General features: G+C 53.2%; 95 protein-coding genes and 19 pseudogenes (1 of these 114 running past the window's edge). 49 read left to right on the top strand and 65 right to left on the bottom strand.

Going from position 1 to position 115,343, the window contains the following annotated elements:
• The 4 genes and pseudogenes from JMI88_RS39805 to JMI88_RS32380 form a co-directional block, all read right to left on the bottom strand.
• A protein-coding gene (locus JMI88_RS39805) for a hypothetical protein (protein ID WP_236023156.1) crosses the window boundary here: on the bottom strand, positions 1-108 show its 5' portion. 69 nt of this gene lie to the left of the window's left edge; only the first 108 of its 177 coding nucleotides appear in the window; the start codon lies at positions 106-108; its stop codon lies off the left edge, out of view.
• A 91-nt stretch (positions 109-199) separates the two neighbouring features.
• Positions 200-451, bottom strand: a pseudogene (locus tag JMI88_RS40965) (DUF5372 family protein); the annotation flags it as partial.
• Complete coding sequence (locus tag JMI88_RS32385) at positions 384-761, bottom strand: ATP-binding protein (RefSeq protein WP_201366165.1); 378 nt, start codon at positions 759-761, stop codon at positions 384-386. The pseudogene JMI88_RS40965 and the gene JMI88_RS32385, both read right to left, overlap by 68 nt.
• Positions 751-2,088: a reverse transcriptase/maturase family protein gene (locus tag JMI88_RS32380; RefSeq protein ID WP_201366164.1), complete on the bottom strand. Its 1,338-nt coding sequence runs from the start codon at positions 2,086-2,088 to the stop codon at positions 751-753. Before JMI88_RS32380 ends, JMI88_RS32385 begins: the two co-directional genes overlap by 11 nt.
• Before the next feature lie 67 nt (positions 2,089-2,155).
• Between JMI88_RS32380 and JMI88_RS32375 the strand changes: the two genes are divergently transcribed.
• Together JMI88_RS32375 and JMI88_RS32370 are read left to right on the top strand one after the other, a co-directional pair.
• A complete protein-coding gene (locus JMI88_RS32375; protein WP_201360083.1) occupies positions 2,156-2,356 on the top strand; it encodes a hypothetical protein in 201 nt (66 codons plus the stop codon).
• A complete protein-coding gene (locus tag JMI88_RS32370; RefSeq protein ID WP_201366163.1) occupies positions 2,353-4,020 on the top strand; it encodes a recombinase family protein in 1,668 nt (555 codons plus the stop codon). Before JMI88_RS32375 ends, JMI88_RS32370 begins: the two co-directional genes overlap by 4 nt.
• Here JMI88_RS32370 and JMI88_RS32365 read toward each other — a convergent pair.
• The 6 genes and pseudogenes from JMI88_RS32365 to JMI88_RS32340 form a co-directional block, all read right to left on the bottom strand.
• Positions 3,963-4,631: a reverse transcriptase/maturase family protein gene (locus tag JMI88_RS32365; protein WP_201366162.1), complete on the bottom strand. Its 669-nt coding sequence runs from the start codon at positions 4,629-4,631 to the stop codon at positions 3,963-3,965. The genes JMI88_RS32370 and JMI88_RS32365 overlap by 58 nt on opposite strands.
• 20 nt (positions 4,632-4,651) lie before the next feature.
• A complete protein-coding gene (locus JMI88_RS32360) occupies positions 4,652-4,846 on the bottom strand; it encodes a hypothetical protein (RefSeq protein ID WP_201366161.1) in 195 nt (64 codons plus the stop codon).
• Positions 4,847-5,138: 292 nt separating this feature from the next.
• Entirely contained in the window at positions 5,139-5,498 is a 360-nt protein-coding gene (locus JMI88_RS32355; RefSeq protein ID WP_201366160.1) for an ATP-binding protein, read from the bottom strand.
• A 342-nt stretch (positions 5,499-5,840) separates the two neighbouring features.
• Positions 5,841-6,734, bottom strand: coding sequence for an IS21 family transposase (gene istA, locus JMI88_RS32350; RefSeq protein WP_201366159.1), 894 nt, complete (start codon positions 6,732-6,734; stop codon positions 5,841-5,843).
• Positions 6,734-8,563, bottom strand: a pseudogene (locus JMI88_RS40960) (reverse transcriptase/maturase family protein). Before JMI88_RS40960 ends, istA begins: the two are co-directional and overlap by 1 nt.
• Before the next feature lie 521 nt (positions 8,564-9,084).
• Positions 9,085-9,399 (bottom strand): hypothetical protein, encoded by a 315-nt coding sequence (locus JMI88_RS32340; protein ID WP_201366158.1) that lies wholly within the window; start codon positions 9,397-9,399, stop codon positions 9,085-9,087.
• Between the two features lie 575 nt (positions 9,400-9,974).
• Between JMI88_RS32340 and JMI88_RS32335 the strand changes: the two are divergent.
• Positions 9,975-10,352 (top strand): annotated as a pseudogene (locus JMI88_RS32335) (IS6 family transposase); the annotation flags it as partial.
• A 183-nt stretch (positions 10,353-10,535) separates the two neighbouring features.
• On the opposite strand, the gene JMI88_RS32330 reads toward JMI88_RS32335, so the two are convergent.
• On the bottom strand, positions 10,536-11,774 hold the full coding sequence (locus tag JMI88_RS32330) for an integrase core domain-containing protein (RefSeq protein WP_201366157.1): 1,239 nt from the start codon (positions 11,772-11,774) through the stop codon (positions 10,536-10,538).
• Positions 11,775-12,643: 869 nt separating this feature from the next.
• Between JMI88_RS32330 and JMI88_RS32325 the strand changes: the two are divergent.
• The 8 genes and pseudogenes from JMI88_RS32325 to JMI88_RS32285 all read left to right on the top strand — a co-directional run.
• Positions 12,644-12,961 (top strand): annotated as a pseudogene (locus tag JMI88_RS32325) (DDE-type integrase/transposase/recombinase); the annotation flags it as partial.
• Between the two features lie 91 nt (positions 12,962-13,052).
• Positions 13,053-13,436 (top strand): DsbA family protein, encoded by a 384-nt coding sequence (locus JMI88_RS32320; protein ID WP_201366156.1) that lies wholly within the window; start codon positions 13,053-13,055, stop codon positions 13,434-13,436.
• A gap of 377 nt (positions 13,437-13,813) precedes the next feature.
• Complete coding sequence (locus JMI88_RS32315) at positions 13,814-14,389, top strand: elongation factor P (protein WP_201366155.1); 576 nt, start codon at positions 13,814-13,816, stop codon at positions 14,387-14,389.
• Between the two features lie 146 nt (positions 14,390-14,535).
• The gene (locus JMI88_RS32310; protein WP_201366154.1) at positions 14,536-14,790 is read left to right on the top strand and encodes a UBP-type zinc finger domain-containing protein; all 255 of its coding nucleotides are present in this window, start codon (positions 14,536-14,538) and stop codon (positions 14,788-14,790) included.
• Positions 14,791-15,007: 217 nt separating this feature from the next.
• Entirely contained in the window at positions 15,008-15,328 is a 321-nt protein-coding gene (locus JMI88_RS32305) for a DDE-type integrase/transposase/recombinase (protein ID WP_201366153.1), read from the top strand.
• 171 nt (positions 15,329-15,499) lie between these two features.
• Positions 15,500-15,631: an IS3 family transposase gene (locus JMI88_RS40955; RefSeq protein WP_201366179.1), complete on the top strand. Its 132-nt coding sequence runs from the start codon at positions 15,500-15,502 to the stop codon at positions 15,629-15,631.
• 86 nt (positions 15,632-15,717) lie between these two features.
• Positions 15,718-16,017, top strand: coding sequence for a hypothetical protein (locus JMI88_RS32290; protein WP_201366152.1), 300 nt, complete (start codon positions 15,718-15,720; stop codon positions 16,015-16,017).
• 92 nt (positions 16,018-16,109) lie between these two features.
• Positions 16,110-16,337, top strand: a pseudogene (locus JMI88_RS32285) (response regulator); the annotation flags it as partial.
• On the opposite strand, the gene JMI88_RS32280 reads toward JMI88_RS32285, so the two are convergent.
• Entirely contained in the window at positions 16,237-16,818 is a 582-nt protein-coding gene (locus tag JMI88_RS32280) for a BON domain-containing protein (protein ID WP_236023152.1), read from the bottom strand. The pseudogene JMI88_RS32285 and the gene JMI88_RS32280 sit on opposite strands and share 101 nt — an antisense overlap.
• Before the next feature lie 506 nt (positions 16,819-17,324).
• Here JMI88_RS32280 and JMI88_RS32275 point away from each other — a divergent pair.
• A complete protein-coding gene (locus JMI88_RS32275; protein ID WP_201366178.1) occupies positions 17,325-18,983 on the top strand; it encodes an FAD-dependent oxidoreductase in 1,659 nt (552 codons plus the stop codon).
• A gap of 91 nt (positions 18,984-19,074) precedes the next feature.
• On the opposite strand, the gene JMI88_RS32270 is transcribed toward JMI88_RS32275, so the two are convergent.
• On the bottom strand, positions 19,075-19,233 hold the full coding sequence (locus tag JMI88_RS32270) for a hypothetical protein (protein ID WP_201366151.1): 159 nt from the start codon (positions 19,231-19,233) through the stop codon (positions 19,075-19,077).
• 52 nt (positions 19,234-19,285) lie between these two features.
• A complete protein-coding gene (locus JMI88_RS32265) occupies positions 19,286-19,912 on the bottom strand; it encodes a pentapeptide repeat-containing protein (protein ID WP_236023150.1) in 627 nt (208 codons plus the stop codon).
• 156 nt (positions 19,913-20,068) lie between these two features.
• Here JMI88_RS32265 and JMI88_RS32260 point away from each other — a divergent pair, with 156 nt between their 5' ends.
• The 6 genes from JMI88_RS32260 to JMI88_RS32235 all read left to right on the top strand — a co-directional run bounded on the left by JMI88_RS32260 (position 20,069) and on the right by JMI88_RS32235 (position 25,101).
• Entirely contained in the window at positions 20,069-20,224 is a 156-nt protein-coding gene (locus JMI88_RS32260; protein ID WP_201366150.1) for a hypothetical protein, read from the top strand.
• 547 nt (positions 20,225-20,771) lie between these two features.
• Positions 20,772-21,122, top strand: coding sequence for an IS110 family transposase (locus tag JMI88_RS32255; RefSeq protein ID WP_201366149.1), 351 nt, complete (start codon positions 20,772-20,774; stop codon positions 21,120-21,122).
• A gap of 567 nt (positions 21,123-21,689) precedes the next feature.
• A complete protein-coding gene (locus JMI88_RS32250; protein WP_201366148.1) occupies positions 21,690-22,151 on the top strand; it encodes an Hsp20/alpha crystallin family protein in 462 nt (153 codons plus the stop codon).
• A gap of 153 nt (positions 22,152-22,304) precedes the next feature.
• Positions 22,305-22,757 carry a universal stress protein gene (locus tag JMI88_RS32245; RefSeq protein WP_201366147.1) on the top strand — a complete coding sequence of 151 codons (453 nt, stop codon included), beginning with the start codon at positions 22,305-22,307 and terminating at the stop codon, positions 22,755-22,757.
• A 1,476-nt stretch (positions 22,758-24,233) separates the two neighbouring features.
• A complete protein-coding gene (locus JMI88_RS32240) occupies positions 24,234-24,662 on the top strand; it encodes an IS5 family transposase (protein WP_201366146.1) in 429 nt (142 codons plus the stop codon).
• A gap of 175 nt (positions 24,663-24,837) precedes the next feature.
• A complete protein-coding gene (locus JMI88_RS32235) occupies positions 24,838-25,101 on the top strand; it encodes a transposase (RefSeq protein ID WP_201366145.1) in 264 nt (87 codons plus the stop codon).
• Between the two features lie 18 nt (positions 25,102-25,119).
• On the opposite strand, the gene JMI88_RS32230 is transcribed toward JMI88_RS32235, so the two are convergent.
• The 3 genes from JMI88_RS32230 to JMI88_RS32220 form a co-directional block, all read right to left on the bottom strand.
• Positions 25,120-25,986, bottom strand: a complete 867-nt coding sequence (locus JMI88_RS32230; protein ID WP_201366144.1) for a carbohydrate ABC transporter permease — start codon at positions 25,984-25,986, stop codon at positions 25,120-25,122.
• Between the two features lie 25 nt (positions 25,987-26,011).
• Positions 26,012-26,992, bottom strand: a complete 981-nt coding sequence (locus JMI88_RS32225; protein ID WP_201366143.1) for a carbohydrate ABC transporter permease — start codon at positions 26,990-26,992, stop codon at positions 26,012-26,014.
• Between the two features lie 90 nt (positions 26,993-27,082).
• On the bottom strand, positions 27,083-28,456 hold the full coding sequence (locus JMI88_RS32220; protein ID WP_201366142.1) for an ABC transporter substrate-binding protein: 1,374 nt from the start codon (positions 28,454-28,456) through the stop codon (positions 27,083-27,085).
• Between the two features lie 327 nt (positions 28,457-28,783).
• Between JMI88_RS32220 and JMI88_RS32215 the strand changes: the two genes are divergently transcribed.
• Both JMI88_RS32215 and JMI88_RS32210 read left to right on the top strand, forming a co-directional pair.
• A complete protein-coding gene (locus JMI88_RS32215; RefSeq protein WP_201366141.1) occupies positions 28,784-29,863 on the top strand; it encodes a LacI family DNA-binding transcriptional regulator in 1,080 nt (359 codons plus the stop codon).
• Positions 29,864-30,093: 230 nt separating this feature from the next.
• Positions 30,094-30,760: pseudogene (locus JMI88_RS32210) on the top strand (IS6 family transposase).
• Between the two features lie 159 nt (positions 30,761-30,919).
• Here JMI88_RS32210 and JMI88_RS32205 read toward each other — a convergent pair.
• From JMI88_RS32205 to JMI88_RS32180, 5 genes and pseudogenes are all read right to left on the bottom strand, one after another.
• Complete coding sequence (locus JMI88_RS32205; RefSeq protein ID WP_268906044.1) at positions 30,920-31,636, bottom strand: IS701 family transposase; 717 nt, start codon at positions 31,634-31,636, stop codon at positions 30,920-30,922.
• 39 nt (positions 31,637-31,675) lie between these two features.
• Positions 31,676-32,722 (bottom strand): annotated as a pseudogene (locus JMI88_RS32200) (IS110 family RNA-guided transposase); the annotation flags it as partial.
• 300 nt (positions 32,723-33,022) lie between these two features.
• Positions 33,023-33,505, bottom strand: a pseudogene (locus JMI88_RS32195) (IS3 family transposase); the annotation flags it as partial.
• Between the two features lie 669 nt (positions 33,506-34,174).
• Positions 34,175-34,866, bottom strand: a pseudogene (locus tag JMI88_RS41195) (IS3 family transposase); the annotation flags it as partial.
• Positions 34,867-34,881: 15 nt separating this feature from the next.
• On the bottom strand, positions 34,882-36,690 hold the full coding sequence (locus tag JMI88_RS32180) for a reverse transcriptase/maturase family protein (protein ID WP_201366138.1): 1,809 nt from the start codon (positions 36,688-36,690) through the stop codon (positions 34,882-34,884).
• Between the two features lie 431 nt (positions 36,691-37,121).
• On the opposite strand from JMI88_RS32180, the gene JMI88_RS32175 reads away from it, so the two are divergent.
• The 5 genes from JMI88_RS32175 to JMI88_RS32160 all read left to right on the top strand — a co-directional run bounded on the left by JMI88_RS32175 (position 37,122) and on the right by JMI88_RS32160 (position 40,825).
• The gene (locus JMI88_RS32175; RefSeq protein ID WP_201362887.1) at positions 37,122-38,555 is read left to right on the top strand and encodes an IS701 family transposase; all 1,434 of its coding nucleotides are present in this window, start codon (positions 37,122-37,124) and stop codon (positions 38,553-38,555) included.
• 123 nt (positions 38,556-38,678) lie between these two features.
• On the top strand, positions 38,679-39,215 hold the full coding sequence (locus JMI88_RS32170; RefSeq protein ID WP_236022944.1) for a helix-turn-helix domain-containing protein: 537 nt from the start codon (positions 38,679-38,681) through the stop codon (positions 39,213-39,215).
• 17 nt (positions 39,216-39,232) lie between these two features.
• Positions 39,233-39,811: a transposase gene (locus tag JMI88_RS32165; RefSeq protein ID WP_201363175.1), complete on the top strand. Its 579-nt coding sequence runs from the start codon at positions 39,233-39,235 to the stop codon at positions 39,809-39,811.
• Between the two features lie 55 nt (positions 39,812-39,866).
• A complete protein-coding gene (locus tag JMI88_RS39785) occupies positions 39,867-40,217 on the top strand; it encodes an IS630 transposase-related protein (RefSeq protein ID WP_236022993.1) in 351 nt (116 codons plus the stop codon).
• Positions 40,193-40,825 carry an IS630 family transposase gene (locus JMI88_RS32160; protein ID WP_236022994.1) on the top strand — a complete coding sequence of 211 codons (633 nt, stop codon included), beginning with the start codon at positions 40,193-40,195 and terminating at the stop codon, positions 40,823-40,825. Before JMI88_RS39785 ends, JMI88_RS32160 begins: the two co-directional genes overlap by 25 nt.
• Positions 40,826-41,033: 208 nt before the next feature.
• On the opposite strand, the gene JMI88_RS32155 is transcribed toward JMI88_RS32160, so the two are convergent.
• The 7 genes from JMI88_RS32155 to JMI88_RS32125 all read right to left on the bottom strand — a co-directional run bounded on the left by JMI88_RS32155 (position 41,034) and on the right by JMI88_RS32125 (position 47,899).
• Entirely contained in the window at positions 41,034-41,240 is a 207-nt protein-coding gene (locus tag JMI88_RS32155) for a hypothetical protein (RefSeq protein WP_201366137.1), read from the bottom strand.
• Between the two features lie 165 nt (positions 41,241-41,405).
• The gene (locus tag JMI88_RS40950; RefSeq protein ID WP_201366136.1) at positions 41,406-41,879 is read right to left on the bottom strand and encodes a transposase; all 474 of its coding nucleotides are present in this window, start codon (positions 41,877-41,879) and stop codon (positions 41,406-41,408) included.
• 222 nt (positions 41,880-42,101) lie between these two features.
• On the bottom strand, positions 42,102-43,646 hold the full coding sequence (locus JMI88_RS32145) for a DUF1349 domain-containing protein (RefSeq protein WP_201366135.1): 1,545 nt from the start codon (positions 43,644-43,646) through the stop codon (positions 42,102-42,104).
• Between the two features lie 125 nt (positions 43,647-43,771).
• The gene (locus JMI88_RS32140) at positions 43,772-44,647 is read right to left on the bottom strand and encodes an ABC transporter ATP-binding protein (RefSeq protein ID WP_373323992.1); all 876 of its coding nucleotides are present in this window, start codon (positions 44,645-44,647) and stop codon (positions 43,772-43,774) included.
• 43 nt (positions 44,648-44,690) lie between these two features.
• Positions 44,691-45,653, bottom strand: coding sequence for an ABC transporter permease (locus JMI88_RS32135; protein WP_201366174.1), 963 nt, complete (start codon positions 45,651-45,653; stop codon positions 44,691-44,693).
• A 776-nt stretch (positions 45,654-46,429) separates the two neighbouring features.
• The gene (locus tag JMI88_RS32130; RefSeq protein ID WP_201366134.1) at positions 46,430-47,329 is read right to left on the bottom strand and encodes a hypothetical protein; all 900 of its coding nucleotides are present in this window, start codon (positions 47,327-47,329) and stop codon (positions 46,430-46,432) included.
• The gene (locus tag JMI88_RS32125; RefSeq protein ID WP_201366133.1) at positions 47,330-47,899 is read right to left on the bottom strand and encodes an RNA polymerase sigma factor; all 570 of its coding nucleotides are present in this window, start codon (positions 47,897-47,899) and stop codon (positions 47,330-47,332) included.
• Positions 47,900-48,221: 322 nt separating this feature from the next.
• Between JMI88_RS32125 and JMI88_RS32120 the strand changes: the two genes are divergently transcribed.
• Positions 48,222-49,043: an IS6 family transposase gene (locus tag JMI88_RS32120; protein ID WP_201366132.1), complete on the top strand. Its 822-nt coding sequence runs from the start codon at positions 48,222-48,224 to the stop codon at positions 49,041-49,043.
• A gap of 117 nt (positions 49,044-49,160) precedes the next feature.
• Here JMI88_RS32120 and JMI88_RS32115 read toward each other — a convergent pair whose 3' ends face one another.
• Positions 49,161-49,736 carry a DinB family protein gene (locus tag JMI88_RS32115; RefSeq protein WP_007913552.1) on the bottom strand — a complete coding sequence of 192 codons (576 nt, stop codon included), beginning with the start codon at positions 49,734-49,736 and terminating at the stop codon, positions 49,161-49,163.
• A 182-nt stretch (positions 49,737-49,918) separates the two neighbouring features.
• Here JMI88_RS32115 and JMI88_RS32110 point away from each other — a divergent pair, with 182 nt between their 5' ends.
• Positions 49,919-51,223, top strand: a complete 1,305-nt coding sequence (locus JMI88_RS32110) for an NF041680 family putative transposase (RefSeq protein WP_201366131.1) — start codon at positions 49,919-49,921, stop codon at positions 51,221-51,223.
• Positions 51,224-52,032: 809 nt separating this feature from the next.
• Here JMI88_RS32110 and JMI88_RS32105 read toward each other — a convergent pair.
• Entirely contained in the window at positions 52,033-53,367 is a 1,335-nt protein-coding gene (locus JMI88_RS32105) for an IS4 family transposase (protein WP_201366130.1), read from the bottom strand.
• 71 nt (positions 53,368-53,438) lie between these two features.
• Here JMI88_RS32105 and JMI88_RS32100 point away from each other — a divergent pair, with 71 nt between their 5' ends.
• The gene (locus JMI88_RS32100) at positions 53,439-54,623 is read left to right on the top strand and encodes an IS110 family RNA-guided transposase (protein WP_236023145.1); all 1,185 of its coding nucleotides are present in this window, start codon (positions 53,439-53,441) and stop codon (positions 54,621-54,623) included.
• Between the two features lie 114 nt (positions 54,624-54,737).
• On the opposite strand, the pseudogene JMI88_RS32095 reads toward JMI88_RS32100, so the two are convergent.
• The 8 genes and pseudogenes from JMI88_RS32095 to JMI88_RS32055 all read right to left on the bottom strand — a co-directional run.
• A pseudogene (locus JMI88_RS32095) lies at positions 54,738-56,382 on the bottom strand (IS1182 family transposase).
• A 319-nt stretch (positions 56,383-56,701) separates the two neighbouring features.
• Positions 56,702-57,184: pseudogene (locus JMI88_RS32085) on the bottom strand (IS3 family transposase); the annotation flags it as partial.
• Positions 57,094-57,315, bottom strand: a complete 222-nt coding sequence (locus JMI88_RS39775; RefSeq protein ID WP_236023162.1) for a hypothetical protein — start codon at positions 57,313-57,315, stop codon at positions 57,094-57,096. The gene JMI88_RS39775 and the pseudogene JMI88_RS32085, both read right to left, overlap by 91 nt.
• 539 nt (positions 57,316-57,854) lie before the next feature.
• A pseudogene (locus JMI88_RS41190) lies at positions 57,855-58,546 on the bottom strand (IS3 family transposase); the annotation flags it as partial.
• Between the two features lie 630 nt (positions 58,547-59,176).
• Entirely contained in the window at positions 59,177-59,530 is a 354-nt protein-coding gene (locus JMI88_RS41240; RefSeq protein WP_505712016.1) for a four-helix bundle copper-binding protein, read from the bottom strand.
• A 435-nt stretch (positions 59,531-59,965) separates the two neighbouring features.
• Positions 59,966-60,280 carry a class I SAM-dependent methyltransferase gene (locus JMI88_RS32065; protein ID WP_201366122.1) on the bottom strand — a complete coding sequence of 105 codons (315 nt, stop codon included), beginning with the start codon at positions 60,278-60,280 and terminating at the stop codon, positions 59,966-59,968.
• Between the two features lie 336 nt (positions 60,281-60,616).
• Positions 60,617-61,462, bottom strand: a complete 846-nt coding sequence (locus JMI88_RS32060; protein ID WP_201366121.1) for an MIP/aquaporin family protein — start codon at positions 61,460-61,462, stop codon at positions 60,617-60,619.
• Positions 61,463-61,894: 432 nt separating this feature from the next.
• A pseudogene (locus JMI88_RS32055) lies at positions 61,895-62,425 on the bottom strand (molybdopterin-dependent oxidoreductase); the annotation flags it as partial.
• Positions 62,426-62,933: 508 nt separating this feature from the next.
• Here JMI88_RS32055 and JMI88_RS32050 point away from each other — a divergent pair.
• Together JMI88_RS32050 and JMI88_RS32045 are read left to right on the top strand one after the other, a co-directional pair.
• Entirely contained in the window at positions 62,934-63,329 is a 396-nt protein-coding gene (locus JMI88_RS32050) for a TraR/DksA family transcriptional regulator (protein WP_201366120.1), read from the top strand.
• A 324-nt stretch (positions 63,330-63,653) separates the two neighbouring features.
• Positions 63,654-64,073 (top strand): ester cyclase, encoded by a 420-nt coding sequence (locus JMI88_RS32045; protein ID WP_201366119.1) that lies wholly within the window; start codon positions 63,654-63,656, stop codon positions 64,071-64,073.
• Between the two features lie 329 nt (positions 64,074-64,402).
• Here JMI88_RS32045 and JMI88_RS32040 read toward each other — a convergent pair whose 3' ends face one another.
• Both JMI88_RS32040 and JMI88_RS32035 read right to left on the bottom strand, forming a co-directional pair.
• Positions 64,403-65,800 (bottom strand): mercuric reductase, encoded by a 1,398-nt coding sequence (locus JMI88_RS32040; protein WP_201366118.1) that lies wholly within the window; start codon positions 65,798-65,800, stop codon positions 64,403-64,405.
• A 6-nt stretch (positions 65,801-65,806) separates the two neighbouring features.
• Positions 65,807-66,172 carry an FAD-dependent oxidoreductase gene (locus JMI88_RS32035; protein ID WP_201366117.1) on the bottom strand — a complete coding sequence of 122 codons (366 nt, stop codon included), beginning with the start codon at positions 66,170-66,172 and terminating at the stop codon, positions 65,807-65,809.
• Positions 66,173-66,472: 300 nt separating this feature from the next.
• On the opposite strand from JMI88_RS32035, the pseudogene JMI88_RS41185 reads away from it, so the two are divergent.
• The 3 genes and pseudogenes from JMI88_RS41185 to JMI88_RS32030 form a co-directional block, all read left to right on the top strand.
• A pseudogene (locus tag JMI88_RS41185) lies at positions 66,473-66,656 on the top strand (transposase); the annotation flags it as partial.
• Complete coding sequence (locus JMI88_RS39765; RefSeq protein ID WP_236023143.1) at positions 66,624-66,836, top strand: IS110 family transposase; 213 nt, start codon at positions 66,624-66,626, stop codon at positions 66,834-66,836. The pseudogene JMI88_RS41185 and the gene JMI88_RS39765, both read left to right, overlap by 33 nt.
• A 21-nt stretch (positions 66,837-66,857) precedes the next feature.
• Positions 66,858-67,376 carry a transposase gene (locus JMI88_RS32030; RefSeq protein WP_236023142.1) on the top strand — a complete coding sequence of 173 codons (519 nt, stop codon included), beginning with the start codon at positions 66,858-66,860 and terminating at the stop codon, positions 67,374-67,376.
• Positions 67,377-67,679: 303 nt separating this feature from the next.
• Here the strand turns inward: JMI88_RS32030 and JMI88_RS32025 are convergent, their stop codons facing one another.
• Entirely contained in the window at positions 67,680-68,618 is a 939-nt protein-coding gene (locus JMI88_RS32025) for an NADP-dependent oxidoreductase (RefSeq protein WP_201366116.1), read from the bottom strand.
• Between the two features lie 403 nt (positions 68,619-69,021).
• Here JMI88_RS32025 and JMI88_RS32020 point away from each other — a divergent pair.
• The 6 genes and pseudogenes from JMI88_RS32020 to JMI88_RS32000 all read left to right on the top strand — a co-directional run.
• Positions 69,022-69,420 (top strand): annotated as a pseudogene (locus JMI88_RS32020) (aminotransferase class I/II-fold pyridoxal phosphate-dependent enzyme); the annotation flags it as partial.
• Positions 69,421-69,671: 251 nt separating this feature from the next.
• A pseudogene (locus tag JMI88_RS40945) lies at positions 69,672-69,782 on the top strand (transposase); the annotation flags it as partial.
• Positions 69,783-70,076: 294 nt separating this feature from the next.
• Complete coding sequence (locus JMI88_RS32010) at positions 70,077-70,712, top strand: TetR/AcrR family transcriptional regulator (RefSeq protein WP_201366114.1); 636 nt, start codon at positions 70,077-70,079, stop codon at positions 70,710-70,712.
• A gap of 25 nt (positions 70,713-70,737) precedes the next feature.
• A complete protein-coding gene (locus JMI88_RS32005) occupies positions 70,738-71,205 on the top strand; it encodes a hypothetical protein (RefSeq protein ID WP_201366113.1) in 468 nt (155 codons plus the stop codon).
• A gap of 240 nt (positions 71,206-71,445) precedes the next feature.
• A pseudogene (locus JMI88_RS39755) lies at positions 71,446-71,523 on the top strand (IS6 family transposase); the annotation flags it as partial.
• A 341-nt stretch (positions 71,524-71,864) separates the two neighbouring features.
• Positions 71,865-72,788, top strand: a complete 924-nt coding sequence (locus JMI88_RS32000) for a carboxymuconolactone decarboxylase family protein (RefSeq protein WP_201366112.1) — start codon at positions 71,865-71,867, stop codon at positions 72,786-72,788.
• Positions 72,789-72,887: 99 nt separating this feature from the next.
• Here JMI88_RS32000 and JMI88_RS31995 read toward each other — a convergent pair.
• Positions 72,888-73,076: pseudogene (locus JMI88_RS31995) on the bottom strand (transposase); the annotation flags it as partial.
• A 382-nt stretch (positions 73,077-73,458) separates the two neighbouring features.
• Between JMI88_RS31995 and JMI88_RS31990 the strand changes: the two are divergent.
• A complete protein-coding gene (locus JMI88_RS31990) occupies positions 73,459-73,878 on the top strand; it encodes an ester cyclase (RefSeq protein WP_201366111.1) in 420 nt (139 codons plus the stop codon).
• A gap of 245 nt (positions 73,879-74,123) precedes the next feature.
• Here the strand turns inward: JMI88_RS31990 and pdxR are convergent, their stop codons facing one another.
• Positions 74,124-75,641, bottom strand: a complete 1,518-nt coding sequence (gene pdxR, locus JMI88_RS31985) for a MocR-like pyridoxine biosynthesis transcription factor PdxR (RefSeq protein WP_201366110.1) — start codon at positions 75,639-75,641, stop codon at positions 74,124-74,126.
• 154 nt (positions 75,642-75,795) lie between these two features.
• On the opposite strand from pdxR, the gene JMI88_RS31980 reads away from it, so the two are divergent.
• Complete coding sequence (locus JMI88_RS31980; protein ID WP_201366109.1) at positions 75,796-76,551, top strand: MFS transporter; 756 nt, start codon at positions 75,796-75,798, stop codon at positions 76,549-76,551.
• On the opposite strand, the gene JMI88_RS40270 is transcribed toward JMI88_RS31980, so the two are convergent.
• The gene (locus JMI88_RS40270; protein ID WP_268906042.1) at positions 76,532-76,660 is read right to left on the bottom strand and encodes a hypothetical protein; all 129 of its coding nucleotides are present in this window, start codon (positions 76,658-76,660) and stop codon (positions 76,532-76,534) included. The two genes, JMI88_RS31980 and JMI88_RS40270, sit on opposite strands and share 20 nt — an antisense overlap.
• Positions 76,661-76,885: 225 nt before the next feature.
• Between JMI88_RS40270 and JMI88_RS31975 the strand changes: the two genes are divergently transcribed.
• Both JMI88_RS31975 and JMI88_RS31970 read left to right on the top strand, forming a co-directional pair.
• Positions 76,886-77,284, top strand: a complete 399-nt coding sequence (locus JMI88_RS31975) for a response regulator (protein ID WP_201366108.1) — start codon at positions 76,886-76,888, stop codon at positions 77,282-77,284.
• Positions 77,285-77,505: 221 nt separating this feature from the next.
• Positions 77,506-78,387 (top strand): NAD-dependent epimerase/dehydratase family protein, encoded by an 882-nt coding sequence (locus JMI88_RS31970; protein ID WP_201366107.1) that lies wholly within the window; start codon positions 77,506-77,508, stop codon positions 78,385-78,387.
• A gap of 481 nt (positions 78,388-78,868) precedes the next feature.
• On the opposite strand, the gene JMI88_RS31965 is transcribed toward JMI88_RS31970, so the two are convergent.
• The 3 genes from JMI88_RS31965 to JMI88_RS31955 form a co-directional block, all read right to left on the bottom strand.
• A complete protein-coding gene (locus tag JMI88_RS31965; protein ID WP_201366106.1) occupies positions 78,869-79,354 on the bottom strand; it encodes an iron chaperone in 486 nt (161 codons plus the stop codon).
• A gap of 85 nt (positions 79,355-79,439) precedes the next feature.
• On the bottom strand, positions 79,440-79,676 hold the full coding sequence (locus JMI88_RS31960) for a DUF8691 family protein (RefSeq protein ID WP_201366105.1): 237 nt from the start codon (positions 79,674-79,676) through the stop codon (positions 79,440-79,442).
• Positions 79,677-79,872: 196 nt separating this feature from the next.
• On the bottom strand, positions 79,873-83,073 hold the full coding sequence (locus tag JMI88_RS31955) for a DUF6788 family protein (protein ID WP_308438874.1): 3,201 nt from the start codon (positions 83,071-83,073) through the stop codon (positions 79,873-79,875).
• A 311-nt stretch (positions 83,074-83,384) separates the two neighbouring features.
• Between JMI88_RS31955 and JMI88_RS31950 the strand changes: the two genes are divergently transcribed.
• Complete coding sequence (locus JMI88_RS31950; RefSeq protein ID WP_201366104.1) at positions 83,385-84,521, top strand: RNA-guided endonuclease InsQ/TnpB family protein; 1,137 nt, start codon at positions 83,385-83,387, stop codon at positions 84,519-84,521.
• 288 nt (positions 84,522-84,809) lie between these two features.
• Here the strand turns inward: JMI88_RS31950 and JMI88_RS40940 are convergent.
• From JMI88_RS40940 to JMI88_RS31930, 3 genes and pseudogenes are all read right to left on the bottom strand, one after another.
• A pseudogene (locus JMI88_RS40940) lies at positions 84,810-85,504 on the bottom strand (antibiotic biosynthesis monooxygenase family protein).
• Between the two features lie 346 nt (positions 85,505-85,850).
• Positions 85,851-88,343 carry a cation-translocating P-type ATPase gene (locus JMI88_RS31935; protein WP_201366101.1) on the bottom strand — a complete coding sequence of 831 codons (2,493 nt, stop codon included), beginning with the start codon at positions 88,341-88,343 and terminating at the stop codon, positions 85,851-85,853.
• Positions 88,344-88,462: 119 nt separating this feature from the next.
• Positions 88,463-93,520: an AAA family ATPase gene (locus JMI88_RS31930; protein WP_201366100.1), complete on the bottom strand. Its 5,058-nt coding sequence runs from the start codon at positions 93,518-93,520 to the stop codon at positions 88,463-88,465.
• A 377-nt stretch (positions 93,521-93,897) separates the two neighbouring features.
• Between JMI88_RS31930 and JMI88_RS31925 the strand changes: the two genes are divergently transcribed.
• On the top strand, positions 93,898-94,494 hold the full coding sequence (locus tag JMI88_RS31925; protein WP_201366099.1) for a hypothetical protein: 597 nt from the start codon (positions 93,898-93,900) through the stop codon (positions 94,492-94,494).
• A 101-nt stretch (positions 94,495-94,595) separates the two neighbouring features.
• Here the strand turns inward: JMI88_RS31925 and JMI88_RS31920 are convergent, their stop codons facing one another.
• Together JMI88_RS31920 and JMI88_RS31915 are read right to left on the bottom strand one after the other, a co-directional pair.
• Positions 94,596-95,282, bottom strand: a complete 687-nt coding sequence (locus JMI88_RS31920; protein ID WP_201366098.1) for a hypothetical protein — start codon at positions 95,280-95,282, stop codon at positions 94,596-94,598.
• 405 nt (positions 95,283-95,687) lie between these two features.
• Positions 95,688-96,491 carry an alpha/beta fold hydrolase gene (locus JMI88_RS31915; protein WP_201366097.1) on the bottom strand — a complete coding sequence of 268 codons (804 nt, stop codon included), beginning with the start codon at positions 96,489-96,491 and terminating at the stop codon, positions 95,688-95,690.
• A 158-nt stretch (positions 96,492-96,649) separates the two neighbouring features.
• On the opposite strand from JMI88_RS31915, the gene JMI88_RS31910 reads away from it, so the two are divergent.
• Positions 96,650-98,116 carry an aminotransferase-like domain-containing protein gene (locus JMI88_RS31910; RefSeq protein ID WP_201366096.1) on the top strand — a complete coding sequence of 489 codons (1,467 nt, stop codon included), beginning with the start codon at positions 96,650-96,652 and terminating at the stop codon, positions 98,114-98,116.
• A gap of 19 nt (positions 98,117-98,135) precedes the next feature.
• Here the strand turns inward: JMI88_RS31910 and JMI88_RS31905 are convergent, their stop codons facing one another.
• Together JMI88_RS31905 and JMI88_RS31900 are read right to left on the bottom strand one after the other, a co-directional pair.
• The gene (locus JMI88_RS31905) at positions 98,136-98,951 is read right to left on the bottom strand and encodes a class I SAM-dependent methyltransferase (protein ID WP_201366095.1); all 816 of its coding nucleotides are present in this window, start codon (positions 98,949-98,951) and stop codon (positions 98,136-98,138) included.
• A 104-nt stretch (positions 98,952-99,055) separates the two neighbouring features.
• Positions 99,056-99,802 (bottom strand): metal-dependent transcriptional regulator, encoded by a 747-nt coding sequence (locus JMI88_RS31900; RefSeq protein ID WP_201366094.1) that lies wholly within the window; start codon positions 99,800-99,802, stop codon positions 99,056-99,058.
• Positions 99,803-100,230: 428 nt separating this feature from the next.
• Between JMI88_RS31900 and JMI88_RS31895 the strand changes: the two genes are divergently transcribed.
• Positions 100,231-100,587, top strand: coding sequence for a response regulator (locus JMI88_RS31895; RefSeq protein WP_201366093.1), 357 nt, complete (start codon positions 100,231-100,233; stop codon positions 100,585-100,587).
• Between the two features lie 346 nt (positions 100,588-100,933).
• Here the strand turns inward: JMI88_RS31895 and JMI88_RS31890 are convergent, their stop codons facing one another.
• The 6 genes from JMI88_RS31890 to JMI88_RS31865 all read right to left on the bottom strand — a co-directional run bounded on the left by JMI88_RS31890 (position 100,934) and on the right by JMI88_RS31865 (position 106,156).
• On the bottom strand, positions 100,934-101,443 hold the full coding sequence (locus JMI88_RS31890) for a hypothetical protein (RefSeq protein ID WP_201366092.1): 510 nt from the start codon (positions 101,441-101,443) through the stop codon (positions 100,934-100,936).
• Between the two features lie 314 nt (positions 101,444-101,757).
• The gene (locus tag JMI88_RS31885; RefSeq protein WP_373323991.1) at positions 101,758-102,633 is read right to left on the bottom strand and encodes an ABC transporter ATP-binding protein; all 876 of its coding nucleotides are present in this window, start codon (positions 102,631-102,633) and stop codon (positions 101,758-101,760) included.
• A 43-nt stretch (positions 102,634-102,676) separates the two neighbouring features.
• On the bottom strand, positions 102,677-103,624 hold the full coding sequence (locus JMI88_RS31880) for an ABC-2 transporter permease (protein WP_201366090.1): 948 nt from the start codon (positions 103,622-103,624) through the stop codon (positions 102,677-102,679).
• Between the two features lie 94 nt (positions 103,625-103,718).
• Positions 103,719-104,573, bottom strand: a complete 855-nt coding sequence (locus JMI88_RS31875; RefSeq protein WP_201366089.1) for a hypothetical protein — start codon at positions 104,571-104,573, stop codon at positions 103,719-103,721.
• On the bottom strand, positions 104,574-105,104 hold the full coding sequence (locus JMI88_RS31870; protein WP_236023158.1) for an RNA polymerase sigma factor: 531 nt from the start codon (positions 105,102-105,104) through the stop codon (positions 104,574-104,576).
• 203 nt (positions 105,105-105,307) lie between these two features.
• Positions 105,308-106,156, bottom strand: a complete 849-nt coding sequence (locus tag JMI88_RS31865; RefSeq protein ID WP_201366087.1) for an alpha/beta fold hydrolase — start codon at positions 106,154-106,156, stop codon at positions 105,308-105,310.
• A 466-nt stretch (positions 106,157-106,622) separates the two neighbouring features.
• Here JMI88_RS31865 and JMI88_RS31860 point away from each other — a divergent pair, with 466 nt between their 5' ends.
• Both JMI88_RS31860 and JMI88_RS31855 read left to right on the top strand, forming a co-directional pair.
• Entirely contained in the window at positions 106,623-108,197 is a 1,575-nt protein-coding gene (locus JMI88_RS31860; RefSeq protein WP_236023140.1) for an RNA-guided endonuclease TnpB family protein, read from the top strand.
• A 646-nt stretch (positions 108,198-108,843) separates the two neighbouring features.
• Positions 108,844-109,602, top strand: a complete 759-nt coding sequence (locus JMI88_RS31855; protein WP_201366086.1) for a DUF998 domain-containing protein — start codon at positions 108,844-108,846, stop codon at positions 109,600-109,602.
• Positions 109,603-109,754: 152 nt separating this feature from the next.
• On the opposite strand, the gene JMI88_RS31850 is transcribed toward JMI88_RS31855, so the two are convergent.
• The 4 genes from JMI88_RS31850 to JMI88_RS31835 form a co-directional block, all read right to left on the bottom strand.
• Entirely contained in the window at positions 109,755-110,891 is a 1,137-nt protein-coding gene (locus JMI88_RS31850; protein ID WP_236023139.1) for an RNA-guided endonuclease InsQ/TnpB family protein, read from the bottom strand.
• A 240-nt stretch (positions 110,892-111,131) separates the two neighbouring features.
• The gene (locus JMI88_RS31845; RefSeq protein WP_201366084.1) at positions 111,132-112,850 is read right to left on the bottom strand and encodes a Clp protease N-terminal domain-containing protein; all 1,719 of its coding nucleotides are present in this window, start codon (positions 112,848-112,850) and stop codon (positions 111,132-111,134) included.
• A gap of 338 nt (positions 112,851-113,188) precedes the next feature.
• Complete coding sequence (locus JMI88_RS31840) at positions 113,189-114,490, bottom strand: FAD-dependent oxidoreductase (RefSeq protein WP_201366083.1); 1,302 nt, start codon at positions 114,488-114,490, stop codon at positions 113,189-113,191.
• Positions 114,491-114,649: 159 nt separating this feature from the next.
• On the bottom strand, positions 114,650-115,343 hold a 694-nt coding region (locus tag JMI88_RS31835; protein ID WP_236023138.1), incomplete at its 5' end, for a LuxR C-terminal-related transcriptional regulator.

Here is a 115,343-nt window from a genome sequence, read left to right as displayed (position 1 = left end):
ATGGGCGAGTTGCTGCTGGTGGCTTTGGGGAAGCTGGTACCAGATGGTGGCCGGAATGGGTAGTATCTGGATCGTCTGATTGGCTGCTCTCAGCTTGCTGCTCTGCATGCCTTTCCTCCTTTGCCTGCTTGAGTCGGAGCACAAAGTGTGCTAGAGGAAGGATAGTGCGCATCGAGATCACAGGCAAGGGGGGATCATTGGCGATTTCTTCTCCCGGATGCTCCAGATCAGTTACTGACCGAGGAACAGAGCGGCGTCTTCCTGTTGGCAGAAGCACTGTCACATGGGTTTTGCTCCGATGGACTCGTACGGAAATACACGGAAGGGTTTGGCCGTACAGGGGATGCGTCGGATCAGTAATTGTGACCTCACCGGATAACGCTTCACAGAGTGGGGTATCTTGCTGTATTTGATTCTCCAAAGACGCTATTCCAATCGGCAAAACGTACATTTGTCGTGATGATGATCGAGACTTTTTCGTAGAGCTCTGAGCACATTTGAAATAAAAGATGCGCTCCGTCTTTCGTGAATGGGATAAATCCCAGCTCATCCAAAATAAGCACATCCAATTTCCTCAGTTGCCCCAGCATCCGCGTCAACCGCAGCTCTTTCTGCGCCATCAGCAGTTCATTGACTACGCTGGCCGCTCCATAAAATCTCACCCGCCTTCCCTGACGGCACGCCGCCATTCCCAGTCCTGTGGCAACATGCGTGTAGGGTAGGCGCCGTGCGCCTTGATACATTGCTGTATTAGGTTTCACTGCGCCCCCCTCCGAACCGGACTTGAACCTTTCGGCTCATCCGGCTCTCCAGAACATCACTGCTACGTTGTGAGAGAACAAGCTTTCCCGCGTGAATCGCTCGGTGACATGGCATACAGACGACCAGCGTCTTTCGACGCAACGTAATCATCCGTTTTACCCATTCTGGTTTCTCTCGTCGACCTGCCCACCGCTTCTTCAGATCGACAAGTTTGTGCGCGTGATGCACCTGACAGTTCTCATGAGAACCGCAGAGTTCGCACGTGTCTGCCAGGAGCCGAGTGATAAGATCAGAGCGGCTTTTCCAAAACATCACTGGTTTGGTGTCAGCAATCGGGACGTTTCCTGGTTTCATGGCTTGGAGGGGGATGGCACCCCAGGTAAATGTGCGTTCTCCGTTCCGGGTGGACACCTTTACCTGAAGCGTCTTGTACTCGTAGTCATTTACCATCTGTACTCCGCGATAGCGTTCATACACCTTACTGGCACTGATATTCAGTTTTTGGGCGAGCGTTTTCACCAAAGCAATTTGCATGATGTGTTTGACCGAACTCAAGTGACATCGATCAACCGCGAACTTGTAGTATTCAGCAAGTCCTCGGAACCGTTGTTGATAGGTGTCTATGATGTAGGCATCTGACCATTCTGTGAGCCGCTTTTCGCTGATGACCTTTCCATGGTGTTTGTACTCGGTCGTGATGCGATTAATGAGCCCAGGAGGCAGGCCAAGACGCACTCCACCGTTGATGCTGCGCATCTTTGCGCCAGAAGGCCGCCGTGTCAGTTTGTCATCGGCATGGAAGATACTGATGACGTATCCGAGAAAGCGAGCCTGTTCGGTACGAGCATGGGTAATGAGGGTCTTCTCTGCGCTCATCGTGAGATGGAGTCGGTCGCGTAGGTACGTTCCGATGGTTTCTTTGATCGCTTCTGCTTCTACCTTTGGTCCAATGAAGGCAAGCAAAAAGTCGTCGGCATAGCGGACAAAGGAGAGCCTCCGGTAATCTGGGTCGTGCGTATCCAGCGATGGGTAAGAACGGCGCTCTTGCTGAAAGCGCTCAACCGCCTGCCAGTCCTGACGCGTCCTGGCATCACGTATCTTCCATTCAAGGTGTCGATACGCTGGGTTTCGCTTCCGCTTCTTTCCTCGCGTATATTGCGGGATGAGCGTATCTTCGATGAACGTGTCGAGATTGTGCAGGTAAATATTGGCGAGGAGTGGACTCAGCACGCCTCCTACAATGTTGCCAAAAAGGTTCTGAGTTTCGTGTATCAGAGAGCGATCCCACGAACTCAACTGTGTGCCGCCTACGGACAAGGCTTCCATGGTGCACCCCTTGATTGCAATGTGCATCAAGTGGAAGATACAGGGACGCGAGGTCAAGGAGATCATCATGACCAGACGCGCTCGCAAACATCCGATGACGTTGGAGGTGCACATCATGTTTGAACCCAACCGTGAAGAACATCAGGTGCTGCATCACGCCTACAGTTTCCTCCTTCCCCTGCCAAGGCGACGATTGTTGACACCCGTGGACACCACGCCGATCTCAGCTCAAATGCAGGACCCGCTGGGAGAAAGGAAACACTCATGAATGATCTGCAAGTGGCCATCTATGCTCGTGTTTCCTGCGAGCAGCAAAGCGAGGCCAGAACCATTGAGAGCCAGGTGAGCGAACTGCGTGCCTATGTCCATACCCAGGGTTTGTCGCTTCCCAAGGAGCATGAGTTTATCGATAACGGCTACAGTGGCGCTACCCTCATCCGTCCGGCTTTGGAGCGACTGCGCGATGTGGCGGCTGCGGGAGGTATTGATCGGCTCTATGTGCTCTGTCCCGATCGCTTCGCGCGCAACTATGCCCATCAGGTGCTCCTGCTGGAAGAGTTTCTCCGAGCGGGGGTTGAGGTCAATTTCCTCAATCGAGAAGTTGGACAGACCCCGGAAGATCACCTCTTGTTACAAGTGCAGGGCATGATCTCCGAATATGAGCGGGCCAAGATCATGGAGCGCAGTCGGCGTGGCAAGCGGCACGCTGCCCAGGTGGGCATGGTGAGCGTCTTAAGTGCCGCACCCTATGGCTATCGGTATATTGGCAAACATGAGGGAGCAGGTGAAGCACGCTTCGATATCCTCCTGGAGGAGGCGCGCGTCGTTCGTCAGATCTTCAGCTGGGTCGGGCACGATCGCTGTTCCATTGGTGAGGTGTGTCGTCGGTTAACGGTGGCCAAAGAACAAACGAGGACCGGCAAAACGGTCTGGGATCGTAAGACGGTCTGCGATATGCTCAAAAACCCGGCCTACAAGGGAATGGCCGCTTTCGGAAAAACGAGCGTGGAACCACTGCGACCACGTTTACGAGCACAGCGAGGGCGTCTCATGCAACCCAAACGAGCAGTGAGTACGCAAGAGGTTTCTCCTGAACAGTGGATGTCAATTCCCGTTCCAGCGCTGATCAGCGAGGATCTCTTTGAAAGCGTCCAAGAGCAACTGCAAGAGAATCGGCAACGTGCTCGCATTGGAAAGCGTGGAGCACGCTACTTGTTACAGGGCTTGCTGGTCTGTGGGTGTTGCGGATACGCTTATTACGGGAAAGCGATTAGCCCAGCTGCACGAAAAGGACATGAGCGGGCCTACGCCTATTATCGTTGCATTGGCTCGGATGCCTACCGCTTCGGAGGCGAACGCTTGTGCTGGAACAAGCAACTGCGCACCGATCTCGTTGATGAAGCCGTGTGGCTGGAAGTGTGCCGATTGCTGGTGGATCCGACACGATTAGCCCATGAATATCGGCAGCAAGTGCAAACAGCGCAGGTGGCACCAGAATTGAAAGGGCTCCAGACGAACCTGGGACGATTGCGACAGGGCATTGCGCGTCTGATCGATAGTTATGCCGAAGGAGTCATTGACAAAACAGAATTTGATCCCAGGATCACACGCATGCGTGAACGTGTCAGACAACTCGAAGAACAGGTACAACAAATTCAGGATCAGGAGAGTTTAGAGCAGGAGTTGCAGGTAATTATTGGACGTTTAGAAACATTTTCGACGAAGGTGAACCAGGGGCTTCACAACGCCGATTGGCTCACGCGTCGCGAGATGATCCGCACGCTGGTGAAACGCGTCGAAATTGATCAGGAGAAGGTGAACGTGGTCTTTCGTATTAGCCCCAACACGCCATCAAACCCATCAGATTCTCGTCCTCAAAATTTGCAACATTGTAGGAGGCGTGAGTACCCCGCCCTGGGGGTACCACTGTAGGTTCGCTGATAGGTCCAGTCTTCCAATACGCCTGCATCCAGGCTCATACGGATGAGATTGAGTAATCGGCCATCCTTGATGTCACATGCGAGAATATCCATCAACTTCTGATGGTCAATGGCATCAAAACATCCCTTGATATCTCCTTCGATGAGCCATGATGCTCCCTGGAACTGCTGGTGGACCTGGGTAAGGGCTGTGTGACAGCCTCGTCCTGTGCGAAAACCATGTGAGCTTTCTCGGAAACGAGGTTCGTAATAGGCTTCCAGGAGCATTCGCAGGACTTCCTGTACCAGCTTTTCCGTGAAATTGGGGAGCCCCAGTGGTCGTGTTCCTCCGCTCTTCTTTGGGATGCGAATGCGTCGGGCCGGATGAAAGCGGAACCGTTCATATCGCAATTCGTTGATGATCTTGCAAATCCGTTTCAGGCTCATTCCATCAGCCGTATCATTTGTACTTCCCGGCGTGAGCGCTCCCTGATTACGGGAGATTTTGTGGTAGGCTGCAAGATACAGCTGTGGGTTGTACATGCAGCGATAGATGCGGGTCAACGGTTGTCGTTGTTCTCCCAGTTTTCGTATTGCCTGAAGAATTTGATCGGCAGTCTGCATTCGCATACCTTTCATACCCGTCAAGCGGATTGTTCCTGACGCCCTTCGCCCTGTAATTGGCTTTCCCAATCGCCCTGGGTGGCCGTGTCTCCACCGACTACTATGGCGTCTCCGTCGTCATGAGGCTCGCGCCTGACAGACGATCCCGCAGTACAGTCGTAAGCAACGTTATCAGGATAAGGTAGGGTGTCCGTTCGTAACGTGGTCGATCTCATTGATCGTGTTCCTGACGAGAAGATTTCGCACCTCGGAAAGACTAAGATGGTGTCGTCAGGGCTTGATATCAGTCGTGGTATCAAGAGAGGGACTGGTCTCCAACATGTTACTAGACTTGAAGCAATGCAGCTTTACCCTTGTCATCCAGAGCTAGGGATGCGACGCTGATACACGACTTCTCAGTCCATCCCGTTACTGACATGCTATGGTTCCGTGTCAGATTTCTCCTTTCGGTCAGTCAGTTGCTCTCACTGGTATCTCTTCAACCAGTGGCACGTCTCGCGCAATCGCTTACCCCGTCGTGCGGCGCACCTTTCCAAGCCCAGGATTGCCTATCAAGACAATGGTTTCTGCTTTTTCAATATATCCTCCCTGCGCCAGATCCAACACACGCGCCTTGCTGATCCCTCCTACCTGCTGAAAATCAAACCCCGACAAATCCTTGATCACCGGAAATTTCGCCCCTGCAATCGCTCGCTCGATCCGGTTCACTTTCCGTTGCGCCATCTCTGCCTCACACAACGCCAACAGGTACTGCTCAGGCGTCGAGTCTCCTCGCGAGGCATCTTGGGCATACTGCTCATAGTTCTGAATAAACGTTGGCAACCGCAGCTGCCCCAAATACTCCTCCAGTAACGCTTTCTGCGTCATCCCTTCCCTCCTCTACCACCGGCTTGACACAATCGCCTCATACCTCGCCAAATCGATACCTTGCCCCGTGCCTCCCTCTTCTCCTCTCTCCTTCTCTCCGTTCTTGCTCCCCTCAGGCTCCCTCCCCAGCAACTCAGACAGGCAATGATTCACCCCATCCAGATGCACACACCCATAGACCAACGCCTGTCTGATCGCCATTTCGATCACCCGGGCTGAATACCTCCGATGCAACGCTAAAATCCCCAGGAACTCTTTCACTCCTTTCCCCTCCGGCCACTTCTCCCGCAGCCTTTTTAACAGCTCGCCATAACAGTCTGGCCACTGCTTCTTCCACTTCTTTCATGGCAAGGCATGCTCAAACGACCCTGGCTTCTGCTTGATCAATGCCACATAATGCAGCGGATCCAGCACATCTTCCTCTCGCTCATAACTGCGCTCGTGGCGCGCGAGCACCTTCACTCCCTCCACCATCTCCACCTGAAACGCATACGCCTTCACCGTCACCCGCTCTCGACCTCGCTTTACCGGCAACGAATAGCGATTCGTCTCAAAGATCACCTGACTATAGGGCATCACCCTCGCCTCCCGTATCTCCGCACACTCATAGCCTCCCTCCGGCACCGCTCGCAACTGCCCACGTTCTTCCTCCCACATCTCCCCTATCGATCTCTTTTCCCCTCTCACCTTCCGCTCATTTTCCCGATCACACCGCTTGCGCAACAGCCCATTCAACTCCTCATAGCTTTTCACCCGCGGCAGCGGCACAAACATCCGTTCCCGCATATATCCCACCCCATTCTCTACTCCTCCCTTTTCCTGGGGCGCAAAAGGTGTACAAAAACGCGCCTCAAAGAGATAGTGGCTCCGCAATCCCACAAAACTCCGCGTCTCCTCTCGCTGCCGTTCCCTTCCCTCATGGCTCACATGCACTGCCGTCGCCACATTATCATAGCTAATCCGCTGCGGCACCCCTCCAAAGTACGCAAAGGCGTCCATATGCCCTTGCAAAAAACATTCCAGCCGCTGCGTCGGAAACGCTTGCACGTACAATTTGCGCGAGTAACACATACGCAGCACAAATACCTGGACCTTCACCTCTCTCCCACCCAGCACCACCACCGCTTCTCCGTAGGGTAGCCAGCCAGCGAAGGTGACATTGCTGCTCCTTTTTCTGACCGGCTCCCTCCAAACCCGGCGTGCGCGCTTTCCACGCACCGGGCTTTCCAGCATCATCAGGTTTCTCCTGTCCGTGAGCGTGATACCTTGTTGCGTCTGTGTGGGCGTCCATGTTGAATATCCATATGGCAGGTATGGCAGAGGACGAGCGTTTTTCTCTGGCGGGCGGCCATGATTTGGACCCATTGCGGCTTCTCTCGACCTGCATACTTGTTCAGATCTTTCAGTGCCCGTATGTGATGCACCTCTATCTTAGCGGTCATGCGGGTTGCTCCGCATTGTTCACAGGTTTGGGCCAGGAGTCGTCGCTCCAATTCCGACCGTTTCCAGGCGTATTGCTTCATTTCGTCCTCAATAGGTGCGGTGACATCCCAGGTAAGGGGGATGCCTCCCCAGGTGGCTACGAGTGGCTTTTTACCTTCACGCGAGACCGTGACTTGCAATCCTTTGTATTTCTTCCCCTCAACATCGATTTCCGCTTTGTACTTCTTGTACACCTTACTGACCGGTATTTTGTGTTTGCTCGCTAACGTCTTCGTGAGTGATTGTTCCATCACCCATTTGAGCTTGCTGAGCGTGTAAAGGTTGTAGGCCATCCGGTAGTAATTGACCAATCCCCGATATTCAAGCTGGTAGGTCGCCACGATGGTGAAATCACTCTCGTTGAGCAGCTCTGCTCGATGCGTGGGTTTTCCCTTGCGCATATACCGCTTGCATTTGTCTTCAACGACTTTTTTGGGTACTTTCAGGCCGATGCCTCCATTGATGCTTCGGCCTTTTCTTCCGTTCTTGTCACGGGTTTACTTGGTGTCACAGTGTAAGGTGGTGATTTCGTAATTAAGGAAATTGGCAGCGCGATCCCGTGTGTGGGTAATCAACGTCTTCTCATCCGAGAGGTTGAGCTTGAGTTCTTCAAGCAGAAATATTCGGAGCCGTTGTTTGATAGCTTCTGCTTCTTCCTTGGGGCCAACAAAAGACAGGGCGAAATCATCTGCGTACCTTACATACCTCAGTCGTCGAAAGCCGGGGTCCTGGGGATCGATGGAGGGAAGATTTTGCTCCTGTTGCTTGATCTTGTGGGCAGCCTCCTTCTGTCCTCTGTTGTGTCGTTTGCAGGCCCGCTTCATCAGGCGGTTGTATTCCTGATTTGGCCTTTTCTTCTTCCCTCTGGTGTATTCGGGGATGAGTTCTGTTTCCACAAACCTGTCCAGTTTCGAGAGCAGAATATTGGAGAGAATTGGACTCAAGATGCTTCCTTGTGGGACTCCACTGAAAGTGTTGTTGAGTTTCCAGTTCTCAAGGTATCCTGCGTCGAGCAGCTTTTTGACGAGATTGAGAAATCGCCCATCCTGGATGTGTTCGGCGAGCGCCGAAATGATGAGGTTATGGTCGAGGGAGCCGAAACAGTCGGCGATGTCGCCCTCGATGATCCAAACTGTGCCTTGCCAGATCCGGTAAACTTCTCGGAGAGCCGTATGACATCCCCGTCCTTCACGGAAGCCGTGAGAGTGTTCACTGAATGTCCCATCAAAGTAGGCGTTCAGGATCATTCTCATAACCTCAGCTAAGAGCTTGTCGCTCCATACAGGTATGCCGAGCGGTCTCTTTTTCCCGTTCTTTTTCAAGATGTAGGTTCTTCGCGCTGGTTGCCATTGGTATCGTTCCTGCTTCAGTGCAGTAATGATGGCCTCAAAGGTTTCCAGTGAAGTGCCGTCAGCCGTTTCGTCCGTCACACCGGGCGTCATCGCGCCAGCGTTGCGGTACACGCGACCGTAGGCCGAAAGGTACAGATTTGTGTTGTACAACATTCGATAGACGCGCTTGATCGGCAAGCCCCGCTTGCCGCGTTCACGGAGAAGTCCTAAAAGCTCTTCGGTTCCCTGCATTTCGCATACCTCCATGCGTTAGAAACTTCTTTGATACCTTCCCTTTATGTGGGTATCCTTCACATAATCTGGCCCTCCTTCGAGGGCTGCCCCTTTGACCTCTTAGGATCGTCATTGTTCCCTTGAAGTCTCGTATGGGGGTTCCGTCGCCATAGGTATCGCACCCGTAGGCGATCCCGCTTTTGCGCATATGAAACGTGTAGTGTGTTTAGGTGCCCGTTTGTTCTCCATCGGGTTCATTACCCGCCATTCATCGGAGGGGGTGTTATCATGAGGACTGGGGTCTCATGCTTTTCCGATGTCGTTCTTTCAGGCATGGTTTTAACGGATGCAAGTGATCATCATGCGAGAACTCAGGTTTAGCAATTGGCCAGCTTCACCATGCACACAGGACTTGCAGAGCAACTCTTTACATGCCTTCAAGGGTTCTCCGCGTTTCCAACATGCTGTTTTCCCCTTTGCGTTTCCGCTCCAGGTTGGTTGGATGTCCTAGAGGTTGTTTACCCCCTTCCTCTCCCGTGTTACACGGGTATTTCATATGCACCGACACGGCGCACCCAGTCACATTGCGCATCCTCCCCTGGCTCATAGCTCAAGGGCACATACACCTCCCCATATTCCCCACGGTGCTTCCACTTCCCCACCTCCTGCCGCACCCTTGACTCACACCCTCCATATCCCTCCTCTCGAATCACCTCATACATCTTGGCTGCCGTATATCTTTGCTTCACCGGCAACTTCTCCTGCTCCTCCAACAACTCCTCCACACGCCTGCGATACGGCTCATACACCGACTCCCCCCGCCGGCCTCTCTTCTTCCCCTGCTCTCCCTTCACCCCCCTGCCCTCGTTCTCCACCACCTGCCTGATCGCCTTCCGACTCCTGCCTCCCTCTCTCGCAATCTGACGCACACTCTTGCGCTCCACATACTACGCTCGCCGAATCGTCTCTTTCTCCTCCGCTCCCATCGCCATCTCTCTTCCTCCATACTACTATCCCATTTTTATCTTTTACTCGTATTACATCTTATCATACACACTATCCCTCTCAGTGGCAACCTTTTCTTTATCATTCCCCTCTTTCCATATCCTACTCTATATTCATTCACCTCTTGTATATGTACCAATCCTCATTCCATCTTTATCATTCTCTGCCCATTCACCCCTACCCTCTCTTTCTTCTCCCCCTTCCTTCCCTCCTCGGCCCTCCACCTACTTCCTCCCACAAAAAAAGGAGCTCTCGCTCCTCTCCTGGTACCCTTTTCTTTATCACTCCCCCTTTGCGCCATTCCCCTGGTACCCTTTTCTTTCGCAAAGGTTGCCATTTGGCTCCCTTTTCTTTTATCGACAACAAATGAAGGGGTGATGGTAAACTCTTCTTTATTTGGAGCATCGCAGGGGAGCCCTTCATCATGAACAATGCGAGTCCGTTCAAATGGTGTCACTTTGAAGCTGAGATCATTCTTTTGTGCATACGCTGGTACTTGCGGTATGCATTGAGCTATCGTGACGTAGAAGAGATGATGATGGAACGGGGTCTGCACGTCGATCACACCACGGTCTATCGCTGGGTCCAACGCTACGCACCCGAACTGGAGAAGCGTTCCCGGTCGCATCTGAAAGCCTGCAATGACTCGTGGAAAGTCGATGAGACGTACATCAAGGTTAAGAAAGTTTGGATGTATCTCTACCGTGCCATGGATTCAGATGGCGATACCCGAGAGTTTCTCTTGAGTCCAACGCGGGATGCCGAGTCCGCCAAGCGCTTTTTCGTCAAAGCGCTCGCATCGACTGCTCGATCAGTTTCTCAAGCGTGTCCGGTTGCAGAGCAGGTAGCTCCACCCACGACTCCGACTGACACCACAATCATCACGTCAGCTCCTCGCGTGATCAATGTCGACAAGAACGCGGCGTATGTATGCAGTTGGTCCCTCGTCTCCCGGTCAGATCGAGCACCTTGTGTCCCTGCCCTTTCAGGATGAGCTAAGCGCGCGAACCCGCTGTCGCCGCTCTTGCAAGGATCGAAGACGATGTTCGGCTCGCGCCTGTTCTTGGATCTGTTGCACATACTCCGCAAACGGGAGCGCGCCTTTTGACCAAGCAGGCACGGGCAGTACTTTGAGGATCTGCCCCTCGCCCAACAAAACCAATGTCGCTTCCGCTGCATTCAGATGGACCGTGATGAGTTGTCCGCGCCATGCCTTCCCCACATAATACCGCTTCAGGTCTAACTTGATCCGTCCAGTGGCATCCACGCGACGACGGAAGACCTGTTGTGGTTCATGGTGCAGCCAGGCCAAGGGGTCTACCGCAGTCGGCAAGGCTGGTAAAGAGGATGTTTCGCGCAAGCGCTCTGCTGGAGGCCGATCCAGCAGAGCGCGTCCCTGGTGCGGGCGCTCGTGATTGTAGAAGGTCTCAAAGGTGGTGAGAGCTTGCTGGGTCTGCCCGGCTGTGCTGGGACGTTCGACCTGCAGACATTCTTGCTTGAGTGTGCGATGAAACCGCTCGACATACGCGTTTTGTTCGGGATGCTGCGGATCACAGACATGCATGTCGATATTCAGACAACTCCCAAAGCGCAACAAGGCCGAACAAAAATCACTGCCTTGGGGACTGCCGACAAAGCGGGGATCGCGGTCCAAGGTGATCTGCTGGGGCACGCCCCAGCGTTGCATGGCATGCACCAACGCTTCAATGACCGTCTCGGCCGTAAAGTCATGGCGCACCTCGGCATGCAGCCAATACGACGAGCCTTGATCAACCACATTGAAGATTTCCAGGCGGTGCTGCTGCTTGCCTTCGGGTTCGATGTCAGCGCTGCCCACATCTTTGAAGTCAATCTGCCACCGCCGCAACGGCTCCACTGGCTCCAGTGGCTCATGGTGGGGCTGCTGCCGGGGAACAATATACCTGAAGAGGTATAAATAGCGATAGATCGTACTGCTTGCCGGTGGTGTGTAGGTCGCTTCTCCTGCATGCACCTGCCGTCGCAAATACGTCCGAATCGTGCGTGGACCGGCTACCCGATGCAACTGCTCCGCAAGCTGTTCTCGCAGCGTCACAATCTGCAGAATCTCATCAGGAGAGAGGGAAGGTGATGGGGTTTTGCGGGCACAGGAGCAACCTTGTAAGATCACATAGACCTCCTCGAAAGGGGCATTGAGATAGGGACGCAGGCGCCGTCTCCAGTTTTTGACCCAACTTTCCGACATCCCTGTCTCCTTGACCAATTGCGCTTGCTTCCACTCCGGATGACGTTGTAACAGACTATACAACAAGAGGCGTTTGGGATAGGATGGATGCAGTGCGCTTGCTTACTGCCGGAGAGTTGCTTGAAGAGCAACACGTAAGCAGTCGTGTTAGGGGTAAGTGGCATGCGTTTGAAAGTGGCAATTTCAGAGGTGTGAAGCCCACTGACAATGTACCGATTGACCTAGCCAGGGGAAAACAAAGGGCTACCCCTGCGGCCTATGTTGACGAGAGGAACCTTCGTCTGAAGCGTCGTTATCCTAGAGGGGTGAAACTGGCTGATACACCCTGACCAAAATGGTAAGGCGACGGCCTAAACGCTTGCATCTCGTTTGGGACTGCTTCCTGGCTCGCCCGGCGTAAAGAAGGCAACTACGGGTCGCTATGACACTTTCCGGTGGGAAGACAAGGAACTCTCATACCGCTTGACCGAAAGGAAGCGAAAATGCCAGCTTGCGGGAGAGAGGACGGAGGCGGCGTAGTAGTCAAATGCTCCTCTGTAATGGAGGAGACAAGGCGAAGGTCCGCCAGGGTAAGTCCAAAGAAACGAGGAAAAAGGAGTGAACCGGGAAATGCAGATGACGGTGGATTTTCTACTGGTGCGTCCTGGGACGATCTAGCAATCGCCAACTCTCCACCTGGGAGTATCTGGACCCAACCGGAAAGCCGGATGCCGAGAAATTGGCCTGTCCGGTTTGGAGCGGGGGAAAGGTCGAAAGGCCCTACCTATCGCTACTGGCGATACTCCCTGGTTGTGTTCAGTGTAAATGACGTTTGAGCAGAGCGTATCGCTTTTTCCTCTGGATTTCCAGGGGTTCGATGTCGTCGGACACCCCGGGAGACGAGGGACCAACTGCATACAGCGTATCCCAAAGCAATTGCTGAGCTCAAAGCCACTGGAATGCTGCCTCAGCACGTGGAATTGAGGCAGGTCAAATATCTCAACAATCTCATCGAACAAGATCATCGGTTCATCAAACGCTTGACCAAGCCAGGGATGGGCTTTTTCTCCTTCGAAACAGCCTGGCGAACCGTACAAGGCTTCGAGGTGATGAACATGCTGAGGAAGGGGCAGGTACAAGGAGTGAACAAAGGAGATGTACAAGGGCAGGCCGCACTGGTCGCCAGACTCTTTGGAGTTGTTGCCTAAGCTGAACAAGGAGAGGCATACCACGCTCATCTTGTTTCTTCTTATTTCTTGCAACACAACCTATCCCATTGTCAAGGAAGTCTAACGACGGATGAGAGATCAGATGCGTTTTGTCTTTCGTCACTTTCCACTTGTTCAGGTACATCCACACGCCGTGAGCGCAGCGGAAGCCGCAGAAGCCGCTGGCGCGCAGGGAAAGTTCTGGGAGATGCACGATACACTCTACGAACACCAGAGGGCGCTCGAAGAATCACATCTAGTCTTCTTTGCGGTTTCACTCGGACTGGACAGGGAAAGATTTATACGCGAACTTACTTCCCATGCATATCTGGAGCACATCCGTGAGGATATACTAAGTGGAGTAGATAGCGGGGTCGAAGGTACGCCATCTTTCTTTATTAATGGTGCGCGCTATCGAGCTTCTTATGATCTAGAAAGCCTGCTGGCGGCAGTCGAGCTTGCCGCAGTTTCCTAACTCTAGATTATGAGTCAATAGAAAAACAGGTGTCGCGGGGAATGCTTCCCGCGACACCTGTTCAGTTAGATTACTCTACTCAATCTCATCACCGGCCGAGACAGCAACCCCTTCACCGGGGGATAATATTCATGCCCGCGTAGCCATTCCCAGAAATCGTGATGATCTGTCTTGATCAGCCACTCATCACCACATTTATACACACATAAACATGCGCCACCTTCCCCGCTCCAGCAAGACACCACCGTCCTGCATCTCTCCAGTCGTGTATTAGCACACCTCCTTTCCCCATCGCCATACGTGTTGATGGCAGAAGGTATGTCTCTTACACAACAAATCTTGTAGAGAGGTTGTACAGTGCAGAAGCGGGGTGCTTCATGATTACAGCAAATGACATAACCAGGGGAATCGCCATCGAGATCGAAGGTGAACCCTATATGGTTGTCAATTGGAAGAAAGTCACCAGGGCGCAAGTCGATCCAGACGTAAAGGTAAAGTTGCGTCACATACGTACACATGACTTGATTGAACGAACCCTAGATGCACATTCCGAACTTACAGTCGTTCCGATTGAGCGCCTTGCAGCCGTCTTTACCCACTGGGATGGTGAATTCTACCACTTCGCAGATATCGGCTCCGACAATCCCGATGATCCCGATGAATTTCAGCTTCCACCAGAAATGCTAGGTAAAGCGAGCAAATTTATTGTCGATGAGTTGCAACTCAACATGCTTGTGCTTAACAGTGAGCCGGTTGGCGTCGAATTACCGCCCTCGGTCATCATGCGCGTAAAAAGTGTTGATATGGTTGGGCGTTACTGGCGCGCTATCATGGAGGGACCAGCAAGACTTGAAACTGGCCTGGTCGTAATGGTCCCCCCCATCATCTCCCCAGGTGACCTCATCCGCGTCAACACGGAAAATGGAGAATATATGGAACGCATCACGCCTTGACTTCATCCCCAGGCACAGGCAACCTTGTCAGGTTGCCTGTGCCTGCTCTCTGACATACATCCTTAGAATCGTGCCAGGCGTGCCGTTTCATCTCCATAGTAGAGATAATAGGTGCCTGGATTATCAAAGTTAAGGAGAGCAAAGGTATGATTGCTTGTACACATCTTGATCAAATACGAAATGTCGAGCCTCACTCACGTGGGTGTGAAGAGTGTTTGAAGATGGGAGATACGTGGGTGCATCTACGCGAATGCCTTACCTGTGGTCATGTTGGTTGCTGTGATTCATCAAAGAATAAGCATGCAACGAAGCATTTCCACAAGACGTTACATCCCATCATATGCTCACTGGAGCCTGGCGAAAGCTGGCGCTGGTGCTATGTAGATGAGTTGCTTTTCTAATAGGGATGGCCTTGGCGTAAAGACCTGAGTAGAAGGAGATGAACGGAAACCCACACCACTCGATGATACAAAATGACGGCTAAACGGGGATCACCTAAAACAGGGTGCCAAAGCAGGCTATGAGTCTTGGCTCTGAAAACCTGTCATGGTGACGGAGTGTCCATAGTAGTTGGCAGCAGATAATGACTGCTACGTAGCGAAGGGACACAGGTGATGCATGGATAAAACGGTAAGGAATGCGCAATGCAGAAAGCCAAACCGAAAAACCATGCAGAGCTGGAAAGACGGATACCAGGAAACCGGTACGTCCGGTTTGGTGGGGGGTCACAGAAACCTGGACGAGGAATCGTCTAAGGCGCTGGGTCCCTACCCAACACGACCTACATTTGGACCCGCGATCGGTTGGTTGTATATGGCGGTTGTGCTTGATGTGTTCTCTCGCATGGTGGTAGGATGGCCCATGGCGACAATTCAGGATGCCACCCTGGCTGTACAAGCTCTACGTATGGCACTGGCTCGTCGCCATCCACAAGCCTGATTACTCCATCACACGGATCGTGGGAGCACCTACACGAGCGAGGACTATCAAGCTCTTTTACAGCAGGAGAGCATAGTAGTGAGTATGAGTCGTACTGCTAATTGTTACGATAATGCAGCCATGGAAAGCTGTTTTCATAGCTTCAAAGGGGAATGCACTGAGAGATAAGCTATCCAGACACGAGCTCAAGCAAGATGCATTACCTTTGAATTCATCGAGTGCTTCTATAACCGGACCAGAAGACACTCTACCTTACACTACATGAGTCCACTTGAGTACAAACAAGTGATGGGTTCATCCTAATATTGAGGGTCTCCATAAATTCGGGTGAGGATCAATCCCAGTGTTTTTTCTTTTGCGTAGGCTGATGATAAAAGGAGGTGAGGCAGATGAACTACACGTTGATCATCTTGCAAAAAGTACGCGCTATTGTTGATACTTTAGGAAGATACGCAGAGGCCGTTGATTCGCTAGAAACGAATATCAAAATGATTAAACAGGGGCATATTTATGAAGGAACATCTGGAGACATTTTCAGCGGATGTGAGAATGACCTGGAAAGCATGGAAGTTGCATATAAACAGGCTGAAATGCTCGCAAGTACGCTTCGGGAAGAAATTGATGAACAACGTCAGCGAGTGAAAAAGGTCAAGGAAAAAATCGAGAAAGATAGTAAAAACCAGGCATAGCGCCTGGCTCTTTTTTGCCACCAAGCGTATAATAGATTAAGAGAGAAGCTATTTGTAGAGCACCAACAACAATAGTTGAATGGAAGTCAGATATGCCGAAGCCCACTATAGTTGTGGTGGATGATTCGCCTGTGGTCTTACATCAACTTCAACATGATCTACAACGGAAATACAGTGACCGCTTTCGCATCCTCGAAGTGACCTCGTGCCAGCAGGCCATTAACCAGCTACAACAGATGAACGTGCGAAACGAACCGGCAGCGGCTCTCCTGGCTGACGCGCAAATGTCAGAGATGCAGGGCTCAGATTTTCTGCAAGTCGCACGAGCTCTCTATCCAAAAGCCAAGCGCATCTTACTCGCAACCTACGAGGACAGCCGCGCACCCCGGCGATATGGCTTACAGCGCGTTCGGCGTCTATCTTTTGCAAGATATTGTCTACCTCGCCATCAAGTGTTACCCAGCCCTGATCCACCGTCACATTGATTTTACCGGCCGGGATATCTGCTTCCCACTTGAGGGCATTGAGAACTGCAGCTGCCAGATCGGCATCTGTACGTTCAGCAAACGCAGGCAGGCGTACCTCGATATCATTGGCAACCGCCAGTACCCCGCGCACACGATGGGCGGCAGATTCCGCGGCTATTTTTTGCGAATAAGACTCAACCCAACCAGTCAACGTGACAACACCACTCTTGACGATAACACCAATGTCGTTGGGACGCACCCTGGAGTCCCATCGTAATTCGGCCAGCACATCCTCCTGGATATCTTCGTCGGTGCGAGTGCTAACAGTAGTCATAAGGTTGTCCTTTGCTAGGAATGCATATAATCAAGCGCTTTCTGTATAATGAGCCTGATTGATCCTGCATGCCTTGAAGCGGTAACAAAAATCTACAGTGCTTAGCTTCTGTAATAGACATCCAACTGTGTACCTACGAAGACCGACTGCTCTACCTGGCAGTTCGTCTCATTCCCAGCAAATGCGTTTTGACTCCTGGAACGTTTCAATTGATTCTTTATTATCGAGGGTACAACGTATTTATCACCATGTCAAATATTTATATTATCACATCCATAAATAGTACATTATGAGTTAATACATATATGCATAAATATTTGACAAAAGAGCGAGAGCGAATGTAAGATTGAGATAATATTTACACAAGCGCTACTATCTTGTGCCAGTGTGCTTGCTCCGAATATAGCGCAAAGCTCCAAAAAGGATGCAAATTATTTCACAATGCTTTTTAATGCGTCGTTCTACTGAGGCCCGAGATCTTCATGCTATCGCTCCCGGAGGCTATGATGGAGAAGCCCGCCATTGTCATTGTCGATGATACACCTGAAATCGTACAGCAACTTAAGCACGATCTGGAACAGAAATATAGCGATCGCTTTCGCATCATTGAGGCGTTCTCAGGTCAGCAGGCACTGGACATCTTAACAAAATTGAGCGTGTTTAATGAACCTGTAGCCCTGTTGATAGCGGATGAGCAGATGCCCAAATTAAGTGGATCGGATCTATTGAGGGTATCACGGGAGCTGTTTCCACAGGCCAAACGCATTCTGTTGATTTCCTATACGGATACACACGCGGCGGTTCACGAGATCAATGAGGGGCGCATCGATTATTATATTGTCAAACCCTGGGACCCGCCGGAGCAGTGCCTCTATCCAGCCCTGGACGATATCCTGACCGGCTGGTTGATCGCCTACGATCCGTCATTAACACCGCTGCGCGTCATTGATCATCGTTGGTCTCCAAAACTATACAAAATCGGCCGTTTTCTGGCACGCAACCAGGTGCCTTACCAATGGCTAGATATCGAAAACAGGCCAGATGCTTTGCGTCTGCTAGAGCACCTGAACTTGAATCGGAGAAAATTGCCGGTCGTGATCTTTCCCGACGGATCCTATCTGGTTAATCCCGAGCTACCACAGATTGCGGATAAGCTTAAGCTTAAAACACATGCTGAGAAACCCTTTTATGACCTTATTATCATCGGCTCAGGGCCTGCCGGGCTGGCGGCCGCTGTCTATGGTGCATCCGAAGGATTATCAACGCTCCTGGTAGAGCGCGAGGCCCCTGGCGGTCAGGCGGGCTTGAGCTCACGCATCGAAAATTATCTGGGCTTTCCGACCGGATTAAGCGGGGGTGAACTGGCGCGCCGCGCGGTAGTCCAGGCAGAGCGCTTTGGCGCGGAAATAGTTACCCCACAAAAAGCTTGCAGAATCAAGGTCAATGGGCAGTATCGCTCCGTTATCATGCAAGACAAGTCAGAAGTACACTGCCACACGCTTCTGCTCGCCTGCGGCGTCTCCTATTGCCAGTTAGATGTTCCTGGCATATCCGCTCTCGTCGGCGCGGGCGTCTATTACGGCGCTTCCGTTTCCGAGGCCATACTTTGTAAAGATGAAGATGTCTATATCGTCGGCGGGGCCAATTCAGCCGGGCAGGCGGCTATTTATTTTTCAAAATATGCACGCAGCGTCACCATGCTGGTGCGTGCCGATTCACTGGCAAAGGATATGTCCTGGTACCTGATCAACCAGATCAACCACACCCCAAACATCATGGTGAAGACGAACACGCGTGTGGTCGCGGTACATGGAAAGCAACATCTGGAAAGTATTACCATTGTCAATGATCAGTCGCACGGGGAACAGACGCTGCCCGCGGCGTCTTTGTTCATTTTTATCGGCGCCGAACCGCACACAGGCTGGTTGAAAAGGACGCTCAAATGCGATGAGAAGGGTTTCATTCTGACGGGCCCCGATCTAATGAGTGCAGGGCATCATAAACCTGAACACTGGCAGCTTGAGCGCGATCCCTTCTACCTGGAAACCAGCGTACCAGGCATCTTTGCCGCCGGAGATGTACGACATGGCTCAATCAAACGCGTCGCGTCCAGTGTTGGAGAAGGCTCCATGGCGGTGCTGCTGATCCATCGCTACCTGGGATAGGTTAATCCTTAGCATACCCTTCCTCTTCATCTTCGCTTAAGAGGAAGGGTGAACCAGAAAGTGGACCCCTCTCCCAGCATGCTCTCGACCCCTACCTGACCTCCATGCTGCGCATTATCGCCAGGCAAAGGGATAATCCAATGCCCAGTCCAACGTGAGGTACCTCATCGTCGTCATTCGGTTCTGCGCTGATCTGAGCGCGATAGAAACGTTCCCAGATACGCTGTTGCTCTTGCTGCGAAAGACCCAACTTTCAATCTATACATGCCTATGCACTACTAACATTATATGCCATTAACAATTCATTGATGGATAGATCCATCAGGCATGATTGTGCCTTTGAGAGACTTGGCTTCTAGAAGTTGCCTGGTTGTCACATTCGTTGTCATGAAGTTGATCCCATCAAGATTGGCACCCCACAGATCAGCATTACTCAGATTGGCCCCCCGCAAATCAATATTACGAAAACTCATGCCACTGAGATCGGCCTGACTTAAATCGATGATATGAATAAGGTCAGATTCTTGTAGAAACTTGAAGATGATTTCTTTACGGGCGGGATCTAACAACCGTAATACCGTCCATGCACGAGCACGCGCAACGGCACGCACCTCTGTATTCGCGTTTGATTCGCGCAGGTTCTTGTTGAGTAAGAGAGCCGCCATAGTATCCAGGTATTGATGAAGCGCAGATTCCTGGGCTTGTTGGGTACTGATCCACGCGGTCCCAATACCCACAACAACAGGAATAGCCAGAACTCCAAGGACATTGAGCCAATCCCAAAGGGTCTTACCTTTAAATCCGGTCCAATCAAGTTGATAGCCGGTCATGATTAATACAATAATCCCTATCAGTATGAGCGTGGCAACCTCACAAGCTATCCAATGCTGGTGTATGTGATACCATGCACGCCCGGATGAAGCTTTCACAATATCCTTCCTTTCCACTATATATGAAGTAGAAAAGGTTAGAAAAGATCAGCAATTTGGCTGTACATCTTCTGACTTCTAATAAAGAACACGTTTGATCGGAAGTGAAAGTATGCCATGCACAGTAGCCCTGACCCCTGATAACAGCGTCCCCATGTGCTAAAACCATCGGGAGACGTTGTCACTCCTGATGGCACCACGGTTGCCAGCCGTGTGCATGCGGCAGTGCTTATCTGCGTCAAAACGGCAGCCATCCTTGGCGTGGTCCAGGCCCTATGGCCTCTCAAGGAAGAGGACTATACGGCCTGGTAAAGGTTAGCGCCTGTACCGTAAGCCCCCTGCCCTTTAGATCTGTCTTTTATACACATTTAACAAGCTGCTGAACTTGCCCCACTTTCTGTCATGGAGAGAAGAAATACGTGTGGACTTGCCCCACTTAGACAGAATCTTGATTACTGACAAAATGTGATATACAGTGAGTAAGAGAGAAGCACAGGAGATTAGCTATCTTCTGGAAAAGGCGCCGCAGAACCCTTTTGCCCCACTGGAGCTCGACTCTTAATGAAAGACTGGGGAGCGTGTTCGTACACCTGATAAGGGTTTGGAGATCCAACTCCTTGTCTAAGGTTGGTTGAGACACGCTTACGGGGCCTCGCTTCTCCATCCCATATTTTTTCGGTTTCTTCATCACATCGGGTCCAGACCAACCTGCCGCAGCCTGTGTCAAGGGGCCACGGAGCGGAGCGGAGTGGTGGCGAAGTCCTTGCCCTTGATGTGGGCGAGGCAGATGGTACCTTTGCCCGATGATGAAGAATGCCAGCCACAGACGGTGTGTGATAAGTAGAAGGGGTGAGTGATCATGGCAAAGCGAATAGCCCAGGCAGATCTTCAAGTCATTCCCATACTGGCCCGTGAGACTTTGTACGTTGGGATCGATATTGGGAAGAAAACCCACGTTGCAGGTTTCATTTCCACGACATTGCTCACACGACATCAACGCTTTGAGCACTGCCCAGCGCTATCCTTTGAGAACTCGCATGAGGGCTTTCGGAGCCTGGTGGATCGCATGAGCAGTTATGTGCCGTTGACCCAGGTGTATGTCGTCATGGAAGTGACTGGCCACTACCATCGCCCTTTGCTCCAATATTTGGATGACAGGCTTCACCAAAACGGTACGTGTTGGAACGACTGGTTTTCCAACAGTCGTTGAAAAGGAAGAAGAAATGCTTCCTCCCATCCCAAATACACGCGGTGGATAGCATCCATCTACGGGAACAGAGCACAGAAAGGTGGAACGGAGTAACTGTAGGACTGCTCTCATCGGTGGTCGATACGATGAGTAGGTGCCAACCAATGCACCCTACAGAGCGATTGTTCAAGAAGCGAACGCTGTCGGGAAAGCCGACAGATAGGCTGACGTGAACACGGTTCTCTGGAAGATATTGAGTGAGTACGATGGCAAATAGAAAAGCACCGCCGCTAGGGAAGCCACCAAAGCCGACCGACCCGGCGAGTGAGACTTGGAATTGGCTACCCTTGTGATCTATCTGTGACACTGATGCATATCTTGTGATGCTGATGAAATATGTCGACAGTAATATGAGAAGGGGTAGAGGGATATGTATAACATAAGCAGTTCAACAGCATATTACTTTACCAGTGCAACCGAGTTACTCATCCGCAACAGAGCATACATTTTGTATCACAGCCAACGCATACAGAAGTTTACCAATGACTTCATTAATAATCGTTGAAGATAAAAAAGAAGCCATAAAAAATGTTAGCACCCCGCGATCCACTAGATGCCTTGATGCCACTTCGTGAGGCGATGAGCCGTTTGTTTGAGGAAAGCTTCGTCACACCACGCTTCGAAATGGTGACATCCAGAACGATTCCGCTTGATGTTTATGAAACGGATGACAAAAAGCAGTATATGATTGAAGCATCGCTTTCCGGTTTCAAGCCTGATGAGATTCAAGTGACGGCAGAAGATAATGTGATTCGCATCCACGCTGCCAAAAAAGAGCAGAAAGAGCAGAAAGAAAAGGAAAGCTATATCAAGCGGGAACGCTATGTCAGCGAAGTAGAGCGTGCGATCGCTTTGCCAACCCACATTAATGCTGACAAGATCCAGGCCTCTTATGAGAATGGAGTATTGACGCTCACGGCTCCCAAGTTGGGGGAAGCCAAGACGAAACAGGTACCCGTCAAGGTAAAAGAGACTGCAGGACCACACTAAAGCACACATTGCCACGCACGATCATCTTCTGCACGACCGGAACAAGCGTGGACTTGTTCCGGTCGTGCGTCGTAAAGCCATCATAGGTACGCGCAACCACGGCTTTCCAGCAGGGATGCGAGGGGCACGCATGTCCCGAAAGCGAGGCTCCCCATGTTTAAGCGAATTCTCGTTCCGCTGGATGGATCAGCACGTTCCGAACAAGCATTGCCGCTCGCCGCCCATATCGCCCGCACGTATAACAGCTCCCTTGTACTCACCAGAATTGTCGATATCTTTGAAACCATCGGCGCCTCATCAATCCAGGCAGCAGCATTGGCCAACGAGATCCGCGAGACCCAGGAGAAAGAAGCGCAAGAATACCTACAGCGCATCTACAATACCCGGGAACTGGAGCAACTGGATCGAGCCATCGAGGTTCATTCCGGCGATGTGACCACCATGCTTTTAGACATGATAGATAAGGACACGATCGACCTTGTAGTTATGTCAAGTCATGACTACACTGACTATAAGCAATGGGTGCTGGGCAGCGTAACCCATAAGATGGTGCACGATACACGCTACAATGTCAAAATCATGGGCAGCAACTCCTTGCTTCCTTAATTCTAGTGCCATATCTACCATACTTACGTTGCGTAAAGACTCCTCATGATACTGACCAACCAATGAAGTCCGTTCTGCAGATACGGCTCGCCGTAACCTCCGCGAACTTGCTTCATCGCCGCAACGACATCCTCAAAAAAGCGTTCTGGTCCCAACCCAAGTTCTTCGGAGGCAGCAGCAGCGTACAATTGGGTTATCACGGCCACTGAATCGTGTTCTTGCCAAGGCTGTGCAATTAAGCGCAGCACAAAGATCATTAAACAACCATGAGTTGTCAATGTGTAAGTACGATCCTCGTTAGTTAACCACCCACTCGCACGAAGCCGCATAATGTGATAAGAAAGCCGTTCCTACCCACCAACCAGATGAACACAGTACTGGATGAGTCAGACGAAATATTCATGCGGATGCAATCGATCAGCGAATACCTCGTAGCGGAAAGAGAAGGGGGAGTGAGCAGGATTCAATAAGCCATGGGAAAATGCTGCACTGTTCTTCAAGGCAAAAAAATCACATCCCAACATGAATAGTCACAGGGGCAGAGTCGTGAAGGTAAAAATCCATTCTGTGCAGTCTCAAGCAGTGAGGAGAAGTGTGTTTGGAAGCATAGCCTTACAAGCATGCTTTCTCTTTATCTACGAGATTCAGATATTCTTAAACAAGCAAATAAGAAGGACGGCAGAAACAAACACAAAATAATTTATAGATCCATAAATCATAGCGAGCCTGAGCTGCATATTGAGATCATCTGGGTATCGCGCGATATATTCCTTACATACTTCTTCTGCTTTTTGTAAGTTTCCTATTCCTTCGTAGATATATGATTCGATCTCTGTAATTCTTTTAAGGGGTCCATATAATTGTCTCAAGAAACTGCATATTTTTAACGCTTCTTTCTCGTTTCCTTCTTGATGATAACAAGCGAGCAACTTACGGGTGATATCATTATCAATAGAAGTATCAACAATAAGCTCGTAGAGTGCTGCAGCATTTTGATAATCTCCGAGCGAAAAATATTGGTCAGCTAAAAGTACAATATCTAAGAGAGTGTCAGACTCCCAACATATTGGGAATCAGAGCGCCCCTGGGCCTGGGGAACGCAGGCGTCCCCACTCTCTTTTTCATGGCTGGTGCAGCAGGTGCGCGAATGCGCACCTGCTGCACCAGCCATGAAAGGACATCCTGAGCACGGGAGGTGTGTAAACCCATGCACCGTGCATGCGGATGCTATGGGAGTCTGACACTCTTTAAGAATGTGTCAGAGTTGCGTCGTACTGGGAGCCATGACGACTCATTGAAGCGTTTAGAAGAGAGGGCAAAAGAAGGAAGAAGAACAAAAGGAGCGAGAAGGAAAGAGACGAGCGCCTGGAAGAGAGAATGCCTCCTCTGCTTCAGATTGACAGAAGCCCACCGAGGCATCCACACTGGGGGCAAGAACGAGATGAGCGCATGTCTCTCTGATGAAGGAGGATCACGATGCCAAGCCGTGCTGTACGGCGCGCCTACCCATCTGATTTGAGTGATGAGCAATGGAAGGTGTTGGAGCCGTTGATTCCTCGCGTCCATCGCGAGGCGGTCTACCATTATCATGAACGACGCATGATCGTCAATGCGATTCTCTACGTGTTGCGCAGCGGCTGCCCCTGGCGGTCGTTGCCCCACGATTTCCCGCCCTATGGCACCGTGCACGGCTACTTTCGACGCTGGCAACGCGAAGGGGTCTGGGATCAGGTCTTGGAAGCCCTGCGCATGCAGATGCGCCATCAAGACGGGCGAGATCCTCAGCCCAGTGTGGGGGTGATTGATAGCCAATCGATTAAAACCAGCGCCGTTCGTGGCCCTGAGAAAGGCTACGACATGGGGAAAAAAAATCTGGGGACGCAAGCGTCACGCGCTCGTCGATAGTGCAGGCTCCCTGCTGGCCATCAAAGTGACCGGTGCCCAGTGTTCCGATTTGCAAGGAGGGCAAGCGTTATTGCAGCCACTGCAAGGACGCTTTCCCCGCATGCAGACGGTGTGAGGAGACAGCCATTATGGCGGCCAGATGATCCTGTGGCTCAAGATCCACTTAGGCTGGAGCATGCAGACGATCAAGGCATTCAAGGTGCCCAAACGCGGGATCTTGGTACCCGAGGGCGAGGAGGTGGATTGGGACAAGCTCGTGACCCAGGGGTTCCATCCTCTGCCCAAACGCTGGGTGGTGGAACGCAGCTTTGCCTGGATCACGCGCTGGCGTCGACTCTGTCGCGATCATGAGGGTTTGCCAACCAGCTCGGAGGCCTTCATCATGCTCTCGGCGAGTCTACGCATGTTGACCCGGCTCGCTCTACCTTCCCCAATTTGATGCAACTCTGACACATTCTTAGCCTTTCAGGCCGGTAGTAACAATGCCATTTACAAAGTAACGCTGAGCAAAGAAAAAGATGACCAGCACCGGCAGGATGTAGAAAATCGATCCAGCCGCGATCACGTTTACCAGGGGATTCCCATGGGGATCAGTGTAGCCGATAGTCATGGCAACCGCTAGCGTGGTATTTTGCTGGCTTAAAAACAGGTCGGGAGTAATATAGTCTCCCCAGACGCCAGTAAACGAGATAATAAACGAAGTTACAATCACCGGGACCGATAGCGGGAGGAAAATCTGCCAGAAGATACGCCCATAGCCACAGCCGTCGATAATTGCAGCCTCTTCCAGCTCCGCCGGAATGGCGCTAAAGAATTGTCGAAAGAGGAAGCTCAGGAAGGGTGAACTGCCTAATCCCCATAATACCCACGGCCAATAGGTGTCAATTAAACCCAGACGTGCGAATAGTACATAGGTTGGGATGGTGGTAATAATCTGTGGCAGCATTAACGTTGAGAGCATAACGAGGAAGAGCGTGCGCTTCCCCTTGCCTTTGAGGCGTGAGAAGCCAAAGCCCACCAATGCGCTGCTGAGTGTTACCAATGTGGAATAGGTGACTGCCAAGATGCATGAGTTCGCGGCATAGGCGGCGAAATTGGTGATGGTGAGCGCCCCTATAAAGTTGCCCCAGTCAAGATGGGCGGGCCAGAATTGCGGTGGAAATGCCGCAAGATCTGGAATGGTTTTTAAGGCTGTCGAAAAGAGCCAGTAGAAGGGGCCGATAAAGATTATAGCCAGGATCATGAGGATGATATATTTGCCAGCATCGTTGAGGTTGGAGAGTCCTCTACGGCGCTTTGTTGTTGGGATGGACGATTGCATCATGTTGTGATCCTTCTTTCTCGCGAAACTACTCGTCTCGGTCCACTTCATAGTAGACCCAGAATGCACTGCTGCGGAACATCAGCAACGTAATTGCCAGAATGACGATAAACAGAATCCACAGCATCGCCGAGCCATACCCAAAGCGCTGATTATCGAAAAACTGGTCGTAGACATTGACCATATACAGGTAGTTACTGACAGGTACCGAACCTGCGGTCGTGGTTCCATTGGTTTCCGCAAGAAGTAGAGGCTGGATAAAGGTCTGCAGGGCGGCAATCATGCCTGTGATGACCTCGAAAAAAAGCACTGGCGAGAGCAAAGGAAGCGTCACATTGCGGAAGGCTTGCCAGGCATTTGCTCCATCAATGCTTGCCGCTTCGCGCAGTTCATTGGGAATCCCCTGCAATCCCGCTAATGAAATGATCATCCCACCACCAAGCCCCCATAAGGTAAGAATGACCAGCACGTAAAAAACGTATGGATCCATCAGCCAGGTGAACGCAGGGGCACCGAATGGCTCCAGAATGGCATTCAACGCTCCAGCGTCGCGGTCGAAAATCAATTTCCACATGATGGCTGAGGCGACGACTGGCACGACGGAGGGCAGGTAAAAGATCGTGCGAAAGAAGCCAACGGCGATGAGGCGTTGGTTGAGAAGAATGGCCAGGCCCAGGCCACCAGCGACGGAAACCGGCACGGTAATCACACAATAGAGCAACGTTCGTGAGAGGCTATACCAGGTTGTGCTATTTTGGATGAGCTCCTGGTAGTTTGCCAATCCAATAAAGTGCCAGTGGGTGGAGATACCATCGAAATTGGTGAAACTGACGACCAGGGCGTAAAGCAGTGGTATGAGCGTCAGGGCCAGAGCTCCTATGATCCATGGTGAGATAAAAAGATAGAATGTCTGGCTGGAATAGCGCGACCAGCGTCTGCGACGCGTTCCGGTTTTTTGACGTATTTTGTCTGGCGCTTCTGTCATTTGTGGAGGGGTCAGTGCATCCATAGATACCCTTTCTCAAGATGGTGGCCTTACAATACATGCAGGGGATACCTCACGGGTATCCCCATAGATATACTTGCCTATTATGGAAGCTTAACTTGCTTGCTGCTTGCCCTGTTGCAGGAGCTTATTAATGCTCTGGTTGAGCTGCTTGATACACTGGTCAAGTGTCATTTGACCGCGCATCGTTGGCTCAATAGCTTTTGCCAGGGCGGCATTAAAGCCATCGTCACTGATATAAGGGGAGAAGCTAAGGGTCTTCTGATATTGCATCTCGTTCTGTTGTGATTGGAATGCTTCTTTTTGGAAGGGCAGAGTTTGTGGCATGTCTGGTATCAGCGACTTGAGTGATGGGATGCCCCAGCCGCTTTTGGCTCGATCAACGCTTGGTTGACCAGCCATGAAGTACTCCATGACCTTCCAGGCAGCATCCTTATTTTTGCTGTTGGCGGGAATCCAGGCACCGGTTCCGCTCATACAGGCACTGATGCGGGTCGACCCCATTTGCGGCGCAGGCATTAAACCGACATGAGATGAGAATGTCTTCGGCTGCGTCGAAATATTGCCTCCATACCAGTAGCCGTACGCGAGCATAGCTACGCGATCCGCCGTGAACAGGCTGTAACCGCCGGTGGCGTCAGGATCGAGCGGGGATGGTCCAACGTGTGCCTGTGCCCAATCAACAAACCATTGAAGCACTTTACGTGCCTCAGGCGTGGAAAAATCGGCTTGCGTCAAATCGCTGTTGTAGAGCTGCCCTCCTTGCTGCGCGATCATTTGTAAGAAGTGAGCCTGCATGAAGAATCCATATGAGGCATCCAGTCCGTAGATCTGAATCTTACCATTCTTACGCACTGTGAGCTTTTTGCCCAGCGCCAGGATTTCATCATAGGTGAGGGCTTGCGTCGGACTGGGTACAGGGATGCCCGCCTGATCAAAGAGTTTTTTGTTGTACCACATCATGGCATCAAGTGACCAGTCCTTCGCCATTCCATAGCGAGGGCCCTGGCCCTGAACCTTCCCGTCCCAGCGATAGAGATCGTTCACTGGTTCCAGGTTGCTGACTTTGAGCACGGAACTTTTGTCAAAATATGAGGTAAGGTCTTGCGCGAGACCACGAACGGCCCACTGCGTGATGTCTGCTGCTCCCGATGTACGGATAAAATCAGGGGCTTGGCCTGCCGCGAACATAGCATTCAGGCGCGTCTGATCAAAATTAAGGAGATTGATTTTGATATCGGGGTGCAGTTTGTGGAATTCGGTGGCGTACTTTGGAAAAAATTCCCCGGTGCCATACATAACTGTTACTGTGGTTGTGGCACTGCTCGATGCGGTTGTGTTGGAGGTATTACAGGCTTCCAGAAATGAACCTGCACCAAGGGTAGTCCCGACCGCCATCGCGGAATTGACCAGGAAACGACGACGGTTGAGTGGAGTAGACATCGGTGTCTTGAGTGAATCCTTCACTGATAGCGTCCTTTCTTAAGAGGAAAACCGCCTACCATAGGCTTAGGAGAAGTTACTATCTGCAAACCAAATTAAAAATACGTGGCACCTCCTTAAATAATTTCAAAATTATATTCCTAAAGTTTCGTAAATATTTAACTAAAACGAGGTTAACATATATTATTGCGCATTGTCAACCTTGGATATTTTTCGCTGTAACTTCAGAGTAAATTGCTTCTAATAGCCAACTTGAGCTCTGATGAACAATTTGACAACTCAAATAAATACATGTTATATTCTGGCAGGGGTCCGAAAATTTCGAATGCATGAACGAAAATGGGATAGACTATGAAACGCAAAGTAACTATTGCTGATATAGCAGCGGAGGCGGGAGTTTCTATCCCTACAGTTTCCAAAGTGCTGAATAAGCATATAGATGTCTCCTCCAAAACTCGCTTGCATGTAGAAAGCATTATCAGAGAGCGTGGTTATATCAGTAATCGTGCTTCCAAGCCCAGGCGGACAGTACAGGCTGGTCTGGTTGATCTGATGATCATTGATACCATGGATAGCTACTACTTTTTGGAGATTATCCGTGGTATGGAAGAAGTCTTACGCGAAGCAGATAAACACCTGGTACTTCAGACTATGCATGCGAATGTTCTTTATGAACAGGAGTGGATTGATCGCATCGCGACCAGACCAGTTGAAGGGGTTGTGTTTATTGTGTTGCCTGAGTATTACTCACGCTATCTGGAAACGTTGCGCTCCCTGGATATTCCATTTACCGTTATTGATGATTGGGCACAACCTCATCCTGACATTCCTTCCGTCGGCTCAACAAACTGGCATGGTGGTCTGACTGCTACAGAATATCTGATTTCGCTGGGTCATCGACGTATTGCTGCTATTAGTGGTGTTCCCGATCACCTTACTGCGCGGGCTCGCATCGCTGGTTTTCGTTCAGCCATGGAAACCGCCGGTTTGCCTGTTGATCCAGACCTGGTGCGCCCGGGAAGATATGATCACCAGAGTGGTTATGTTGAAACGCATTATCTGCTGGATCTTCCTGAACCGCCAACCGCGATTATTTCCGCCTGTGACCAGCAAGCTTCTGGCATTTATCATGCCCTTTACGAACGGGGCATTACCATTCCCGATCAGATGAGCGTTATTGGTTTTGATGATATTCCCCCCGCCCAATGGTTGAGTCCACCACTTACCACTATTCGTCAACCTTTAAAAGAGATGGGGCTGATGGCAACATCTATGCTCCTGCGGCAGATCGCTGGAGAGCAGCTCGATACTATGCGGGTTGAGCTCGCGACATCGCTTATCGTTCGCGACTCCTGTGCGGCTCCTCCATCAATGAATAGAAAGATCGGGCCAGATGATAGCCATCGTTCCGATGCTGACCTTTTAGCGTAGGCACTTATAATAGACATTCTCGTTTAGAGGAGTTGAATCCTGTTGCTATTGGCAGAACTTCTTCCATACAATATATGGAAGAAGTTCTTTATTTATACTAGCCTTTATGTTGTGGTATACTACAGGTATTGTCAACTTGACGGTGTGGCGAAACATGGTGCTAAAATAACCGCATGAAAACAACCATCGTTGCCCCCCCATAGAAAGGCTTTCGTGACCCTCCGGAAATCATGAGCCACGCCATCTGGCTGTATTTTTGCTTTTCGCTCAGTTTTCGTGATGTCGAAGAACTGCTGGCACAGCGAGGGATCGTCGTGACCTCTGAAACCGTGCGGCAGTGGTGCTTGACGTTTGGGCAGACCTCTGCCAATGAGTTACGTCGTCGCCGCCCTCGTTGTGGCGACACATGGCACCTGGATGAAGTCTATCTGAAGATCAATGGGAAAACGCACTCTCTCTGGAGGGCTGTAGATCAGGATGGCAACGTGCTCGACATCCTTGTGCAAAGCCGACGCAACAAGAAGGCCGCGAAACGATTTTTCGCGCCGCGCTTCTCAAAGGGTTACAATACGTTCCACGCGTGATCATTCCCGATAAGCTGAAGAGTTATGGGGCGGCGAAACGCGAAACCTTGCCTGGCGTGGAGCATCGTCAGCACAAAGGGTTAAACAATCGTGCGGAAAATTCGCACCACCCTACGCGACTGCGTGAAAAGAAGATGCGGCGATTCACGTCTGCCAAACATGCCCAACGGTTTCTCTCTGCTGATCGCGCCCCATTTCAGGGCATTTCCAACCCCGTCGTCACCGTTTGAGGGCCGAGGAATACCGTGCTATTTTACAGGCTCGCTTTCTGGTGTGCAACGAGATCACCGTAGGAAAACTCATCGCATACTAGTTAACCCTCCCTCGCATTTCACTGTCTTCAGTCTCTCTCTTCTTTATAACTCAACAATAATCGGCATTCCTAACAAATAAGTTGACAATACCGGTGGAGATCCGCTACGTGATCCCCCTCTCTCCCAAGAGTGAGCAGATTCGTTTTTGCCATTTGCGATTAGACTATTTCTACGGTCCAGCGCGTGCCGAACGCTTCTACCATTTCCTCTAAAGAGGTCCCAGCAGGGGCAAAGACCAGCACGTAGGCCATCTCGGCAGGCTTGACTCCCTCATCCAGACTCCGTCGCACTAGCAACCAATGCTGCCACCCGTTGATCTCTGGCGCCGCGAGTTCGATTCGTGCCCATGCGAAGAGGCGAGGTCCTTTACTCCCCGCGCCAGCGCTCAGGATCTGCCAGTCTTCTCCTGTCAGATTGCCTGCCACCTGATTCACTCGTCTGCGGGTTCCTTGCACCTCCACATACTCTTTGCAGGTTACTGCCAGGGCATATGCCTGTCGGCGTTCCTCCAGAATCGCTCGCAATGACTGAGAGTTTCCGTAGGCAGTATCTCCTGTGACCCAGGCAGCAGGAAGGCCAGTATCCAGGGTTCGTTCCACCATACGCCGTGCCAGTTCTGGCTTGGTAGCGAAGATTACCTCTTCCGGCACGTGCGCTTCTCGGCAACGCCCCAGGTCGTCTGTCCAGCTTTTCGGCAGATACAATTCGCGATCGACCAGGGCGTGTCCACGCGAACTGGCGTAAGCGAGAAACACGCCGATCTGACAATTTTCAATCCGGCCAGCCGTGCCACTGTGCTGTCGTTGGACTCCCACTGATTGCTTCCCCTTCCTCTGAAAACATGTAAAATGAGATAAAAAGCGCTCCCCTACAATCTGAACGTGTCTTTTAATTGCTCAGATAAATTAAAGCATCTAGGTGAGCGTCATCTCTGCTTTCAGCTGCACGATGACCGTGTTGCCTAGACATTCCAATTGTCGAATGAGCCGTCGTTGAATCTTCTGTTTATTGACGTCGGTCAAGTAGTCAGTTCCTTTCTCGTGGTAGGGCTCACCGGTCTTGACCATAGAATAGAAAATCACCAGAATACTGTGACCGACAGCCATCGCCGCTTTCTTGGCCCCTCGTCGCGCGCTGATGCGGCGGTATTGTTCGCCAAGATACGTCTGGGTATGCCCTGCTGCATGGGCTGCCTGGATGAGCGCCGTTTTGGCCCAACGGTTCCCTTGACGCGTGCGACCGCTGAGTTGTTTGCCTCCTGTTTCATGATTGCCCGGACAGATGCCGACCCATGAAGCGGCATGGGCGGCATCTGGAAACCGGCTCATGTCCCAGCCCAGTTCGCCGAGCAACACTTCGATGTTCCGTCGTGAGAGTCCTGTGACCGCATCGATCCGTTCAATGAGGGCATCAAACTGCTCTAAGCGCTCGGCAATCTCCTGGTCAAAGCGGGCAATGGAGCGATCTAACGTCGCGATTAACTGGAGCAGTTCTTCCAGCAATGCCTGGTGATGAGCCAGAAGCTTTCCCTTTAAGGCGGCTTGCAACTCGTCTTGTTTCTTCACCAAGCTGCCCCGCGCCAGATGAGCCAGATACTCAGGATCGATCTCGCCTGCCAACAGGGCCCTCAGAATCGCTTGCCCGGTTACTCCCATCAGATCGGAAACCACCGATGCCAGTTTGATGTTGGCATCTTCGAGCACCTTTTGGATCCGATTGATCAGACGGTTACGCTCCTGGACCAAGCGCACCCGAGTCCGTGTCAGATCGCGAACGGCCTGCTGCTCACCGCTGGGAATGAATGAAGCGGTCAACAGGCCATGCTGAAGCAGATCCGCAATCCATTCAGCATCTTTCACGTCCGTTTTTCGCCCGGGAACCGCCTTCATATGTTGCGCATTGACCAGCACGATCTCGAAGGAATCTTCCAGCAGGTGAAAAATTGGTTTCCAGAATACACCCGTTGATTCGCCAGGGTAAGAGCTGTGCGCCTTACTGTATTGCTACAGCAGGTTTCACTGCTCTCCCCTCAGAACCAACCGTACACCTTTCAGCGTAGCTGGCTCGCCCGTTTTCCCTGAGCATCCGTTTGCTCGCTGGTAACTTTCCCGCATGTAACTCATCGTGGTGGAATTGACCCGTTTTTGGAGGGGACTCAAACGGAAAAAGTGAGTCCATAGAGATGCATCAAAAGAGTATGTAACTGGATATTTTTACGTATTACGTAATACGTATATTTTATCATATAAATCGGACATTCGTCAAGAATACGCACCATCTGTCTGTGTTCCTTGTTTTTCATACTCAACAGGACTCAGATAGCCTAAAGAAGAATGTCGTCGCTTTCGATGATAATACACTTCGATGTACTCGAAAATCGTTCTTTTTGCCTCATTTCGACTGGAAAAGACGCTTGTCTCAGCACACTCTTTCTTCAGTGTCGCCCAAAAGCTCTCGATCATCGCATTGTCGTAGCAATCTCCTTTTTTGCTCATACTCACCTGAATCTGGTGCTCGTGCAGCAGCATTTGATACCTGGTGCTGGCATATTCGCTGCCGCGGTCTGAGTGATGAATCAGGCCAGCGCCTGGCTTGCGCTGCAGAAGTGCCATCTGCAATGCGGTTTGCACCAACGATGTATCATGCTGCTCACTCATGGACCATCCGACGATTCTGCGTGAATAGACATCAAGGACGCCTGCCAGATAAAGCCACCCTTCTCGCGTCTCAAGGTACGTAAAGTTGGGTAGGGACCCAGCGCCTTCTCCTGTTGCCAGGCCAGGTTTCTGTGACCCCCCCACCAAACCGGACGTACCGGTTTCCTGGTATCCGGCTTTCCAGCTCTGCATGGTTTTTCGGTTTGGCTCTCTGCATTGCGCATCCCTTGCCGTTTTATCCATGCATCACCTGTGTCCCTTCGCTACGTAGCAGGTGTTATCTGCTGCCAACTACTACGGACACTCCGTCACCATGACAGGTTTTCAGAGCCAAGACGCATAGCCATTTCTGGCACCCTGTTTTAGGTGATCCCCGTTTAGCTGTCATTTTGTATCATCGAGTGGTGTAGGTTCCCGTTCATCTCCTTTTCGGGGCTTCTTCCCCGCCGAGAGGCAATGAGAGAGTACAGAAGTCTCAGATTTAAACCTCTGTACATCACCTCTGCGTGCGCTTCAGTCAGCCTGCGCTCGCCTGTGGGTTTGCAACCAGGAGACTAGGTTTAAAGCAGTGTAGCCTTGACCATGCCACTCCTGACCTTGCGCCACGAGCTGTAAGCTGATTTCCAACTCTGTCGCTTTCCGAATATGCTCTGGTCCCATGTAGGGTTTCCCCCTCCGGTAAGTTCGGTGGTCATACGGGATCTCTCTACCCGCAGTCCTCTCCAAGACACTACAAAACGCGCCTTACGGGCGCACATCTGACACCCACTTGGTATTGGGGGCATCCGCAGTAAAATCCTGCTCCAGCAGATTGGGGGCGAGCGGAAACCCATGCTGACTGTTCGTCGTGCGTGGTTTTCGCTTCCGCTTGCGAGCACTCAACTGCTTAGCCTGCATCAACCGCGCCACTCGTTTTCTGCCGCAGTGAATGCCCAGTCCCTTCAATTCCGCATGAATACGTGGGCTTCCATACTGACCCCTGTTTTGATGATAGGCATCTTCAATCCGCTCCGTGAGCTGTTCATCATCCCGTTTTCTTTGGCTTTTTCCTCTTTTGCGCCAGTTGTAATAGCCGTTTTCCGAGACCTCCAGGACCTGGCACATGCGAAGAAGCGGAAAGAGCTGGCGATGCTCATGGATGAACTGAAATTTTACGGATGGGGCTGCGCGAAGATGCTCATGGCTTTTTTTAATATGTCCCTTTCTTGCCTCAGAATCTCGTTTTCGCGTTTTAATCGCTTATTTTCCTCTTCGATCGACGTTTGATGACCCTTCCCAGGAAACGCCTCTGCCCCATGCTCTCCAAATTCTTTGCACCATTTACTTAAGGCACTATCGGAAATACCTAAATCTCTGGCTATTTGTGTTTTAGTCTTGCCACCTGTTTCAAATAATGTGACAGCCTGCTGCTTGAATTCTTTACTGTAGGTCGGTTGAGATTTGCCCATTGAACCCTCCTGTGTTCATTCTACCAAAATTTCTCTTCTCCGACCCTCCAAATTCGGGGCAATTCCATGGCACTGCTCGCAAAGCACCATTGTTTTGCGTCGGCGTTGGATCATCTGACGTTCCCAGGCAGCTTTTCCCGTGAGATTCCCCAGTTTTCGTACATGATGGACTTCCATCATCCCTTCTCTGGTTCCGCACCACTCGCATTGTTGCGCAAGCAGGCGCTTTCCCAGTTCGGTTCGACTTTTGTACTTCAGTACGTTTGGTTTCAGGTCCGGTTGGTGGTAATTGATGACGCCCTTCTTCAGTTGGCGAGTCGATGAAAGTAGTTCATACTCTTTGATAGGCTTGCCTTCTGGTTGGATGGTTATCACATAGCGTCCTGGTCCTCTTTTCAGGCTTCTGGCTACTTGTTTTACGGTACTCTGGTGCTTTCCAGCTATCGTGCGAAAGAAACTTCCTGTCGTGAGCCAGAGAATTTTGTGTGCTTCTTTGGTCAAGTTGTCAGCGAGGCTGTAATAGCCCAGAAATCCTCGTACTTCAGCGTTGTAGATGAGGAGGATTTCGAGTTCACTGAGGTTGAGCAAGTGATTTCTGTGTTTGCCATGCCAATTCCTGGTATCCCCATAGATTTTGGCGAAGGCACCGATTTTGTCTTGAGGCATGAGGAGCCGGAGCTGGTAGGCCCCTGAGCGACGGGTGATGGGTCCTCGCTTGGTTTGCGTGCGTACCATTCGCTGTCCCTTCCATCGGGTGATGTCATACCCCAAGAACCGTACTCGTTTCCGTGCATGGGTAATCAGGGTCTTTTCCGCTGAAAGCTCCAGTTGCAATTCGTCACGCAGGTAGTGCTCTAACCATGCTTTCAGTTCGACCGCTTCTGCCTTGGTTCCGATAACCGCTACCAGGAAATCATCGGCGTACCTTGTGTAGAAGAGGCGTCGATACCCTGGGTCCTGGAGTTCCCCTGATGGGATACTCAGCATCTGCTTGCGCAGTGCTTTGTATTCCGTCCAGTCTCCATTTTGCCTGGCCTTCTTCTTTGCCCTCTCTACTCTTCCACTGGCCCGGCGATATTCCTTGCTTGTTTTCCTGGCTTTGCCTTTGTTGAAGGCTGCCAATTTGGCATGCATAGCTTGATCCAGTTCGTTCAAGTATACATTCGCCAGGAGAGGGCTCAGATTCCCACCCTGGGGAACTCCTGAATAGGTCTGGTAGAATTTCCAGTCCTCGACATATCCCGCTTTCAGGAACTGCCCGATGAGGTGGAGGAACCGTTTGTCCGTGATGCGCTTGCTCAATATCCTCAGTAACGTTTCACAATTTACGTGATCGAAAAATCCTTTGATATCTCCCTCTATCCACCATCTTGTGCCCGTCATCTCCCTTTTGATCTGTTCAAGGGCCGTATGACAACTCCTTTCTGGTCGGAACCCGTGTGAAGAGTTGGAGAAGATCGGTTCGTAGATGGCTTCCAGGATGAGCTTCAGGACGGTTTCGAGAAGCTTATCCCGAAAACTGGGTATTCCAAGTGGGCGAAGACAGCCATTGGCTTTGGGAATGTAGACGCGGCGGGCTGGACAAGGTGTATACCTTGAGGCTTTCAGATCAACAATCATCTCTGTGATCAGCTTGAGTCCCGCTTTATCTATCGTTTTCCCATCCACCCCAGCGGTCATGTTTCCCGGCTTGGGAGCGATCTGTTGGTAGGCCAGGAGCCACAGTTCGACATTGTAGAACTTTTGGAAGAGTTTATCGAACTGTACCTCTGGCTTCTGGGCCATCTTGCTCAGTATTGCAAGCAGGATCGTCGGTTGTTGCACTGTGTGCTCCTCTGTTCTTTCTTGCAATTGGAAAACCTGCGCCCCTTCGCCCTGTATGCTGCTTTCCAGCATTCCTTGAGTGGATCGTGACTCTACTGACTACTACGGGCGCTCCGTGGTCTGGTCTGATTTTCAGGCGCTGCCGCCATAGCCTGTTCCCTCCATTGGGTCCTTGCATTCAGACTCGGGCCATCCCCGTTTAGCATTCAGGTAGGTGCGCTCGATGTAGGTGCCCCGTTTGAACTGTTCTCCCGTTATTCGGGCTGCGTCCCCTGGGTGGGAACAGAGATGTGCAATGGACTCATCTCTGTCCAGGGGAGAGTGGGTGTCACCATCTTCCCACCCGACCACATGCAATCCGCTTGGTTCTAGCGGTAGTTTGTTGACAGTGGGCCAAGAGTGATAAAATGCGGGGAGAGGAGGCATGTGAGATGACAAAACGACGAGCTATCCCGACGGCGCCCGAGCCACTGGAAACCTACGCCAGACACTTTGATGAGCTGTTTGGAAAGAGCAACCAGCGGGAAGGGTTTCGGCAGTATCTGGAAGGCTTGCTGTTGCCCTCGGAGCGCAACAAGACGCTGACCGGGTTGGTGAACACCGAGCCACTGGTCGGAGCGCAGTTGCCGCGTGCCCAAAAGTTGCAATGGTTTCTCTCCGAAGCGGATTGGGATGCGCGCCAGGTGCAGGGGGTGCGGCTCAAGCTGCTGCGCGAAGATCCCGCAACAGCGCCCAATGCGCAGGGAGTGTTGGTCATCGATGAGACTGGTGATCGGAAGGACGGTGACAAAACGGCACATGTGGCGCGTCAGTATCTGGGAAATAGAGGCAAGATCGAGAATGGGGTCGTTTCCGTGACCAGCCTGTGGGCCGACGAACGAGTCTATTACCCGTTGGAGGTGGAGCCATACACGCCGGAGGGTTGCTTTGCCAAAGGCAAGAACGATCCGGTGTTTCGCACCAAGCTGAAGATCGCCTTCGAACAGGTAAAGCAAGCCACGCAGGAGGGCATTCTTTTTCGTGCGGTGGTGGCGGACAACTTCTACGGGGAGGATCGCGGCTTGAAACGCGGGCTGCGCGAGTTGAATGTGCCGTATGTCATGGCGCTTAAACCCTCCCATGCGTGGTACCATCCTGAGGAGGTGGCAGGGACGCTGCAGGACGTGGCGCAGGAGGCCGGTTGGGTAAGCCCTGAGCAACCGGGGAAGTGGGTGCGCATCGTCAGACGCTTTCGCGATGGGAGTACGCAGGAGTGGTGGGCTGTGGAGATTGTCTCTGGACCTTATGGCCCTGACAAGAAAGAGCGTGCCATTGTGGCGAGCACCGATCCCAAGACGCTCCCCGACCTCTCCACCTGGTACCTGGTCACCAATCTGCCCGCCCCAACTGAACGCCCGGGAAGGGAGATGCCGTTCTCGCCCGCCAGCCTGGAAGAGGTGCTCCGCCTGTATGGGCTGCGCATGTGGGTCGAGCAAAGCTACAAACACGTCAAACACGCCCTCGGCTGGTCTCAGTACCAGGTGCGCAGCGATCAAGCCATCCAACGACATTGGCAACTGGTGTGCTGTGCCTTCTCGTTCTGCTGGTATCACGCCAGCCACCCCTGCGTTCCCAGCCCGGCAGACCAGCTGCTCACGCCAGCGGAGCCGGATCTCTCCTCTGAGAGGGATGTTCCTCCAGAGCGAGGGCAAATGGGGAAAAAAAATCAGCAAGCGCACAAGCATGAGGCCGCAGGTGTCCTGGCCTATGGCACTGCGAGCGGTACGGGCATGGTTGGAACCCTGGATCATGTTGCGGCGTTACTGGAACGGCTGGTCGTCACTGCCCCCTCCTCCTGCTCTCCAGAGCCTTCTTCGTCAACTTGAACAGGGTCAGGCTATCGCTCTCTACAACTCTTCCTGACCCTTGTCAACAAAGTACCGCTAGTGCTCTGTTCCTCAAGTCGTGATAGAATCAGAAAGGGGGCGATCAAGGAAAGGAACAAAGAGATGGCAAAAATCTTGCGAGCGCGAGCGGCTCATGATGAGAAGGAAGAGCGATGGGTCCGCAAAATGGCCGCGAGTCGGCATGGTCCAGCCGACTGGATTTTTCATGCGAAGATCGTGGCCCGCAGTTGGGATAGTGCGCGGGTAGAGACAATCGCCAAGGAGTTGGACTGTAGCCCACAGACCGTTCGCCGGAGACTGCACCGCTTCGATGCAGAAGGAATTGAAGGGTTGGGGGATCGCCCCAAAGCTGGCCGCCCCCGCCGCTTGACGACGGAAGACGACAGTCGGATCCTTGCCCTGGCTCGGTCTACCCCACCTGGTAAATTGGAGCGACTTTCTGATGGCAGCCTAGACGTGCGCGATGAGCAGGGGGCGGCTCAGTGGAGTCTGGATGCCCTGGCGCAAGCAGCCAAAGAGGCAGGAATCCAGGTCAAACGCAGCCAGATCCGCCGTATTTGCCGGCGTGAAGGGGTACGCTGGCGCCGTACCCATAGTTGGGGGAGCAGTGATGACAAAAACTTTGTCCCAAAAGGATAGCAGTCGTCAGCCACTACATGGCGCCCCCCGACGGCTCGACGACCATCTGTACCGATGAATTAGGGCCCGTTCTGCCCCGGAGCTTTCCCCCAGCGCCAGGATGGTCAGCGGATGGGCACCGGATAAAAGCACCTCTGGAGTACAGTCGAGGGCTTGAGAAGACCTGGATCTATGGAGCCTTACGCGTGCGCGATGGCAAGGAACTGACCCGGTGTGCCGCTTCGCGCAATTCCAAAGGCTACATTGCTCTGCTGAACGATATCGAGGTTGACAATCCGAAAGGAGATCTGTTCGTGATCACGGATAACCTGACCAGTCACCTGAGCGCCGAAACCAATGCTTGGCTCGCAGAACATCCCCGCATCCACCAGATCTTCATTCCCAAAAGAGCTTGCTGGCTCAATCTGCAAGAGGGCTGGTGGAGGCTCTTTCGCCGTGATGCGCTGGCTGGACAGAGTTTTGCCAATCCGACCGAGATCGACCAGGCCAGGAGCGTGGCTACGGCACAACTGAATGCTCGTGCCAAGCCCTGGGTCTGGGGGCGGCCACCCAAGTCGCCTCGACATCGTCGCTGTCTCTTTTGTTACAGGATTTAAGGAACACAGCACTAGAGCACTGTTCATAAGGGTTGATCTATGATAAACTGGAAGCATGAAAGCGTACTCCCAAGATTTGCGGCAACGTGTGCTGCGAGCGATCGAGCAAGGGAAGAGCCAAGCCGAAGTCGCCGAAACGTTTGCCATTTCCACAGCTACCATCAAGCGATATCTCAGACAACAACGAGAGAGCGGCCATGTCTTGCCCAAATCGATCCCTGGGCGTCCGAGCGTCAAAGGAGCTGCATTGCAGGCTGGTCTGCTCGAGCAGTTGAGAGCCCATCCCGATGCGACCCGAGAACAGCATTGCCAGATGTGGGAAGCTTCCCACGGCACCAAAGTCAGCCCAGCCAGCATCAGTCGAGCCAGAATGGCGTTGGGATGGACGCGAAAAAAAAGACACTGAGAGCAAGCGAGCAGAAGGAAGCTGAACGCGCCGCTTGGCGCAAGCAATCCGCTCACCTGCCGAGCCAGGACCTGGTCTTTGTCGACGAGACCGGCGCCCACATCGCCATGACTCCTTTGTATGCCTACGCTCCAAGAGGAGCGCGGGCGGTCGGCAAGGTGCCTCGCAATTATGGGGCCATCATAACCACGATCGCCTCGCTGTCGCCCAGCGGCATGGGGCCAGCACTGGTACTGGATGGAGCTGCTGATAGCGCCGCGTTTACGGTCTACGTCGAGCAGCTTCTTGCCCCCAGCTTGCGTCCCGGGCAAATCGTGATCCTGGATAATCTCTCGATTCATCTGGGACCGCGTGTCAAGCAAGCCATTGAAGCTCGCGGCTGTCGTCTCCTGTTTCTGCCTGCCTACTCGCCGGACTTTTCGCCCATCGAAGAGGCCTTCTCCAAGCTCAAGACGTTGTTGCGGCGGGCAGGTGCGCGCAGTAGGGAAGCACTCCAAGAGGCCATTGCAACTGCACTGGACTGCATTACTTCCGCGGATGCGCTCGGTTGGTTCACTCATTGTGGCTATCCGCTTGCTCGCTCGACAGATAAGGTTCAATCGTTATGAACAACGCTCTAGGGTTCAGGCAGTCTAGCTTTCACCGTGTCGAGCTTGCCCTGAGAGACGCGCAGACGTGATGGCGTCTTTGTTCTCCCTTTTGGCATCATACTATGGTCCTAAGCGGTCTTTCGCCCGCTTGGTGAGATGCTGGGCATACTCCTTTCCCACAGGAGTGAGGAATGTATCCTACTACGTTGAATGCCTCTTACGGGCGTCACATGGCAATGTGCGTACAGCCAGAAGCCTTCAACCACTCTTTCAACGCGAGAATCTCATTGGTCATGGTACTGAATTGCCGCAGTTCTTTGTGACGGTGTCCATTCGTCTGCACAAGACTCAGGCATGTCACAAGAAAACGTTTATGAACATCAATACCACTACATCGTGGATAGAGCACTTCCATCGTTATTGCTCCTGTCATTTGATGAGACATGTTCCTTGAAAGATCACCAACAGGGCATCTTTCCATCTGAGAGTTTCCTCTACGTGCTTCCGAATATGGAGCGACAATGAGCGGTTCTTCCAGATGCCCGAAGACAGCTTTTTGATCAAGCTCTACAGCATTAGTAGGGGGCCGTTTTCGCTATTAGGACCTTTCCTTCACAGTGTATGCCATCGAATCCTTTTTCATCCTGAACGGTGCGCCTCTCGGCGCATGACGCTTTTTGAGAAAGCCAGTCTCATCAATTACCAAAACGGCATCTGGAGAGGAGAGCGCTTCCCGGGCATAGGCGTGCAATTCATCTCTTACCCCGTCGCAATCCCACTTCGCTCGATCCAGCACGTGTTGGATCGCATACGGCGCAGTCTCTCCCATTTCTTCCGCCACTTGCCAGGCGTTTTTTCGTGAGGCATTACTCATCAATCCCTGGATGTAGGTCAGCGCTCGCTGATGGGATTCTGGTCGGACGAAATGCTGCCTGATCTGTTGGCTCAAGTGGTTGAGCGCCGCCGTCCACATCTCTTCAAGGGAAAAAAGCCATAGAAGTTCCTTTGTTGTTCTTGTGTCTTTCTCGCAAAAAATGCATTTGGAGGTTTTGTGAGAGATGAAGAGGGGCAATCTCTCCACCTGTTTCAGGGGCCAAGCTGTTTCCTTGCCAAGATCCCGGGATCTTGGCAAGGAAACAGCTTGGCCCCGACGCGATGTGCCACCGGGGGCTCGGCGGATCAAACCGCCGAGTTGAATGGCGAGGGGCGCTCCCTTCTGCCAGACCCGAACGGCTGGCCTGCCCACAGCCCGCAGATCGGTGTCTCCCAGAATGGGGCAATAACGACGGCTACCTCATGCGTCTCTGCGGCGCGGCACGAAGACGGCCAGGCCGAGAGCGAGCGCGGTGTAGCCGCAGAGCATGGCGAAACCGGCCCATGGTGACAGTGGGTAGTACCCGACCTGTGGTGTGTAGATGCCGATCACCTGCGGGTACTTCGGAATGCTCTGTAAGATCGCAAACCCGGCGGCTGGCGTGAGCCGCAGCAACCACTGGGACCAGGCCTCGGGCACGAGGTTGGCGACCGCGAGGATGAAGGGCAAGACAGTGAGTGCAATGCCGACGACCACGGCCACGACACGACGCCGAAACAAGGCACCAAGGGCAAGGGCGAAGACGGCAGCAACCCCAACGAGCGCCGCGGTACCGAACATAACACGCAGTTCGGTGAGGGGTCCCACCGATAGAACGACACTGCCAGTGGAGAGCATGATGCGCTTGCCAAGCTGGACCGTGACGATGGCGGCCACCAGCTGGGTAATGAAAGTGACCAAGCCGATCACGATCGCCTTCGCGGCCAACACTCGTCCACGTTGAGGTATTACGCTCCTGCGGTCAGCAAGACGTCCGCCCGTGCTGAAGAGCACCGCCACAACCATCACCACAATCAGCCCGGCTACCGCGCCGATAAGGGGGTATTCGATGGTCCGGCCACCTTCGGTCCCGAGTGGCGCGATGTCGCCGACCCCGGTCACGGTAAACGTGCCGCCGGACTCGACGAGCCCGCCTGGATGGTGGGGCGCCCCATTAGCCTCTCTGGCGACGCCTACATCGTCGCGGCTCCACGCGCCGCAGGATGCCTCGCCCTGCAGGCTGACGTGGTCGAAGACGGCGGTGGCCTGGGTGAAGCGGCAGCTTCTTTCACCCACCGTCAGGTCGCACGGGGAGGTGACGAAGAGCCCGATCTGCACCGTAACCGGCAGTCCGCTCAGGTGAGCAGAGCCGACCTTGGTCCACTGCGTGCCATTGGTCGATTCGTAGCCGGTGAGCGTGGAACCTTCGCGGGTCAGCCGTAGCCAGCGCGGAGATTCTGCGGAGACGCCGCCTAGGCTGCCAGCTATGTCCTGGGTGAAGTTGTACTGCATCCGCGCCCCGTGGCTACCGGTGAGCATCATCGCGGCGTAGCCCGATCCCTGTTTCGTGCTCTCTTTGATGATGACCCCAGCCTTCGCCCACGGCACGACGCCGGGGACCATTACGATACCGGAGGCATTCTGATCCTGGTTTGGCGGAAGGTAGGCGATTTCGCCGGTCATTGAGGTCAGGCGGGCGGTGATGCTGCCCTTTCCGTCCAGCGGTTGATGCACAAAGTAGAACCTGTCGTTTACCGCTTCGCCATGCGGCCCCACCGGAGGAGAGGGGCAGACAGTGCTCGAACCGCCGCAAGCCATATCGTTGACTGCCGCGTAGAGCAGCCCGGGCAGCACCGTGACCAGTACCGCGACCACCATGCCGATCAAAGACTTGCGGACTTTACGGAATGTGGTCCACTCCGCGTGCAGCAATTGAACGAATCCATCGCGCTCGTTCTCTTTGGTTTCATAATTTTTCCTCTGCATAATGCAAGTATCTCCTGAATAACGAATTTGTAGGAAAGAGAGCCATGCGCACTACCGCTTCCTCACGTCCACACTTTTGCAAAGGTTTGAACAACCTCGCCTCCTGGGATGTGTGTACACTTCTGTCAGGCACGGACCACTTGTCTGCCCGTCGCCAGCAGATAAGCCTCTTCCAGGCTAGAGTCAACGACGACAGCAGCCTCGTGCGGGCGCGTAGCGCTGATGAGTCGCAGCGTGATGCCGTTCATCTGGTTGACCATTGTGCTGACTTGATAGCTCGCCTGTAACTGTAGAGCGGTGGCCGGATCGGTGGTTACACTCCAGACCTTGCCGGCGGCGTGTGCCAGCAACATTGCCGGCGTCGTATCGGCCAGCACGCGCCCCTCCTGCAAAATCAACAAACGGCTGGCCACGGCCTCGACATCGCTGATGATATGGGTGCTGAGAATAATAATTCGGTTGCGGGTCAGGCTGGCGAGCAGGGTGCGAAAACGCACGCGCTCGGCAGGATCGAGTCCGGCGGTCGGCTCATCGACAATCAAGAGTTCGGGGTCGTTCAAGAGGGCCTGGGCGATGCCGATGCGCTGCTTCATGCCACCGGAATAAGTGGGCAGTTTGCGGTCGGCCTCCTGCTCCAGATTCACGATCTCCAATACTTCATCGACGCGCCTGTTGACAATGGATTTAGGCAGCCCTTTCATCGAAGCCAGGTAGCGCAGGAACTGGCGTCCGGTGAACTCCGGGTAGACGCCAAAATCCTGGGGCAGATAGCCTAACACCTGCCGGAGCGCTTGGCCATATGCGCGGATATCCTGCCCGTTCCAGCGGATGCTCCCCTCGCTGGGCTCCAGCAGCGTCGCGATCATGCGCATCAAGCTCGTCTTGCCCGCACCGTTGGGTCCAACCAGCCCTAGCATACCGGGCTCGCAGCGCAGCGAAAGCTCACGCAGCGCGAAGTCGCGCCCATAGCGCTTGCTCAGGCGTTCAATCGTCAATTCCATCATGTTTCTCTCTTTCTTTTTTGTGCGCTCATGGACAAACATCTTAGCTGAGCGTGTCGCGGGAGCGCTGGAAGGCAAGGGCCGCGACCAGCACCAGCACCAGGCTGACCCCGGCCAGCAGCAGGTGTGGCGCGAACCAGCCCGCGAGGTCGGGCACCTTGTTCTCAACGCTGAGAATGAACTGCTGAAATTGCGCTTCGTTCGTGATCGTTGGGCCGAGGTGAATGGCGTACGCAGGAAGCAGCCCAAGCGCGGTTATCCCGCTGGTCGGGTCCCAATTGACGTACCAGGCAGGAGGAGTGGTACCGCCTAGCCCGAGAGGGATCACCAGCCCCCCCACGATCCACATCACCATGATCACCACCTTGACCAGTGTGGACAGGCGCGGGAGCAGGGTGCTCAGGGCAAAACCGAAGTTGCTCACCAGGATCGTCGCCGATATTGCCATGCCGACCCAGAGAAGCAGCACATTGCCAATCTCTGGCGCTGGATAGTCGGTGACGGTCAGATGCAACAGCCAGCCCATCCCCAGGGTGGAGGCCAGCAACAGGAGCGCCAGTCCCAGACTCATCACCAGACCCGCCAGGTAGCGTCCCCAGACATACGCCCAGGTTGGCAGCGCGGTGGTCATCAGCAGTTCGTGAGTGCGCCGGTTCAGGTCCCGCGTCACGCCATCAGCCGTGACAAAGGGCAGGAGGAGGGCCAGCACCACCAGGATGATTGGCAGGGTACGAAGAAGTCCTCCCGCGCTGGTTCCGGCAACGAAGCCGCTGAGCGGTTCGCCACCACCGCCACCACCCGCCACGCCTGCACTGATTTGGTCTGGAACGTGCAGGGCCCACGTCATGAGGAGCAAGAAACCGAAGAGGCCGAGAGCTTGAAACCAGAAGAGGCGGGAAGCTCGGAAGCGACGGAACTCCCAGGTCATCACGCTCAGAAACAGGCGAGAGCTCTTGTCGATAGACCGGGTTTGCTGGCCGGTACTGGCCAGCGCAGTAATACTCATAGGGTGGGCGCCTGGCGCCTTATCTCGTTGCTGGGATAGGTTTCCAGGTGTCTCCCTCCGAACCGGACGGACCAATTTCTCAATATCCGGCTCTCCAGCCGTTCCCAGTTGATCTGGTTTTGACTTGTCTTGATCAGCGTTCTGCATTGCGCATACCTTTCTCGTTGGTCAAATGAACGACCTGTTTCCCTTCGCCGTGTAACAGGTTTTCCCTGTCTCGGACTACTATGGAAACTCTGTAGCCGTATCAGGTATTCAGAAGCTCACTTCATAGCTCATTCGAGTGTCCCGACGTAGGCTATCTCCGTTTAGCTTTCCTCTGTACCGAATGATGGTTTAGGTTCCCGTTCGTTTCTTTCACGTGCTTCCTGCACGCTGAGGGAAGGCCAGAGAGTCCAGAGGACGCCCATGATATCCCCTGGAGGCTTTCCCTGCGCACGTTTCAATCAGCATACGTGCGCCCCGGAGATGAAAGCCAAGAAACTGGGCTTCAAGCAGTTTAGCTTTGACCATGCCATCAGTTGGTCTTGCATCGCCACCTGTAAGCTGACTTCCAGATCCGATGCTTTCCTGGTATGCTCTGTTCCCTTTTGGCGTTTCCGTCTCAGGTTAGCCAGGTGACCACGCGGGATCTCTCTACCCGCGACTCCGTTCAGGAGCATTACAAGAAGTGCCTTTTACGGACGCAAATGGTAATCTCCTTTTGTGTATTCGAGTTTGCAGCACGAGCTGCACGTCCCCTCTTACGAGCCAGCCCCCAAAAAGGTTCGCGAACCCTATGGTTGAGGGAGCAGGCGATGCATGTCGGTATGGATGCGCAGTAGCGCGATGACCAGTAGCGCCAGGCCGATGCAGCCCGGCAGCACCGCAAGCGCAGGCGCGAGCAGGAACACCTGAAGAGGGGAGATGATGCTGATGGCCAGGAAGGCCAGCCAGCTCCCATAGGCCAGGGAGGCTGCTGCCTGAACCGAGAGGCGCAACGAGAGCAGCAGGGCCAGCCCCGCTACCAGGAACAGGGGCATGAGCCAGGAGAGCGTCAGCGCCAGCGCCTGCTCAGTGCCACCCGCCCAGAGCACCAGGCTCAGCGCGAGACCCAGGCCCACATCATAGCCCAGCACAATTACTAGCCGGGCCAGGGCCAGTTGCAGCGGTGAGGGTAGGCAGACCAGCTCCAATTCCAGGGTGCGCGCTCCTCTCCCGCGAAAGGCAACGATGGTCCCCAGATAGGCGAGCAGGGGCCCACTGACTCCCAACACCAGTGCCTGAACCAGAAGCGGATTGCTCACCACAATCCTTGCCCCTACCAATGCTTGATCTGAAACCACGTTCAACACAACCCCTGCGCCTACCAGGGTGATGAGCGCGCTCACCAGCCAGAAGCCCAGACCAAAGAGGCAGACCTGCGCGCGGGCCGTTGCCAGCAGCCAGGATATGCGATGCTGCCGGTGCTCGCGGATGGCCTGGCGCACGAGTGAGAGCGCAGGCAGCGCAGGCGCCAGTCGGGCGAGCAGGCGCCGGGTGTCTGCGGGGTCCGGCTGTGGCGCCTGCCACTCGGAGAGGCGACGCAAGGCGGGGAGCAAATCGGCACACTCTTCTGGCGTAGCTCCCTGCTCGCGCAGCATATCTGCCAACTGCTCTGGTTGCTCAAATGGCCAGGAGGATTGAGGATGGGGCATCTAGTCCACTCCTTTCTGTACTGGAACCAGCACGTTGCGCAAGCGGTGGACGCCCACCGAGAGCCGCGATTTGACTGTACCCAGCGGGATGTGAAGCGTCTCAGCGATTTCTTGTAAGCTGAACCCTTGATAAAAGCGCAGCAACAACACGACGCGATATTCCTCACGCAGCTGAGCGAGCGCCGCTCGCACTTCGCTGCCCTGCTCTGCCGCCAGGACATGTTCTTCCGGGGAAGACTCGCTGTCGTACAGGTAGAGCAGCGCTTCCTCAGAGTCACCACTTTGCCAGCGTTGTCGCACCGCGGCTGACTTGAAATAGTCGCGTGCCAGGTTGGTGGCAATCGCGTAGAGCCAGGGCTTGAATGGGCGAGCGGCCTGGTACGTGTGCTGCCGCAGCACGTGCAGCAGGGTTTCCTGAACCAGATCTTCGGAAAGCTGCCGATCTCCGCCGACGAGACGATAAAGATAGCCGAGCAGTGGGGCGTGATGGCGGGTCACCAGCGCGGCTAATGCCACCTGATCGCCTGTCATCACGGCTATCATCAACTGCTCATCGCTTTTCTCTTGCATAGGACGCTGGTTAGCTCCTTCGGTCGTGTGCTGTTTCCTGTTACGAGCGAGAGCCACAAAAGGTTCGCGCGTGCCAGGCGCATCTCGCTTGGTGGAAGTTCATCAGTGATGGTTCTCATTTCCGCGTCTTGGGGTCATCCGCAAGCAGATCACTCCGCGCCAGGAAAGACACGAGGCATCGGAGCAAGGCAAAAGCCTGACCATCCTCTCGGAAAGGGGGTAGAGGCGATGGGTTCTGTCAGAACTCAAACTCCATTTGGCACAGAGGCTCCATTTCTGGTATGCTGATCTCATCATTTGATGGAGCAAGGAATGTTGAGCAATGAGCTGTCCTTTTTGTACTGCAATCACGACCAGGAAACGCGCAAAGAAAACCAAACTTGGCTACACGACGTTCTTTTGCACTCAGTGCAGACATACATTCAACGAACGAACTGGCACTCCTTTTAACTATCTGGAATTTCCGACAGACATTGTTCTGCTTGCGGTCATATGGCAGCTCCGCTATAAGCTGAGCCTGCGGGATGTGGCTGAGATGTTTTTAGCGCGCGGCTTTCCTTTCACGCATGAAGCCATCCGAGACTGGGAAGCGCGGTTTGCGCCCTTGATAAAGGATCAGTTACGCATCAAGAGGCAGGGACAAGCAGGGAGGTCCTGGTATGTCGATGAAACCTACATCAAAGTGCATGGGAAATGGTGTTATTTATATCGGGCGATCGACCACGAAGGTAATCTGGTTGATTCTCTGTTGAGCGAGAAGCGAAATATGGAATCAGCTCAGAAGTTTTTCAGACAGGCGGTTGCTGTGGTTGGTTCTGTTCCCGATCAGGTGATAACCGATGGCCATACGTCCTATCCGCGTGCCATCCGCGAGACAATGGGCAACCATGTTCAGCATCGAACGAGCAAATACCTCAATAATCGGCTAGAGCAAGATCATCGGGGCATCAAACAGCGGTATTATCCCATGCGCGGCTTTAGAACAGTTGAAGCGGCAGCACGCTTCTGTTGTGCCTTTGACGAATTGCGCAATGATCTCCGTCCTCGCCGCATCATGGGCGAAGTGGTCTCGCTCCGGGAACAACGACAGGCTTTTCTCCAGCGTCTGGCCGTTTTGCAGACAGTGATACAAGCAGCCTCATAGGTCAATGAGTGAGAGGTAAGCATTCCATGCGTCCATTAAGCTTTTCTGTGATCTCAGTTCTGACAGAACCTTTTTGCAGAGCTATGGAGCGACTTTAGCCGCCCCATCACAACAATGTCACACACGAGACGCGCTTGCCTGGTGCACTATTTCACGCATTTGATCCAGATGAGATGCATCGTGGTATAAACCCAGGATAAAGCGGCCAATGGCATTGAGTTCGCCAGCTTGCGGGAAGAATGAATATGTCATTATAGTATCCAGGTGAGGCTCGTCAGGCCACGCGTCGAGCATAGCTTTACGCATACGACGGCTCTCCTCAAGACGCTGGCGCACCTGAGCGATACTTGTCACGCTCTCCCAGGGAGTCTCGTAACGCGAACGACCCTCAACCTGCAGACCACGGGCCAGCACGAGAGCCAGGGCGGCGGCCTCTTCGGATGAAGCGGTGGCGTGAACCACCACGTGGCCCAGGGTCCACGCCAGGGCGGCCTCTTCAGAATTCCCAAAGGTATCGTTCGCCTGGGGATCTAGCGGCACGAATGTCACGTCCGCATCAACTGTATCAGTAATGATCTCTTGCATTACATTGATCGTTTCATCGGTAAGCTGATAAAGATCGGTCTTTGTCAGACCAGCGGCTATGTCTGCCAGGGTCTGAGAGCCGCTTGTCACTGCACTAAAATCGAGCATAGGGGTCTCCATCAATGAATTTTTGTTAGGAAGTAAAAGGATCTCAGGTTCTTTCAGCGCCTGTTTTCCTTATTGACGTTTAGATAAACCAGTAAAAAAGGCAGCCTTGGATTGCCAAGAGCCGCCAATGGATGTAGTGTACTTGCAAAACATAAAGCAAAGAAAGCAAAGGACACTACATCGTGCACTTTAACACATTGAAGCAATTTCGTCAGCACGCCTATGGCTGTTTTGAACGGGGAGCCGATAGCTTGTTCAATACGTGCGATGCCCTCTTGAGTGAGCCGCACGCTCGTTCGCTGGTGGAACTCTCGCTTTCGCCATGCTTTGAGCGCCGTTGGCCCAGTCTCTATCAAGCGCTTGAACATGGCCAGATCAATGAGCACGTTTTGCGAGCAATGACGCTGGAAGCGGTGCTGCAGGAGCTCGACGATCAGGAGCCACTCTGGATTGGCGTTGATGCCAGCAGTATTGGCCGACCTGAAGCCGAGACAAGTGCCGACCGAGGAATCATCTACGTCCCCAATTTGCCTCGCGTGACCAAACCGGTGAGCGCGGGATGGCAGTTTTCGACCGTCATGTTGCTGCCTGAGCAACCAAGCAGTTGGGTTGCCATCTTGGATCAACGCCGCATCAGTACCAGTCAAACGGCCATTGAGGTCGCCATTGCACAACTGCAGGAACTGCTTCCATTGATCACACGTCCGGTCGTGGTCCTGGCCGATCGCTGGTATGCCAGCGCCGAGTTCTTGCGAGCGTGCCAGCAGTTGGGATGTCGCGTGCTCATTCGTCTCAAACGCAATCGGAAGCTGTATCGAGCCCCGGTGCGCACTCATGCCCGAGGCAGAATGCCCCTGGATGGTCCTGTGCTGCAAGGAAGTCGACCTGAAACGTTGAGCGGAGAGAACGCAAGCTACCAGGACCATGATCGTGCTGGCAAGCTCATCAGCGTAACACGCTGGGATGGATTGCACGTTCGGCAAGCGCGTGATCTGTCCCTGAGTGTCGTTCGTCTCATTCGAGAGGGAGCCAAGGACAGCAAGCGCGATCCTCGTGAGAGTTGGTTTGTGATGCTGGGACCTGATATCGCCTTGTCCGACATCTCCTCGGTGTATGCTCGGCGGTTTTCTCAGGAACATGGCTATCGCTTTATGAAGCAAGATTTGCTCTGGGCTCAAGCACATGTGCGTACGCCAGAACAATTTGAACGCTGGAGTCTGTTGGTCGCCTTGGCTTTCAACCAGCTGTGGCTGGCTCGTTCGTTGGGGCAAGCCTGCTTTCGCCCTTGGGAAAGCCACCAGCGGCCAATCACGCCACGGCAGGTCCGTCGTGTCATGCCAACGATTTTGCAGCAGCTTGGCACACCCACTCGTGTGTGCCAAAGACGAGGAAAATCGCCTGGGCGACCACCGGGGTTCCGTCCCCGACCCGCTCCACGCTATCCGGTGGTCCTCAAAAGCAAGCCGAAAGCCACATCGAAGGGCTGACGAGCTTGGATGATGACCCCCCATGATCCAGTTTTCTCTTTTTCGGAACGTGCACACCATGTTCTGACAAGTCCTGTTTATCTAAATGTCAATTCCTTAAGCAAGCTGAGATTATTCAGCTCTCTCTACAAAACACTTTATTGAAGCAACTTATTCCATCCCGGTCAATGATGGGCACCCGTACAAAAAGTGGCAAAATAGAATATCACCGTGTATTTGGGGCTTGTCCCCAATAACTTTTCATTTTTGCATGCAAAAAATGACGGACACCCATGCCTTACCATTTCTGTTGTTTGTCGGAATAGTTGGACTTTTCACATATTTAAATCTACATTTATATTGACCTGCATTGAATTTAGCTGAGAGCATTTCTTAACCATGAAAAGAGGGGAAAGCCAATTTTTATGAGTTAAAAAAAGGGCTCATACACAGCTTTGAAACGTCATGCGCCGCAGGCGCACCACTCCGTATGAAAAAGGGTAGAATCAAGGTGGCAGCGTTCCAGAGAAAAGACGACCAACAGTATACAGCGTCCGAACGTGTTTTTGAAACTGTACTGAGGTGTCTGGACGAACCACTCCATGTTGCCCAATCGGTGAGAGCCGAGTGCAAGAGCACGAAGAATACACTGTACAAGAACAGACACCCCCTGGGATGGTGCCGCAGATAGGTGGGATAAAAAAGAAAGGAGCGAGAACCATGAGCCTGGAAGTGATGTATGAACGGTGTGCAGGGATAGATGTGCATCAGCGCTTTGTGGTGGTGTGCTTGATTCTGGTGGAGGGAGGAAAACGGCACCACCATACGCATTAAGTTAAGCATAGTTCCCAATCGAGTCCCTCCAACAGAAGTTGGGCGGTGCTGGGATGGCTTCGGCGTCTTTGAATGCGACAGCCCGATTTCATCCCACGCACAATTGAATGCAAGACTTGTTCTACCTTCCCTTCATATAAGGCAACCATGATACGGTTCGCTTCTCTACGAACGACCGCGGCTGCTTGAACCAAACTGCGCCAGGGATCATGCCAACAGCCTTCATGGATAAGCCATTGCTGGATCACCATCGCAGCCAGTTTCGCGTAGAGCTCGCAGAGAATGCGCCAGCGTTTCTTCGTGCGCCATTCGTCAATCTGACCATGTTCTTTCCACAAACGGAAGAGCCGCTCGATTTGCCACCGCAGCCGAAGGAGCACCAAGGCTTCCGGCAAGCTGAGTCGAGCATGCGGCACATTACTGACCACGATGGTCCAGCCTGCCAAATACAGCAGTTCCTCGGATGGCCTGGTGCTATGATCCTGGGCTCGCTCTCGAATGCGCTTGCGGCGCTGCTCAGCAACCTTCTCAGAAACCCGGATCATGATCAGTCGCACTGGGAGCCTTGCCTGTTTGCCCAGGAGCACGCCCATCTCTTTGGCTTCTCCCTCCCGCTGCGGTAATACTCCTCGCAGTTCGATCTGATGCCCAGATCTGGTAAAGAGGCCTGTCCCGTATTGCCACCGCATCACAAAAAAGCGTTTGCTGCCCTCTGTGCGGTGAGCTAAGCCAGTTAAACGTCCCAAACTGAAAAAACCGAGGTCGGCTAGGTAGAGTCCACCATCAGGCAGCGTATCTGTGTTGAACGGACTCTTGGTATCAGTCTGTCGTCCATCCGTCAGCCGTGGCCCTTCCAGCTTGCCACCCAGCACATCCCAACGCACGAACAACTTGACTGCAGCGGCATTGACCTGCTCCCCGTTTCCCCATCCTTGCCAGATTGAGGCCAACTCTGCGGGCAAGAGGATCGAAGAACTATCCTCGACGATGACGGCGCGAAACCGGCGTAAGAGAGCCACATCGACTGCCTCTGCTTGTATCTGCACCTGCGTGAGCCGCTCGAGCACCTGTTGCAGAAAGGTGGCTGCCGCTTGAGTAAAGCGCTGGCTGAATCCCGAGGCCGTGACGTTGACCTCGCGGCGCGAGAGCAGTTGGACAAAACCTTCCACACGCTCATCAGGTCGCTGTAACCATCCCAGAATCAGTGCTTGCGCAAAATCGGCTCCACTGATCACTCGCTCGCGTTCAATACATCCGGTTTCTCTCGCCAAACGCCCGGCTTCCTCTTCCAAGATCTGCTTTAACGCCTCAGCCTGCTGTGATACACTCATCGCTGTGAACTCCTTCTTCATCAGGAAAATCGGTTTGATGTTTGTTTTCATGATGTCAGATGGAGTCTTTTTTGGCCATCTTTCTTAACTTAATGCGTATGGAGGGAGGAAAACGGCACCACTACCTCCGCACGTTTCGTCATGAAACGGCGGATCTCCTGGCCCTGCGTGCCTGGTTATTGCAAGAACGATGTACACATGTCGGCATGGAAAGCACGGGAGTATATTGGATGTCGGTGTATCGACGCCTGGAGGGCTTCTTCGAGTTGGTGGTGGCCAACGCACAACATATCAAAGCCGTGCCCGGGCGCAAAACGGACGTGCAGGATGCAGAATGGATTGCCAGTTTGCTCCAACACGGACTCTTCAACCCCAGTTTTGTGCCCAGCCAGGAACAACAAGACCTGCGGGATCTCACGCGACTGCGGGTGAGTCTGGTCCGAGAACGCACTCGCCTGGTCAATCGGGTGCATAAAGTGCTCGAAGAGGCTGGGATAAAATTGGCAACGGTTCTCAGCGATATTCTGGGCTTGTCTGGGAGAGCCATCTTACAGGCACTCTGCGAAGGGGAACGTGATCCGGAACGGCTGGCCAAGCGGGTGCATCCGGGTGTGCAGGCGAGTCAGGAGCAGATCGTGGTGGCTTTGACGGGAGAAGTGCGAGAGCACCATCGCTTCTTGCTACGAGAGTTGCTCTCCCTGATTACCGTGCAAGATCGCTCGATCACGCACCTGGAAGAGGAGATCGAGCGCCGCTTGCACCCTTTTGCAGAACAGATCACGCGCTGTGAAAAGATCAATGGGGTGAGCCGACACGTCCTGTACGTGTTGATGGCAGAGGTAGGAACCGATCTTCAGCGCTTTCCCGATGCCGAGCATCTCAGTTCTTGGGCTGGTGTTTGCCCGGGACAGAAGGAAAGCGCAGGAAAGCGGCTGAGTGGCAAGTGTAAGAAAGGCAATCGATATGTGCGAGAGGCGCTGGTGCAAGCTGCCCATGGAGTGCGTCGATCGCGCACGTACTTGGGAGAGCGGTATCGCCGTCTGAAAAAACGCCGAGGGAGTAAACGAGCGGCGTTGGCCATTGGACACGATATTCTCGTCATTTACTGTCAGATGATGAAAACTGGTCAGGAATATCAGGAGAAAGGAGTGGAGTTTTTCCAGCAAGGGGATCGCAGCAAGTTTGGGCGCCAACTGGTTCGTCGTCTGGAACATATGGGGTATCAACTCACGCGGCCGCCGCAGCCAGTAGCCTGAACAGCAAAGATCGATGACGAAGAACTTCTAGACAAACCACGACCAGAGAGAGTGGGTGAGGGGAGGCTTCTGTATTTTTTTTGGTATTTTCAGAATACACTGTTGGGAAACCTCCTAAGCCGCAGCGTACAGCCTCTGGAATGCCGAAACACGTGTGGGAGCGAGTTCGTCGCCATCTAACCAGGCAACCACGCGAACCAGATTGATAGCGGCGGCTATGCCAATATGCTGGAGGTGAGTTTTTGCCAAACCGATATAGCGCGATCGCCGGAGACCAAAGGCGCGAACGCCTTGAGAAATGGTAGCTTCGATCCCTGAACGCAATGCGTACTGTCGAGAGAATTTTTTTGTGGCCTGGGCTTTCCGAGCTGTTTTCAATGCTTCATATTGGTGCTGAGGCCGCACGGACAAGAGGCGTCGAGGAGCACGAGACTTTGAAGAGGTACAGCGTGTGAGGGCTGGGCAGCGTTGGCAGTCTTTCGTTGAAAACCGAATTTTAATCACCTCATGCTGGCGAGTATCAAATGTTGGTGTCCAACTGACGCTCGTCTGTCCTTGTGGGCATATCGCCTGCTTCCGTTCCCAATCGATAACAAACTGGCTGGCGTCAATCCCCTGGTCCGTATTCGCCTGCCATTTGACATCGGGATGGGCAGGGCTAATGATTTCAATTCCAAAGCGAGATTCGGCATCGGCCAACACATCTGCATTGATGTAGCCAGCATCCAGCAAATGCTGACGAGGCGGCATCTGGGCTTGTTGCAAATCAGCCTGAATGACCTCTGTCATGACAACGTCACTTGTGGGCGCAGGCGTCGTGGCGACATGAACGATCAAATGAGGCTGATCTTGCTCACAGGTTTCGGTCAGATGGACCTTGTAGCCAGTCCAGCGCGTGCTGTATTTCTTACCGTAGCGTGCCTCGTGATCGTAAGGAGAATTGATGAAGAGCGCTGCCGGAGGAATATCTGGCTGTTCGCGCCAATGGACCTGACCATCCTCAGAGCGGTAGTTCTGTATCCAAATGCGACGAAGCCCATCAACTGCAGGAATTTCACGCAACCACGCCGGAGCAGCCGGATCAAACAGGTTGGTGAGGAGTTTCCACCCATCTTGTCCAATAGTTTCGGCCACCGCTAGACGACTCTCCTGACTCTTCGGAAAGAGCTTCTCTTCGATGCGATGGCCATAGCGGCGAAGCCAGATCTCATCACTGTGCTCCAGCAGCCAGTCTCCGGCCACAACTGCCAAGCTGTTGAGGACAAAACGCATGGCCTCTCCTACACACATCAGTCTGTTAATGGCTCGCACTTTGGCCAGAATATGTGTGGAGTCTGTTCGCTGTTTTCCTCGTTCTTTCAGCCACCCTTGCTCTTTGAATAACGTCAGCAGAGCATCTAACAAGGCTTGCTCCGCGTTCCCTTGAAGGAGACGCGCGCGAAAATCCGAAAGCACTGTAAAATCGAAACCGGAGTCACCCTAGCAAATACTTCCAATCAATCCGTCCGCGAACCGCATCAGCGGCTTGCCGGTCAGGTAATTCTTCTAGAAACTGGAGGACAGTGATCAAGGCGAGCCGCCATGGGGCTTGAGCTGGTCGCCCATTGTCTGGAAAGAGATGCACAAACGATTGATTCTGGTAGATGGTCCCCAGGGCATCCCGCAGTTTCAGATACGGATTGCCTTTCGGATAGGCTGCACGAGCGACACGGATGGTTTCCTCTGGGATCGAAAAGTCGTTTTGCGAATGCAATGTCATGGATTTTCTCCAGCTTTCAGGTTCTTTTTTGGTTTCTTCTTTTGCTTCTCATCCTACCATACAGAAGGGCTCCTGAAAGCGGAAGGGTTTCCCAACAGTGTCAGCTTTGGTGAAAGAGAGCTTGCTTGATGGCCCCTCTTATCTTCGAAAAGAGCGTGAAGGACTCTCATGGCTTATCAAGAGTCTTGGAATTGACCCGTTTTTGGAGGGGACTCAAACGGAAAAAGTGAGTCCATAGAGATGCATCAAAAGAGTATGTAACTGGATATTTTTACGTATTACGTAATACGTATATTTTATCATATAAATCGGACATTCGTCAAGAATACGCACCATCTGTCTGTGTTCCTTGTTTTTCATACTCAACAGGACTCAGATAGCCTAAAGAAGAATGTCGTCGCTTTCGATGATAATACACTTCGATGTACTCGAAAATCGTTCTTTTTGCCTCATTTCGACTGGAAAAGACGCTTGTCTCAGCACACTCTTTCTTCAGTGTCGCCCAAAAGCTCTCGATCATCGCATTGTCGTAGCAATCTCCTTTTTTGCTCATACTCACCTGAATCTGGTGCTCGTGCAGCAGCATTTGATACCTGGTGCTGGCATATTCGCTGCCGCGGTCTGAGTGATGAATCAGGCCAGCGCCTGGCTTGCGCTGCAGAAGTGCCATCTGCAATGCGGTTTGCACCAACGATGTATCATGCTGCTCACTCATGGACCATCCGACGATTCTGCGTGAATAGACATCAAGGACGCCTGCCAGATAAAGCCACCCTTCTCGCGTCTCAAGGTATGTAAAGTTGGGTAGGGACCCAGCGCCTTCTCCTGTTGCCAGGCCAGGTTTCTGTGACCCCCCCACCAAACCGGACGTACCGGTTTCCTGGTATCCGGCTTTCCAGCTCTGCATGGTTTTTTCGGTTCGGCTCTCTGCATTGCGCATCCCTTGCCGTTTTATCCATGCATCACCTGTGTCCCTTCGCTACGTAGCAGGTGTTATCTGCTGCCAACTACTACGGACACTCCGTCACCATGACAGGTTTTCAGAACCAAGACGCATAGCCATTTCTGGCACCCTGTTTTAGGTGATCCCCGTTTAGCCGTCATTTTGTATCATCGAGTGGTGTAGGTTCCCGTTCATCTCCTTTTCGGGGCTTCTTCCCCGCCGAGAGGCAATGAGAGAGTACAGAAGTCTCAGATTTAAACCTCTGTACATCACCTCTGCGTGCGCTTCAGTCAGCCTGCGCTCGCCTGTGGGTTTGCAACCAGGAGACTGGGTTTAAAGCAGTGTAGCCTTGACCATGCCACTCCTGACCTTGCGCCACGAGCTGTAAGCTGAATTCCAACTCTGTCGCTTTCCGAATATGCTCTGGTCCCATGTAGGGTTTCCCCCTCCGGTAAGTTCGGTGGTTATACGGGATCTCTCTACCCGCAGTCCTCTCCAAGACACTACAAAACGCGCCTTACGGGCGCACATCTGACACCCACTTGGTATTGGGGGCATCCGCAGTAAAATCCTGCTCCAGCAGATTGGGGGCGAGCGGAAACCCATGCTGACTGTTCGTCGTGCGTGGTTTTCGCTTCCGCTTGCGAGCACTCAACTGCCTAGCCTGCATCAACCGCGCCACTCGTTTTCTGCCGCAGTGAATGCCCAGTCCCTTCAATTCCGCATGAATACGTGGGCTTCCATACTGACCCCTGTTTTGATGATAGGCATCTTCAATCCGCTCCGTAAGCTGTTCATCATCCCGTTTTCTTTGGCTTTTTCCTCTTTTGCGCCAGTTGTAATAGCCGTTTTCCGAGACCTCCAGGACCTGGCACATGCGAAGAAGCGGAAAGAGCTGGCGATGCTCATGGATGAACTGAAATTTTACGGATGGGGCTGCGCGAAGATGCTCATGGCTTTTTTTAATATGTCCCTTTCTTGCCTCAGAATCTCGTTTTCGCGTTTTAATCGCTTATTTTCCTCTTCGATCGACGTTTGATGACCCTTCCCAGGAAACGCCTCTGCCCCATGCTCTCCAAATTCTTTGCACCATTTACTTAAGGCACTATCGGAAATACCTAAATCTCTGGCTATTTGTGTTTTAGTCTTGCCACCTGTTTCAAATAATGTGACAGCCTGCTGCTTGAATTCTTTACTGTAGGTCGGTTGAGATTTGCCCATTGGACCCTCCTGTGTTCATTCTACCAAAATTTCTCTTCTCCGACCCTCCAAATTCGGGGCAATTCCATGGTGCAGGTGGGAGGAGAAGAGGAAGCATGGGAAGAAGAATACCGACAGGAAGAGGAGAGGGGAAAAGCATGAGAAAGAAGCCAATGTCAAGAAGAGAAACGACCTCGAGGACGCGAAGAGAGTTGTTTCTTACGAGGGCGTGTAACGATTCTGGCCGTGCTCATGAGAGCGCAAGAGTTTCCAATGGGCAGGTATGTGCCACAACCCTGGACAACGCGTCTCTATCCGTTGCCGAAGGAAGTGTCGAGTTGGACCAAGAAACATCGGCTCAAGGAACGGAAACGGAAAGAAAAAGCTCGGCGGAAGTGGCGCAAACAGGCTGCAAAGCGTCACCAAAAAACCTACCCGTGAAAAGGGGGTGGTGGAGGGGCCATCGTACCAGGGGATGGTGGAGCCTTGCTCATCGCGTGCGCCACCAGTATGGTGGCGCGCAAGACGCAAACGGAACTACCATGGTTCGACGGCGACACACGATATGCTGCTTCAAACCATCTTCCTCTTCGTCTTCCTCTGAAAGACGGCAAGGCAGTGAACATGCCCATGACAAAAACGGGCGCGCAGTTATGGCCGCGTGTGAGCCATCTGCCGACAGGATTGGGCACAGCGCCGGCACTGATCAGCGCAGGCTCTCAGTTGGGCGTCGGTGCCTTGCCCTACCTGATCACAGGACACGGCGCACTGGTCACACACATCAGCGCAAACCTCGCAGATGGCTGGAGAGGAGGGGGAACTGCGCAGCATGAGATCTTCGCTGAGCTGGCAGATCTGGGCACAGTCCTCTAAGAGCCGCAGATGATCAGGCGCTATGTGGGGACCACCGTGCAGGATATCATACTGGATCGTTTGGACGCAGATCGCATGACACTCTTTACAGTCTTCAATAGCCTGTTGAACAGCTTGATTCGTTGCTTGCATACGTCATCCCCCTGTGTCGAGAGTAAACAGAGCAGTCGAGATCGTTCGGGAAAAACGCTTCACTGCTTGTCTCTCAGAGAACAAAGGACCACTTCTCGGCGGTCACCCTTGTTAGCATACCACCCTGTTCCAAACTGATGTATCCAACCGTCCGAGACAGGTGTCAAAGCAGGTTGATGGCGAGAGCTTACCGCTGATCTGCTCCAACATCGCCGAAGACAGGGAAGGGACGGTCTCGATTGCCGGTTGGCAAGGAAATCGCAACATGGGGCGCGGCACGTTTGCGATCTTTACGCTCTCCAGGATGGTTGTTTCCTCCTCTGTCGATACCAGATCATGATGAATGATGAGTTACTAGGTGCTATTCGTCTTCGAGAAGCTGTGCGATGAGAGCTCATAGCATGTATCCCTTGCTTATTATTGTTGAACTTATCATCAACTTTGCGGGAGGGCCAGCATCCGTGGCGAGGTTTGGAGCGCGTTTCCCAGCCGATTGTTTGGCAGACGACAAAAGGTGGCGAGCACCAGGCTATCTAGCTTGATCCCTTGGACGAACGCCGAAACTGCTGCACGAGGATCATCCAGGGTTTCAATGACCCAGATGCAGACCACCGCATCGAAGGTCTGGTCGGCTTCGGGCAGATGCCGAATATCTCCTTGCTCAAAGCAGACACGAGGCTCATGAACGAATATGCAGCCGCCCAGGCTGCACTCACGGAACCATGGAGTACTGGGCAGGTTGAAGGACAAATTATGCGACTCAAACTGCTCAAACGACAGATGTATGGACGCGCCAAGATCGATCTCTTGCGCTTGCGGGTCTTACCGATCGCGTAAGCACGATTGCTAGATGAGGCCCAAGCATGGCTGGGAACTGAGAACAGGATGGAGATCCGTTCACATCGATGATGCAGTATCTGTCGGTGCCTACCTCGGTGTCTCTGAAGGACAGTGTTTTTGCTGATGTATCATTGGTGGTTGACACGAACGGAAGGCCTCTGCTTGCATACGGGATCCTCAGTCACCAAAAGTTTGGAAGAGTCGCGAGGAGGAGGAGGTACGAAAAGCATACACCGATGCCGTGAGTCAGTATGTTTTGTTAGGTTCGATCAATTTCCCATCCTGATCGGTATTCAACTGTGGCGCTTTGACATTCTTGAAGATGCATCGATAGTACGGAGCGTGGAACATCTTGGCCGTCAACACATCGTGGATGCCCACCAGGCTCAGCGATCGGAAGAGGATGACGGCAAGCAGCGCCCCGATGGGAGAAGCAAGATAATACAACCATTGGTCGCGCCAATACCAGGAAACCAGTGCAGGGCCAAAGCTGCGAGCGGGATTCAGGCTGGAGCCAGAGATGGGCGCAGCCAGCCAGTACATGAACGCCACGAGAAGCCAGGATATCAAAGGAGTCCAGAGCATCAGGCGATGGCTGCTGACAAAGAGAAAAATCACCAGAACCAGCAGGCAGGTAAGTCCCATCTCGATCAGAAAGACGCTCCAGATGGGATATCCGACCCCTGGAACAGTGACGCCATTATGGACACTTGCCGCCCGCTCCCTCCAGATGAGCACGACTAATCCTGCGCCAAGCGCTGCGCCGAGAAATTGGCCTGCCATATAGCAGACAAGGTCGTGCTGATGCATCTTGCCCTGCAGCCAGAACGCCAGCGAGACAGCGGGATTGATGTGAGCACCGCTCAGCTTGCCAAGAGGCGAGATGGCTACAAGCGGTCCGCTTCCCGCGAGGATCAGCCCCGTAATTAGCCGACGCACGCTGCTATCGGGAAACACGACAGCCAATGGGGAACCCAAACCAAAATCGAAGGTAACTGCGCTTAACGCGATGAAGACGAGAAACGCGGTTCCCAGCAACTCTGAGCCATATTCGGGCCAGTGGAGTCGTTGCCACCAGGAAGGCTTCTGCATGCATATCTCCTTTCGGATCTGGCTTACATTTGGTGATCTGGAGAGTGCAGAACTGAGGTACTCCCCGTGACCAATGCCGTTTTTCCCTGTAAGCGCGTAGATGTCTCCTTTTCAGGCATATGCTCCTTCTCAATAAATAGATAGAAATCCCCCTGTATTGGGTTTTATCCATTCAAGAAACAGGAGTGTCAAGCTTTTCTCCTGGCATCAAGGGGCCCAGCATCTTCATTACTGATGATTCTTTCAAGCGAATTTTTCGCTCTTCCCACTATATAGTTTACAGTAGTTTACACCTTCTCAGGACAGGATCAATCTCCTTGATTTCTCACGCTTGCTTTCGTATGGAGCCAGTGTGCTAAGTCGCATACATTTTGACAGGTACATGCAAAAATATGGTATAGTAACGAAAAAGTAACTAAAAGGAAAGAGAACCTGATCAACCAATCGCAGGCCCCGAATCCACTTGGCGCTCTTCCAGAAGTAGAGATGGGGAACCAGCAAGTGTGCCGGACCACCGTGTACAGGGGAGAGAGGCTGCCCCTCATACCCATAGACGACCCACGCCTTCCCATCGAGGACGTCTGCCAGCGGAAGGTTGATGGTATAGCCGCCATCACCGAAGGCGACTACGTAGTGGGCATCGTACTCCACCTGCTCTAGCAGTGTATCGACGGAGACGCCTTCCCAGTGCGTATCCAGTTTTGACCACTTGGTCACGCAGTGGATGTCTTTGGTTATCGTCTCATGTGGCAGGTCGCGAAATGCATCCCAGGTCCATCGCTTCGGTTGCTTGACCTCTCCAAGCAGGGAAAAATCCCAGTGTGCGAGAGGGGCGTGTGGCGTCGGTCCTGCCGAAAGGACGGGAAAGCCACGCTCCAGATATTGTCCCGGCGGGATTCGTCCACGCTCATCGCTCCGTGGGCGACGACCTTGAACCCCCCGCGAGAAAAAACCTTCACTTATTACCTCACCCTGACCTTTCCATTTTTCGCCCCAAAGGATCTAGTGTTCTGTCAATCGACGATTGATAGGCGGGGATGTAAGGGGCGGCAGCTCCTGACCTGTCTATTATTTGCTGTCGCGTTCTTCTTTCCTGTTCTTTTACTGTAAAAGTGTAATCTACCAGACAATCATTGTCAAGTATATGTTGAAGAAGTGCATCTCATGTGCATAAAAAGAGGAATATGGATGAGTGAGACGCGGAGGAATACATTGTTGCATCTCTGATAGAATAGATCTCCGTCATCTTCCGTGCAGCGAACAGAAGCCTCCTCAGCTTGAACCTTTCCCTGTCACAATAGTATAATTACGGCTGTTGAAAAAGAGGGCCTACCATGGCAGCTCAGCATCCATTTCAATGGCGTCATTTTAGTGGTGGAGTTGCTCTGCATCGTTGATATCTTCACTCTTCACTTAAGAGAATAAATGAAAGATACGTCGCTGAGATGAGATAGAGAAAGGATAGAAAGCTATGACCATTGACCTGCAAGAGATGAAAAAGCGTCTGGAGAGCAAGCGGGATGAATTGATGCAAAGCATAGGGAGACTTACTGAGGTACATCCGATAATTGTTGATTCTGATTCAGCGGGCGACGAGAGTACTGAAGATGCGGCTGTTGATGTTCAGGAGCAGCAGCTAGAGACCTCGATATTAGCCAATGACGAGGCTCTTTTAGCTCAAATTAACGATGCCCTTAAGCGTATTGAAGATGGGACATATGGGTTTTGTGTCGTTTGTGGAAAACCTATTAGCGAAGAGCGTCTGCGGGCTATTCCATGGGCAACACTCGGCGTGGAAGAAGAAGAGAAGTTAGAGCAGGTCAACCTCAGCCGAGAGGAATTGTTTGACCACAATAGAGATACTTAGCAATTATCACGCGAACAAGCGACGTGTTGCTGCAAGCTTGTGGACTGGGTCCTGAGGTATGCATGGATCGGTTGCGCACCACTCCCACCCGAGGGAAGGGGCGTCCGCAGCAGATATGTTGGATCCACTTGTGGAGCAGTTTGTTGCTCTGCGCACTCCAAGGGATGAACTCATTTTACGCCTGTCCATACATCTGAGTGGAATACAAAGATGGGAAAAGCTCAAAGCCTCCGTCTGATGTTACTTTTTTTTTAGCAAGATCGTACAAGGTGGAAGTGGATTGGTGTACTTACATTTTATATGAGGAATACAAAGGAGTAATGTATGGCAACCCGCGAAGATAATATGGCAGCGCTGCAACGCTTCGGTATAGCGGTAAACAGCGGCAACTACGCGGCTTTTAACGATGTGGTTGCACCAAATGCTATCGATCATGACCCTATGCCGGGTCAAGTATCTGGCCCTGATGGCTATCGATACTTCTTCACCGAACTACACTCAGCTTTCCCTGATGCAGAGATCAGTGTCGACTATACGGTTGCCGATGACGATAACGTCGCGATGGCTTATACCTTAACTGGCACACATCAAGGCCCTTTTATGGGATTTGCGCCCACTGGCAAGCATGTAAACATACATGGAGTTGAGATTTGCAAGTTCGCCGATGGTAAACTTGTCGAACGTTGGGGTAGTTCAGATCAGCTAGGCATACTGGAACAATTGGGACTCTATCCTGCTCATTGACACTTTCCCGGCTGAAGCCAGGAGATTGTCAATGATGGCAATCTACTCCATCATCCATAGATCTGGGGAACACCGACCGATATGATGGTGGGTCTCCCGACAAGTTGATGAATGCTGCTTGTTTGTTGACAGCGCCATGAGGATAAGGTAGCATGAGAAGCGGATTCAGAAAATGACCAGCAATGGTCAAAACCACTAAAATCCTCTTCATGACGATTCATCCCCAAATCATCAACTTCGCGGAAGACTCACACTCATAGGACGAGGTGTCATATGTGTACCCTATGCTTTGAGTCAGTATGTAACAAAAAGGGAGTATCAACGTAACCCTAAGAGTCGAGCGTCATAAACAGTGCATTGAGCCCTTCAGCCATGGTGGGATGCGTGAAGATGCCATCTCTCAAGGCGGTGTAGGGCAGCTTGCCCATCATCGCTACCTGGATGATGGTCATAATCTCGCCGCCTTCCGCTCCCAGGATGGCACAGCCCAGAATTTGTTGGGTCTCGGCATCGACGATGGCCTTCATGAAGCCGCGCGTCTCGCCGGTTTCTATGGCACGGGGCACGGCGTTCATGGGCAATTTGGCCACCCGGATGTTGCGCCCCTGTTTTCTGGCCTCGTTTTCGGTCAGGCCAACCCGCCCAAGCTGGGGATCGATGAAGATGGTATGGGGGACCAGGCGATCTCGTGTGCTGGCGCTGCCCTGCTCAAGCAGGTTGGTGCGCACAATGCGGAAATCATCGTGAGAGACGTGGGTGAAAGCAGGCCCACCTTTGACATCTCCCAGCGCGTAGATGCCAGGAACGTTCGTTTCCAGGCGCTCATTGACCTGGATGTAGCCATCTTTGTCGAGGCGTATGCCAGCAGCTTCAGGGGCGAGCGCTTCCGTGTTGGGGATACGACCGGTTGCCGCCAGCAGATGCGAGCCAGTAAGCTGCTGTTCTCCCTGAGGCGTGCGTACGGTCAACCGCATGCGCCCACCGTCCAGTGGCTCAATCTGTTGCGGCGTCGTTTCGGTCAAGACCGTGATCCCTTCCTCGCGCAAAATCTTCGTGATTTCGTTAGAGACATCTTCATCCTCGTTCATGAGTAAGCGTGGACGAGACTGAATGATCGTGACCTGGCTGCCAAAGCGGCGAAACATCTGCCCGAACTCCAGCCCGATATAGCCACCACCAGTGATGAGCAGGTGTTCGGGCTGCGTGTCCAGTTCCATGATCGTGGTGGAATTGAGCACAGGGACACTCTCGGCGCCTTTGATCGTGAGTTGTTCTGGTCGGTCGCCGGTATCGATAAAAATCAGTGGTGCGGCGATCTCTCGCCTCTCGCCGTCCTTGAGAGAGACCTCAAGCGTCTTCGGAGCGATAAAATGAGCCTGGCCCCTCAGCAGATCGAGACCCGGTCCTTGCCGCGCTGTCAGGCGGCTCTCGTAGCCGTTGCGAGCACCCTCGACTATGCCTTGTTTGCGCTGGCGGACGGCCCGCAGATCGACCGAAATGGGGCCGGTGTGAACACCGTACTCGGCCCCACGTCTTGCCTGATAGGCGAAGCGTGCGCTGGCGACCATCGTTTTTGTCGGGGTACAGCCGAAGTTCACACAGACACCGCCTATCTGGTCGCGCTCGATGAGCGCCACTTTCCGGCCTGCTTTTGCAAAATTGATTGGGAGGAATCTACCGCCCTGACTGGTGCCAATCACAATTACATCATAGTTTGTCGAAGTCATTTGTGTTCATCTCCTCCTGGTGAGGCTGCCAGGGCTAAGGATACATCGGCCCCGGTAGCCGTTCTTGTTAAGCTTGAGTCTGAGAGCGCCCTCGACGATACTTTGTTTCCATTTGCGTATGGCCTGCATATCGACCGAAATGGGGCCAATGTGTATGCCGTAGTCAACACCACGTTTCGCCTGATAGGCGAGGCGTGCGCTGGCGACCATCGTTTTTGTCGGGGTACAGCCAGAGTTGACGCAGGTACCACCCATGGGGCCGCGCTCGATCAGCGCCACTTTGCAGCCTGCCTTCGCGAAGGCGATTGGGAGGAATCTACCGCCCTGACTGGTACCGATCACAATCGCATTATAGTTTGTGGTTGGTGGCATCCCAATGTTCTCATTCTGCTTCTACACAAAAATAGAATGTGTTCACCGTTAATAGATACATCAATAATGGCGTCGCCTCTATAAGAAACACGTCGAATACAGTGTTAATAGTGTCACCACTATACATACCATCCCGGTCATTCAAACAAAAACTTGCACATGGCTGCTTAATACTACTCCGTTAGTTTCGCCGAGGACGAAAAGTTTTGATGTGTTCTGTTTCAATCAGCCATATGGACTTCCCCCGCTTTCGTGGAGTCGAGGAAGAAAAGTATGATACACTGGAACGAGGAGGAGCCCATGACCAAAAAGCAGCGTGTCTACAGCGCAGAATTCAAGCAAGAAGCGGTTCGATTGATGTAAATCAGTGAGAAAAATATTACACAGCTGGCACGTGATCTCGGCGTTTCCGATAGCGCACTTCATAGCTGGAGAAAAAGTATCTCAAAGCATGGAGAACAAGTATTTCCTGGAAAAGGCCAGCCGGTTTCACGAGCGCCAGGGCTTGCGTGCGAAGACCGATCGGCTGGACGCGCGAACCATTGCCAGGATGTTGTTGAGTGGAGAGGCGCGAGTCGGCTATATGCCAAGCGAGCAGGTAGTCACGTATCGGGAACTAGTCCGCTTGCATACGCATTTGAGCGATGAGGCGGCCGCCTATTAAAACGAGATCCAGGCCCTGGTCGTGGTGCTCTTTCCCGAGTTCACTCGGATCTTTGCTGATCCTTGCGGACAAACGGTTCTGGCGATCCTCAAAGCCTTCCCTAGCGCCCAGGCCCTGGCCGAGGCAGGTGTTGAGCCCCTCTTCCACCTGCTGCGGGCGCAGAAGCCAGCGCACTATGGCCATCCGACCGCCCAGAAGCTCGTGGCTTTCGCCAAAGAGAGTGTAAGCAGTGGGCGAGCCATCGCCGGACGATCGCTCAGTCTGCGTATCCTCTGCGATCAGTTGGAGCATACCCAAACAAATCTCGTACGTTTGGATACCGAGATTGAGCAACTCCTCACGAGTGATCCAGGCGTCAAAGGACTCCAACAGGTGCCTGGATTTGGCCCCAAGACAGTGGCCGTACTCCGCGCTGAATTGGGAGATATGCAGCGGTTTGCACGGACTGATGAGGTGATCGCCTACGGAGGTATGGACATCGAGATCAATGTGAGGGATCCTGTGAGCCTCCCTTCTGTTCTACCAGCATCGATCATCTGAGCAAGTTATGTGACAACTACCCTGGTGAAGGCAACGGTGCACGCTTCAGGCAGCATCCCGATCATTCGCATCATGAGATACGCGACAAGTGCTGGTGCACCGGTGGAGAGGACCCGACACACCAATTGGTCTTGTCAACTTAAAAAATTGTTGATGAGCTTTCACCTCTCCGACGTTATTTTCGCCAGGGTTCTCCTGACTATCAGGTCAGAGATAGAGAGCCCTCCCCACGTTGCGGCCATTTTTGGCATGGAAGCTCTACAACTTTGGCTGAGTTAACAACACCGGAAGATGAGATTACGTTCACCCTTCCAGGCTAAGCACAATTTTTCCCTGGTGGTGCCGTGTCTCCAAGCGCTCGTGAGCCTGGCTGGCCTTTTCCAAAGGAAACACCTGGTCGAGGTGGACCGTCAACTGACCGGCATCGACGAGCTTCGTTAGTTCGGCCAATTGTTGCCCATCGGGGCGGTAGTAGAGCAATTGCGTATCAATGTGACGGGTAGGTGTTACCTGCTCAAGATCAACAATCGTGACGAGCCGCCCACCATCACGCACAACCTTCAGACTTCTTGCCGCCGTCTCTCCACCAACACAGTCCAGAACTGCATCGATACCCTTGGGATGAGCCGCCTGGACCGCGCTCGCGAAGTCCGTCTGTGCATAATCAATGAGTTCACTGGCTCCAAGCTGCTGAAGATATGGATGGTTCTTACTGCTCGCAGTGACAATGACGTGGACTCCTAAACGAGCAGCAAGCTGGACGGCAAGCGTGCCTGTTCCTCCAGCAGCACCGGTAATCAGGAGCGTTTCTCCTCTCTGCATCTTCAGCACTTCATAGATTGCCTGGTAAGCGGTAAGCCCGTTGACAGGAAGCGCGGCTGCGTGCAAGGCATCGAGAGAGGATGGAGCTGGCGCGACGAGATTCGCAGGAACAGCGACAGACTGGGCATAATGACCAACGCCGACCTGATACGTCGTACAGATCACGCGAGTTCCAACGTCCAGCCCGGTCACCGCAGCCCCTACTTGTTCAATGATCCCTGCTGATTCCCAACCAAGAATGAGCGGAAACTGTTGTCCTTCCAGCGTCAGGCTCCCCTGCCGCACCTTCACATCCCACATTCCAACACCTGCTGCCTGAACGTGAATAACGACCTGGTCCGGGCCACAGGTTGGCGCAGGCAGGTCCATGAGCGTGAGACGATCAGGCCCGCCAAAGGCGGTAATAGCGATAGCTTGCATATGTTGTCCCTTGTCCTTTCACAATTCTTTTTTTCTTTCCGTTCTACCAACATTATATATGTTTCCTAGAGAAGTCAGGCTGATTCTTTCAAACGGAGAGACTTTCTCCCCGTACGCTGCTTTCTGCCAGGATATGATGAGACGAGTGTGAACAAATTAGGTCGTGTTGCAAAAAATTTAAAGCTCAGCACATTGGGTAGAGCCACATTACCTGCACCATTTTCTCAGCCCAATTTTTTTGCAACACGACCATTCATTCTCGCTTCCCTCTGGACACCTCCTTTATCTGCTTCTTCAAGAAACTTTCTTTTACTGACACGAGAAGCATACTCCAATAATGGTCTTGTCAAAAAGAGCCATTTTCAGGTAGACTAAAGGGGCCATTGAAGAAAGATTTCAATCCATGTCAAGACTTTCAGGAACGCAGATACAGTATGCCGAAAAGAGCGCTACCTGGCAAAAGGCTGGTGATCCGGCTTGGGTCGAAGATCCTGGGTATGCAAGAGCACATGGAGCACTGCTGGACACTGGGGCAAAACTGGTTCCAGTGCCGGTGAACCGGGAAGGTCTCGATGTTGAAAGCGGACGACAGCTTTGCTCAAAGGCACGACTGGCCATAGTCACCCCTTCGCATCAGTTCCCCACAGGAGTCACCATGAGTCTAAGCCAACGGCTAGCGCTACTGGAATGGGCGAGAGAGGCGCATGCCTGGATCGTAGAGGATGATTATGATAGTGAGTATCGCTTTAGTGGACGACCTCCGGAGGTGCTGCAAGGGCTGGATAACGCCAGGCGCGTGATCTAAATCGGAACCTTTAGCAAAATGCTCTTTCCCTCATTAAATTGACACATAAAAGCCCGCAACATTGGCCGCATGAGTAGCATCGCCAGCATTCACAACATAGATGCGGCCAAAGCTGTAGGAAAGACTTACAGGATCAACGCCTCATTTTTCTTTCTCAAGAAAAGCTTTTTAGCTTCTTTCCACACGCTTCTCATGGCTGAGCACGAAGGTGGCGGAAGATCCGCCAAAACGGGGGAAGTCCACTCTCCAACTCACCCTACAGTAATGGTGTTGTCGAAGGTCATGTTCGTCGGCTTAAACTCATTAAACGCCAGGGCTACGGGCGAGCCTCCTTCCCGCTCCTGCGCCAGCGAGTTCTCTATCAGGCAGTGGAGTTCCTCGTGTTTTTCTTCTTTTCCAGCCGAAAAGGGAAGGGACCACCCAAGCAGACAAGCGATATTCATCAAAGTTGACGAAGTTCCCACGGGATGCGCAACGAGCTGATCGGCGTACCGATTCGTTGACATCCCGTGGGTCCTTGACACGCTGTCCTTTTTGGCTTACAATCATACTAGACCGTCTAGTATGATTCTTGAAAAGCGAAGCGTTCTCGCATCGGCTGGAGAGGTTCAGACCGCTCGTGGTTCACACGATTGTCTCAGAAAGGGGAAGCAATGACTGCATTTACTCCTCGTGCCCAAGCCAAACGCGATGCGATCCACGTTGCCGCTCAGCGCCTGTTTATGCAGGCGGGTTTTGAGGGAACGAGTATGGATACGATCGCAATTGAGGCCCATGTTTCGAAGCAGACCCTCTATCGCTATTATCAGAACAAAGAGACCTTGTTTGTGGCCGTCTTAGAGCAGTTTGCCTTAGATCGGTTCTCGGAGAGCGGCCTGCTGGCTTTGCGAGAGACACCTATGGACAGCCTGGAGACCCTGGAACAGGCGTTGACGGTGTGGGCGCAGACCATGATCAAAAATACGATGCATCCCACGTATCTCGGCCTGGTACGCCTGCTCATGGCTGAACTCCCACGCTTTCCCCAGTTACGTGCGCTGTTTGTGCAAGCCGTTCCGCAACAAGGAGCAGCTTTCCTGAAGGATGTGCTCGACAGTGCCCACCGGTCTGGGATTCTTCACCTGGAGGATGCTGAGTTGGCGGCTCGTCTGCTGGCTGGTCCGTTGCTGACCTACCTCTTTGGCAACGGGCTCTTGGCACCCGATGGGATTCCGCAGGAACCATCGCCAGAGCAGGTGGCTGCCCTGGTCCGGTTGGCGTTGCATGGCCTTGGTCAACCGGGGAAGTAATCATAGTGTGAAGGAGCATATCCTGATGCAAGCAACCGTTCCAATTCTACTCATGTTCGCCGCTACCGCCCTCAATGGAATCTTAGTGGGGGCCAGTCTCGACCAGTCCATTAAACAGTTACCCGCCCGCAAACGGATGGGGGCGATAGCCTTCAGTCTCTATAGTCGCTCAGCGGATCTCAGCAATGGAATCGTCTGGTATGCCACCTTGGGCATAGGAACTGCTCTGATTACCATTGCTGCAACTATCGCTACCTTTGTCGCAGGAAATGCGTACCCATTGCCCATCTTGCTTGCGGCTATCCTCTCCGTCTTGCATTCTCTCGCGACCTCGCGAGCTGCGCCCACCAACTTCAAACAACTCAAGGTACCCAATGATGAGGTGGCGCTCACCGCCATCTTTGATACATTTGACCGCTGGCAGAGTGTGCGTGTCGTGCTCCAGGTTCTCACCCTTCTCGCGGTCCTCTGGGCGTTATTCGTGGCAGGCTAATCAGACCCATCAGGGAAGGTCTCGATGAGACGAAAAGAAAGGGAAACGAATCTATGGATATGGGATTAACAGGCCGTGTGGCCTTGCGATTCTGTTGTTCATGGCCCACGACTTGCACAGCACGATGGAACCTGCGGTCATTGAGCTAAGAGATGTGCCTCTTTGAAAGGGAAGAACGAATGTGTTTCCATGGTATTGTCAACTTGGGAACGTAGCTGAACACTGTGCTAAGATAGTCTCATGAAAATACGCACTACTGCACCCGACTACAAAGGATTTCGCTTCCCACCTGAGATTATCAGCCACGCGATTGTGCTTAACACCTGAATTGTGTAAGAGCCGAATGTTAGGAAATCGGCGCGAAACATGGGAATCGACTTCGCAGACCTCCATAAAATGCCTTCAGAAGCGGGCTATTGCATACACATGTTATAAATTCGTAGGAGCGCGACTTCCTTCAGCACCCATGCCAGGCTTTCGTCAAGCCAGGTCAGGCGCGTCGGCTGATCTTTCCCAGGCGAGAACCGGGCCGAGGATTTGAGCAAGATGGGAGAAGTTTTTTCTGCTTGACGGTGCTACCCTGTTCCTGTTCGCGGGCGGTGTGGCTTCAACGTACCATCCTGCGAACGGAATGCTCGTAAAGAACGAAAGGAAAACCTATGAGACTTCACGAGGTCGAACGCGGCGATGGTCTTCTCTCACAGATCCTCATCCGCTTTCTCTCCCTGATGTCGGGGATGCGCCTGCCCGATGCAGCGCGGGTCGCCTTTTACCACAAATCGTTCAGTGGCGACTCCATGAGTGCTTGGACGCATGCGGCCATGCGCGGGGAAAGCGCCTGGAGCGTCGGAGAGCGGGAACTGATGGCCGCCATGACCGCCAAGTGGAATTCGTGCCCCTTCTGTATTGGGGCGCATGGCGCTATCGCGGCGCGAGCGCTGGGAAGGCCACAGGTGCTCTCCACCCTTGAGGATTTCCGGCAGGCGGCGCTGTCCCCCAACCTCCAGGTAACCCTTGTCTTCCTGGAGATCTTAACTCGCAGACCTGGCGAACTGACACCGGAAGATGCCTGGGCCGTCCTTTGCAAAGGGGTCACTTCCCAAGCCCTGGAGGATGCCATCGCGGTCTGTGCCCTCTTTCACATCACGACCCGTTGCGCGGATACCCTCGATTACCAGATGCTCTCAGAGAAAGACTTCGATCGAGCTGCCAAGCAACTCTTGGTCCAGGGCTATGCATTTGGGAAGGGGAAGACTCCTCCCCATCCAGATCATCGTGTCCTGGCCAACGCCGTGCGCCAGCGCATCCTTTTTGGGCCGGGGAAGACCGATGCTCCCCTTCGCCAAGCGATGGCAGAGCGAGCAACCGGAGGCCCACCGCTTTCGGCACCCTACGACGAGCTCGCACGACAGATCGGAGAGGCCGCCTACAAGGTCACCGATGAGCAGGTGGCAAAGGTCGTCGAACAGACAGAAAGTGAGAAGGCAGCTTTTGAACTGATGATGGCAGCGGCTCTGGGTGCTGGTCTACATCGTTTTTGGCGAGGGCTGGGCGTGTTGGAGGCGGTTCAGAAGACGGCGTAAATTCGCGGCACGGAGAAGGCGTTGCCCAACGAGGTGACACCCAGCAAACGATGGGATGTCATAGAAAGATAATTTTTCATGCATGAGCTTCCTGATCTGCTACAAGGCGTGGAGAACACGCTGGCGGAGGAGAGGAAAGCCCGATCTCCCGTAGCCCATCCGCTTGATGAGCTTCAGCTTATTCACTTTTCCCTCGACGATCCCATTGCTGGTTGGCAAAGTCAGGCCCGCTTTGACGGCCTCTTTGTCTCGTATTACTCCAGCAACAAAGCCCTGGAACTCGCGGATTAGGCGAGGCGTGCGCTGGCGACCATCGTTTTTGTGGGGGTACAGCCAGTGTTGACACAGGTACCGCCTAGGAGGCCGCGCTCAATGAGCGCCACTTTCCGACCTGCCTTCGTTAATGCGATTGGGAGGAGTCTGCCAAAATCTTGCAGTAAGGCTATCGCGGACCATGCTGTTTGGATGTGTCATGATGATGAAAAACCCAAAAATGGTGTGGGTAGAGAGGTTTACGTCTGTCCATACGTCTGAGTGGAATACAAAAGTGGAGAAAGCTCAAAGCCTCCGTCTGATGTTACTTTTTTTTAGTAAGAGCGTACAAGATCGTATAAGAGGAAAATAGATTGGTGTACTTGCATTTTATATCAGGAATACAGAGGAGCAATGTATGGCCACCCGCGAAGATAATATGGCAGCGCAGCAACGCTTCGGCCTGGCGGCAAATAGTGGCAACTACGAGGCCCTTAACGATGTGGTTTCACCAAATGCCATCGATCATGATCCTGCGCCAGGTCAAGGACCCGGCCCTGATGGCTATCGACACTTCTTCACCGAACTACATTCAGCCTTCCCCGATGTAAATATCAGTATCGACTATATGGTTGCCGACGATGATAACATCGCCATGGCTTATACCTTAACTGGTACACATCAAGGTCTTTTTATGGGATTTGCGCCTACTGGCAAGCATGTAAACATACACGGACTTCAGATTAGCAAGTTCGCCGATGGTAAACTTGTCGAACGTTGGGGCAGTTCAGATCAATTAGGTATATTGGAACAATTGGGACTCTACCCTGCTCATTGACACTTTCCCGGCTGAAGTCAGGGGAGTGTCAATGATGGCAATCTACTCCATCATCCGCGACAAAACGGAATACATAGATCTGGGGGTTGATTATTTCGACTTGACCACATACAGAGAGCTGTGGGTTGTGTTGCAAAAACGGTGTTGTCAACTTAAAAATTTCTGTTGATGAGCTTTCGCCATTCGCTCCCCACTTCACCGGTGATTTTGTCGAAACTGAGCCAGCACACTTCTTTATCCCCTCATTATCTCTTTTTGAGGGCTTCTAAGGCTCTTGCCAAATGGAGCACTCCCTGGCGAATGCTCTCCTCGTTCACAGCAGCAAACCCAAGAAGCAAGCCAGGACGGGAGATTGGAACAAGACACAGTCGGGAAAGAGGAACAACCTCTACTCCATAAGCTGCTGCCTGCTCCGCTGCTTGTTGATCGTCACTTCCTTGCGGGAGCCATCCTGCTAAATGCAAACCGGCTTCTGATACCTGCAAATCGAGCAGGCCTGCCAGAGTACGTTGCACCTCTGCGATGAGAGCCGATCTGCGTGCTGCGTAGCATTCGCGCATCCGTCGGAGGTGTCGCTGAAAATGGCCTTCCAGCATGAAATCAGCTACCACCATCTGTTCCAGGACCGGAACATGGGTATCGACCAGTCGGCGTACGGCGGCAAATGCCTCAATCAGTGATGAAGGGACAACCAGGTAGCCCAGTCGCAAGCCTGGAAACAGGACTTTGCTGAAGGAACCGAGATAGATCACCCGCTCGTGCCTGTCTAATCCTTGCAAGGCCTCCAGGGGGTGCCCTGTATAGCGATACTCACTATCGTAATCATCTTCAAGAAGCCAGGCGCCGTTCTGCCCTGCCCAATTAAGCAGCGCGAGCCGCCGTGTCAAACTCATAGTAACACCCAGCGGAAACTGGTGGGAAGGCGCGACAACTGCCAGGCGAGCCTGGGGAGCCAGCTTCACTCCCGCGCTCACATCAAGACCTTGCCGATCAACAGGAACGGGCACCAGACGCGCTCCTGCTGCTACCAAGGCCCCGTGCACTCCGAAGTACCCGGGATTTTCCGCCCAGACAGGCTCTCCCGCGTCGAGCAGAATGCGAAAGGCCAGATCCATCCCAGCCTGCGCGCCTGCAACCACGATTACTTGCTCTGGCGTACAGCGCACGCCCCGTGCCACTGCAAGATGATGCGCGATGGCTTCACGCAAAGGTCGATACCCTGCGGCTTCTTGATAAGAGAACAGGGATGGCAGAGAATGACGCCCTCGGCGAGCAAGCAGGCGCCCCCAGAGCTCATAGGGAAAAAGATCCAGCGCAGGCAATCCCACCCGAAAGGCGCGAATCTCTCTTTCAGGCGGGAGCTGCGATGAATACGAGAGAGAACGTGCCTGAGTGAGGGATCCACGCTGGCTGATCGTTGCCGGAGCAGCAGACGAAAGCGGCGCGCTTGGAATGCCCAACCGCTCCTTCGAGGAAAAGAAGACTTCATCTGGAAGCAAACGAGCAACCCGTGTCGCGCTCCCGACTGTGCCAACGATGTATCCTTCCGCGCTCAGGTCCTCATAGGCATGTATCACTGTCTTGCGGGCCACGCCGAGCTCGCTCGCCAGAGCTCGCGTCGAAGGCAACGGAGTTTCCGAGGGGAGTTGCCCGGTGATGATAGCTGTGCACAGTCGCTCATAAAGCTGGCGGTGCAGCGGGATCGATCCCGCTGGTTCGAGGTCAGGCAGCGACGCCATTCGCCACGTCAGGTGTTTTTTCATGATGGGTGTTCGCTTCTTTCCAGAATATGGTCGCCAAAAGTGGTACCCTGAATATACTCCAAAATGGGGCTTTTGGCTAGCCCAATAATGCCGTATACTGGCTCTCAAATGGCAGATATATTCCATAGTCAAGAAAGAAGGAGCGCCATCAGCTATGGCTTTTCCCTTGTTTTCGCCGCGCCGTTTGTCTCTCTGGTTTCGTCAGGGGCAACTGCTCATTGGCTGGCTCACACTGTTTGTCATTGGGACAGATCTGTTTGTTGTTTCTCCATTGCTCCCGCTCGTCGCCGGGAGATATCAGATCTCGGCCGGTGTCGCCGGTTGGATGGTAACGGCCTTCTCCGTCATGTACATGCTGGCTGCACCCTGTTGTGGTTTGCTTGCTGATCGACTCGGCCGTCGGTCTTTGCTGGTCGCAGGACTGCTTGGCTTTGCAGTGGCCAATAGCTTGACCGGCCTGGCTTCCAGCTTTCCCTGGCTGCTTGGCAGCCGCTTGCTGGCGGGCGGTTTCTTGCTACTCAGTCTCGTGCTCAATCACCCTTTTTGGGTTTATGTAGGGTTCACTATTGCCCCTCTTTTTGCCCAGACCTTTCTGCCGGCACAGCAAGCACGCCTTGTCCAGACATTTCCTGGCCGACGTGCACTGCTCCTGGCTTGGAATAACAGTGCGCTTTACCTTGGAATTGCACTTGGCTCGGCTATTGGAGGAATCTTACTCAGCCAAAGAACGTTTGCAGGGTTACTGGTGGGATGCAGCGGCATCGGAATAGTGGGGTGTGTAGCCAATCTCATCTTGCCGAACCACACCCCCCAACAATCCTGTTCAAGAGCACTGGACAACCTGCCATCTTCTGCTGAGAACGAGCTAACGCTAAAGAGAAATAATGCTCTCACGAAAAAGCACGATTAAACGGCAGCATGTGTAGCAAGACGCAGTTACTATGGCGACCGTCACGACGAGCAAAAGAATCGAGCCTGGAGAGGAGCGAGAAACGAGCTGATAAACGTTCTGGAGCCATGGACTTTACACTCCTTCGTGATCCCTATTTGGAAAACATTTCAGCGGATGGTAGCACAGCTACAAACAAGTTATGGATATGCTCCAAACTGTGCTCACATTGTCTTCTAATGCAAACAAAGCCACGAGATAAGCGTGAAGTGGCCATTGATGATTCATTTTCAGCGAACTGAAAAGAGACCTCGCGAGGAGAGAGCAAGGTTTGAGTGCCAGAAAGAGTGAGGAAATGGGGAAGCGCATTTTAGTCGTCGACGACGACCAGGCTTTGCGATCGGTCATCCAAGAGCTGTTGGAAGAGGAGGCCTATGAGGTAGATACAGCCATTGATGGTGTAGACGCCTTCGACCACCTGGACCATCAACGGAACGTGTACGATGTGATCTTGCTTGATTTAACAATGCCTCGTCTCAATGGATTGCAATTCTTGCACAAGATACAAGAGCATGACTCGACCCTCTTACGCTCGATCATTGCCCTCAGTGGAGATGGGGAAGCTCTTCAGCAAGCTGCTGGCATGGGAGTTTGCAGCACGCAGAAGAAACCGTTTGACCTGGAAGTGTTGCTTGCACTGGTTGTGCGAGCAATGTGCTGGAGCCAGGAGGAATCGATGGCTCAATCTTTTTGAACACCGCGACAATGCCCTGGTTTTTCTCAAAATCAGCTTTCGCTTAGGGAAGAGGACAAGGGCATGACTCTTGCCCTGACCGCTAAAGATCGGCTTCCGATAGCTGACTTACAGAGTCGTTTCCATCGAAATCAACACAATAGTATGAATGAAGATGACCAACGCGAGAGAATGACACATTTTGGTCATTTTCATTCATAAAGATGAAGGGAGAGTATACAATGAAAATCTTGGTCGCAGGCGCCACAGGAGTAATTGGGCGGCGGCTCATTCCTTTGTTGGTTGCCGCCAACCATAAGGTAATTGGCACAACGCGTACAGCGGGAAAAAGCGAGCTGCTAGAGCAGCTCGGCGCAATACCCTGGGTCGTCGACGTGTTCGATCGTGAGAGGCTCACCACTCTCGTAAGCGAGGCACACCCGGATGTGATCATCCAGCAGCTCACTGATTTAAGTGCCAGGGATTCTGCGGCGAACGCATACATGCGCCGAGAAGGAACTCGCAATCTGGTGGACGCAGCCCGCGCAGCCGAGGTGCACCACTTCATCGCGCAAAGCATTTCCTGGATCTATGCGCCTGGGGATGGTCCTGCAGATGAAGCAGTTCCTCTGGATCTGGAAGCGCCAGAGCCAAGGCGCACCACAATCGAGGGAGTGCAAGCTTTGGAGAGTGCGGTAACCGAGATAGAAAACTGGGTGGTGCTCCGTTACGGGGCGCTTTACGGACCGGGAACCTGGTACGCCCCGGATGGCTTCATCGCTGAGCAGGTTCGCCGCGGGCAGCTCCCTGCTGATAAGGGAATCACCTCTTTTCTGCACGTGGAAGATGCCGCTCGTGCGGCTCTGCTCGCGCTGGATTGGCCGCGAGGGGTTGTCAATGTGGTGGATAACGAGCCCGCTCCGGGCACTTCCTGGCTCCCGGTGTATGCTGCCAGTCTTGGAGCGCCTCCTCCACCTATTACTACAGAGCAGCCGCGTGCGGCGCGTGGAGCGACGAATGCCAAAGCGCGCCAGGTCCTCCACTGGCACCCTCTCTATCCCAGCTGGCGGGAGGGGTTTGCGCAAATCGCACAGGAGGGGAGAGGTCAAGCAAACGCAAGTTGACGACACTCCTTGCTTACGGGGAATAGCGAAAGCCTTTGTAGTCGGGTGCAGTAGTGCGTATTTTCATGAGACTATCTTAGCACAGCGTTCAGCTACGTTCCCAAGTTGACAATACCGTCCAGACACCAGAGTGCAGTTTCAAAAACACGTTGTGGCACAGTATACCGTTGGTCGCCTTCTCCCTGAGAGATTGTCACTCTGAGTTTAGAGCGAGACGTCAATCTCCTTTTTCATCGGGTGTGGTGCGCCTGCGGCGCATGACGTTTCAAAGAGCGGGAGACCCGGCATTCATGTGGCGAGGTGTCGACATGACGCTGTCGATTTTTGGGGAATTCCTCTGCTGATGGGAGGACCTTTTTCCTGGCCAGTTGCTGAGCAATTGCCTGAAGAGGCTCAAAAGAGGAGCAATGCAATCGCCAGGATACTTCCCCGAAAATCGACAGCGTCATGTCCACGTTTCTACCAGTGGCGAGTTCAGTCCTCAGCTCACCGCTTTCTTCACGAGCGCAGCAATCTTCGCCTCTTCTGTAGCAGTTAACTCCTTCAGCGCGAAGGCGACCGGCCACATGGCGCCATCGTCGAGGTTCGCCGTGTCGCTGAAGCCGAGTGTCGCGTACCTCGTGTTGAACTTCTGCGCGCTTTGGAAGAAGCAGACGATCTTGCCGTCCCTGGCATACGCGGGCATCCCGTACCAGGTTTTCGGCGCGAGGACTGGCGCGCTGGCTTTGATGATCTCATGGAGTCGCTCGGCTATGGCGCGGTCTGATTCCGGCATCTCGGCGATCTTCGCGAGCACGTCGCTTTCCCCTTCCGCCCTGTTCTTGCTAGCGCGCGCTTCCGCCTTCTGCTCTTTGGCGCGCTCCTTCATCGCGGCTCGTTCCTCGGCTGTAAATCCCTTGGAATTCTTGTTGCTCGTGGCGGTGCTCGTGGTGGACTCCTGGGTGCTATTCTTTTCAAGTTGACTCATAAAAACCTCCTCATAGGAACTTAACTTGGGTTGGAAACTTCGCCGCAGTTCGACTGCGGGCTCGTGCTATTCTCGTCATATGCTGTCATATGCTTCTATCAGAGATCACCCCTGCCTCGTCCGGCGCCTCGCTCGTTTCAAGCGAGAGCAGGGTCAAACCGAGACGGATGATCTGTAGGAGTATCCCATGCAGCGCGGCCTGATCCGGCAGCGCCCCCGAGAGCAGCGTCGTCCCGGTCTCCTGCTGCTCGATGCAGAGTCCGCCAAAGCGGTCTTGCCAGGACGGGTCCAGGTGCCCTTTGACACGTATTGCGTAGTACATCTTCCTCCTCCGCTGATCTCTCGCGTTTCACGGCCTCCGCGCCGTGCCTGGAAAGGCGAACCATGGAAAATCACCATTGCCTCTCCGTCGCGTCTTCACAAAGTATAGCAAAACGCGAGCCATTGCACAGTCGTCAAAAGTATGCCAAAGGGTGTAGTTGCCTGAGGAGGAAGGCCACCTGTTGGGAGGAATCTCGTTAGAGCAGTGAGAGGGCATGTGCCCGGCTAATCGCCTGCGTGCGGCTAGAGGCTCGCAGCTTGCCGAGCAGGTTACTGACATGTTTCTTGACGGTGGGCAGCTCGATCACCAGAGTCTGGGCGATCTCCTGATTGGAGGCTCCGGTGGCCAGCAGGCGCAAGACTTCCTGCTCACGCCGGGTCAGGGAAGCACCCGGCGCGGAGAAAACAGCCGATGCCTGCTGCTCAGAGGAAAGAGCAGGCTTGGGAGTGGGTGCCGCCAGGGATGTGCCTGCGCCTTGCCGCTCTTGCTCGAAAACGACCAACAGCTTTGAGATGGAGGCTCTGGTGGAGGGAGCCAACTCATGCTGCTGGGAGTGCGAAGTGAGCAGTGCCTCAAGTGCCTGGCGCATCGGTTCGCCTTCGTCCAGGTACACGCGCAGGTAGCCCTCTGGTTCGGTCAAGACAAACAGGCGCGCCGCGACCTCGTGGGCTTGCTCGTTCTGGCCTGCGTGGTGCAGCGCCACCAGGTACTGGGCCAGATACGTGAGGGTGATCCTGCTGTTGGCCGAACGACCCAGACCCCCGCTAAAGCGCTCCAGCAACCCCAGCGCCTCTGTCCAACGAAGCTCTGCAAAATACACCCGCATCACGACCGGGAAAGCGTCATACAGGCTGCGTTCCCATGCCCCTTCTGGAAAGACCATGCTCCCTGCCCAGTCGGTTGCTTCCTTCATCTGTCCCTGGGCCAGCCACCACTGTGCCCGCATGATGGGCAGCCAGTTCCGGCGGTGATATCCTTCCATCTGCTCAATCTCTTGCAGCGCTTGCTGGACAGCAGATAGGTCTCCTCTCGCCAACTCGACTCGCATCAAGTGGATGTATCCCGACAGGAGTAAATCACTCTGTTGCCAGGTAGCAGCATCCTGAATGACTGTTCGCAGCCAGCCACGCGCCTCTTCCAGCCGATTCCACTGGTACAACACCATCGCCAGGACATCTTTAAAGTACCCTTTAAGCAGAGCATAGCTCGCCGTCTGCTCGATCAGTTCGAGGGCAGCCAGGCTCTCCTGATAGGCCAGGCGCAACTGTCCTGCCTCTTCTGCCGAGAGCACTAACCACTGTATGACTCTGGTAGCCGCAAAGTGGCTTCCCGCCCGGCGCACTCGTTCTCTGGCGTCCAGCAGTTGCGGCAAAAGCTTCGCTCTCTCTTGCCGGGCCGTGTAGTAGACGACGTTACAGAAGAGCGGGAGCATGTGCCAGATGATCTCCTCGTCCTGGTCAAGCTCCTGCATCTCCTGATGGAGGGCGGGCAAGCGCTCATACGCCGAGGCCTCTATCGCCTCATACAAGGTCATCCCCGCACGTAACAGGCGCAGGCGCCGATGCAGCAGAGCCTCCGAGGCCTCGCGGGCCTCCAGATCGATGGAGAGAAAGGCCGAGCCTGCGCGTGTAGCCAGGATCTCCTGGTTGGTCTCGTTCGCTTGATGCTGCAGGGCGGCTTCGACCCGCGCCATGAGCTGCCTCACCTGCTGGTGGCGACGTTCGCGCTGCTCACGGGTCGAATAGGTGACGGGGTGGAGCAGGTAGAGCGCTGTGGTGAGCGCCAGGCCTGTGTGTTCGCGCACCAGCGGATCAGGCAGCGCCAGCACCCAGCACGCCATCGTCGCCGCCTCTCCACGCATCCAGAACTGCTCGACGGTCTGCTCCATCAGCCGCGCTGCCGTGGAGAAGGAAGCTCCGGCAAGCGCATGGGTAATGGCCTCGGCCCACTGCCCCTCGGCCTCATAAAAGCCGGCGGCCCGGCGGTGCAAGAGCGACACCATCTCTGGTTGGCTGGTGTAGAGCGCCGAGAGCAGGGCTTCACGAAAGAGATCATGCAGCCGATAGGTGCGCCGCTCCTCATCCAGGGGCACCAGGAAGAGGTTCGCTCGCTCCAGCAACGCGAGCATGTGCTGACTGACCGCCTTCGTTGGTGCGGCGGTGACGGCCTGGCACACAGCAGCGTCCAGACGCGAGAGGATGGCGATATGGAGTAAAAAGTCGCGCGTATCGGGGGACAGACGTGCCAGGATGTCCTCCTGCACATAGTCCAGCAGATACCGCTGACTACCGGTCAATGTCTCAAGGTATGCTGTGCGATCCTCACGCTTCTGCATAGTGAGCGCGACCAGGTGCAGACCAGCGATCCAGCCTTCCGTCCGGCTCACCAGCCGCTGTAACTCTTCTTCCGAGAGCGGTGGGGAGAGCATCTTGTCCAAAAACTGATTCGCTTCGCCCTCCTGGAAGCGCAGCTCGTCCGCACGAATCTCGGTTAACTGCCCGTGGGCTCGTAGACGCGCAAGGGGCAGGTCTGGGTCCACGCGGCTGGAGAGGATCAGATGCAGATGAGCGGGCAGATGCTCCAGGAAGAAGGCCATGCTCTGGTGAATGACCGACTCTTCTATCACCTGATAATCGTCCAGAATGAGGACGATGGGAGTAGGATACACCTGCTGGCTTTCCAGCTCATGGAGAAGCACGGAAAGACAGGAGGAAAACGGCGGTGGCTGGGGCGATTGCAACTGTGCCACCACGTTTTCCCCAAAGTTCGCTGGAAGATCAGGGCAGCGGCGCAGGGCCGCGATCAGCGCGACCCAGAAGCGTGTCGGGCTGTTGTCCAGTTCGTCCGGCGAGAGCCAGGCCACCTGCGTCTTTTTTTGCCGGCGCGCCCAAACCGAGAGCAGCGTGGTCTTGCCCCAGCCCGCCGAGGCAGAGAGCAAGGTCAGCGGTGTCGAAAGCGCCTCATTGAGGGCAGTCAGCAAGCGTTCGCGCTCCACCAGGGCGTTCGGCAGTCGCGGCGGAGCAAGTCGGCTGGAGAGCAGCATCATCCCCTGCTCGGTCGTGGTCGCAGGCGGCTGCGCGTGCAAGAGCGAGCGCGCCGTCTCCTCTAACCGCGAGAGCCTGAGGCTTTCCGTTTGTCCGAGATAGCGCTTGCGGGTGCGGCCCTCTTTGGTATGGTAGGCATACCAGTACGCACCTCCACGTGGCCTCTTCTCCAGGTAGACATTGAGCGAGCCGCCTTTGCCGTGGAAAGCAAAGGCGGACACCTCGCGGAGCCAGGCCAGCCAGGCGGCTTCCTCCGCTGGTTGAAAACGTTGCTCAATCTGACCCTGGGTGTACAACTCGTAGAGGCGCTGCTCTTTGGACCAGATCAGGGCGTGAAGGGGTGCTCTTCCCATCGGACCTTCCTTGTATCTGCATTGTTCCCAACAACCCTTCAATTCCTCCCAACACCAGGAAGTATACCAAAGAAGAGGCTCACCGCCAAGGAGCATACCTCTCGGCATGACGACCCGATCTGCCCTCACTTACAAAAAGCGAGCGAGAAAGCCCCCGTTTGATGATTTTTAGCTTTTTAAATTGGTACATAGGTTGGTAGATAGAGATTGGTTCGCACCATCTTCTCCATTGCTTTTTCTCTCCTTGACATGCATCATAATTGTGATGTATAATTATCGCACAACACCACAGCAAACGCAAGGAGGCACCCATGTTGACCTACGAATACAAGCTCGCTGGCTCCAGAGCACAATACGCTGCCATTGATGAAGCCATTCGGGTCTGTCAGTTTATTCGCAACAAGTGCCTGCGCTTGTGGATGGATGTGCGTGGCATGGGACAGAATGACCTGCAGAAGTATTGCGCGATCCTTGCTCACGACTACGCCTTTGCCAATCAGCTCAACTCCACCGCTCGTCAAGTGGCAGCCGATCGCGCTTGGGCGGCGATTTCCCGGTTCTACGCCAACTGCAAAGCCAGGAAACCAGGCAAGAAAGGCTACCCGAAATTCGCGAAGCACACCCGCAGTGTCGAGTATAAAAAGTCCGGCTGGAAGCTCGAGCCCGATGGGCGCCATATCACCTTCAAGGATGGCTGCGGCATTGGACGCTTGCGTTTGGTCGGCACGCGCGCCATTGAAACTTTTCCCATCACACAGATCAAACGGGTCCGTCTGATCAAACGAGCGGATGGATACTCTATCCAGTTTTGTGTCCAGGCGGAGCGGGTGATTGAGCATCGCCCAACTGGGGCGATCGTGGGTATTGATGTAGGCCTGAATGCCTACACCACTGACTCTAATGGCACCACCGTCGACAATCCCCGCTACCTGCGCAAAGCCGAGAAGCGCTTGAAACACCTGCAGCGTCGGCTCTCGCGCACGAACAAAGGCTCAAGGAACCGGCTCAAGGCCCGCAAGAGGTTAGCCAGGGCGCATCTGAAAGTGCAGAGGCAGCGTGAAGATTTTGCCAGAAAGCAGGCAAACGCGCTCGTCACGTCTCACGACCTGATTGCCTTTGAAGACTTGAAGATCGCCAACATGGTTCGCAACAGGCACCTGGCCAAAGCGATCAGTGATGCCTCCTGGGGCCGCTTCCTGGCCTGGGTGAGCTATTATGGAACATTGCATGCTATCCCGATTATCAAGGTAGCGCCGCGTTTCACCAGCCAGCACTGTTCGCAGTGCAAAACGCTGGTCAAGAAGTCGTTGAGTGTGCGCACCCATGTGTGCCCGAGTTGTGGGCTGGTCATGGATCGCGATGAAAATGCGGCGCGCAACATCCTGAAGAAAGCTATTGATGACGGTACTGCCGGGCAGGCAGGAACCAACGTACCGCTGAGTGCGTAAAACGCTTCTGGACACCTGGCCTCTACTTCCTGGTTGCAAGACCATGGGGCAAGCTGGATGGATGAAAGAAGAATCTCCCTGGCTTTAGCCGGGAGAGTGTCAATGTGTCTACTATATCAAACGCGACCATGATTATGCCTGGATTCGCGCTGTCATATTGAGAACTGAAGAGATCTTGCGCGGATAAGTGACAAGGAATGGAATAATAGCAAGTCTTATGGCCATGCATGTCTAAATCATCTGTTTTTCGGTTTCCTTCATAAGAGGATTAGCCTGTATCGTCTTATTTCACTCGCTGGATAGGTCCGTTCGGAAGCTTCTCACGTCAGGGTAGTATTGCGGGGCCTCGCGCCGATCAAACATGCTGTAGTCACGCACAATCCGAACGCGGCGAAGCCTTGCACGATCCTGCAATAAAACCATCTCCTCAAAGGCTATAGCGGCAGCCTGATCACGCCAGCACACGAGTAGGACGATATCGCCGGGCGTCAGGACGGCGTCGAATACATCCCAGGAGACAAAACCAGAGGCATGAGGTGCAAGGCCCAACCATTGAGCAACATCTTCAGGACTGGCCTCCTTCACCCATTCGGGCGGCCGTTTGGCGTCAATCAGCGTGACTGTGGTGCCCTCACCTGTCTCCGTCTCGTCCAGTCGTTGTTCCTGCAATGCATAGCCGTCGGGCACAACCTGGTGTCTTGTGTCAGTTGGCCGACTCTCAGATGATAATCAAGAAAGACTTCACCGCGACCTTTCTCCTGCACCTCGTGATGCCGCATGCGAGTGCGCCAGCGGACGACCGACTTCTCGTCGCGCCAGTTCGACAGCGACAGAATCCATCCCTGTCGGGTAAGACTCTTGTAGCGGATGTTGTCAACAAAGCCGTCTACCTGCTCTAACTCTGGCCTGAGCATCTTGGCGTAACCTAGATAGGCGTCCCATTGATCTGATTTCGGGTGGACCTCAAAAAGGACTGAGAACATAGATGGCCTCCTTGTTGGAATGGTGTCGCAATCGAATCATCCTGTCGCAGGGTACAATGGCAATGCGTGACAAGCAAGCTCTCCTTTTCAGTTCGGTCGGAACAGGTCTGGCACGCCATCACTGCTTATCTCGATTGGTGTGTCATCATCTATCTCTATCCCTCTACTTGCATACATCAGCAAACCATGTTTTATTGATTATATCATGAATTTCTGATGTGTCAAAAAAATTTTCCGGATGAGAACCCTCGAACTGAGAAGTGAAAACACAATGCGTAAGCAAAGACGACTGAATACTCCAGGGTATCCAGAGAAGCTTGGGTTGCTTCTCAATTAGCCTCTACTGTCATTCCTCGGTATTTCCAAATAAGCGCTCGAAGAGATGGAAACGCCAGATAATCCACATCAGTACCGCCCAGAGCAGTGTGGCTGCGCTAATTAACAGGTAGGCAACAAGGCTTAATGCCTGCAGGTTGAATAGTGTACGCAATGAGGAAATGGATAGTACGCCGATAAAACAGATGAGGAGCATCAACACCATCAGAGTGGGAAGCCAGTTGCTATATGGTCCCTTCTGTCCCGGTCTGGCGCGGTTCGGGGGCTCGACAAAAAGCACGAGCAGGAACCCGCAGAACACGAGAAATATGGTCATGGCTGTCTGCGCCAATGGTAGTGGTCCCTCGCGATAGGGGTTGGTCGGTACCGGGGATGTGAGTGCGGCAGGAATCAGTACACTAAGGTAGACGCCAATAGCGATCAGACACATCGTTATGGAGACAGGTAGGACGAAGCGAACCAGTGAACGAATTATGCTTTCGTTCGGAATGCGTTCGGGGCGAGCCCAGTATGCCAGCGCTAGTGTTGGTACTGCTACCGTGAAGAAGGTGAGCAGTGAGGTTTGCCGGGGCTGGAAAGGGATACCGCCGATAAAGGTAATCGAGATGAGAAGGAGCGTGACGGAGGCTACGCGCGCTAAAAAGAGCTTCAGGATGTCTTGCATGCCGTTGCGGATACGTTGCCCTTCGTGTACTGCTGACGGTAGCGAGGCAAATGTGTCGTGGAGCAATATCAGATCGGCTACCCCTCGCGTGGCCTGGCTACCGCTCTGCATAGCAATGCCTAGTTTGGCTTGTTTGAGCGCCAGGACGTCATTTACGCCGTCTCCGATCATGGCCACATAGTGGTTGCGGCGGTGTAGTGCCTGCACGATACGCTCCTTTTGTTGAGGAGTAATACGACCAAAGATCATTGTTTCTTCTACTCGCTGCGCGAGCTGTGCGTCGTCCAGGACGTCGAGTTCTGCTCCTGAGAGGGGACTGGCCTTGTCTTCCAGTCCAAGTTGTTGGGCGATCCTTGCTACTGTCTGGGGATGGTCGCCAGAGATGATTTTGATCTGTATTCCTAACGTGGCAAATTGCTCCAGCGTTTCGCGCGCTTCGGGACGCAATTTGTCGCGCAGGCTGATTGCGCCCAGTGGCCTCAAATCGGAGGGCAAGTAGGCTTCACCTTTGTACGCTTGTTGGCACATGGGCTCATCAGCGTGGACAAAGAGAAGTACGCGTCGTCCTTGCTTTGTCTCTGTTTCGAGAAAGGTTCCCAGGTCTGCGTCGGTGGTTAGATATGGTTGGAGCGTATCTGGTGCTCCTAGCACATATGTCCCCTCCATCGCGGTGTCAGCCATTCTCAGTGCGCCCCACTTGCGCGCCGAAGAGAATGGGATCTCCTGCCACACGGATAATTCGTGCAGGGCTTGCTCGCAGCATGCGGCTCCGATGGCTGTGCTGGTCGCGTTCTGGTTCGAGAGGTGCGCGCAGTAGCTTCCCAGCAGGAGCCGTAACCTGGCTTCGTCGATGCCATAGGGGTGCAAAGCTGCAAGTTCAAGTGTATTTGTGGTCAGTGTTCCCGTTTTATCAGTACAGAGCACGTCAACGTGACTAAGCGATTCGATGGCGTTGAATTTTTGTACCAGCGTCCCTTTACCAGCAATGCGAACGGCTCCCAGAGCATAGGCTACACTAATGGAGAGGAATAATCCGTTTGGTACGATACCTATGATGACCATGGCCATGCGTACCGTTTCCACAATAGGAATAACACTGATGGTTGCGGCAGCTGCCAGCAGTATTTCTAGAAAGATGGCTACGAAAAGTAGGGTGCGGATAATCAGGGCGATTTCGCGCTGCAGTGGCGTAAATGTTGCACGGTAGGCTCGGGCTCGGACGGTTAGCGTTCCTGCGACGCTCTGTATCCCGACATGTTCCGCTCGGTAATATGCACGACCGGTGACACAAAATGTACCTGAGTAGAGCTTGTCCCCTTCGCGCTTGGTCATGGGATCCGCTTCGCCCGTCAGCAACGACTCATCAACCTCAACACATCCATCTCCTACCAGTGGTCCATCTACGATGATCTGATCGCCGGGACGCATAACCAGAATATCACCGACTACCAGTGCCTCTGGCTCGATCAGTTGCTCTCGTCCGTCACGCAGCACCAATGCCTTCGGACGCGTTAACAAAGCAATACGGTCAAGTGTCCGCTTCGCCCGCACTTCTTGAATCAGGCTGATGATCATGTTGAATGAGATCACACCAACTGAGATTAAGGCATCCAGGTATTGTCCCAGCACAACAAGAGCCAGCGCGATAGAGAAGAGGATAGTGTTGACTGTGTTCAGTACATTCTCGCGTACTATCCGCAGGTATGAGCGACCAGTGGCGGGGGGCGGCACACATCCTAGTCCGCGTGCGCGCCGCTCCTCAACTTCGCGTGTGCTCAATCCCTGGATACGAGGCCGTTGCTCTTGTATATTCATCATTGGCTTTTGCTCTCGCTGCATCTGACTGGCTTTTTCCTATCGGCTGGCATTTTTTTATCTTTCTTATTTTACCAGAAAACTTAAATTCTCAAGCCTATGATTGCAAGCCTGCTTGATTCCTGAGGTAATGACCCCTACACTCAAGGCCACCAGGAACCAATCTCCAAAGTTGCTTTTCCTACTTCCATTAGCGCTCGCTCGTTGCCTGCTGCTGCAATAGCTGGCAACAGCATAATTAGGCGAGGTAATGCTTCTCTCCTCGTCTGGCGTGCCAGCAGATGCAGGGCTTCGTTTAAGATGAGAGAGAGTAGTATGCGCTCGGTCTGCCCCCATCCATTACATGCTTCTTGCAGAACCTGTATAGCAACGTAAACGTCTTCTGTCTTTCGCATCTGTGCCAGGGCTGCTTCCAGGATTTTTGCCCGGCCAGTTGCAGAGGTGGAGCGCTGCAGGTCTTTCAGGGCTTGCTCCCGGTGGTAACGGCTGGTCATTGCCCAGATCATTTCCAATACGTCTTCCAGGCTCTCTTCAGGCAGGGCTACAGCCAGTTTCTTCAGTACCCATACTCGATCTTCTTCAGCCTTGAGGTTCTGCAGCATCGCGAAGAGGATTGGTATCAGTTCCGACACGCTTTGCCGAGGTAGATGAGCCATGAGTATTGCGAGTAACCTCACTCGCCATCTGCTGTTCCAGGACACGCGCCCCCATGTGGCGAGGCCTTTTTCCTGCTCTTGTAGCACTAACACGAGCCCCTCTGGGGCAATGCCTTTTTCCTGCTCTTGTAGCGCTAACAGGACCTTTATGGTATCCATGTTCTGCGTTTCTGTCAGGTAGGACGCCAGGGACTCTAGTATGTTGACTTGCTGGTCACCATATGGCAAGGTCAGCACTCTCTTGAGGATGTCGGCGATCTGTTCCGGCGTCGCATATGGTAGGAATGCTTTAGCGGCAAATATCCATTGTTCGCTGTTGTCTATCTCTCGTAATATGTCCCAGACAAAGGATAGTGTGTCGGCCGAGACGCGGGGCAACATGGTTACAACAAGCCTGGCTACTGATTGCTCGGTCCGTAATCCTGGTAGCATTTCCCACAGTTGTAGCCATAGCGCTGCTGGCAAACGAGGGATCAGTGAACTCAGGACCTGGATGCGCAGGTCTTCCTGGGTGATGCCCTGTACGAGATCGAAAAAGCGCGCCATGTGTTCTTCTGGCACGCGCGGCGCTAGTCTCTCCAGCAATCCCCAGTAGTGACGCGGACTGGTTGAGCTTGATACTATGTGCCATACTTGCGCTATCTGCTGCGTTGGTAGATATGGGGCAAGGATATACAGCGCTTGTGCACGCATTGAGGCATTTTCAATGTTCAGTGCTGCTTCCCATGTCTGCATGAAAATCGTTTCTGTTAGATGCGGGGCCAGCGCTTTTAAGATCCACCATTGCTCGCTCTTTTCTCCGTCGACGCTGATTGCATCCCATACGACAGGAAAGAAATTGTCGGGTATGCGCGGCGCCAGCGCCTTGAGGATCGTGAATTGCCGTCCTCTATTGTTCAGGGATAGTGCGCTTTCCCACACTGGCCTGAAGTATGCTTCCGGTATGTATGGAGCCAGCACTTCTAAGATCTCTTCTCGCCACTCTTGATTTGGGACGAGAAATGCCATCTCCATCAGGCTGTCGATCGTTTTTTCTTCCAGGTGGGGCGCCGCTTTCGCCAGGATCGTGGTGCGCCAACGCGAATATTGGAGGGCGAATATCTGGCGCGAAAAGATGGCGAATACGTTTTCTGGCACGTATGGAGCCAGTGCTTCCAGGGCTTGCGCCTGCTCTTCGCCCGTTCTCAGGTTTTCGACGATGCTCAATACGCGCTTAAATGCCTCGGGACGCAGGTGGGCGGCCAATATCTGCAATCCCCTTCCCTGATTGCGCGTCTCTGTTAATGTCTGTATGGAGTTCAGAATTATCTCTTCCTGCTCGGGTGGCAGCGTTGTTGTTTGCAAAGATAGGCAGGCAACAATAAGCCTGGTGCGTTCGTTTTCGTCTTTGATGAGTTGAAGCACCTGTAGGATTTCTTGTACTCGCTCGCCTTTGCGCTCTTCTGGCAGTGTAGAGACCAGCACTTCCAGGACCTGGGCGCGTTTGTCTCTCTCTTTCATTCCTCTGACGATGTCCAGTGCTTTGGTAAGCAGGCTGCCATACAGGCGTGGGGCAAGCTCTGTCAGCACTTGCGCCTGATAAGATTCGTTGAAAAAGCTCTGTACCGTTTCCAGGGCTCTGTCTAAGCGCTCTCTGGGTAGCCGTCGTCCTAGTTTGGTCAGGATGTTGGCGCTGCGCTCTTCGCTGTGTACCTGCCAGGTAAAGTCAAAGATTTCTGGCAGCATAAAATTGAACAGTCTTTCCAGAGCTTCATCAGATAAACGTGGTGCGATGGCTAGCAGTGTCTGTAACCGTTCTTCTCGGCCTGTCATGGCCTGGAAAACCGCACTGATATTGTATTGCTTGTCCGCTAGTTTTCCCTGTAATGGACCTTCTAGTTCTGCGAGCAGCCAGACGCAGTAACCTGGATCGCCTAAGGTGTGCAGTATTTCAAACAATCGCGGCAGCAGTTTTTCGGGCAGGTAGGGACCCGTTGCGGCCAGCAAGCTGGCCCGGCATCCTTCGTCCCATATGCTTTGTGCACGCTCGAGTACCTGCGCCAGCTGTTCTTCTTCCAGGCGTGGGAGTAGCGGCAATAAGACGGCGCTGCATTCTTCGTCGCTTTTCATTGCCAGTATGGTCTGCAAAAATTCAGACAGCAGTTCATCTGCTATGTAAGGCACGAGGGCCATTAATAACTGGCCTTTTGCTCTTTCGTCCCAGAGCGTTCGTGCCTCGTGCAGGGCAAACTTGATCTGGCTACTTGCTAAGTAGGGAGCGAGCTTGACCAGCACTTCAATGCGGTAGTCGTGATCGTCAATGCTCTGCTCCAACTCCCAGGTCGCGGCTAGCGCCTCCGCTCTCCATTGCTCGGGTAGATATATGATTAGTTCGGTCAGTAGCCGCATGCGTGAGAGGCCATCCAGTACGTTATTGGCTTGCTCGAGGATGGTGGGTAAACTGTTTTCAGGCATGTGTGGGATCAGCGCGATCAGCACGGGAACCTTATATCTCTCTTCTCTGATCTCCTGGGCCAGTTCTAAGATTCTCTGTTGCTGCTTTGCATTACCATGTGCTGCTAGTCCTTCGTAGGCTAGCGCCTGGTATTCTTCGTCTTCGATCTCTTTTGCTAGAGTGATAGCCTTATCTAGTAGTACTGGATAGGGTGCCAGGCTGGGAGCTAGTTCAGCCAGGATTCCAGCGCGGTCCGCTTCGTCTTCGATGGCGAGTGTGGTGTCCAGGATCTGGAAGAGGAGGTCTTCCGATAGACCAGGAGCCATTGTGATCATGGTGTCGAAGCGTGTATATTCGTCTTTAATGCTTAAGGTGGTGTCGAGGGCTTCGTGCAGGATGTCTGTCCTTACTGGCTCCTGTACATAAGGGGCGAGTGCGACCAGTTCTGACGCTCGTGTAGCCAGGTCTGGAATCAGGCGGAGACAGGCTAGTCCTTGCGCAGGAGTCCAGGTGCCCGTCTTTACTGCCTCTAACATAAGTCTGGCTGAGATGCTGCTCGTCATGCTATTGACGCTTACCTGGCACAAAAGACACTGTATTTCTTCCCCTACGTAGGGGGCGCGCTCTCCGGCTTTGGTTGCTTCAAGATCTACCTGCTTAATTGCTTGCCAGGCACGATCTATATCTCCCAGGAAACCAGCCTGGGCCCGATCCAGTTTTTCCCAGGCGCGCCGCCAGCCGTTGCTGACAAGCGTGAGGAGTGTGGCAGCGTTGGCTTGTGTGCGTTCCAGGTGCGCACCATAGTATTGTACAATGTAGGCCGAGGCTTGCTCTGGCATGAGGCGCACTTCGTTGAGGGCCGTCAGTGTTTGCGCCCCCCAGTTCAGGAAGCGCTGTTCAATTTCTTGCTTCTCTACATCGCTAAGCCGTTCCTCGTAAAAATAGTTGCCCAGCCGTGGATGGCTGAAGACGTACCCCTGATGGATGCCATCGCCAGTTACAAAACGCGCCAGGGGAGAGAGGTGTTGCTCCAACTCGCTATCGCTGAATGGCGCATCTTCTATCACCAGGCTCATAATATCTTGTTTGCTCAGCGGTCCCAGTGCACAGGCCAACAGGTTTAAAACGAGTTGGACCGCCGCTTCTCGTTGTGGAGCATCCTGACTCCACAACTGGCGTTGCTCCTTCCACCAGCGTTCAAAGTAGCCTTCCAGGCCGGGATGAATAGCACGCAGATCTTCTAGCGTAAAATGCATGACGGCGTCGCCGCGCTTCCACAGATCGTCCACATACAGTCGGATTAGCAGTGGGTCGCCTTCGCTTAGCCGGTAGAGCTCGGTGATGATGTCGAAGCGTGCGCTCAGGAGGTCCAGGGGAAAGCCCATCTGCTGCAAAACACTGGCAATCCCCGGACGATCCAGCGGTAGGAGTTCCAGTGTTCGGGCCAGTCCTGCCCGAGTCCAGCCCAGGCGCTGTAACCAGTTGCTCGCTCCCTGGTCATTGGCCAGTAAGCGCGCCGATAAGACGATGCGTAAACCTGGCGGGGGATTATCGGGGAAAAGCTCAGGGCCAGCAGTCCAGTCTGCCGCTTCGTCCACACCATCCAGCACCAGCAGGAGCCTGCGCCCATCAGGCAGCGGGCGCATTATATAGTCGCTGAGCAAGCTGCGCCAGAATTCTTCTGATAGGTTAGGGTCTTTAGGGATTTGCTCTCCGTGCAAAGTAGCTAGCAGCGTCGCCAGCGCCGGAAAGGTAACACCCGCCAGGTTGGTGCGAAAGCGAATGCTAACAGGAAAATAGACGATCGCCAGGTCACGCCGCTTGAATAGCTGCTGACACCAGCGCAAAAGTAACGCCGATTTTCCCCGGCCCGCCGGTGCTGCCAACAATAAATAGGGAGGCTCCAGAGCATCTTCAAGCCAGTCGTCCAGTTGCCTGAAATCGCGCTCTCGTCCCCCAAACGGAACCGGCTGCTCTGGCTTCCCCAGATACTCCACCAGAAAATTCTTGACCCGCGTCACCGCGTCTGTCGGTAGCGCGCGCAGCCCCTGCGTGAAGGTATTTATAATCGCGTTCAGGTAATTGCCCTTTAACTGCTGATAGTCATCCATCGCCAGTCTCTCCTTCACGCTACAATCTTTAACGCTATATTATTGCATACTACTGCCAACAATTTCTTCTTACATCCACAAATACCACTCGCACCTTAAATTTTAACACACCCGGCCCCCAAAGTACATCCACCCTCCTCTAAACACCAAAAAAGAGCAGTGCAAGCAGCTCGTTTCCAGACTTGTTTTCAATTAACTTCATCTTATCCACAGCTCTGGCTAGTTCTCCACAAGTCATCCACATCATTCGTGAGCAACTTGTGGATAACCTGCTAGGCAAATTATGAGCTCCTCGACTATACTTTTCTTAGAAGTTAGTTGTAGTTGACCTTGCATTTCACTGCTCTCATTTTTTCTAATGCATAAGGAGCACGCGTATGTCTTCATCCATGGGACTTCCTCGGAGCGTCCTGCGCCATCATCCAATTTATTCCTATCCCGAGGCGGATATTCCTGCTTGGGTTCGTGCTTCTCGGCAGCTTGGGAATCGCCAGCGCTCGTGGTTTCATTCTTTGCCTGGCTCTTCTCTACTTTTACGCCTGGCCTCACAGTTCCCTTCGGCTTCATTGGCGACGCTTGTTGGCATCGGTATAAGTGTTGCTCTACTTGTCATCCTGCTGGCACAGTGGCTGGGGGGATGGGTCTCGCTGGCCAGCGATGACCTGCACTATGGTCGGCCGCGTACCTTTCAAACCGATGCCTTTGTGGGGCACGAGCAGACTGGCCAGCCAAGTCATTTTGTCGCGCTCAATATCAAGGGGCAGATTGAGGTGATAGAGCTTCCCGGCAATGATGCAGCCCATGCGCGTATCTTTATTGGCCCTCGCCTCAGTGGTTCTCACGTGGAGCTCATACCCATTACACTCCAGTTCGTCGATCCATACCATACCCATTACCCCGATATGCAGCTGCATATCGGGACCGCTACCGTCCTCTTCCATAATACATATACTGGCTTTCAACTCCAGCGGTAATACTACAAAGATCCGGGGAGACATATCTCTTCTCCCCGGACCTTTGTGCGTCCATTGGCTGAATTCAGGTCAATAACTCTTCTACCAGAAACTTAAATATTTCAATGATAAATGAGACCAGGGACCTCTCCATAGTCCCGGGCCGCCTGCATGCGTGGCAAAAATATGCGCTGATAAAATTCTACTGTGTCCTCCAATTCTTCGTTAAAGTGGGGGGGATAGAGACGAAAGCGCGCCTCTTCTTCGTCGTAGGTGACATAGAAATCTGAGAAGTACGTGAGCTCGTCGCTCTCGCGGTAGAAGGTGTCATTGAGGTCCATGTCTTGATTTTCATCGACATCCAGTGAGCGCTCCGCATCTTCAATAAAGATATAGAGTGCCCTCAATTTTCCTGTGCCTAATGGCTCAAGCTCCAGGATACGTACCTCGTCTTCACCTACTTTGGCCTGCACAATATGTCCCGCATCAGCCAGTTCGGTGACGAGCGCACAGAAACGCTTGATGTCGGTTTCAAGCGGCGATAGGGAGAGCTCAAAGAGGGCATCATCGATGTCGTCTATGCTCTGTCCGTCTACTACTACAAGCTGTTCTGCTCCCAGTTCTATTTTTTCCCAGATACGAAATGAGATATCTGCCGGAATTGCCTCAAGTACGGCGAAATTGGCGTCGTCTTTGTCCTCTTCAGCATATTCTTCCAACTCCATCGTTGTGTTTACGCTGACTATGGTCCCGGCATCCAATAGTTTTTGGAGAATGCCAACAAAAATATCAAGTGTTGTTGTCATCATTTCCTCATGTACCGCTTGGATTTCTCGGTTACCATCCACAGTACAAGTAGCTGAGCTAAGCAGGTTCCTTTTGATGAATATTTTTTTCCACCTTAAGGAAGAGCTTGAGGAAGGCATGTTACTGCTGGAAAGAGAAAGAAAGCTGTATCTATTAATGATAAAATCTTCATTATTTTATCACAAGACACAGCTATTCCAAAAGGAATCTGTTATCGAATCTCTGATGAGATTCTGGAGGCACATGCACCGACAGTTGTCTGTTGTTTGTGCTCATTTAAGGTTTCAGCGCACGGCCCGCACTCTCTGGAGGAGGTCTGCTATATTACCTGATCTTTTCTACTTATGCCAGACCAGATCAAGTCTTGCCCGAAAAAACGATGCACGGTCTCTCTTTGTCCTCAGAGGTTAGCGTGATGATACAATGGGAAGGAGAAACTGCCTGAGTACTGCATTGAACTCGTCAGGACGTTCCATGTTCGGCATATGCCCGACTCCTTCGATAATGGCGATCTGTGATCCTGCGATGCCTCGGTTCATCAATTCAGCGTCCTGGATGGGCGTAAACTCATCTTCGCTCCCAACAATAATCAGGGTTGGAACTGCGATCTCGCGCAATAGTGGTGTATAGTCACGACGTTCGGCTCTTCCACGCAGCGCGGCGGCTGCTCCTTCGGGCTTTGTCTTCACAATCATGTGACGCACACTGCTTACCACATCCGGTTGTGAAGCCATGGTTCCTTTGGCCAACAATTTGGGCAGCAGTTCTTCGGCAAAATCCTGCATGCCTTCATTGAGTATGCGTTCGGCTGTAACATAACGGGCAGCTCGAGCTTCCTCCGTATCAACTTGTGGTTGGGTATCCGCCAGCAGCAAGGCGTGGACACGTTCGGGGAACTGGCGATAAAATTCAAAGACAATCTGACCGCCCATCGAAAGTCCGCCCAGGATGATACGGTCAATCCCCAGGTCATCGAGGAGTGCGGCCAGGTCACCTGCGAATTCCTCCATCGTTGTCTTGCCTGGCACAATTGTCGTTTCTCCATACCCACGCAGGTCAGGGGTAATTACCCGGCAGATCGACTGCAACGTTTCTTTTTGATCCTGCCACATAGAACGGTTAAATGGATGACCATGTAGAAGAACAAGCGGAAAACCGCTCCCATACTCGTCGTATCCAATAGAGATTCCGCGCACAGATTTCAAGCTCATAGTATTATTGATCCTTTCGGTTTTCATTAGATGTTCAAAGTAAAGGCGTGTAGAACAGGTCCAATCTATTCACTCCTGCCTTGCACTCTTCCTTTCATCAGAGTATAGTGTCAGTGGATCTCACAGTACAGATCCATTTGGGCAGAAAGTGGTTTGAAATGGATCTGATAACATTGGTAAAAATCCTCGGAGCGTGGTCACACGCTCCTGGTCCTCTCTATCGTCTTCTTGCTCAGACCTTGCGTCGCGCTATTCTCGAAGGAGATATTCCCCCGGGGACGCGTCTGCCAGCGGAACGGATGCTGGCAGAGGCTCTGGCGGTGAGTCGAAATACGGTGATCGCCGCCTATGATCTATTGCAGCAGGAGGATTTAATCACACGTCAGCATGGCAGTGGCACCTGGGTGCGATCTCTGCCCCCGGAGAAAATCGATGGCTACCGCTCTACTTCCAATGGATCGCTTGCTCGCAGTCCGCTTTTTGAAATGCTCCTGAACGAGCCGCAAGATCTGGTCGATCTCTCAACGGGCGTGCCGGGAGCATTGAATGGCCTTTCTCTGGAAGCTTTCACCCTCTCAGAGGAAACGCTCGCGTCACTTTTAACCACTCCCGGGTATGCCCCGCTGGGCCTTCTAGAACTCCGCCACTCAATCGCGCACTATTTTGAGCACGCTGGACTGCCAACACGTGCGGAACAAATCCTGGTGACCTCTGGCGCTCAACAGGCACTCTCACTGGCCGCTACGCTCTATGTGCAACGGGGCGATATCGTCATGGTAGAAAATCCCACCTTCTTTGGCGCGCTCGACACCTTTCGTGCGCTGGGAGCACGGCTTATTCCTATTCCCGTGGATCAAGAAGGATTGCGTGCCGATGTCCTTCAACAGGCATTGGGAACAGGCTTGCCTCGTTTGCTCTACCTGACCCCAACCTTTCATAATCCAACGGGAACGCTTCTTTCGCCAGCGCGCCGCCGCGCTGTTGCGTCCCTGGCAAAGAAATTCTCTTTCCCGGTCATTGAAGACAATGCCTTTGCTGATCTCAACATCATTGGCGATGTCCCTCTGTCTCTCGCGAGCTATGCTCCTGGAGAGGCGGTTCTGACGCTCAGTTCGATGAACAAGCTCTTCTGGCAAGGTTTGCGCGTGGGGTGGATTCGTGCGCCAGAAGCGCTGATTACACGGCTTGGGCGCCTGAAGGTCATTGCCGATCTGGGCACGGGTAGCTTGACGCAGGCCGTCGCTTTGCAGTTGCTCAAACATGTCGATGAGGTGAAAGCGATACGCCATCAACAATTACAGGACCAACTCAACCTGGTAACAACCCTCTTACAAGAATACCTTCCTGACTGGATGTGGACCACGCCTTCTGGCGGCTTCTTTTTGTGGGTCTGCCTTCCCTTTGGCTCTGCAAGTGAATTTGCGCAGATCGCCCTTCGCTTTGCGGTGGTGGTGACGCCGGGAACGGTAATGTCTGTAGATGATTCACACCACCAGTATCTGCGGCTGCCATTTTTGCTGCCTTCTGACGCTCTGGAAAAAGGCATACAACGATTGGCCCAGGCATGGAACGTCTATACACAACTTGCTCGCGAGAAACCAGATTCTCTCAATGCGATCTTCTGACTTCCAATTGCGCAGGCTCTCAACTTTTCGGCCCTGACGCAATAAAGAGGCCGGTTTCTTTGGTGATGTGTACCAAACCATGAGCTTTCAACTCTTCGCCAAGGATTGTACGTAGGGCCTGCAGTTGCTCCTCGCTGACGCTCCCGGGCGCCCGGCCTGAGAGAATAAAGGCGATCAGCGGTTCTACCTCGGTGACGGCCAGGTTACCTTCAAACGGTCGCGCCTCGATCTGTTTGAACCAGGGGGCCATTTGCTCGCGGCCATTCTGCAGGTTAAAGATGGATCTCGCCTGCCCGCCTATGATGCCACCAACGCCTATCCCGGCCTGTGTACAGAAGTGTTCCATCTCGCGCAAGTGCGACTCGCCGTTGGTCGCGGCGTAGAAACGACCCTGCGGCCGCAGCACGCGCCGAATTTCCGCGAAGGCCCGCGCACGATTGGGCACATGATAGAGCATATGGTTGGCGATCACGTAGTCGAAAGAGTCATCCGGAAAAGGGATGGTCTGGATATCGATGACCTCGAATTGAAATTGCGAGGCGCGCTCTCCCAGGTTCTTGCGCGCGTCATGCAGCATGCCCGAAGAAAAATCGGAGAGCGTGATTTGCCAGTTCTCAGGGATACGATCCAGGTTGTGTGCCCAGAGTTGGCCAGAACCGGTACCCAGTTCTAGCACGCGACTCCCGGCAGGAATATCAAACTGCTCAAATACCCAGCGCTGCCAATCCGTACGATTGGTGCTGAAGCGCTCATGCAGTCGTATGCGCGCGTCAAGATTCACAGATGTATGATATTGCTTATCCAAAAGATATTGCTGGTCAACTGTATCGGACATATGTATTGATCTCTCTTTCATCAATCCATTGTAAGCGGGCCTCCGTGCTCGCTTCTTACCCGCACCTCTCCTATCCCAAAAATACGCTCTCCTCTCCGTCATTCCTATGGCGTGTGCTCTTCTATCGATGCAGGTTGGGCCTCATCCGGTAATGGGAGACGCGCGGGACGTACCAGAACAGCTTTGGTCACTGCTTCTCCAATCGTGTGGGTCTGCGAGCCGATCAGCACTGTATATACTCCACCATATGGCGCTACAGACACAATATCCAGTTTGGCCCCGGGAATGAGTCCCAGAGAGGATAGGTAACGTAAGAGGTCTGGATTTTCGTCGCTTACCCTCTGTACGATGACTTGCTGTCCCACTGGTATAGTGGAAAGGGGCTGACTGGCCGCTACGATAACTCCTCCAACTTTGTTAGGAATAGGGTCTCCATGCGGGTCTTCGGTGGGATGGCCGAGCAGTTCGTCCATTCGGTCAACAAAAGCGTCAGAAATAGCGTGCTCGACCTGTTCGGCTTCGGCATCTACTTCCTCTAAAGGGAAACCCATGATCTGGATCAAGAAGAGCTCGAGCAATCGGTGGCGACGCACCAGGGATGCGGCCATGACGGCTCCCATCTCGGTAAGCTCAACACCACGATAAGGAGTGTATCGCACGTAGTTGCGCTCACCTAGCCATTTGAAAAGCTGCGTTACGGTCGCGTCACTTAATTGCCCGGTTGGCTCTAGTGGCAATAGGCGCTCCTTCATGGCGGATGTGGTAATGACCTCGCCTTGTTCGCGCAATTTATAACAGAATTTCAGGCAGTCGATCGCTCGAATAGGCAAGGTCCGTATCTCTGGTGACATCACATAACCTCATCGTTATCGTCAAATTAAACAGTAGTATCTCAGGATATTTAGCTATCACAATTAGAAGATCTTGTCAAGTTTAGCTGATGAATATGCTCTATGTACGGGCAATAATGTATGCGATCCACAATTCATTCGCAATACTTCAGGTTGACAACCATCTACCTCTTAAGTACAATATGTTCAGGCGGCTCATAAGATGTTAACTAACGAGGAACATGAGATTTGTATCCTCAAAAAAGTCTTTAGGAGCCGCCACCAAAATTACTCCCATTTCCCCCCTTTAAACACATCTATTGACCCTCTCTAGTATTGACTGCTTAAGCCAAAGATTGCTACAATGAAATTGTAGAGAGAAATTTTACCCTTCCGCTGGCTCCATTGTCTCTTTCTAGCCCCGGCAGGAAAAAAGAGAGGCTTCCTCATTGAAAAAAAGGATCATGGTCGCCGATGACGATTCGGCTATCGTGGACGTACTGCAGATCGTGCTGGAAGACGCTGGTTTCGCCGTCGAAACGTATGCCCAGGGACAATCAGTAAAGAATATGCAGGAGCCGTTCCCTGATCTGGTGTTGCTCGATATCCTGCTCGCGGGTATGGATGGACGAGTAATTTGTCGTCACTTAAAAAATCAAACAGCGACGCAGCGCATTCCTATCATTCTTCTTTCTGCCCACACCGATGCCCAGCAGACAGCTACAGACGCTGGCGCCGACGCTTTCCTGCCCAAGCCGTTCGACATAGATGAATTATTGGATCTGGTCGAGAAATATCTATCGTAGTATTCCTATCTGCCATAATATTCTTTTGTTCTCTGTTATAGATGAGACACCATTCCTTTGCTTTTCCCGTATCTATGGTCCATTCTTATCCTCTGATTTTGAATTCCTTGTTTTTTAGGTGCTGTCCTTCACATAGTTGGCATCAGGAAGCCAAAGCAGCACGTTTTGCCAGATATGCTGAATTGCGATGGAGTCCAGACACAAGCCCCAATACTTTCAACTTAAGAGCCCAAAGCATTGCTTATCGCGTCGATATGAGCTCAAATGCGCCAGATGTAACGTCTTCATTTTGCTAAAGTTGAAAGTATTAGACACAAGCCCCTGTCTTTAGACGGGGTTACTGACCTTACGACGCGATGGGGGGCGCAGGCGATACGGCGGATAGAATAGTGTATACGTCATGATAAAGGGTCTGACCAAGCTGGTCCTGTGAACAGGACACGTCAGGGCTGACTTGACCATGCGAGACAAGGACGGTTGTGGTCCCAAACGACGACGATTTCAGACATTTCTGAGGCTGAGGTAGATGTGATAATGGGGAAGCCGCAGCAACATCACTAAATAATTTTATTACGACCGCGGAAGGAGTCATTCTCGAGAGCAGTCTGTTGCACTGGTCACTGATAACATTACCATCTGAATTTATTACCAGCGTCGTCTCACAAGTATTTGTCGAACGCGAAATAAACACCACGATGGTTTCCGCTGAAAAATCCGCAATACGTACTGGCTTCATCATAAAAACTCGACCAGTCATGTGGTCTGGCGACGAGTGGACCTGCAAGGGTCTGACCATCAAAGTTCCGATCATGGCACAACAGAGAAGAAACACAATTGTGATACGTGACGCAAGCATACTACCCTCCTCCATTTTTAACAAAGAAAACACCGCTTCCTTCTTTATGCTGCCGCGATGAGATACTATCACCTCTGCAAAGCAACATCTATCTCTCGCCGCTCCTTCTATTTTTACGAACAACTATATGGCTGTACATCAAAAACCATATTACACATATATTATATTTTTGCCCCAAAGTACTATTTGTAGGATAAACGCAAATAAAAAAATGATAGATCATCCGCCTCTCAAGGGGCAACCCGTTTCCCCGCCAAAACATGGGAAAGAGAAGAAAGGCGAAACAGGTTGCCCCCGACACGATGTCCTGCCGGTTAGACCTGAACAGCTTGTCTGCCTGTTGCCAGCAGGTAAGCCTCTTCCAGGCTGGGGGAAACTCCGACAGCCGCTTCGTGTGGGCACGTGGCACTGACAATGCGCAGCGTGATGCCGCTCATCTGGGTGACCATCGTGCTGACTTGATAGTTCGCCTGCAACTGCAAGGCGGTGGCCTGATCGACGGTCACGCCCCAGACCGCGCCTTTGGTCTTCGCCAGCAGTTCCTCTGGCGTCGTATCGGCCAGCATGCGCCCCTCCTGCAAAATCACCAGGCGACTGGCCACGGCCTCCACGTCACTGATGATATGGGTCGAGAGCAGAATGATCCGGTTGTGGGTCAGGCTGGCGAGCAGGGTGCGAAATCGCACACGCTCTGCGGGGTCGAGTCCGGCGGTCGGCTCATCGACAATCAGGAGTTCGGGATCATTGAGCAGCGCCTGGGCGATGCCGATGCGCTGCTTCATGCCGCCGGAATAGGTCGGCAGCTTGCGGTCGGCCTCGGCTTCCAGATTCACCATCGAGAGCACCTCATCGACGCGCCGGTTGAGCAGCGATCTGGGCAGCCCTTTCATCGCGGCCAGGTAGCGCAGGAACTGGCGCCCTGTAAACTCTGGATAGATACCAAAATCCTGGGGCAGATAGCCCAACACCTGCCGCAGCGCCTGGCCATGGGTGCGGATGTCCTGCCCATTCCAGCGAATAATCCCCTCAGTAGGCTCCAGCAGGGTCGCGATCATCCTCATCAGGCTTGTCTTGCCCGCGCCATTGGGGCCAACCAGTCCCAGCATACCAGGCGAGAGCCGCAGCGAAAGCTGATGCAGTGCCCACTGTTGCCCATAGCGCTTGCTCAGGCGTTCAATCGTTAATTCCATCATTGTTCCCTCTTTCTTTTTTGAGCGTTCATGCACGAGCAGATTAGCTGAGCGTTTCACGAGACCGCTTGAAGGCGAGAGCCACGATCAGTACCAGCACCAGACTGAACCCGGCCAACAGCAGGTGTGGTGCGAACCAGCCCCCGAGGTCGGGCATTTTGTTCTCAACGCTGAAGATGAGCTGCACAAGTTGGGCCTCGTTGGTGATCGAGGAGTTCAGGCCAATGTGATACACAGAAAGAAGCCCAAGCGCAGTGATCCCGCTGGTTGGGTCCCAATCAACATACCAGCCAGGCAGGGAAGTGGCGCCGCGAAATGAGAGGGGAATGACGAGTGCCCCGAGGAGCCATCCCACCATGATCACAGCTTTGATCAGCGTGGACAGGCGCGGCCACAAGGTGCTCAGGGCGAAACCGACGCTGCTGACCAGGATCGTTGCCGATAAGACCATACCAACCCAGAGGAGGAGCACTGCATCGAGTTGGGGGAGAGGATAGGTTGAGTCGGTCAGATGCAATAGTCCTCCCATACCCAGAATGGAGGCGAGCAAAAGCAGCGCCAGCCCCAGGCCTATTATCAGGCCCGCCAGATAGCGTCCCAGGACATAGGCCCAGGTCGGTAGTGCAGTCGTCATCAGGAGTTCGTGGGTGCGCCGATTCACATCTCGCGTCACCCCATCAGCCGTAATAAAGGGCAGCAGAAGGGCCAGGATGATCAGATATGTGGGCAGAGTCCGCAGCAGTCCTCTTGCACTGGTCCCAGCAACGTAGACGCTGAGATGTTCGCTGCCCGCGACCGTACCAATTTGATCTGATGCATGGAGCGCCCATATGATGAGCAGCAGGAACCCCCAGAAGCCAAGTGCTTGAAACCAGAAGAGGTGGGAGGCGAGAAAGCGACGCAACTCCCAGGTCACCACGCGCGTCAATGGATACTGGTGCCCAGTCGTCTGAGTTTGCTGCTCAGCGCTGGTCAATACAGTGGCGTTCATGATATTCTCCTTTTTGTTTATCTGAGTTTGCAGGTGCAGCGAGTGGTTGCACGTCCCCCTCTTACGAGTCAGCCCTTCAAAAGGTTCGCGAACATCAGATATGCGGGAGCTGGCGGTGCATGTTGGCATGCATGCGCAGCAGCGCGATAGAAAGCCCCGCCAGGCCGATGCAGCCTGGCAGCACAAGCAGCACAGGCGCGAACAGGAGCCCCTGGAGATGAGAAACGGTGCTGATTGCCAGAAAAGCCAACCAGATTCCATAAGCCACGGAGGATGCTGCCTGGACCGAGAGGCGGAGCGTCAGCAAGAGAGCGAGTCCCGCTACCAGGAGTAGGGGCATGAACCAGGCGAGCGTCAGCGCCAGCACCTGCCCAGATCCGCCAGCCCAGAGCAACAAGCTCAGTGCGAGGGAGAGCCCCACATCGTAGCCCAGCACAATCACCAGCCGAGCTATGGCTAGTTGCAGCGGCGAAGGCAGACAGACCAGTTCCAATTCGAGCACTCGTGCTCCTCTCCCGCGAAAAGCCACGATGGTTCCCAGGTAGGCCAGGAGTGGCCCGCTGATACGTAGCATCATCGCCTGATCGGGAATTACTCTGCTCAGCACAACTGCTGCGCCGAGCAGGGTGACGAGCGCGCTCACCAGCCAGAAGCCCGGGACGAAGAGGCTGACCTGTGCACGAGCCGTCTCCAGCAGCAAGGCGATGCGTTGCTGCCGGTGTTCGTGGATGGCCTGGCGCACGGGCGAGTGCGCAGGTAGTTCTGTCGCAAGCACGGCAAGCAGTCGCCGGGTATCTGCTGGCGAAGGCTGTGGTGCTTGCCACTCGGACAGGCGACGCAAAGCAGGCAGCAGATCGGCCTGCTCTTCTGGCGAAGCTCCTTGCTCGCGCAGCACATCCGCTAACTGCTCTGGCTGCCCAAACGGCCAGGATGATTGGTGATGCGACATCTAATCCACTCCTTTCTGGGCGGGGTTCAGCACTATGCGCAGGCGATGAACACCCGCCGAGAGCCGCGACTTCACCGTGCCCAGCGGGATGTGCAGCGTCTCAGCGATTTCTTGCAAGCTGAACCCTTGATAAAAGCGAAGGAGCACCGCAACTCGATCTTCTTCGCGAAGCTGAGCGAGCGCCGCCCGCACCTCGCTACCCCGCTCTGCCGCCAGGGCATGTTCTTCCGGGGAAGGCTCTCTGTCGTACAGATGGAGCAATGCTTCCTCCTCATCACCTTCTCGCCAGCGTTGTCGCACTGCCGCGGACTTGAAATAGTCGCGGGCCAGATTGGTGGCAATCATATAGAGCCAGGGCTTGAACGGGCGATCACATCGATACGTGCGCTGTCGCAGCACGTGCAGCAGCGTTTCCTGGACCAGATCCTCGGCCAACGGACGGTCGCCCCCGACGAGACGATAGAGATAGCCGAGCAGTGGACCGTGATGGCGCGTCACCAGCGCGGCGAATGCTATCTGGTCGCCTGCCATCATGGCTGTCATCAACTGTTCATCGCTTTTCTCTTGCATGGAACACGGCTTTGCGACTCCTTTCAGTCGTGTGCTGTTCCCTGTTACGAGCGAGAGCCACAAAAGGTTCGCGAGTGCCTGCCTAACAAGACACGACCAGGGGAGGAGCAGGTAAAAGCCTGATCATCTTCTTGGAAAGGGGAAGGCAGAAGAGATGGAGCCGCTCAGGCGTTCGCATTCAAGAACGCATCAACGGTCCGCATAAATTCTGTGAAGCTGGTGCGGTGAATATTATGCGAGGCGCCCTCGATCTCTACAGCCATACTGGGAGCCGTAAGCTGCGCCTGTACAAAGGCCCAGGCGTTGTCATTCAGGGTCGAGCCCAGCTCACGATCGGCGCGCACAACCAGCGTTGGGGCCGTCAACCGACTTAGTAGCGGCAATAGGTCGCCTTCTTTTTCGGTGTCCGCGAACACGCTTACTACGGCCTCTTTGCTGACCTTACTGGCGGCGTCAAGCTTCCCCTCGATATCCTCTTCGGTCCATCCTGGATTGTTGGCGATCAAGCTGGCCCGTAGTACATCAGCCGGTACACCAATATCGGCGGTAAAGCGGGCTGCACGCTGCTCGGGATCGCCATGACCAAAGTTGTGGGCTGGATCTTCCAGGATGATCTGCGAGAATTCGATGCCTGGCTGTGCTGCGCCGTTGCCGCTAGCCAATACCAGCGCCGTTGCGCCGCCCCAGGAGTGCCCTATCAGTAATGGACTCTGCAGTTCGAGGATCTGGATAAAGGCTTCAGCATCTGCTGCCGTTTCGCGCAGGCTGTATGCCCCTGGGGCCGGCTTTATGCTATCACCGTGACCGCGCATATCCAGCGCAAATACCCGGTAACGCTCGGCCAGTACAGGTCCTACGCGTACCCAGCTTTGCGAGGAGCTGGTGATGCCATGCAGCAAAACACACGCTGGCAGCTCATCCCTTTCGGCCCCCCAGCTCAAATAGTGGAATTCTCCGGCCGGTAAAACAATCCGGTTTGATTTTGCCTTGCCATTAAAATGCTCTATCATCATTTAATCCTATCTATACAAATCGTAGATGCGATCCTTGCGGTCGCTTCCATCCTCGCCGCACGCTATCCTTATGCTGCAACAAAAACAAATTCAAGCGATATTATATCAAACAGGTTACATTTGTAGCATCCTTAATTGCAAAATTTTTTCATTCTATAAAAAGAATGATCATTGAGATCCTTATCCTATATATGCCGGTCATTCTTTTTTATTCAGCGACTACCAAAATTAAAATTTCAGGAGACCATCCATCCGATCTCTATAGCTCTATCTAATATTGTTAGTTATTTGTCAGTTCATCTGTCGCCTTTGACATAGAGGGCTTTAGCCCGCCGCAAGCCATGCCGTTTCAACGGCAGTGGTCAGGCGCTTGCGGCTTTAGCCCTTTAGCCCTCGCTTGTTGAAAATGTGTTCCAAGTGTGCTATACTCAACAGGAAGCAGATCATCTGGGAGGAGCGCGGCACGATGGCAAAAGCAACCACCACCATTCGGCAAACACTGAACTACAACCCAGCTTCTGGCGCGTGGTTTGCTGCTACTCAGACCCTTTTCAACCAGATCGCAGCTTTCTACTTCTCCGTCATCCAGGCTCACGAACGGGTGTTAGCGTTAGGCAATCAAGAAGCTCTCACTGCTCTTGAGAAGCTCACTCACGCCACAAAGATCAACCCCAATCCAGTCATGCCGCTTCGCTCAATCGCAGCAGGCATTCCTGCCATGTTCCGGCGTGCTGCTATCAATGCAGCATTGGGTTCAGCTCGTTCGTTCTACAGCCATCTCTCCCGTTGGCGCCAGCGCAAAGAGAAAGCAGAGGCCAAGGGGAAAAAGTTCAAAGAACGTCCACCAGTCCCTCCTCGCACCTGGAACAAATCAGTGACGCTCTATGCGGGAATGTGGAAAGAGCGCAATGGCTCCTCCATCATGATCAAAATCTGGACAGGTTCATGCTGGAGTTGGATCAGAGCACGGGTCACGGGTCGCGGTATTCCAGAAGGATGGGAGCTGTGTAGTCCACAATTGGTGTATCGGGGCGGTCGGTGGTACGTGCATACGCCGGTCGAAAAAAAGATACACAATCCTGTCACAATAGCAAAGCAAATCAAGACCAATGAGCAGACTCGTATCTGTGCAGTTGATTTGAATCTCAACGAACATCTCGCTGTGTGTACGGTCCGAGATGGTGAAGGTTCGACTCTTGCCACGCTCTTTATTGGAGGTGGACAACGGGTATCCGGCTTTAGGAAGCGCGTTTTGGGTCGTATTGCACGCAACCGCAAACAAACTGGCATCATTGCGAAAGGTGAACAGGACAATGCAGATCTGTGGAAGAAGATCAGGAATGGAGACGATTACGTCGCCCATCGCGTGAGCAAGCGCATTGTCCAGTTTGCTCAAGAACATGGAGCAAGTATTCTCGTGTTTGAGCACCTTGGGAACCTGCAACCCACGAAAGGCAAGTACAGTAAGCGTTCCAACGAGAAACGTGCCTTCTGGATGAAAGGTCGTATCTTCACTGACGCCAAGTACAAAGCGTATCATGCTGGCATGCTCACCAGTCGGGTCAGCCCGAGAAATACCAGCCGTGAATGTGCGTGCTGTGGAAGTCTGGTCGCTCGCTATGCAGAGGGGCAGGAAGCCCAAGGGTACACCTCTGGTGCTCCACTGGTCTATTGTGCAAGCTGTGGGATGCGCAAGAATGCAGATCTGAATGCCAGTTTGATGATCGGGAACCGACTTTTTGAACGCTTTGGACTATTTTTCCAGGAAAAGCCTCAAGCTCCTCCGGCGACGGAGAGGGAAGAGCAATCTTCAGGTGTTACTGTTCTCCAAGAGGCCAATGTCCAAGTTGTGGGCCATTCATCCCGTTGGGTAGGGCATGAGAACAGGAACAGGCATGGCACCGCCCAGGACAGTCACTCAAGAATGGTTGAGTCTGTTCGTGATATCACCAACCCACTACGCCCCCAATTGGGCCGTGGCTATGCCACACCTGCCCAGGGAAGCGACGACGTTGGGGTGTCAGAAGCTGCGGGGCTTTAGCCCCTGCGGAGTGTCACAGATAGCATGTCGCATCACTGGTACTCACCTCAAGATCATTTCTGCCACAGAAGCTGACGAGACATCATCCACCTTTCATTTCTTACTGTTACGAATATCCATCTTTTCTTTTTCTCTGTTATACGACACAATATTCATCAAAAGTGACACAAAATAAGGCAGAAACTTGTATATTGTGATTATCTTAGCTATACCGTCTCCGGATATATAAATACATTTGAGATTGCCTATTTTTATCTCATTCATGAAAAGCTTTTTCAACAGGCTGCTTCGTTTCTTGAATGGTGCAGGTTCCTCCCATCCCGACCAAAGTCCTGTAGGAAATACGCCTTCAGACGCATCAGAAAAACCTGTGGGTCGCTTATACTCAGGGCATACAGAGCTATCCGATGTTAGATCTCAAAAGAAGGAGAAAAGGATATCTCAGCATTTCACGTTTAAAGAAGCAGTTCATGATGATCTCCAACTAGTTCCTTCCTATCAGGAAGGCTATACCGTGCCGCAACCAGAAAGAGAAATCGCTTCTGTTCCTGCTCAGAAGAATACTGATACCTGACCGGGCAACACAGGAGCACGCCTGGCACTGATTTCGCTCGGGATGACCTTTGCGATGTGTCTGGTGGTGGTCATGACCACTTCGAGTATGAGGACGAGCTTTCTCACCCTGGTCTTTGCTGGTACGGCGATTCTCATCAACCTGATCTTTAATCGCAGGCAACTGAGCGTTTCGAGAAGCAGGACAGTCCTTAATGATCTCAAAAAGGAAACACCAGAATCCCTGTTTTCAGAAAGGAGTCTTTTTCATGAGTGTTTTGAAGAAGGTAAGGAGTACCGAGTTCCTGTTGGGCTGCGGCGAATCTGGCGCACGGGAAGAGGTTCGGTCTGGGGACCACTGCTAATCGGCTTGTTCGGGCTCGGTCTCCTGATAGCCGGAGTGTTTGTCATTGATCCCGGCGAGGGGTACCCTCCTGGTGCTTCCCTCAACGGCTCTCTACAAACCTGGCATGGCTGGATTCACGGGATCAACGGCTTACTGTTCTTTAATGTGGTACTCCCCGCCGCATGTTTTGTGCTGTCCCGGCGCTTTGCCGCCGACCCGCAGAGCCACCGTTGGGCGAGGTACTCCTGGATGACCGGGGCACTCATCCTTGTGCTTTCCATACCCATCAGCACCTTCATTCTGCCGTTCGCTGTGTATGCAGGACTCCCGGTGGGGGATGGCTTCGTCCAGAGAATCGAAATTATCATGGGATGGGGCTGGATGGCGCTGACCGCCCTGCACTTGTTGCGAGAGGTCCGCAAGGCGAGGGTCGGACAAAACCTCAAAACTCCCGCCTCCGAGGCCCTCGTCGGAGCAGAATCGGAGCAACCTCCCTCCTTATCGTAGGCCGTTATCCGAAACTAAGACAAATATGGACAAGCCACATTTGCTGTTCGGTTCCTGCTTCATCCAGGGCAGTTTCACTTGGTATTCCTACCAAGCCAGCGCTGCTCTGTCCACAGGCTTAAAATCCGGCGAAACTCGCCGTACTCCCATGCTCAAGCTAAGTCTGCCAAGTTATAAGCTGCGTTTAAATCACGGTCGATAACCAAACCACAGGAATGGCAAACAAAGACCCGTTCGCTCAAATCCAGTTCTTCCCGCACGTCTTTGCAGCTTGAGCATGTTTTGCTAGATGGCTCCCACCGTGAAACAAATTTCACCATGATGCCCATTTGCTGAGCCTTGTATTCGACCTGGCGACGGAACTCAGCAAAACCAACATCGGCAATCGCTCGTGAAAGGCGTCCATTTTTGAGCATGCCTGACACATTGAGATCCTCTAGCACGATGATGGCCGGTCTGGCTGCTGGTGACTTGGTTTTCATCACCAGTTGCGAGGTGGCTTTGTGCAGAGCATCTTTGCGAATACTGGCAATATGAGCATGCAATCGGGCCAGCTTGCGTGTTGCCTTGGCCCGATTCTTGCCTCCCTTGTGTTTACGAGAGTGCTGACGGGAAGCCCGCCGTAACTTCTTGAGGTTGGAGCGCAAAGCCTTCGGGTTAGCAATCACCATCCCATTGGAAGCCGTGGCCAATGCCTTAATCCCCAGGTCAACCCCAATCACTGGGCCAGTAGCTTGTATCGGAGCGGGGACATATTCCTCTACCTGGACACTTACAAACCATCGCCCTGCCTGCTCTGATACCGTTGCCGATAAGACCTTTGCCGTCGTTGGAATATATCCATGCTCATGCAACCGTAACTTACCAAGACGCGGAAGCTGAATGCAATCCTCAAAGACATGAATTGCCCCTGTCAAGCGGAACGAGCCAATCCCCTTCTTCTTGGATTTGAAGCGAGGATAGCCGAGCTTGCCGCGATATGTGCCCTGTACCTTCAGCTTGGCTTTTCCAAAGAAGGTTTTGAATGCCTTTTCGAGATTACGCAACGCTTCCTGGGGAGCGCACTTGCTCACTTCATACATCCAAGGCAACTCGGTTTGCTTCAAGGCATTGAGTTCTTTATGCAAGCTGATGGCGTTTGGAGTTTTACGGCCTGCTTGATATTCCTCTTGGTATCGTTTCAATCCCCAATTATAGGCCCATCTGGCAGCCCCCGCATGTTTGAGGCACGCGGTCTTTTGCTCATTATTCAAGTCAAGCTCGGTCTTATATCCGCGTACCACCAGCATCCTTACTCATCCTCGGCTTTCATGGCTTGCTCAACGCAGTGCTTGATCTTTTCTGCGCGGCGCTTCGATGTTCTCCGCCCATAAATGTGGCTTGCCATGCTCGTCAGGCCAATTGTGATTGCGGCCACCGTGCGTATCATTGCCTACCTGGGCCTGCTGCTAGCCTACCCTGCCGGCTAACCCAGCAGAGCAGGCTAACAGCATCTTCTGCTTTGTCTATTGTTTGAGCATTTGCATCACTTATAGAGCTACTTCTACCTTTGCCCGTAGTGCTACCACACTGGTTCCAAGCTCGGTCAATAGGTCCGCGATGATGCCTTTCTCTTCGCGTAGCAAGCCGAGCAGCAGGTGCTCGCTCTTGATCGGGGCACCTGGACCACCTCTACGCTCTGCCTCATCAGCTGCAAGTAGTAAACAGGCTCGTCCCAATGCGCTGTGCACGAGGACTGGAGATGTTGCTTGCTGCCTTTGCCTGCTCCCGACCGCCGCGTTCACACCGGAAAAATGTATCCCTGCGTCCGTCAGGATCTTGCCCATGAGTGTATCTTTGTTCAATGCTAGATAAGCTAATCCCATCAGCAGGTCCTCTGGCCTTACTCGACCACCCCGATTCGCGTGTAAACCCCGGGCATGTTCTAACACAAACCTGGCTTCTATCGTGAATGGATAAACTGCCAGCATCATTTTATCCAGCTCCCGACTCTGTAGGTCTTGCTCTATTGCAGCCATTGAAGCGCCGCCCGCATAGATAGCTGCGTCGCTGCTTTCATCGGTCACAGCATTAGCCTCTTCTTCAAGCAGGGGACCGTGCTGGGTAAGTGTGCGCTGTAGCGTTGCCCACAGCTTTTCCAGATCTACCCCCATACTCTTTAACAACCAGCCATCGTGACTGTGATCATTTTCCCCACGCACTAATACCAGTAGGAGATGTCCTGTGCTAATTGAGGAGTGATACCGTCGCCGGGCTTCGTTGGCGGCTAGCTCGATGTTGTGCATCAGCATTGGTTGCAGTTTGATGTTTTCAGGCTTGCTCCAATCGCCAGCTTCATAACCAGGCTGGACCCACTCGCGCAACTTGTCCAGATCAATTCCTTGCTCAGCCAGCGCTGTGGTGGCCACACCGCTACCTGCGCCAACCAGGCCCAGCAATAAATGCAAGGTGCCAACATAGCTGTCCTGGAGGCGCCGGGCCTCTTCATAGGCCAATCTCCATGCATTGCTGGCCTGCTTGGTGAAATGTTGAGCATATTCCCGATATGTGAGGGGCAGAGTTCCATGCTTCAAAAACATCAGCGTGCGTACGTCCCTGCTGGATGAGACACCCCAATCCTGTAGAATCTTTGTGCCGCTGCCCTCCGGTACACGCAGCACACCCAGCAGCAGATTCTCTGTATCAACGTAGAAGCGAGGATGCTGCCGTCGTTCAGCTTCTTCAGTGGGAGCATTAATAGGCGCTCGCTGATCGAACAACAGTTGTACACCACGTCCCTTTGCCTCTTTAATTGCCTGGCTTACCTGCTCTAGCGTCACTCCTCGGGACTCCAGCTGCGGTGTCAGCTTGCCCTCTTGCTCAATCTTTAATGCCTCGCTCTCCGACATGTGAATCGAACCCATCAACCGCTGGGAGTTGTTGGTAGCGGGCACAGGAAACCGGCGCTCGGCCTCTTTCATTGCCATCTCAAACGCTTCGTTGGCATGGGCAGTAAAACCAATCTCACCCACTACCGGAGCGCTGCCGCGCCCTTTCACCTCTTCAACTGCCTTGCGTAGCCTCTCTACCGTCACGCCCAGCGCCTCCAAAACCTGGGCAGCTATACTCTCTCCATCACGCAGCAAACCCAATAGCAGATGTTCAGTCCCGATGGCTTCATGCTGGAAATATCGGGCCTCTTCTTCAGCCAACCTTAATACCACCCTGGCTCGTTCAGTAAACCTCTCGAAGCGATCTGTGTCACTCATAAGCTTGTCTCACTTTCATCAGACTAATCCAGCTACGCCATCATCTTATTACGCATTTTATCTACATCTTCGCTCGCAAAATACGCCATACATTTCAATATACGCTCTAACCCATATAATTTTCACATTCACATTCGTACACCACGCAAAAGCGACAATAAAAACAATTCGTAGGTGCGCCCCTTGCGGGCGCTTTTACTCTCCCCGCTTGAAAAATCAACAAGAATGGTATTATGTATCGATTTAAAGCGCTCCACATCGCTTTTCGGATGTGTTTGCGAGCAAGAAGCAAGCAAGCGCTCGCAAGGGGCGCACCTACTGTATTCTTCTCTCGCTGCCTATGCGCTTTTCTTGCGCGAGGTGAAGAGATTGACGGCACGGAGGGCGGTTTTTGTCATGGCGCGACCGGCCTGGTTTTCCATTACGATCATATCCAGCGCTTGCTTTGAGCTTTTGACGGCCGCGAAGCTGTAGTGCAGCATTTCGGTGACATATTCCTGTAGCACCTCGGGCAGGGATTTCTCTTGCTGGGCCGCCACGGTCAGCTTCTGGCAGAGAAGTTGTGCATCTCTGAGGGCGGTGTTGCCGCCGATCCCACGTGTGGGGGGCATGCTGTGAATGGCGTCGCCGAGCAGGGTGATGTTCTGGCTTTCCCAGGGCTCAACCTGGGTGGCAATGCGTAACGGGATCGCAATAACGGTGTCTTGCACAGTCAGGCTGATGAGGTGGCGCAGCGCGGGGTGCCAGTTGTCGGTCATTTCCTGGGCGATCTTCAGTAGCTCGCTGGCTGGTAGCCGCAGCAGGTCTCCCTGCTGTGGATAGTTTTTCTGCCTGGTCAGGAAGCTCCAGAAGTAGTAATCGTTGGTGTTCTCAAACAGAGCGCTCGCCTCTTCGATTAAGGCATCTTCGTTGGCGCCGATTTTCCCTTGAATCCGTTCAGAGACATTGCCGCTGAGATCATGTACGGCGGAGAAGAAGCCGCGCCCCCGGGGTCCAAGTACGATGGTTGCCCAGTCAAGCTGGTTGGCGACCAGCAGTTCATGGACCTCGGGTGTCAGCGGCACTTTGCCAACAATGGCACTTGCACCTGTTTCTACGCGTTTGGCCTGCGGTAGGAATTGCTGGCGAACGCGGGAGTTACCTCCGTCGGCGGCCACCAGTAGCTCGCCGGTCGCGCTCGTGCCGTCCTCAAAGTAGGCGGTTATGCTCCCATCGGGATTCTGTTGATAGTGCATGTAGCATTTGTCGAACTGAACAATCTCATCCAGTTCTGCCAGCAGCACCTGGCGCAGCGTGATACGGCTGACCGAGCGCGATGATGCCAGGGGATCATCTTGTTTGGCTGCATTCACTGGCATTGCCATCAGGTGTTTGAGTTGCTCATCGCACATCAGCAGGCCTGTGCCAGCGCTCCCGCTTGTCTTGAGGTATGCCTCAAACAGATGAGGAGGCAGGCAGTCGTGTAGTGCGCAGCTGCCCATCGCTTCGATGTGGATGCGATAGCCCTGCAAACGCTCGTTGCGGTTCCGGTCGCGCTCGTAGACCGCAACGCTGATCCCTGCCTTTTTCAGCCCCTGTGCCAGGCACAGACCACCGAGTCCACCGCCAATGATTATTACACGAAAATTATTATTTGACATACTTGATCTCCATCTTGACTATTTATCTGCTTTAACGTCGTAACGTGTTCTCATTGCTGATAGTATAGTTCCAGTGGAGGTGGCAGCGTGTCGCCCGCACGGGTGATTGGTGGGTGAATCGCTGCGCGTTCTAGATGGGATAGAAAAACTTGCGCTGCTTCAGTCTGTAAGGTCGAGGCTGCGCGCCACTTCGACCGCCTCAAAACGGTTGGCCACGTGGAGCTTCTGGTAGAGTCGTTGCAAGTGCGTTTTGACGGTATTGAGGCTGATCACCAGGTGCTCGGCAATCTCTTGCCGCTCCATGCCTTCTACCAGCAGGCGTAAGATCTGTTGTTCCTGTGAACTCAGTGAGGCGCGCAAAATGGATTGATCAGGTGCTTGCGCTCTGGGCCTGCTGTCAAAGGCATGGAGGATCGTGCGGATGGCGCTTTGGAGGGATTTTTCGCGTGTGCTGGTGAGCTGTGCGGAAAGCAGCGTGGTGACAATCTCTCCTTCGTCAAGAAATAGTCGCATGTAGTGTTCGGTATGCGCGACTCTGATCACCTCGCTGAGCTGCTTCCTGGCCTGCAGCGGTTGTCTCATTTGCTGATAGGCGATGCTGAGTATGAGTCCAATTTCAAGGGTACTGCGCAGGCGGTCCTTAGCGGTGGCCTCTTCTAGCCAGGGTGTGAGCAGGGTGGGCACGTTGTGCGCTGCTCCCGTTTGCAGTAACAGGCGAGCCCGCAGCAGCGCTTCTTGCTCTTGTTGGTAGCGTGAAACAGCTGGCGCGACCTCGGTTTCAATCGAGCTAAGCCAGCGGTGCACGGAGGTGGTGTTGCCCGCGGCGAGCTCGAAGCGCATCTGCCACAGCATG

It is taken from the genome of Dictyobacter formicarum (assembly GCF_016587435.1).
The sequence above is the reverse complement of the archived record's forward strand: the minus strand, read 5'-3'. Positions and strand labels throughout refer to the sequence as shown.

Coding starts and splice junctions, on each gene's coding strand:
- JMI88_RS32170 (WP_236022944.1), top strand. CDS start 38,679: ATGGCAAAAATCTTGCGAGCGCGAGCGGCTCATGATGAGAAGGAAGAG.
- JMI88_RS31875 (WP_201366089.1), bottom strand. CDS start 104,573: ATGTCGCATCACCAATCATCCTGGCCGTTTGGGCAGCCAGAGCAGTTA.
- JMI88_RS32360 (WP_201366161.1), bottom strand. CDS start 4,846: ATGAGATCGACCACGTTACGAACGGACACCCTACCTTATCCTGATAAC.
- JMI88_RS32010 (WP_201366114.1), top strand. CDS start 70,077: ATGACTGCATTTACTCCTCGTGCCCAAGCCAAACGCGATGCGATCCAC.
- JMI88_RS32045 (WP_201366119.1), top strand. CDS start 63,654: ATGGCAACCCGCGAAGATAATATGGCAGCGCTGCAACGCTTCGGTATA.
- JMI88_RS31915 (WP_201366097.1), bottom strand. CDS start 96,491: ATGAGCTTGAAATCTGTGCGCGGAATCTCTATTGGATACGACGAGTAT.
- JMI88_RS32250 (WP_201366148.1), top strand. CDS start 21,690: ATGTTAGCACCCCGCGATCCACTAGATGCCTTGATGCCACTTCGTGAG.
- JMI88_RS32035 (WP_201366117.1), bottom strand. CDS start 66,172: ATGCCACCAACCACAAACTATAATGCGATTGTGATCGGTACCAGTCAG.
- JMI88_RS32105 (WP_201366130.1), bottom strand. CDS start 53,367: ATGAGTGTATCACAGCAGGCTGAGGCGTTAAAGCAGATCTTGGAAGAG.
- JMI88_RS32310 (WP_201366154.1), top strand. CDS start 14,536: ATGATTGCTTGTACACATCTTGATCAAATACGAAATGTCGAGCCTCAC.
- JMI88_RS32245 (WP_201366147.1), top strand. CDS start 22,305: ATGTTTAAGCGAATTCTCGTTCCGCTGGATGGATCAGCACGTTCCGAA.
- JMI88_RS32175 (WP_201362887.1), top strand. CDS start 37,122: ATGACAAAACGACGAGCTATCCCGACGGCGCCCGAGCCACTGGAAACC.
- JMI88_RS31910 (WP_201366096.1), top strand. CDS start 96,650: ATGGATCTGATAACATTGGTAAAAATCCTCGGAGCGTGGTCACACGCT.
- istA (WP_201366159.1), bottom strand. CDS start 6,734: ATGATGCTGGAAAGCCCGGTGCGTGGAAAGCGCGCACGCCGGGTTTGG.
- JMI88_RS31955 (WP_308438874.1), bottom strand. CDS start 83,073: ATGGGAAGAGCACCCCTTCACGCCCTGATCTGGTCCAAAGAGCAGCGC.
- JMI88_RS31965 (WP_201366106.1), bottom strand. CDS start 79,354: ATGAGTCAACTTGAAAAGAATAGCACCCAGGAGTCCACCACGAGCACC.
- JMI88_RS32040 (WP_201366118.1), bottom strand. CDS start 65,800: ATGACTTCGACAAACTATGATGTAATTGTGATTGGCACCAGTCAGGGC.
- JMI88_RS32365 (WP_201366162.1), bottom strand. CDS start 4,631: ATGCAGACTGCCGATCAAATTCTTCAGGCAATACGAAAACTGGGAGAA.
- JMI88_RS32005 (WP_201366113.1), top strand. CDS start 70,738: ATGCAAGCAACCGTTCCAATTCTACTCATGTTCGCCGCTACCGCCCTC.
- JMI88_RS32145 (WP_201366135.1), bottom strand. CDS start 43,646: ATGCAGAGGAAAAATTATGAAACCAAAGAGAACGAGCGCGATGGATTC.
- JMI88_RS31880 (WP_201366090.1), bottom strand. CDS start 103,624: ATGAACGCCACTGTATTGACCAGCGCTGAGCAGCAAACTCAGACGACT.
- JMI88_RS32135 (WP_201366174.1), bottom strand. CDS start 45,653: ATGAGTATTACTGCGCTGGCCAGTACCGGCCAGCAAACCCGGTCTATC.
- JMI88_RS32125 (WP_201366133.1), bottom strand. CDS start 47,899: ATGCAAGAGAAAAGCGATGAGCAGTTGATGATAGCCGTGATGACAGGC.
- JMI88_RS31990 (WP_201366111.1), top strand. CDS start 73,459: ATGGCCACCCGCGAAGATAATATGGCAGCGCAGCAACGCTTCGGCCTG.
- JMI88_RS32165 (WP_201363175.1), top strand. CDS start 39,233: ATGGCGCCCCCCGACGGCTCGACGACCATCTGTACCGATGAATTAGGG.
- JMI88_RS31935 (WP_201366101.1), bottom strand. CDS start 88,343: ATGCAGCGAGAGCAAAAGCCAATGATGAATATACAAGAGCAACGGCCT.
- JMI88_RS32375 (WP_201360083.1), top strand. CDS start 2,156: ATGACCAGACGCGCTCGCAAACATCCGATGACGTTGGAGGTGCACATC.
- JMI88_RS32140 (WP_373323992.1), bottom strand. CDS start 44,647: ATGGAATTGACGATTGAACGCCTGAGCAAGCGCTATGGGCGCGACTTC.
- JMI88_RS32255 (WP_201366149.1), top strand. CDS start 20,772: ATGGCAAAGCGAATAGCCCAGGCAGATCTTCAAGTCATTCCCATACTG.
- JMI88_RS32060 (WP_201366121.1), bottom strand. CDS start 61,462: ATGCAGAAGCCTTCCTGGTGGCAACGACTCCACTGGCCCGAATATGGC.
- JMI88_RS32155 (WP_201366137.1), bottom strand. CDS start 41,240: ATGACAGGAGCAATAACGATGGAAGTGCTCTATCCACGATGTAGTGGT.
- JMI88_RS32025 (WP_201366116.1), bottom strand. CDS start 68,618: ATGCAAGCTATCGCTATTACCGCCTTTGGCGGGCCTGATCGTCTCACG.
- JMI88_RS31890 (WP_201366092.1), bottom strand. CDS start 101,443: ATGCTTGCGTCACGTATCACAATTGTGTTTCTTCTCTGTTGTGCCATG.
- JMI88_RS31975 (WP_201366108.1), top strand. CDS start 76,886: ATGGGGAAGCGCATTTTAGTCGTCGACGACGACCAGGCTTTGCGATCG.
- JMI88_RS39775 (WP_236023162.1), bottom strand. CDS start 57,315: ATGCAGAGAGCCGAACCGAAAAAACCATGCAGAGCTGGAAAGCCGGAT.
- JMI88_RS31840 (WP_201366083.1), bottom strand. CDS start 114,490: ATGTCAAATAATAATTTTCGTGTAATAATCATTGGCGGTGGACTCGGT.
- JMI88_RS32315 (WP_201366155.1), top strand. CDS start 13,814: ATGATTACAGCAAATGACATAACCAGGGGAATCGCCATCGAGATCGAA.
- JMI88_RS31925 (WP_201366099.1), top strand. CDS start 93,898: ATGTCTTCATCCATGGGACTTCCTCGGAGCGTCCTGCGCCATCATCCA.
- JMI88_RS32370 (WP_201366163.1), top strand. CDS start 2,353: ATGAATGATCTGCAAGTGGCCATCTATGCTCGTGTTTCCTGCGAGCAG.
- JMI88_RS31920 (WP_201366098.1), bottom strand. CDS start 95,282: ATGATGACAACAACACTTGATATTTTTGTTGGCATTCTCCAAAAACTA.
- JMI88_RS32115 (WP_007913552.1), bottom strand. CDS start 49,736: ATGCTCGATTTTAGTGCAGTGACAAGCGGCTCTCAGACCCTGGCAGAC.
- JMI88_RS31980 (WP_201366109.1), top strand. CDS start 75,796: ATGGCTTTTCCCTTGTTTTCGCCGCGCCGTTTGTCTCTCTGGTTTCGT.
- JMI88_RS31970 (WP_201366107.1), top strand. CDS start 77,506: ATGAAAATCTTGGTCGCAGGCGCCACAGGAGTAATTGGGCGGCGGCTC.
- JMI88_RS32275 (WP_201366178.1), top strand. CDS start 17,325: ATGGAGAAGCCCGCCATTGTCATTGTCGATGATACACCTGAAATCGTA.
- JMI88_RS31930 (WP_201366100.1), bottom strand. CDS start 93,520: ATGGATGACTATCAGCAGTTAAAGGGCAATTACCTGAACGCGATTATA.
- JMI88_RS32130 (WP_201366134.1), bottom strand. CDS start 47,329: ATGCCCCATCCTCAATCCTCCTGGCCATTTGAGCAACCAGAGCAGTTG.
- JMI88_RS32280 (WP_236023152.1), bottom strand. CDS start 16,818: ATGACTACTGTTAGCACTCGCACCGACGAAGATATCCAGGAGGATGTG.
- JMI88_RS31845 (WP_201366084.1), bottom strand. CDS start 112,850: ATGAGTGACACAGATCGCTTCGAGAGGTTTACTGAACGAGCCAGGGTG.
- pdxR (WP_201366110.1), bottom strand. CDS start 75,641: ATGAAAAAACACCTGACGTGGCGAATGGCGTCGCTGCCTGACCTCGAA.
- JMI88_RS41240 (WP_505712016.1), bottom strand. CDS start 59,530: ATGCAAGCAACGAATCAAGCTGTTCAACAGGCTATTGAAGACTGTAAA.
- JMI88_RS31855 (WP_201366086.1), top strand. CDS start 108,844: ATGACCACTTCGAGTATGAGGACGAGCTTTCTCACCCTGGTCTTTGCT.
- JMI88_RS32160 (WP_236022994.1), top strand. CDS start 40,193: ATGGACGCGAAAAAAAAGACACTGAGAGCAAGCGAGCAGAAGGAAGCT.
- JMI88_RS32330 (WP_201366157.1), bottom strand. CDS start 11,774: ATGTCGGAAAGTTGGGTCAAAAACTGGAGACGGCGCCTGCGTCCCTAT.
- JMI88_RS32225 (WP_201366143.1), bottom strand. CDS start 26,992: ATGGATGCACTGACCCCTCCACAAATGACAGAAGCGCCAGACAAAATA.
- JMI88_RS32000 (WP_201366112.1), top strand. CDS start 71,865: ATGAGACTTCACGAGGTCGAACGCGGCGATGGTCTTCTCTCACAGATC.
- JMI88_RS31885 (WP_373323991.1), bottom strand. CDS start 102,633: ATGGAATTAACGATTGAACGCCTGAGCAAGCGCTATGGGCAACAGTGG.
- JMI88_RS31905 (WP_201366095.1), bottom strand. CDS start 98,951: ATGTCCGATACAGTTGACCAGCAATATCTTTTGGATAAGCAATATCAT.
- JMI88_RS31900 (WP_201366094.1), bottom strand. CDS start 99,802: ATGTCACCAGAGATACGGACCTTGCCTATTCGAGCGATCGACTGCCTG.
- JMI88_RS39785 (WP_236022993.1), top strand. CDS start 39,867: ATGAAAGCGTACTCCCAAGATTTGCGGCAACGTGTGCTGCGAGCGATC.
- JMI88_RS32380 (WP_201366164.1), bottom strand. CDS start 2,088: ATGGAAGCCTTGTCCGTAGGCGGCACACAGTTGAGTTCGTGGGATCGC.
- JMI88_RS32320 (WP_201366156.1), top strand. CDS start 13,053: ATGAGAGATCAGATGCGTTTTGTCTTTCGTCACTTTCCACTTGTTCAG.
- JMI88_RS31950 (WP_201366104.1), top strand. CDS start 83,385: ATGTTGACCTACGAATACAAGCTCGCTGGCTCCAGAGCACAATACGCT.
- JMI88_RS32290 (WP_201366152.1), top strand. CDS start 15,718: ATGAACTACACGTTGATCATCTTGCAAAAAGTACGCGCTATTGTTGAT.
- JMI88_RS31850 (WP_236023139.1), bottom strand. CDS start 110,891: ATGCTGGTGGTACGCGGATATAAGACCGAGCTTGACTTGAATAATGAG.
- JMI88_RS31865 (WP_201366087.1), bottom strand. CDS start 106,156: ATGATGATAGAGCATTTTAATGGCAAGGCAAAATCAAACCGGATTGTT.
- JMI88_RS31960 (WP_201366105.1), bottom strand. CDS start 79,676: ATGTACTACGCAATACGTGTCAAAGGGCACCTGGACCCGTCCTGGCAA.
- JMI88_RS32050 (WP_201366120.1), top strand. CDS start 62,934: ATGACCATTGACCTGCAAGAGATGAAAAAGCGTCTGGAGAGCAAGCGG.
- JMI88_RS32305 (WP_201366153.1), top strand. CDS start 15,008: ATGGATAAAACGGTAAGGAATGCGCAATGCAGAAAGCCAAACCGAAAA.
- JMI88_RS31860 (WP_236023140.1), top strand. CDS start 106,623: ATGGCAAAAGCAACCACCACCATTCGGCAAACACTGAACTACAACCCA.
- JMI88_RS32230 (WP_201366144.1), bottom strand. CDS start 25,986: ATGATGCAATCGTCCATCCCAACAACAAAGCGCCGTAGAGGACTCTCC.
- JMI88_RS32235 (WP_201366145.1), top strand. CDS start 24,838: ATGCAGACGATCAAGGCATTCAAGGTGCCCAAACGCGGGATCTTGGTA.
- JMI88_RS32215 (WP_201366141.1), top strand. CDS start 28,784: ATGAAACGCAAAGTAACTATTGCTGATATAGCAGCGGAGGCGGGAGTT.
- JMI88_RS32240 (WP_201366146.1), top strand. CDS start 24,234: ATGCCAAGCCGTGCTGTACGGCGCGCCTACCCATCTGATTTGAGTGAT.
- JMI88_RS40270 (WP_268906042.1), bottom strand. CDS start 76,660: ATGGCTCCAGAACGTTTATCAGCTCGTTTCTCGCTCCTCTCCAGGCTC.
- JMI88_RS32355 (WP_201366160.1), bottom strand. CDS start 5,498: ATGACGCAGAAAGCGTTACTGGAGGAGTATTTGGGGCAGCTGCGGTTG.
- JMI88_RS31870 (WP_236023158.1), bottom strand. CDS start 105,104: ATGGCAGGCGACCAGATAGCATTCGCCGCGCTGGTGACGCGCCATCAC.
- JMI88_RS32120 (WP_201366132.1), top strand. CDS start 48,222: ATGAGCTGTCCTTTTTGTACTGCAATCACGACCAGGAAACGCGCAAAG.
- JMI88_RS39765 (WP_236023143.1), top strand. CDS start 66,624: ATGGAGAACAAGTATTTCCTGGAAAAGGCCAGCCGGTTTCACGAGCGC.